Raw genomic sequence first — 115,343 nt, 5'->3', positions numbered from 1 at the left:
CTGGCTGTCGCTGCCGGTCGAGGTCGCCATGATCAGCCGGGCCTGCAGGTCGCCGCGACGCGCCCCGGCCTGGATCCCGACGCGCGGCAGCGCATGGTTGAGTCCCCAGCGCGTCAGCGACGCCGCCTCGTCGAGGATCTGCACGATGGACCTCCGATGCTCGGTTGAGCCCAGTATCAAGCACGGTCCGCGCTCGTGCGGGCCGTCTCGTGTCCTGACAGTGACCTCGACCCACGGGACACGCACCGTGTCGTGCTCACCACGGCATCTCCCGACCGACGCTGATCGTGCGCTCGCGCGGCAGCCGCAGGACGTCGACCGGGTCCGGGCTGAGGCGCACGAGCGTCAGGAAGATCCGCTGGCGCCAGCGCGGCATGCCCGACCGCGGGCTGAACTTCACGACCGGCACGGAGGTGAAGTAGATCGCGCGGTCGAGGTCGACGTGGTCGAGCTCGCCCTCCGCGAGCGGGATGGCTTGCTCCAGCACCGCGAGGAGGTCGGGCCTCTCGCGGTAGCCGAACGTCGCGTGCACGTGCACGATGCCGTCGGTCGGGTCGTCCAGGACGTCGACGACGACGCGCTCGTCGTGCCGGACCGCGGGCACGTCCACGGACTCCCAGCTGAGCAGGACGGTCGTGGTGTGCAGGACGTGGTTGAGGTCGAGCATCGCGTCGAGCGCGATCGGCACGACGCCCGGCCCACGGGTCAGGTAGACGGCCGTCCCCGGCACGCGGGCGAGTCCCGCCTCCGTCGCGCGGATGCGGGGCACGAGGTCCTCGACCGGTCCCTCAGCGTCGGCGCGCGCGGCCTCGATGCGCCGCTGACCGGCCCGCCACGTCGTCATCGTCAGGACGAGGATCGCGCCCATGCCGAGCGGGAGCCAGCCCCCGGACCGGACCTTCGGCAGGTTCGCCGCGAGGAAGACGAGCTCGACGACGAGGATGGCCGCGCCCACCAGGAACCCCGGCGACACGCTGCCGTCGCGCCGCCAGCGGTAGGTGAGGTAGAGCAGCGTCGTCACGGTGATCGTCGACGTGACGGCGACCCCGTAGGCCGACGCCAGCGACGCCGAGCTGCGGAAGATGAGGACGACCGCCAGGACGGCGAGGCCGAGCGTCCAGTTCACGGCCGGCAGGTAGATCTGCCGCGCCTGTCGTCGCGAGGTGTGGGTCGTCCGCAGGTGCGGCAGGAAGCCGAGCCGCGACGCCTGGTGGACGACGCTGAACGCGCCGGAGATGACCGCCTGCGACGCGATGATCGTGGCCAGCGTCGCCACGACCACCATCGGCAGCCGCGCCCAGCCCGGCACGATGGCGAAGAACGGGTTGCCCACGGCCGTCGACGAGCCGGCGACCGCTGCCGCCTGTCCGAGGTAGCTGAGCACGAGTGCCGGGAGGACGACGAACACCCACGCCCTCGCGATGGCCTGGCGGCCGAAGTGCCCGAGGTCGGCGTACAACGCCTCCGCGCCCGTGACCGCCAGGACGACGGATCCGAGCGACAGGAAGGCGATCAACGGCTCGTCGCGGAAGTACAGGAAGATCCAGTGCGGCGAGAGCGCCTCGAGCGCCGAGGGCTCCTTCGCGACGGCGAGCGCTCCCCAGAGCGCCGTGGAGGCGAACCACACGACCATGACGGGCCCGAACAGCCTGCCGATCCTGCCGGTGCCGAACCGCTGGATCACGAACAGGCCGACGAGGACGGCGAACGCGAACGGCACGACCACGTGCGACCACGACGGGTTGAGCAGCTCGAGCCCCTCGGCGGCCGAGAGCACCGAGATCGCCGGGGTGATCACGCTGTCGCCGAGGAACATCGCCGCGCCGAAGACCCCGAGCAGGCTCACCACGGCCAGCACCCGACCTGGCGCCAGCCGCTGGCGCAGCAGCCCGACCAGCGCGAGCAGACCACCCTCGCCGTCGTTGTCGGCACGGAGGAGCAGGCGCACGTAGAGCACCGTCACGATCAGCATCATCGACCAGACGATGGTCGAGACCATGCCGTAGACGAGCGGCCGCGCGACGGCGTCGCCTCGCGACGTGTCCGCCTGGAGCACCGCGCTCATCGCGTACAACGTGCTCGTGCCGATGTCGCCGAAGACGATGCCCACCGCACCCAGCACCATGAACGGTCCACCGGAAGGCCGTCCTGCACTCCGCTCTGTCACGGGCTCGAGCGTATGCCGCTCGGCGACGTCCGCAGGGGAATGCGGCGTACCGCCGCCAAGGAAGGATGCACGGAGCGCCCCGCGACGAGCGCGTCCTGATCGTCACTCGGGCGCGACAGGCCGGAAACGACAGAACCCGCGCCCTCGAGGGGCGCGGGTTCTGTCGGGCTTCTTCGTGGTGGTCCTGAGTCGAGCCAATCTCAACGTCCCGACCGCGAACGAGTGCCTTCCGTCCGTCTTGCCGCGGTGCTCCGGGACGGGACCGCACGTTCGCCTCGCGCCGGCACTACGAGAGCTCGCTGCCGCCTAGTCGAGCGCGAACGTGGCTGCGAAAGTTGGTCATCGAGACGCCGTAGGGGTCGATCTTGCCCGTGGCGCTGGTCGCGAGATGTCCGTTGACGTGGGTTTCGTCGCGCCCAGAACGGTGCAAGATCATCACGCTGCGGCGCATGTGTGCTCGTGACCGGCACTCTCATGAACACCCATTGGGCGAAGGCCACGGCTGAGCACACAGCCAGCCGCTTCGCTCCAGACCAGGCCGTACAGCAAACAACAGCACGACTCGAAGGTGCCGCGGGTCACCGCACAACAGCACTTTGCATCAGACGAGCGAGTCGTAGGGCGGTCCCGAGGTGAACCGGACCCAAGCCCGCACCACCCCGACAGCGAGCGCGGCTGCGGCCGCAAAAACTACCCGTGACGTCACAGTGAGCCCCCGTTCGTGTACGACTTCGTTTACCCCACGAGAGCAGTCGCACACCTCCCCCAACGCGGGGATGAGGGAGCACCCAAAGCAGTAGGGACTGCAACCGCCCCCTCGTCTCATAGGTGGGATCCAGATTCGCTTCCCCCACCTGCCCGTGTGGCGAACGCGTCTACTCACACCGGGCGGATGGGGCCTGCGCCTCACGCTGCCGTTTGGTTCTTGGCGGCGCGATGCGTAGGTTGTGAACAAGTTGTGTTCTTGTCGAAGGTCTTCTTCGCCCTGAGCCCGCCACGGCGAAGACCGGAGCTACCGGAGTCGTCGAGAGGGGGCACGATCATGCCCAACATTCATCGTCTGCCGATGCCGCTCCAGGAGATGTACGAGTGGCAGCACCAAGGGGCGTGCGCGAACATCGACCCCGCACAGTTCTTCTCCCCCGATGCTGAACGTGGAGTCCAGAAGGAGCGCCGGGAGGAAGCAGCCAAGGTCATCTGTCAGGACTGCCCGGTCATCATCAGATGTCGGGACCACGCTCTGAGCGTTCAGGAGCCCTACGGAGTCTGGGGCGGCCTCAGCGAATCGGATCGTCGCGAGATCCTGGCAACCACGCCGAAGCGGTAGAGGCACCCCGGCGAGACGTCGAGCGGACTGAAGAGACCTGACGATCTCCGAGCCGGCGCCCGTGTCGTCGACGGCAGACCCGGCGGGCTCCGGGGCCGGAGGCCAACTCGTCCTGCACCCGATCGAGGACCCTGGATCGAGCGGACCTACCACCGCCGCCGCAGACAAGCCGTCCTCGGCCGATTGACCCCCATCGAGTGGCAGACCATCATGAACCAGACCGTCGCCCTGGCGGCCTAGCCCCGACTGTCACCTATCGGTGCAGCAGTCCCTTTCGACTTCTGGCTAAAAGGATCCGCTGCCAGGTCGCGATCTGCGAGTTTGCTCCCCGACTTCTGCTGAATGAAGGCAGTCACGGACTTGGCTGCCACCTCGACAGCCGCCGCGTGCTTACCGGCAGCCCAGAACGGCGCACGGTTAGCCTCAGCGACTCGCTCCGCAAGTTGCTCATCGTCGCTCGGCGCATCAACTCCGACCACTTGAGCCGGTTCGTCCGCTCGGAGCTCAACGGCTACGACGCCGAAGCAACCTTGCCGGAGGCGCGGGTTCCTGCTGGTCTCAAGGTGAGCGTCCGGTTCGATGGTCCGGGCGGAGCTGTTGACTACGTTCACGTCGGCCAGTTGGAGCTTCCCAAGCCTCTCGCCGGTGTGCTCAGCGACAACGGATTCAGAGAGCCGCTCGCCGAGCTTGAGGCACTGGCCAACAACGACGCCGACAGTGACCCCCGCCTCGAGTTGCCCTACTACTGGGTGCACCTGTACCGAGAGCACGCGGCGAAGAACGAGGTCCCCCACATCAAGTTCATGGTCGCGAACAGAGCCTTCATCCGTATGCCTCGCACGATTCTTCAGGGTGTTCTCGATCGTGTCCGAACGCAGGCCTTGGACCTTTCGCTGGACATCGAGCAAGTCGCAGCTGATGCCGGCGAGCCTTCAGGTCCCACGGTCCAGGACAAGCCCGAACTCGCCGAGGTCGTCGACCGGTACATTCTCGTCAATGCGGCCGCCGGCTCCACCGTAACCATCGGAAACGACGCGACGGTGGCTTCGGGTCTACGGCCGTCCGTCTGAAGGCCGGCGACGTTGATGGACTCATTGCGGCTGTCGCCGGTCAAATCTCCGAGGACGCCGCGCTCGACTTGCGCACAGCTCTCGAGGCTGACGGCGGCCAACCCGGCGAGAACACCGCCGGCATCCTCGATCGCGTTAAGTCGGGGGCCTACACGCTGGCCGCTGGGATGACTGCGAGCGGTGCGTACGAGGGGCTGGTCGCGCTTCTCGGGCAGGTATTCACGTCGCAGAGTCCATCAACATCGCATCTACGTGAGTGACGGGCTTCCGTCCGCCGGCCGAACATGACGAAGGTCCAAAGTCTCTACAAGCGGGACCGGAGTCCCTCGTAGATCTCGCGGGCGGTGGTCTCCTCGACCAGCCGGAGATCCATTCATGCCGCTGCTCGACGTCCACCAAGCCGTCAGGGTGTCCGCCGTCATCGAAGGACGAGCGGACGCTTACGCGATCCGTTCGGGCTGCTCACGAGTCGCGGTCATCGAACAACGACAGTGAAGCAGGTCAAACGCCCGGCACGATCATGCAACGTGACCTTCGTCCGACCGGGTGCGAGCGCCACCAGCCCGGGGTTGAAGGCAACGCCGTCACGCCACTCGCCACGCACCGACTCGAGCATCTGCTGGTCACCCACGTGAGCCCACCACCCACCAGGGTCGTGCTCGACAGCGATGACCATCGAGGAACCGACCGCGAGGTCGATCGTCGCGCCCTCCAGCTCCTCCGGGTGGTAGAGGAGTGGAGGGCACGAGGCGGCGTCCTCAGGCACGATGAAGATCGAGGGCCGGACCGCTGGTCGGCGTGCCGTGCTGGATGACCTCCCAGGTGCGAGCTTTCGGGTCCTTGCCGAACAAGGTCGGCACCGACGGGAAGAATCCCTCCCCCATGCCCGAGGAGCTCGGCCCCCACGACCAGACCATCTCGTCGTCGAAAGCCGTGTGCATGCTCGGCACTCGCTCGATCGTCGAGCGAGCCGTGAAGCCGTCCCTCAAGGGGTTGTGGCGGTTCTTCGAGAGCGCGTGATACGTCCGTCCGTCGATCTTCACGGTCCTCTTGGCGTTGAGGATGGTCACGCCAATTGCGCCGTTCTTGGCCTGCCGATCGACCTTGACGACCACCGGCGCGTCGGCCTCTCCGTAGGAGCCTCCCGAGTAGGTGGAGATCTTGCCGACCCAGGTGCGGCCGGCGAACTCATGCTGCAGCAGCGCGTTCTCGCTGACGCGCAGCTCGGGCGTCAACGACGTGACCTTGCCGTCGGTCACGACAGCCTGGTAGACCGTCGAGGCGTAGGCGTGGTTGCGACCCAGCTTGTCGGTGACGGACGACGACATCGGTAGGGCGCGGCCGTCAGCGGTGATGAACCGCTGGCCGCCTCGGGCGACGCCGCCCCACGGGTGCTGCTTGTCGGTCTTGGGCAGATGCAGGCCACGCTCACCGGAGTAGAGCTTGGTGCAGACGGTCTTGGCGCCGTGGCCGGTGTGCTCGGCGCAGACGGTGGCTCCGTCGGAGGTGGCGGCGCTGCTGCTGCAAGCGGGGAGGAGCGCGGCACCGAAGGCGACGGCGGCGATGATGATCGATCGGCGTGAACGGGTGGAAGTCATGCCAGCGACGCTAGAAGCGTCGACGGCACGTCCAGCGAAATGTCACGAGTTCGATGCATTTTCGTGACAGGTGTTAGCCAGCGACTCCTCACCCCAGCGCAGCTCGACTCGACCACCGCCGGTGACCGGATCGTTACCCACCACAAGCTGGGCGCCGAGCACCTCCGCCTGACCGATCGCGATCGACAGACCGAGCCCCGTCCCTCGCCCCGACGTGACAAACCTGTCAGTTGCCGTCGACAGCAGGTCCCCCACGAAGCCATCACCGTGGTCGACCACCGCAATGCCCGAAACGCTGACCTCGAGGAGCACCGGCCCGCAACCGTGCACCTGGGCGTTGTCCACGAGGTTGGCCACGACTCGGCGCAGCCGCCGGGGGTCGGTGCGAACGTGCGCGGCACCGATGACCTCCGCGTCCACCTCGCGCTCCCGCACCAGGGTCGCGCAAAGGGCAGCGACGTCGACGTCCTCGACCTGTGCACGCTCCGCGCCCGAGTCGAGCCGGGAGACTTCGAGAAGGTCCTCGACGAGCCGGCTCAAGGCGCGGCTCTGGCGCTTCACCATCGCCGAGACGTCATCGTCGGGCAGCAAGTGGGACGCCGTCACCAGGCCGGTCACCGGCGTGCGCAGCTCGTGCGCCACGTCCGCCGAGAACCGTCGCTCCCGCTCGATCCGCTCGGCCACCTTGGCGGCCATGTCGTCAACCACTCGCCCGAGCTGGGCGACCTCGTCCCGACCTCGCAGGTGCGTGCGAGCGGCCAGATCTCCCTCCGCGATCCTGCGGGCCACCGCAGCTGCCCGGTGCAGTCTGCGACTGAGGGCCGTCGCCGCGGCGTAGCCGACCAGCCCGGACAGCACGACGATGAACGACGACGACACGAGCAGCGTCCTGCGCAGGTCCGCCAGCGCGCGTCGGTCGGTGCGACCCGACGCGAAGACCTCGATGGTGGTGGTACCGCCGCTTGGTTCCTCGACCGTCGCCTCCGCCCTCACTCCCTGACCGCGCCCAGCCTCGCTGGGACCGGGAGTGCCGGGGGTTCCTGTCATGGGCGGCCCACCCGACACGATCCGGGCGTCCCGGGGCAGAGAGTCGCCCCGCGAGTATGCCGCTGCTGCGCTCCTGGCGCGCTCGGCGGCGTCGGCGCGAAGGTCGCTCTGGCGACGTGACTCGCTCGCGCTGTAGACCACGAGGCTGATGACCGTGACGACCACGACGGCGACCAGCACGAAGACTGCCGTCAACCGGGCTCGCATGCTCCTCACGTGCGGACCGCCCGGTACCCGACACCCCACACGGTCTCGATCGCGTCCTGGCCGATCTTCGCGCGCAGCCGCTGCACGTGGACGTCGACCAGACGGGTGTCCCCGTCCCACTCGTAGTCCCAGACCGCCGCGAGCAGGTCCCGGCGACTACGGACCTCGCCGGCGTGGCGCGCCAGCTCCACGATGAGACGGAACTCAGTGGGAGTCACAGCGAGACGTTCGCCGTCGCGTCGCACCTCCATCGCGTCGACGTCCACGAAACAGCCCCCGAGCCAGAGCTGCCCTTCCCGGGCCCGGGTCCCTGTACGTCGAAGCACCGACCGCAGCCGGGCGAGCAGCACCTCCGGCACGAACGGCTTCTCCACGTAGTCGTCCGCCCCGGCCTCGAGACCGGCGACGACGTCCGCCGGAGTCGTGCGTGCGGTGAGCATCACGACGGGCACGATGCTGTCGCTTCGGATGGTCCGGCACACGGCGACGCCATCGAGGCCGGGCAGCATCACGTCCAGCAGCACGAGGTCGGGGCGTCTTTCAAAGAACGCTGCGAGTCCGGCCGGACCAGCCCCTGCGGTCCGCACCGTGTAACCCTCACGTTCCAAGGTCAGCTGGAGTCCGGTGCGGATCGTCTCGTCGTCTTCAACCAGCAACACGTCCACCGCGCCAGTATGAATGGCAGTGGCTGACAGGGGACGTCAGGAAGTCGCCGATGCGCGCGCCGCCGTCACCTGTCATGATCCCGACCTCGTCCTGGCCGGAGATGTGCATGTCGGGCTTTTCGCAGTGATGTGGGGCATAGCGAGAGTCAACTGAGGCGGCGCAGTGCGGACCGTGCCGCCACATGACCGCCTACTCCGTGGGCACCGGCGCCCGGAGGGACCGCTGCGGAGCAGAGGTACACGCCGGGAGCTCCGGTGGCGTAGGGATCGAGCCGTTTGCGGGGGCCGAGCAGCAGCTGCGTTGGCGTCTTCAGGCCCGTCACGATGTCGCCGCCGACGAAGTTCGGATTGCAGCGCTCGATGTCGCGGGCCGACCGGGCGGCGACCGCGACGATTCGAGCGCGTGAGCCCGGCGCGAACCGCTCTACCTGGCGCAGGATCGCCTCGGTCGCGTCGCCCGTGTATCCCTCCGGGACGTGTGCGTAGCAGTCGACGGGAACCAGGCCGTCGCGTCCGCAGGCAGGGTCGGCAACGTGCTGCTGACCCAGGAGGACGAAAGGCCGCTCGGGCATCTGCCCCCGGCTCACCAGGCGCTCGGCCAACGCCGTCTCCGCGTAGCTTCCCGATACGTGCACCGTGCCCGCCCGTCGCGCCGGCCGGTACGCCCACGGCAGCCCGCCCTCGACCGCGAGCGCGAGCTGGAACGCCGCTGGGCCGTGCCGGAAGCGTTGGTAGGCCCGGCGAGTGGCGTCGGGCAGCACGTGCGCGCCGATGCGCGCCGCGACGGAGGGCGCGGTGTCGAGCATGGTGACGTCGGCTGGCCCTAGGTGTGATGTCCAGGGACGTTGTTTCCGGTTGAGGTGACGGTGAAGGCCTCCCGTGGTGAGAGTGGAGCTGTCTAGGAACCGCTTCTCACACGCAGGAGGCCTTCGTGTCCCACGCTAACGCTGCTCTGACCCCGCGCGCCCGGTTGAGGCTCGCGAAGCTGATTGTCGAGGATCATTGGTCGCCGACCGTCGCGGCGAAGATGTTCATGGTCTCGGTACCGACCGCCCGGAAATGGGCCGTGAGGTTCCAAGCGGAAGGGGCCGCGGGGATGGTCGACCGTTCGAGCCGGCCGAAGACCTGTCCGCGCCGCACGCCCGAGCAGGTGAAGCAGCAGATCGTGCGGCTGCGTTGGCGCCGACGTCTCGGTCCGGTCCAGATCGCAGGCGAGCTCGGCCTCGCGCCGTCAACGGTCCACGCCGTGCTGGTCCGTTGCCGGTTGAATCGGCTGAGCCACATCGACCGGGTCAGCGGGGAGCCCATCCGACGTTATGAGCACCCGCATCCGGGGTCGTTGATCCACGTCGACGTCACCAAGTTCGGGCAGATTCCCGACGGCGGCGGGCACCGGTTCGTCGGTCGGCAACAGGGCGCACACAACAAGCAGACCACCCCCGGGCTGCCGCGCGGAGCCGACTACAAGGCCCGGACGGGCACCGCGTTCCTGCACACCGTGATCGACGACCACTCCCGCGTCGCCTATGTCGAGATCCACGCTGATGAGAAGGCCGCGACAGCGGTCGGGGTGCTGCGACGCGCCGTTGCTTGGTTCGCTGACCACGGCGTCACCGTTGAACGAGTGCTGTCCGACAACGGCAGCTGCTACCGCTCTCACGCCTGGACTGCAGCCTGCACCGAGCTCGAGATCGTGCCGAAGAAGACCCGGCCATACCGGCCCCAGACCAACGGCAAGATCGAGCGGTTCCACCGCACCCTGGCCGACGGCTGGGCCTACGCCCGCTTCGACTCCTGCGAGAGCGAACGGCGAACAGCCCTACCGAACTGGATCCACTCCTACAATCACCACCGGACCCACTCCGCCATCGGCGGCCCACCCATCAGCAGGATCAACAACCTCCCTGGACATCACACCTAGAACGGGACGATTCCGAGGATTGCAACACCCAGGTGCCAGCGCGGGTCGCGTGATAAGTGGGCTGCCGCGCCGACCGCGACACCTCTGCGTTTCCCTCCCTTGAGCTCGGTTACACCATCACCACGACAGAGTGACTATCAGTCATCAATCCAGCGCGGTTCTTCTTTTTGTCCGGTATCCAGGCCGCCGTCTTCAAGCCAGACAATCTACTGAGAGTAGGCCACGATCTGCTCTCCAACAACGCAGGCAACGCGACTATAGCCGCGCTCCTGCAGATCGCTTTAGACGGACCACTCCTCATTCTGAACCTGCGCTGTCTCGAAGTTCTGCCACAGGCTTCTCTTCCGCGCGTTGTACTGAAGCACGATCTCAGCGCCTTCAAGCTCCATCCGGGCAGCTCTCTGAAACAAGACTTCGCCTGCTCGTGTCGTCGAGGGACGGACCTGCTTTAGGTAGAGGGAACCTTTTACGGGAACCAGGGCCTCTTGTCAAGGGTGGGCGTGGGTCCGGCGATCAGTCGCGCGGGTCTGGACGCAGCGGCGACGCCGTCGACGAGGCCCTCGAGAACTCGCTGCTGGCCCATAGTGCATCCTCTCCCCGCGCTGAAAGCAGGTGGAGACTCCGCGGGGGCGGACGAGCGGCTTCGAAGGAGCCTGGCCAGTGACTGGCGTCGACGGATTCTCAGGCAGCAAAGTTCAGTGGACGAGACCAAGAACGATCGCCTGACGCACCGCCTGGATGCGATTGGAGACCCGCAGCTTGGTGCGGATGTGCTCGACGTGGGTATCTACCGTGCGGCGGGAGATGACGAGAGTGTCAGCGATGGCCGCGTTGCTGTCGCCGTTGCACATCAACCGGAGAACTTCACGCTCGCGCTGGGTCAGACCGACATCGCCGGCAACGACGTAGGCAGTGACCTCGTCCTGGATTTGGTTTCGAGCATGGTCGAGAGCACAGAGCTGGGAATCGTCGAAGACGTGGATGCCTCGGAACATCAGGTGAAGGCTGCCCACCACGCGTTCACTGGTCATGAGCGCGAAGGACATGCCCTGGGTGACGTCGTCTCCGTTGAGGTATTCGCGGCTGTATTCGGTCTCGGCGAACCATGGGACGCGTGTCCAGTCGTAGATTTCCTGGGGTGCGGCGAGCACTTGAGCGAAGTACTTGTGCTTGGGGATGAACTCGTTGAGGCCGTGCTGGGCCATGGCTGTGCTCATGGCGTACGAACGGACAACTTGGTCGAGGGCGCGCTGCTGCGGTCGACTCGTCAATGCCATGCGCATGTAGGGCGCTTCACGTTGCAGATCGAGCAGAGCTTCGGTGACCCGGTCATTAGCTCGCGAAGGTACGAGGTAGTCGCGGAGGTGAGGCGTCTCTGGGAGGCCATCGGCGGGTTCCACGGGGACATCCGATCACGCCGCGTGAGCAGAGGGAAGAGACGAAGGACTTTTGTCGTGCGCCGAAATCGAGCGTCGCCCGCGAGTGGGGTCTTGGAGGCCGGACGCTAATCCTCGAGTAGGCCGAGCTGTCGTCCGAAGAGGATGGCGCTTTGCAGGTCCTTGACTCCCATCTTGGCGTACAGCGATACCCGTTGCTTCTTCACGGTGTTCACGGAGACAGACAGATGCTTGGCGACCTCCGAGAGCGAGCGATGTTTGGCTGACTTTCTCAGTACCTCGAGCTCGCGAGGTGTCAGGACCACCAGGGCATGGCTGGACGTCTGGCGGGGGCCCAAGATGTCTCGTGCGCGGAGCGCTGCGCTGGGCGGATGGGGATCGAGTTGTAGCAGCGCTTCAAGGTCCTGATGAGGAATCGCAGCGTAGGTGCTCGGCAGACTCAGTCTCTCTACGTCAGCGTGCGTTGTCGCCAGCGCGCGGCGGGCCTCATCGACCCGCCCGCACCTCAAGGCCGCAGCGGCCTGCACGAGCAGCAGGACTACCCTCTCCCTCGCTGGTGTTTCGGGCGCTCGAGACGCCACTTCTGCGATCGCACGACTCTGGTGTTCGGCACCGGACAGAAGATGCAGTAGAGCGTCAGAGGTCGCGTGCCGGCTTCGTGGGTGGACGGTCGCCTCGAGCTTCGTCATTGCTCGCGTGAGTTGCCCTGCGTCGAGGAGTAGCCGCAGGACGCAGCTTTCGAGCAGGTAACTCTCTTCGGTGACGTCGTTCGTCTGCTTCCCGCGCAGGGAGATCCCGTCGTACACCTCGAGCACGGCTGCTTCCGGATCGCCGTACAGTGACGCGTGGCGCGCGAGGGCGAGCGTTGCGAGCGGCCACAAGTCGCTGAGGATCGGGACTGAGCGCAGCGCTGGCGCCTGCGCCTCGAAGCTCTCCTCGTCGAGCAGGTCCAGTGCAGTCATGCCCCTTGCGATACGGGCCGGCAAGCCAGCCCACTCCCCGAGCCATCCCGTCAGTGACGGGCAGTTCTTCTCGAAGTCGAGCCAGCGTGCCGTCTCCTGTCGCGCAGCCAGTAGTGAGGATGCGAGAGCCGCCTGACCTGCGGCGCAGCGGACGTGAGCGCGACAGTCGGCTCGTCCGGTTCCCCGAGCAATCGCGCGCTCCGACGCGGCGAGGGAAGCACTGAGGTCGCCAGCGATGAGGAGGGTTCGTCCGTGCTGGACCTCGAACCAGACGGCTGCGCTGAGGGCCGGCTTCTCCTCCGCGCGGGCGGCGGCTCCAGTGAGGTACCAGCGCGCGATGTCGAGCGCTCCGTCGATGTCTCCGTCGCGTCGGCGAGCGAAGATGGCTGCGCCGACGGCGGTAACGATGTCGTCGTGGTGCAGGGCTTTCAATGCTCTCGGAGCGATGTTGCGTCCAGCTTCGGCGTAGCGACGTGACAAGATCCCGCTGTCAAAGTTCGTGCTCGTACCACCGGCGACAGTCGTGGCGATCCTGAGCGCTGGCATCCGGCTGGTGACGTCCGCCGGAATGTTCGCGTAGGCGCGAGTGGTGGCCGTGGCGTGGTGCGCAAGGAGTTCCAGGCCTCGACTCACCCAGATGTCTCTGAGCAGTTTCCAGTTCAGCGACCTGCGGGCCTGGAGCGCCAGGCGCCCGAGGTCGACGGGCAGGCTTGAGGTGGGGTCTTCGCGGAGTCTCTGCGTCACGAAATCTCGGATGCGCGGGGGGCTGCCGGTGGCGCTGAGGCATCGCCGCACGGTCCGTGGAACGACCCAGTAGCCGGTTTCGCTGTCGGGCCGGTGGATGAGGAGAGATTGCTCTGTGAGTTGGCGCACCAAGCTCGACCAGTGCGGATCGGCCGGCAGCCCTATCTCACGAACTGCGAGGTCGAAGGTGGTCGCATCCACGCGGGACAGGAGGCTTGCGATGTTCAGGAGTTCCTGTTGTGGTGTCCCGGGCGCGGCAGCAGCGGTGATGCAGCGACGCACGAAGTCGACGGCCGGGCCGAGGACCAGCGGGGGGTCCCCGGCTGGGGTCGCGTCAAGGACCAGACGGGCGGGGAGCACCCACCCGCCGACTTCTTCCCGCAGACTGGCGAGCGTCGTCTCATCGACTCGGTGACCCCAGCACCTGGCCATCTCGGCCAGCTCGCTGGGGGTCGCCGCCAGATGTTCGCCGGTGATGAGGGATGTCTCCAGCCGGGCACGATCTGCTGCATCTACGAGACCGCTTCGCTCGCGGACAGCGATCGCAAGGTGGAGTTGCGGAGCCAGCGTCAGAGCCTCGATGAGTCCGCTGGTCTCGTCGTGAAAGGTAGGAGCATCGTCGACGATGAGGATGCATGGCCGACCTGACGCGGTCGCGAGGTCGGCGACTTCGTGAGCGGTCGCGTTCGAGTGCTCTGATGGTGCAGATCCCGTCAGCTCACTGAGCGCTTCAGCGACCAGCGCCATCAGTCCTTGTCCGGTCATCGCGCAGGTCCCGTCGAGCCACACCACCAGGGCTCCGCGTGCTCGCTGGCGGCCTGCCCAGCAGGCGAGCAGCGTCGTCACGCCAGAGCCTGGCGGACCATCGATGATGGTGATCGGCGCGAGCTGGTCGAGGCGATCGAGAAGGCGTTCGCGTCGAAGAAGTCGAGCGGAAAGGCGCGGCAGTCTCACCGTGGTGACCTGCTCCTTCCGCTCCATCGTCCTCGTCCTTCGGACGCCTTGAGGAGTGAACCTCGACCGCGCGGGCCGGAACCATCCGTAAGATGACGGATCTTTGTGGCTGCGATCTGGGCACCAGGCGCGCGGGGCAGCGAGATATCTGAGTGGTCGTCGCCGATCCTTCGTTCCCGCCGTGGGCCGACTCCTCTGGCAGGAAGTCGGCTCCTGCGGATGAGCGTGATCGCCATGGTGATCGCTTCAGATCAGGCCTGCTCGGACAGCCAGCCGGACCGCTTGCAGCCGGTTGGCCGCGTCGAGCTTGCACAGGATCCGACCGACGGTGGCCTTGACTGTGCTCTGCGACAGCTGGAGCGAGGCGGCGATCTGCTGGTTGGTGCCACCGGCGGCCATCCCGTGGAGGACGTCGAGCTCGCGGTCGTCCAGGCCGGCGTCTCCAGCCAGAACCGTCGAAACGACCTCGTTCTCGAGGGTCCTGCGGGCCCACTCGAGAGCGTGGAGGCCCCGGTCATCGAGTTCGGCGGCGATGCTGACGTGGAGAGACCCGACGACACGGTCTTCGTGCATGAACACGAACGTCATGCCTCGCTTGATGTTGTCGGAGCGCTTGACGCGGAGCGTCGTCTCGACGAACCAGGGGGCCTGGCCCCACTCCTCCCCCGCCATCGAGGACGGCGAAGGATCGAGATAGCGGCTACGCATCGTTGTCACCGTGTCGGGCGTTGCGAGCGTGTCTGAGTCCCCGTAGGCGAACCAGGCGAGATCAGGTCCCTCTGGCACGCGACGCACCGTCAACAGGGCGGTTGCCAGGGGTACGGCCGCCTTGAGGTCGAGGAGAGCATCGATGATGCGGGCGCGGGCGGTGAGAGAGCCGATCGTCGTCGTGGTGATCGGCGTATCGGTTGAGTTGACGAGCGCCCGGGCGGGCGGTACGGCCTCGAGGTGCCGGCCGGTCGTGGGGTGTGTCATGGCGTCCTTCGTGGTGGTGTCGTCGGGCCCGGACCGCACCGGCCAAGGTCGCCCGGGCCCGACGAGCACGCGGGAAGCGGGCCATGACCTCGGAAATCACGGCCCGCTTCCCGTCTTCTTGTGCACTTACCGCTCGAGGTGTCCCTCGGTCACGGTGTCCTCCTCGCGGCGCCGGCGGGAGACCAGCGCCGAGCCGATCGCCAGGAGCGCAAGGCCCAAGGGCACTGCTCCCATGGCGACGCCAGCTCCGGTGTTCGGAAGGAATCCACCTCCACCGTCGATCGGGTTGGTGGTGCACAAGTCGTCTCCCGGCTCGCACGTGGGAGACGGCGTCTCGCCCGCGCGGGTCAGGAAGTTGTCGAGCCGGTGGTCGCCCTGCTGGCCGTAGGGCTTGACCTCCAGCACGTAGGTGATCGCGGCGCTCTGGCCAGGAGCCAGCTCGCCGGTGATCTTCAGGTCAGAGCCGTCGCGCCGGACCGTGAGCGCCTCGTCGCTGGACGTCGGTCCGGAGACCAGCGTCGCGTCGTCGAGGGCCTTGGCCATGTGGTCGACCTGCGAGACCTTGACGGGTCCCTTGCCGGCGTTGGTGAAGGACAGCGTGTACGTCAGACGCTGGCCGTCCTTGACCGTCGATCCATCGGCGGGATCCACCGACTTCTTGGCCACCAGATCACCGACCGGGTTCTGCGTGCAGGACGGGTCGCCCTCCTCGCAGTCCGGGTTCCTCGGCGTCGGGTCGTTGGGGCCGAGCAGGAAGTTGGCGAGCTGCTTGTCACCGAGCTCCTTCGCCGGCTTCACCTTAACCCGGTACGTGACCGTGACGCTCTGACCAGCGGACAACGTGCCGGTGATCGTGTACCGCGTCCCCTTCAGGGCCGAGGTCTTCAGCGTGTCATCGGACGCCTTCGGCTGGCTGACCACGGTCGCATCGTCGAGGACGTGCTTGAGGTCATCGACCGCGTTGACGGCGGCATTGCCCTTGCCGACGTTGATGAACGTCAGCGTGTAGGTGAGCGTCTCGCCCGGCTGCACGGTCGTACCGGTGGACGGGCTGACGCTCTTGCGCTGCTCAACCTGACCCACGGGGTTCTCCGTGCAAAGCGGGTCGTCGACCTCGCAGTCGCTCGGCGGCGGCTCATCACCCTCGACGAGGAAGTTGCCGAGCACGTCATCGCCGCGCTCGCCGTCGGGCTTGACGGTCACGGTGTAGGTGACCGTGACGGTGTCACCAGCGGCGACCGTCCCGTCGACGTCGAACTTCTCGTCCTGGATCGGCGTGACGGTCAGGTCGCTGCCGTCCTGCGCCGTCGGGCCGCTGGTGACGTCGGCGTCGTCGAGCACCTTGGTGAGGTAGTCGGTGTAGTCCACGTCGGCGGCGGCCTTCCCGTCGTTGTCGAACGTCAGCGTGTAGGTCAGCTCCTGTCCGGCCTTGACCGTGCTGCCGTCCTTCGGGTCGACGGACTTCGTGACCTCCAGGTCGGCACCCGGGACGACCACCCGATCACAGGGCAGGCCCGTGGTCGGATCGATCCCGTTGACGGCAGGGTTGCACTTCGGCGTGGGACCGGGCGGCGTGTCGCTACCGAACGCGACGTTCGTCAGGTCCTTGTCGCCGTTCTTCGTGGAGTCGTAGGTGACCTCGTAGGTGAGGGTCACCGACTCGCCGGACTTCAGGGCACCCTTCCAACTGATCCGCGGCTCGCTGTAGGTCGGCGCGGGTGTGCGGTCAGCTGCGATCGAATCCTCGTCGAGCGTCGCGTCGTCGAGCACGTTCGTCAGGTCATCGGTCACGTAGGCCGGCTTGCTCTGCGTGTAGTCGCCAGGACCACTGTTCGTGGCCACGACCGTGTACCGGACGACCTCGCCGTTCTTGGGCAGCTCGGTCTTGTCCGCGCTCTTCTCGATGGTGAGCTTCGGCAGCTTGAAGTCCTCGAGGTCACACGGGCCCCCGGTGACGGGATCGACGTTGTTCTCGCAGGTCGGAGGCTCCTGGTCGCAGCTCGGGTCGCTCTCGTCGCACTGGGGCTGCCAGGCGACGTTCTTCACGTCGCCGTCGCCGCCGGCCTTCAACGTGACCGAGTAGGTGATGGTCACCGACTCGTCGACCTTCAGCGGACCGGACCAGCGCAGGCGCGGCTCGTTGTACCGGGGACGGCTACCGCTGCTGGCGGTGGCGTCCTCGTTGTAGGTCGCGTCATCGAGCACACTCGTCAGGTCATCCTTCACGACGGCCGGGCTGGCGTTCGTGTAGTCGGCGTCGCCCACGTTGGTGGCGCGGATCGTGTAGGTGACCTAGTCGCCCACGCGGGTGCCGCTGGTGGCGTCGGAGGTCTTCTCGATCTGCAGCTTGGCGTCGCTGTAGAACTCGACCGAGGCGCAGTTCGGCAGGTCCATGCCAACGACGTCGGAGAAGTTCGCCGCGCAGTTGCGGTAGGTCACCGGGCTGGGCTCGGAGCCGGACGGCGACTTCGACGTGACGTCGACCGTGACGGTGCACGACTGCTGGCCCTCGGCCAGGACACCGTCAGTGATGCTGACGGTCCCGGTGCCCGGCGTGGCGTTGCGGGTGGCCTGGCAAGTGCCGCCGAGGTTCGGGTTGTCCGCGACGATCAGCCCGTCGGGCAGGTTGTCGGTGAACGCCCACCCGTTCTTCTCGCCCAGCTCGTTGGTGTTCGTGACGGTGAGCGTCAGCGTCGAGACGCCGTTGACCGGGACCCGCTGCGGCGAGAACGACTTGTCGAGCTGCGGCGTGACGTCGAGAACGCGGATGTTGTCGTACGCGCCATCGTTGCCGCCACCGAAGCCTTCTTCGTTGCGCATGACGATGCCGAGCGTCGTGCCCCGAACCAGGCGGTTGTTGTCGGCGACGAAGCGGCCGGCGCGCACCTCGATCGGCGTGCCGTTCTGGGTGACAGACTGGAAGGTTCGCGCTCGAGCATCGCTGCACGGGTCAATCGGGGAATCTGAGACGGCGAACTCCGCGCCAGCGTTGTTCTTCAGGTAGAAGCGCAGTTGCGGGTGTCGCGAAGTGCAGTTCTCCGCGCCGGCGTCGACCGAGAAGGTGACAAAGCGGTTGGCCGCCGGCAGCTGGATCGGCGAACGCGTCTCGAACTGCACCTCGTTGTCCCCTGTGCTCCCCGCAGTGTAGGAGGCGGCCGCGCCGTTCAGGTTGGCCTGCGCCGAGCTCTGGCCGTTCAACAGACCGATCGCGCGCGGGATGGCCGTCAGGAAGTCGTAGCCATCCTGCCCGGCGGCCTCGCTGTCATTCGTGCCGTTGCAGTCGCCCGGCAGTCGGCTGCTGCCGTGGTCGATGATGAAGCCGTTGCAGTTCCTTCGTGAAACCCAGAACGGGTCGGCCGTGTAGGTGGTGCCGCTGGCGCCGACGTAGTTGGTCAGCAGGATGTTGCTGTTGTTCGGCGCGTTGTCGAAGTCCTCGGTGAACAGCACACGCGGCGCGCTGGGGACACCCGGGTTGCCGGGCGCCGCGTACGCGGGTGTCGGACCGAACACGGTCGACGTCGCCACCAGCATGCCGACGAGCAGCGTGAAGACCGAGACGACGGACGCAACGGCAAGGGTGCGGTTGCGCAATCCTCCCGGACCTCGCGAGGGCGGCGGGGCCGCCAGGCTGAACCGATTCACGTGACTCTCCTTGTACTGCCGGACTTCCGGCGTAATTGCGCTCCTGACCGAGGGCGCAGTGAGTGGTTGCGAGGCCCACCCTGAGCGGCGAAGTTCCCGAACCTGCCCGTTCGAGAGGTTTTTGGTCACCACATTCATCCAGCTTTTGGTCCATCGATCGGATGTCCGCACCGCTCGATGGCGGCGAAGAGACGTCAGACGGAAACTTGTATCTATTTAGAAAGTAGTTGTATGGTCGACAGCATGGATGCACAGATGGATGCCTCGACACGTCTCGAGGCTGCAAACTCGATGACCGCGCGGGCACAGCTCCGCCACGGCTTGCCTCGCTGGTATGCCACCTGGAGCACCGCGGCGTTCGCCTGCGGCGCAGGTCTATCCCTAGCGGGTGCCGTCACCGGATGGTTCGTCCCGCTGCTGGGCTTCGTGGTGCTGAGCCTGAACGTCCTCACCTTCCTCGCCCTCTTCGCCGTCTGGCGGGCTCAGGGAGTCGTGCCACGGGAAGGCCGGCGAACTCGAACTCGCTACTGGATCGCGGCCCCTCCGCTGATCGTGCTCGCAGCAGGTCTGGGCATGTTCGCTCTCACGATCGGTGACGGAGTCAACGGATGGGTGACTGCGGCAGTTGTCGTTCCGTTCGCGATCGAGCACGCGCTCCGGCTGAAGTCCTGGACGCGACGGTGAGGAGCTCGAACGGGTCGCCAACCCCTCATGGTCAGCTCGATGAGGGCTTCAGCACACTCCCCCGCTTGAAGGTCGCAGCGTTCCTCGCCGGATGCGACGAGGCTGAGTTCGGCACCGTCGCCGCGCAGACCAGCACATCCGCGTCCGTGCTGTCGAAGGCAGCGACAGCGTTGGAGGACGCAGGCTATGTCCGCGTCCGGAAAGGTCACGTCGGGCGGCGTCCGCGAACGTGGCTGTGTCTGACCGAGGAGGGACGTGCCGCGTACAGCGCGCACCTGCGCGCGTTAGAAGACCTCACCGCTCTGGCACGGACTAGCACCGGCGCCACCCTGGAAGACTCCTGAAACACCAGTGCGGGATCACCGCTTGCGGGATTGTTTCCGGCCGCGTCCGTGCGCTTGCAGGGCAACGGTCCACGCGGCGACCGACTCGGGCCTGCTCCTGGACTACACGGGCCGCACCACCGACGCCTGCGAGTACGCGCAGGCACTCCAGCAGCAGGACCATGGCTACGACGTGCCGTTCCAGCCGCCACCGACGGTCGATGAGAACGCCATCGCCTCCCTGCTGAACTACACCAAGGCCGCAGGCCGCGCGCAGGCTGGATACGAGGATCCCGCCTCCCAACGGCTGCAGTGGTTCACGACCGGATCAGGGCGCGCCCTCGCCGGCGTCACCGAGAGCCTCGCGACGTTCCCCGTCGATCAGATCCAGAACTACACCGTCCGAGCCAAACCACTCGCCCCCGCGAGCGCCCAGGGCGAGAACTGCTTCTTCGTCGACGGAGTCGGCATCAACCCTCGAACACCCGACACCGCATCTGCACAGGCGCTGGCGCAGGTGATGACGTCCCTGCAGGTGCTCGGGCAGGGCTGCAGGGCCCGCACCGCAGACGAGAACCCCCAGTACCTGATCCCGGCACGCCAGTCCGTTCTCGACGACCTCGCCAACCAGTACCCCCTCTACAGCACCATCCGCACCATCGTCATGGGCTCCCCCCGCCACGCCTTCACCGTCGACGCGAGCGTGCGCGACTGGCTCACCGCACAAGGCGCGGTCATCCGAGACCAGCTCCTCGAGAACACCGTGCCCGAGAACGACACGATCGTCGTCAACGACCACCCCATCCACCCCTCGCTCGCCCACCTGCCCGTGAACCTGGCACGCAAGAGGTAGGAGCCGCCCCGCAGATGCGGCGCGAAGGGGCCACCATCACCCCGAGGGATCAGCCCGGCGAGAGCATCCGAGCGCTCGTCGCGCACCACCTCAGCGCGTCGTTCCCGGAGCGCGGCGAGCGCCACCGAGACGCTCCGCATCAAGAAGGACAGCTCACGACCGAGCAGCCAGCAACACTTCGCAGACTCACTGGCCCACACAGCATCAGTTCCGCTTGAAGCCGTCCAGTCCCGTGCACCGGTCGAGACAACCCAGGACCATCCTTGGTGCGTCGGACGAACGGAGCGGTCGCGGTGGCGGGCGACATCTCACCCGCCAAGCACTTCACGACGCGAACGCCCGAACAGTCCCCTGCCCGAGCAACGAAGGAACCCCCGACCCTCTCGGGGCCGGGGGTTCCTTCTCACTTCTTCCTGGTAGTGCTGGCGAAGGTCAATCTCAACACCCGAGGACAGGAGTTCGAACCTTCCGATCATCCCGATTCAGGCCCGAAATCTCAGCGTACTAGAGCGCGCCTGACCAACGGGCTACGCGCGCTGATCATCGCTTACTACGAGCAGGGCAATGTCAGCGCGCTTCAAACCGCGCAGCATTTCGGAGTCGGTAAGAGCACCGTGCTCCGAATCTTGCGCGACGGAGGCGCCCATGTTCGGCCACACGGGAAGCGGCTGACGTAGCTCATCAAACTCCCCCTCCGTTGAACTGCTAACGGCCCAGTGAGGCACTGACCCCGGGGCCTAGTCCGTCCACACGACGCCACGACAACTGCTCGATGCCGAAACCGAACTCGCCGCCGTAGAGGACCGCTACTCGTGCTCTCATGTCGATCGAGCCCTCAACTGCGAATCCGCGCGGATGAGATACCTCTCTGACAGACCAGCCGGACTCGAGTTCAGCCCCGTGCTCGAATTCAGCTCGGAAAGCGACTGATTGCCCTAGGTCGTACTCGACCAGAGTTAGTCCTTCATCGTCAGTCACGGCACCTTCGATCGGCATGAACTCACCGTCCCACCTGACGTCGATGATCTCGAACGAGGTCGGAGGCGTCCTGAAGCCGAGATCTTCGACGGTAGGAACGAGCTCGTCCTGAAAATCTGAGTTCAGGTACCAGTCATAGAACTCCGAGGTGCGACTCAAGCTAACCGCTGTGGCAAGATCCGTTACCGAGTTCCAGGGAAGCGAATCGATAAGCCAACTTGTGAAATCACGAACCAGCTCGACAGATCCGGGCAGCGGGTCGATCTCCGCATGCAACAGAGACGCGAGCTCACCGTCTTCGTCAGCGAAAGCCCTGTCCATAGAGACGAACGCAACGTCGTGACCGTTGCTCGCTAGATCGACAACGTCCGTCCAAATCAGGGCATCTCGATAGCCAGTCCCCTTCTCACTGAACGGGGGCGTGCGGGTAACGGCGCGCATTGCGAGATCGAAGTGAGAAACTGACGGCCAAGGAAGGACCGTGAATGACAACCGCTCATCAAACTGCTCCTCGACGTATTGGCGATAGTCGAGCGAGGATTCCGCCGTGGAGCCCATTGGGGCAAGCCCCAAACGCCGTCTCTCACGCTCGACCTGACGGGTAGACGCCTCGATCTTCTTAACTGCGCGGCCATGGCTGGCGACGAGTTCCTCAAACACGACCGCAGGAATGTAGACCTCAAATGTCGCCGTGTGGTGAAGGTGCTCAAATAACTGATACTTCAGGCCTCCAAGCATCCAATCGCGCGCCAGCTCGTTCGTATCGAGCACGATGGTCTTCACCGAACGTTCCTCCGTGTTGGGACGGGACCTGGTGGGCTACTCAAGGGATCGCACCGATGCTATGACGCGCATCGCGACATCCTCTGGCTTTTCGTGTTACCTAAATCGCATGACCGTCCATCCAGCCTTCGTGAGCTGGCTATTGGTGTCGGCATCTCGCGCTACGTTCTCCTCCAACTTGGCGGACCAGTACTCGCGATTGGCCCTGGCGAGGGTCCCGTGTTCCGGGCAAGAATGCCAGTAGCACCCGTCGATGAAGACGGCTGCGCGGTGGCGCGTAAAGGCAATATCGGCGGTTCGCCGCAGATGACTAAGCGGGCGATAGTTCACGCGATAGCGCAGGCCCGCAGCGTGGAGCAGTCGACGCACTGCCAGTTCCGGTGTGGTATCAGTCGGGCGATTCGCCTGCATCACTCTGCGACTCGCGGGAGTGGCAGCCCACGACGTTGAACGCCCCATCAGTCCATCTTTCCAGAACGCACATCAGATGCCAGATGCTGAGCGGCGAACTCTCGACAGCCGGCATCTGATGGGCTCCGGTACGTTTCGTTCAACAAGCCACCTGCTCGTGCCGCCCCGGCCAACGCGGGTCTCTCTGCGACGCGGTCGTCGAGGTGCCCGGTAGCCAAAGTTACGGTTCGACCGGAGGGGCATTTGTCGTATCTGGGCACGTCCCAGATGCGCCGAGTACTCGCCGATCAACTGGCACGGGCTCGATTGACCATCCGATTGACGCGATCGAGGTGGAAGAGTGACCGGCAAGAGCAGGCAGCTTCATCGCCTGAGCCTTGGCATCGTTCACTAGCTTGTCGCTGTAGCCGTGAGTTCGCCCCTTCGCCTCGACAACGACCGCAGTACCCGTGAGCCAGTCATAGCCAAGGAGGTCTGGTCGCGACTTCTTCGATGGCTTTCCGATGGCTCTCAAGTAGGTGTCGATGTGGACCAACGAAGACACGTTGAGCAACTGATGACAACTCAACTGGGCCTGCGCCATCCCGAGGAAGAAGCTGACCGCTGACTTCTCGCTCTGGTCGAGACGGTCATACGAGGTCGTGCGCACCCAAACGTTTCCGACGGGGCGAAGGCTCGCCTCCATGAGCGCAGATCGCCACGCCAGTTCTGCCAGCGGACGACCTCCCGCTCACCCCGAGGTTGCCGACACACCCACTGTGATCGCAGCCCGCTGAAGCATCGCTGGCGTAGCTCTAAAGCTCCTCTGCCTCACAACCGTCGCAAAAAAACTGCCGCATCTCACAGGGGATCCGCATGCCGCACGCTAGCCCTCGGCAGGGTGGCGCGTGCGAGCAACACAACTCTCGACGAAGAGTTCGGTAAGCGTCCGCGTGCTCTCCGCCCAGCCCCCGGCCCTACCGATGTCGAACGCGTTCGAAAATCCACCAGCCCAGCGCGACTGTGAACACTCCCGCGACGACGGCTCTGAGCGCAAACCAAACAGAACCTTGCAGGTCCGCCACAGATGCGATCAAGTTCAGCAGGACTGCGAACCCGAATGACCACCACAGAAGATTGCGGGCATTGGTCTCATTATCCATGAACTAGTCCTCAATCGCATCTTGCACAAACGCATACGGATTGAAGCAGGTGTTGAGATCATTCAAATCGTCCTTGAATGAATTATCCGTGTCTTGAACCGCGTTTGCAATATAGCAAACACCAGGTGCTCGCTTTGTTGCAAACTTGAGGAAACCGACCGGATTAGGGATGTCGAAATATCCAGAGGGGTCAGCCAAGTTGATAGGATCGCCGTTGCCATAATTGTAGGCCGCGATAGTTCGCGGATCCGCCAACCCTCCCGCTACTGGATCAGGTTGCGTGAAGTGACCGCGACCGTCGTAGTAGCGCGCGCCCAGCTTGTACGAACCAGCTGCACCGGAAGCGCGGTCATCCTGTTGCGCTGAAATCCATCGGAAGGGGTTCGCAGCTGCGGGTGTTCCGGTCAACGTCGTAGCCCCGTAGGGGGCGTACTTGTACGAGCCGACGCGTGAGCCTGAGTTGTTCATGAGCCAGGTGATGTTGCCGTTGGGCTCCGACGCTGCGTAGGTGAGGGTCGAGCCGACCTGGCTGGCGAGCAGGGTGCCATTGGTGTCGCGGATGTAGTACTCGTAGGTGCTGCCGCGCTTGATCCCGGTAACGCCGCGGCCTGAGTCATATTCGCGGTTGCCTGCGCTGGTCTGGCGCAGGTCGTTGCCCTGGTCGAGGTAGGTCTGGGCGTTGCCGTCGATCTGGTCGACCTGGTTGAGCTGGTTCACGGTGATTGGGTTGGCGCTCGTCCCCAGGCTGTTGCCGGCGTTGTCGGCGTTGATGGTGGTGTTGCCCGATGGGGTGCTGGGGCACCCTGCGGTCGAGCTCGACGGGCTTGCGCTGTCTCCGGCAGTACTGCCTTCCCAGCAGAGGATGCCTGCCTTGTTGTAGCCGTAGCGGGTGGTGGTGCTACCTGCGATCTCCTTGGTGATGTTGCTGATCTTGTCGTAGGTGTACTCGTAGTCGGTGCCGTTGGTGTCGGTCGCCTTGACGAGTCGCTGCTTGTCGTAGTCGTAGTCGATGGTGCCGGTCTGATTCGACGCAGCGCCCGTGCCGGTTGTCGTGCGCGACTGCATCTGCGGGGTGTCGAACATGGCGCTTCCACCACCGACGGGCACCGACACGGAGTAGTTGTAGGCGATCTTCGCTTGCTCGGTGCCGCCTGGGGTGAGCCAGCGCATCGACTTTGGTCGCCCGGATGTGGTGTAGTCGTAGGCGAACTTCACGATGGTGCTGCCAGACGATGCTGACGTCGGAGCGACCGAGGTGACTCGGCCGTCCTTGTCGGTCTCGAAGTCGAACCGGAACGTCGGGGTGGACTTGTAGTCGAGGACTCGGTAGAGGCTGTTGGCGCTGTCGTGATAAAAGACCATCTCGACCGAATCCGGTGCCCCAGTTACATAGGTCTGGTCGTAGACCATGTTGCCGACGCCGTCGTACGCCGAGGTAGAGAAGTCGAAGGTGTTCGCGTCGACGCCGACAGTCTTGCCTACGAGTCGGTTCATCCGGTCGTAGTAGAAGGCCGAGGTGCGCGACGTGGTCGTCATCGAGCGCTGCAGCAGGTTCTGCTCAGCGTCGTAGGTGTAGTCGATGCAGACGCCGAGGTTGAGGCTGCACGCGAGATCGTTGGTGTCGAACATCGCGCGCACGACATTGTCGTTGCGGTCGTACTGGTACTTGGTGACTTTTCCGCGGCCGTCCGTCGTCGTGTCAACACGGGCAGCGCCGTCGTAGGTGAAGCTCGTGCACAGCTTCCGCGAGGACCCAGTCGAGCAGTCACCGCCGGGCTTACGAACCGACTTCAACTGACCCTCCGAGCCCGCGATGTAGCCGGTGTCTCCGTCCGCCCAGTACGTGTAGATGGTCTTTTCGGCGTCGGTCGGTGAGTCCTGCGCATTGCCGTCCCAGGAGGAAGAGACGGTGCCGTTGTCCTTGTAGCGTCGCTCAAACTTTGCGTCAAAGCCGCTGCTAGAGGTCTTGCAGCCATTGCGCTGCGCACCGCTCGACGCGCTGGTTGCTGCCTCAGGTGTGATGCCGGTGTACGCAGTGGTGGTTCGACCCTTCGCGTCATACCCGTACTCGTTGCAGTCTCCCGAGGGCGACTGGGCGGCGGTCGGGAGGTAGGCGCCGCCTTCGGTGGTGCTGGGGGCGTTGTACTGCAGTCCCGCACTTGCTGCGTTCTCGCCGCTGCTGTTCTTCGGTTCGGTGACGCTCTCGAGGCGATCCTGCAGCGCGCCGCCGCTGTACTTGTTCACGGTCGTGGCGCCGGTCGCGCTGGTGAAGGTTTCAGGTGCATTGTCGGCGGTGTAGTCCTGGGACTTCATGTTGCCCTTGGGGTCGTAGACCCACGTCTTGCCCTTGCCAGTCGAGTCGTTGCGCTGACCGAAGCAGTAGGTGGTCGTGTTCGTTCGAGGGTCTTTCACGGTCGTCCAGAGCGATCCGTTGCCGTTGCATACCGTGGGCCGACTGGTCGGATAAGACCAAGTGAACATGTGCCAGGCAGCGTCTGCCGCGTCGTCGTCCCAGCGGTAGCGGACGGTCTGCACCTGTGCCTCGCCGCTGCTGTTGACCCCGTAGGTGATCTCGGTTTCGCCGGTGTTCGCTTTGCCGTCAGGCTTCGTGCGTGCCGGGCCGGTGATTCTTGAGAGCAGACCGCCGCTGGTGTAGGCGTAGGTCGTGGTCTTGTTCTCCGGATTCGTGAAACCGGTGAGGCGTCCGCTGCTGTCGTAGGCGTAGGCCCAGGTGCGCGCGCCACCGGAGCTCTGCGTGTAATTGGTGCTTTCCGTGATGGCCGTGATCGTATTGCCGCTGTACGTCACGTTCAGGACGTGACCGCCGCTGTCGGTGATCGTCGCCAGCTTCGGACGGTTGTTGATCGTCCCGTTGTAGCCGAAGGTGATCGCGTTGTCAGAGCGGTCGCGGATCTTCGTGAGGTAGGCGTTCCCGCTCGAGTCGACGAGATCGAAGTCAAACTTCTGACGTGACTTCCTGAAGGTCAACGTGAAGCCGGTGTCCGTCTCTTTGAGGTCCGAGCCGATACCGCCGATCGGTGTCGAGAAGTCCTTGAAGGCACTGTTAGTCGAGGTCGCGCTCTTGCGGACGAAAGACCCGAGAATCGTGCCGGAGGGACCGTTGTAGTCGAAGCGGACACCAGACTTCTTTCGCAACCAGACGTCAGGACCGATGCCCAGGTTCCAGCCCTTGCCGATCGACGTGTTCGTCACCGTCGCCTGTGAGTTGTAGGTGCGGGCGAGGTCGAGATTGAGGCCGACGCCATTCATCTTCCCGTCGGTGGCGGAAACGAGCAGATTGCCGTTGCGGTTGTTGACCGACAGCGAGGAGTAGCTGTTGAACGGGTGATCCGTCATCGAGTACCAGGATTGACTGCCGATCTCAGGGTCGTACGTGATCGAGAGAGTAGGAACGACTGAGGCACTGTCGCAGTAGGTAGCGCTCGAGACCCAGTCCGAGGAGCAGAACCGCTTCTGACGAGTCGCATCCTGCTCTTCGGTGGGCGTTACACCAGCATGGAGCTGGACGGACTGTCGATTGAGGGTGGCGCCGAAGGCCGACGAGGAGTCGGCGAAAGCGAAGTTGCCCGATCCAGCGTGCTTGCCTGACCAGCCATTGACCATCGACGTCACATCAATGGCTTGCGGGCCCGCTGCACAGCCGGACGAGGTTCCGTTCCGATTGAAGGTAGGGCTGATACGCCACCGGTTGTCAGTCGACTCGTTCGGCTTGTTAGACCATGTGATGTCCGAGACCGTCGAGTCTCCCGAGGTGGTGGGGGTGAAGACCGTCGTCTTGGCAGTGCAGCCAGCCGCGCTGAAGTACTGCTTGAGATTCAGCGTCGCTTTGGTGACATTGGTGCCGACGAACCGGTTGTAGCGGAACCAGATGATCGAACGGAATGCGCGCGATCCATCGTCCGAGCCCACTCGCAGGCCGGGGTCCGAGCTTCGCGGATCATCCGAAGCCTGGGTGGAGAAAACCCACGTGTCCCCCACCGGACTCACCGGCGCGATGTCGGGATCGATGACCACGGGGTACTGACGACCCTCGGCCTGCAACCACTCCATCGAGGGACGCAAGATCAGGACCTGGCCGCCATCCTCGGTCTCCAGGGAAGCATCGACATCGACAGGTGCAGCCGGGTCGCCGGCCTCGTCGACTTGCGCGTCCCACATCTTCAACGGGCGCGACTGCACCACCGTCTTCTCACCATCCTTGAACGACAAGACCTGGCCCACGAGGACAGGAGTCAGTCCCTCGCTCTTGAGCGGGAAGCGGTACTCCGGCGCAGAGTCCGGTGCACCGTCCAGCGTGAGGTGGGTGAAGAAACCCCCACTTCGCGTACCGGTCACCACAGCCACATCGGACGTCGGACTCTGCTCATCCGCTGATGACGAAGGCGAAGGAGTGGCAGACGCTTCCGGCGCGTCGCTCTGCACTCTGTACGAGGCGGTCGCGCCGTCGACGGTGGGCGCCGCCAGCTCTGCGTCGAAGCTCAGGCCGATCGAGCGACCCTTGCCGAGGTCGAGCCGCGTGAGCTCACCAGCGCCGTCTGCAGAGAACGACACATCGGCATCAGACACCTCAGGCTCCAGCCGCCCACCCTCAGGAGCGAGATCAGGATTCAGGGGCTGGAAGACCCCGTGGTCGGTCTCGGCGAAACGCGGTGCCTCGCTCGTCTCCTGGGTCATCGTCCCGTCAGGGTTGACGAACACCGTGCGGCGCTCGTCGCGCTCCGAGCGAATCTCGACACGCTTCTTCGTCTCCCGCGCCTTCGCCATCGCCTCCCCGACCTCTGAGGCATCGCCGAAGTCCTTGTTCTTCGAAGCCTGGCCCTCAGGAATGCGGAACTCGACCTTGTTGCCCTCCGGTTCGGCGATGGCCGGGCCACCGATCAGAGCACCGGCGGCAACCGCCGTCACCGTGGGCAGGAGCACAAAACGGGTAAGACGTCCACGCATACTGGGGACCCTCTACTTCAGGCCGCCGACGCACATCTCTGCTGATCTACGCCTCGCGGATGGTTCGTCTCGCTGAAGCACTCCCAGGCAGCCTCGAGGTTAGTCAGATCAGACCACACTTGCGCAAGGTTTGAACAGACTTCGCCAGATGAATCTTTAGGTTTCTCTCAGCAACGATGGTGAATTCGCTGCATCCGAACAGCTCATACGGTTCGAGCGCACTCCAGTGGTAAGGCGAAGGCCCCACGCCGGGAGTGGTCGGGCATCAGCTAACCCGCACCCATGGTTCGGAGAACTAATGCCCTCCCCCATGGCCGACGAGCCCGCTCGGCGCGTTCGCAGAGTTCGGCAATCACCCGCACAGCGTACGACGAGCCGCCGAAAAACGCGTCTCAAAGCCGGGCCTGCCTATTCAGTCGCTCGCGACCTCAGGACAGTACGAGTTCGAACTGACCCGTTAGTCCCAGGCCTGATCGGGTTTACGGGAGTTGTGCTGCTCGGTGTCCTGCTGTTCCTGGATGGTCGGATGCCACGACTCTTCTGGGGCGCTTCCAGGTGGGTCTGGTCTTCGCCGCAGCCTTCATCACCTGGTTGCAGACACAGAGCCTCTATGACATCGGCCGGCTCTGCCCTTACTGCATGGTCGTATGGGCAGCCGTTATCCCGCTTGTCGTCATCGGCAGCCGCGAAGCCGTCTCTCACCTCGCCCCCAGCTCGTCGCTCGGTCAGTTCCTGCGCAACTGGACGGCGCTCATCATCATGCTCTGGTACGTCGCGGTGGCGGCCGCGGTGTGGTTCAGGTTCGGCTCGACGCTCTGGGCGTAGCGACGCGAGGCGACTCGTCTTCGGGTGCGGCGCGCGGGGTAACGTGTCCAACGCTGATATGAACTGACCCCGAACACTTCGACCTGCACCTACCCACCGGACCGGCGGTCCACGGACGCAGCTCTTGCACCGGGTGTCGTTCTGGGGTGTTCGACCTCATCCGATGCGGAAATTGCGAGCGACCCTTGACAGGCGACGGGCCCCCGTCGTGGCGGATGACACTGCCGAGATGGCCGTGAGCGCGCTTCATCCGAGTGATGATGGCCTTGATCTCAGCGGGCTCCAGACCCATCGCCGCGGCGTCGGGCATCAGGCGTTCTCCACCGTCTCGAGGGCGCCGCGCAGACGAGTACGAGCATCGGCGGCGATCTCGCGCAGACCGGCAGAGGACTGAGGAACCATGGCGGTCATGGCCCGGGGGTCGAAGGCCTCGACGACGGTCCCTGCCCCGTCTGCGCGCACGACCACGTTGCACGGCAGGAGCGCCGCGATGGACGGGTCGGCTTGCATCGCGGCGTGCGCGAGCTGGGGACGACAGGCGCCGAGGATGACCTGCGGTTCGACGTCGACATCGAGCTTGGTCTTCAGCGTCGCCTGGATGTCGATCTCGGTGAGCACGCCGAAACCCGCCTCGCCGAGGCTGGCTCGCACCAACCCGACGGTCTCCTCGTAGCCCCTGGCGGTCCTCACCCTCATGGTCAGCTCAGTCATCTCACTCCTCCGTTCCGAGGCGCCGGCCGGCGCCGTCGTCTCGAACTCTACATCCCCCCGGGGGGATATGCTACGGTCCTGGTCGAACCCCCCGGGGGGATGCGACTGATCTCCCCTCCGGCCCTTCGAGCACTTGGAGACCGCATGACATCGACGATCGACCCACCCGCTCCCGGACAGGAGGCGCGGATCTCCTCAGGTCCACTGGGGCGCCTCGGGATCTGGGTCACCACCCACGGCCAGATCGTGGCCATCACCTGGCTGATGCTGGTCATCGGCCTGGGAGTCTTCGCTCCCAAGGTCGAGCACAACCTCTCCGGCGCCGGCTGGCAGGCCAACGGCTCCGAGTCCGTCGCCGCCCGGGAGCTCGCCCGCGAGCACTTCGGCGGCAACGCATCCTCGGCCATCCAGGTCGTCGTGCACAGCGACGACGGGCCCGTCACCGAGGGTCGCGGTGCCGAGACCCTCGCCAGGGTCACCACACTGTTGAAGGACGAGCCCCGGATCGCCGACGTCGTCGCGCCCCAGCCCGGCGCGACCCTCAGTCAGGACGGCTCGACCGCCATCGTGCTTGCCGGTGCAGGCGCCGACACCAACGAGATGGTCCGCGTCGCGACCGACCTCAAGGGCCCGCTGCAGGACCTGTCCGGCGACGGCATCGACGTCAATCCCACCGGCTCCTCGTTGCTCTGGTCAGACTTCAACGAGGCCAACCTCGAGGCGATGCTGAAGTCGGAGATGGTCTCCTGGCCCGTGACGCTGGCCATCCTCGTCATCGCCTTCGGCGCCCTCGTCGCCGCAGGACTCCCCCTCCTGCTCACCCTGTCCGGACTCGTCGCCTCGGCCGGTTCGCTGGTCCTCATCAACGAGCTCGTCCCCGTCTCCATCTGGGCGATGAACTTCGCCATGATGTTCGCCCTCGCCCTCGGCATCGACTACGCGCTCTTCCTGGTGGTCCGCTACCGCGCCGCCCGCATGGGAGCCAAGCTGTCCGCACCACGCGCCATCGCGGAGACGATGGACACCGCCGGCAAGGCTGTGCTGCTCTCCGGCCTGACCGTGCTCATCTCGCTGTCCGCGGTCATGCTCGTGCCCTCGCCGTCCTTCCGATCGATGGCCGGCGGCATCATGCTGTCCGTCGTCTTCGTGCTCGCCGCGACGCTGACCCTGCTGCCGCTGGTGCTGGTCAAGCTCGACCACCGCATCAACAAGCTGGCCCTGCCCTGGGTCAGGACCGGGGAACACCGGTCGCGTCGCTTCGCCGCCTGGGGAGAGCGTCTCTGGCGCCGCCCTATCCTGTGGGGCAGCGCCGCCCTCGTGGTGCTCCTCGCCCTGGCTGCACCCGTCGTCGGCCTCAGCACGGCGATGCCCTCGATCAAGGTGCTTCCCGAGGACGCCTCAGCCCGTGTCGGCTACGACCGCGTCCAGGAAGCCTTCGGACCGGGCGCACCGGGCACCCTGCAGATCGTCGTCGCGAACGACCAGGCACAGGCCGCAGCGAAGACCCTCGCCGCCGACGACGGCATCGCCGCCGCCATGCCGGCCCAGCGCGCACCCGACGGCTCGGACCTGACGATGATCCAGGCCGTCCCGACCGTCGATCCGTCGGACCCCGCGCTCACCACGACCGTCGAGCGACTGCGCGCCGACCTGCCCGACACCGCTCGGGTCGGTGGTGCCGGCGTGGAGAACCTGGACCTGAAGTCCCAGCTGGACGACTCCACCCCGCTCGTGATCGGCGTCGTCCTGGCACTCGGCTTCCTGCTCCTGCTCATCGCCCTGCAGGCACCGCTCATCTCCCTGCTTGGGACGCTCGTCAGCCTGCTCTCGACCGCAGCCGCCTTCGGCGTCGCCCGCCTCGTCTTCCAGGACGGCTGGGGCGCAGGACTGCTCGGCTTCGAGAGCCAGGGCTTCCTCGATGCATGGGCGCCGGTCTTCTTCTTCGCCATGATCTTCGCCATCGCGATGGACTACACGGTCTTCCTGCTGGCCTCGGCGAAGGAGCACTACGAGCGCAGCGGCGATCCGCATGAGGCGATGGTCGGTTCCCTCGCGCACTCCGGACGAGTCATCTTCGCCGCTGGCGCCGTGATGGTCGCGGTCTTCTTCACCTTCGCCCTCTCAGGACCGCTGCCACCCAAGGAGATGGGGGTCGTGCTCGGCGTCGCCGTCCTTCTCGACGCGTTCCTCGTCCGCCTGGTCCTGCTGCCGGTCCTGCTGCGCCTGACCGGACACGCCGCCTGGTACGTCCCGGCCTGGCTCAAGCGAGCGCTGCCGAACATCACCTTCGCGCACGGCTGAACCCCACTCGGGGGAGGTCCGACCCGTACCCCTGCGCGGGCCGGACCTCCCTCGAACGGGTCGCGACGGCACGCCGCGCCGTCACGCTGCGACCTGCCAGGTGGCGAGCTGCCGCAGGGTCTCGTCGCGGACCGTGCGCCCTGTCGATCGAAGTAGCTGGGCGTCGCGTTCGAGTCTGCCCGGGAGCCGGACCGCGGCATCAGGAGCAAAGAGCACCGTCCTGACGCCTGAGCACGAGCCTCCGGCCGTCGCCTCCAGGACCGCTCGGTACCGCGCCGGCCGCTGTGCGTACGCGGACCCGAGCGTCGGATTGAGTCCGTGCAGATAACGCTGGATCACGCGGTCGAATGCTCCGAAGGTCGGTCCGAAGCCGCGAGGTCGTGTTGCCAGGACGATGGCATGCGTGGCCCCCAGGGTCGCTGCCGCTGCCACGGGCACCGGCTCCAGGATCCCGCCGTCCAGCCACCGCCTCCCGCGGAAGCTGATGGGCGGACCCCCCAGGATCGGAAGCAGCCCGGAGGCATGGATAGCCGACAGCTGGTCGGTCCGATCGGCGAAACCGGTCAGCGCCTCTGCCCTTGCCGCGTCGATGTCTGTGGCGACCATCGCGAGCCGAGGGCCGAAATCCCCGACCAGGTCGCCGACACCGAACAGCTGATCGATGTGCGAGACGATGCGCGCACTGTCCACGACGGGTCGGCCTCTGTTCCACAGCCGACGGATGTCGATGAACTCGCGCGACGAGTAGACGTCGGCGTACGCATCTGTGAGCCCGCTGATCGTGCCACGAACCGTAGCGGCGGCGTTGACGGCACCAGCCGATGTGCCGACCACGATGTCGACGGCTGGCAGGATTCCGCTCTCCTCCAACGCGGTCGCCATGGCCGCAGAGACGATGCCTCGCATCCCCCCGCCTTCGATGACCAGAGCAACCTTGGCGCCGTCGTCGCGCAAGGTCCCGTTCAGGCGCGCTGCGACGACTCGTGGCACCTCGGCGCCGACGATCTGGCGCTCGGATGACTCGGTCACTGGGCCTCCTGGAGGAGAAACGTCACGGTCACAGTGAACGCGAGCACGAAGCGTAAAACTTGTCTTCAGCAGACAGTTTCTTGTCATGAACGGACATCATTGACACGCTGGACAGGTGAGCATGTACTTTCGCTCGGCCAGTCTGCGCGGCTTCCGCTCGGTGGTCGCAGAACTCGGAGGCCAGGCCGACACGTTCGCAGAAAGGGCGGGGCTGGATCCTCGCGCTCTCGACCAGGACGACGTGTTGGTCGAGGCGCATCGCTCTGCCGCCATGCTGGAGCTGGTTGTCGAGGAGCTGGGCTGTCACAATCTCGGTCTGCAGATGGCTGACCGCCAGTCCATCACCGTCCTGGGTGCGCTCGCGATCGCCCTGATGAACTGCCCGACCTTGGGAAGCGCGCTGGACGTGGTCAACACCTATCTCTTCGTCCACAGTCAGTTCGTGTCCTTCGAGCTGCGGGACGACCCTCGAGAAGAACCAGGCGTCAGCGCGCTGTACTACCGACCCGCGCGCCCACGTGGCCCTGCCCAGGCCGTCGACCTCGCCATGGGCTTCATCCACCGAGGCATCACCCACCTCAGCGACGGGGACTACGGTCTGCGCGAGGTGATGCTCCCCTACGAGTGCCCGGCGCGCACTGACATCTACGAAGAGTTCTTCGGCGCCAAGGTCACCTTCCGGGCACCCGTGGAAGACGCGGCAGTGCTGAGGATCCCGTCAAGCCTCCCGTCCCGGTCGCTCGCCGGCGGCGACGAAGCCCTGAAGCACCTCGCGGTCGCCTTCCTGGACCGGACCACCTCGCGCTCCGACGACGACGTGGTGGAGCGCACCCGAGGCGCACTACGGCACCTCCTCGGAACGGGATTCGTCGACCAAGCCGCGGTAGCCAAGGTGTTCTCCATCCACCCACGGACCCTCCATCGACGACTTGCTGCGCACGGCACGACGTACCAGACACTCGTCGACGAGGCGCGCCGCGATCAGGCTCTGTTGCTCGTCACCACCACTGACCTTCCCTTCGCCCAGATCACCCACATGTGCGGTTTTCGCGAGCAAGCGTCCTTCACCCGCGCCGCTCGACGTTGGTGGGGCGCATCACCAGGTCAGCTACGAAGCCGGCAGCGCGCGGGAGCCGGCGCTCGTTACCGTTCGTGATCGTCGAACGCCAGCGACGGGAAGCGGCACCGTCTACCGGAAGCCGAACGCCGGCGCTTTCGCTGCCACCAAGACGTTAGCAAGGCGCTCCGCCGCGCCCTCGCTCGTTCGTGGTGAGTCAGCGCGGAGTCACGCGTCAGCAAAAGACAAGGCCCGGGATTCGTGAGAATCCCGGGCCTCTTGGTAGCGGGGACAGGATTTGAACCTGTGACCTCTGGGTTATGAGCCCAGCGAGCTACCGAACTGCTCCACCCCGCGTCGCACGTAGAACATTACGCCACGGTGAACGGGGATCCAAATCGGGGGTGTGAGACGACGCTCACAGGGGGTATCTCGACTCGCGGGACCGTCGATCCGCTCCTACCGTCGTGTGGAAAGGAGTCGTCGGTGATCGCAGGACGGTACAGGCTCGAGCACGAGATCGGTCGAGGTCGCTCCACCAGCGTGTGGGCAGGCCACGACACCCTTCTCGACCGTCGGGTGGCCCTCAAGAGACTGGGCTTCTCCCCAGGCTCCGACGAGGTCGACGCCGCACGCGCCGAGCGAGAGGCGAGGCTGGCAGCGCGGGTCCACCACCCGCACGTCGTCTCCGTCTACGACCTCGCCGACGACGGCGACTTCACGTGGCTTGTCATGGAGCTCGTCGACGGGCCGACGCTCGCCGACCTCGCCCACGACGGCCCCTCGACCTCGAGCGGGCCGCCCGCCTCCTCGCGCAGGTGGCCGACGCGCTCGCCGCGGCCCACGCCGACGGGCTCGTGCACCGCGACGTGAAGCCGTCGAACGTCTTCGTCACCGGCGACGACGTCGCGAAGCTCGGCGACTTCGGCATCGCCCGTCGCGAGGACGACGAGGCGCTCACGCGCACCGGCCTCATCACCGGCTCTCCCGCCTACCTCTCCCCCGAGATCGCCCGGGGCTCCACCGCCACTGCCGCGGGCGACGTGTGGGCCTTCGGCATCACGGTCTACCGCGTGGTCACCGGCTCGGTGCCGTACGACGTCGAGGGAGACGACGTCATCACCGCCGTGCAGAAGATCCTCGACGCGCCGGCGCCTGCGCTGCCCGCAGACCACCCGCTGGCTCCCGTGGTTGCCGCCGCGACCCGCCACGACCCCACCGACCGCGCGACGATGCGCGAGATCGCCGACCTCCTGCAGACCCTCGCGCAGCCGGGTGGCCTCGGCCACCACCGGTCCGCGCTGGCCGACCTGGCCGTCGCGCGCGCCGCGACCGCCGGAGCGAGCGAGTCGACCGCGACGATCCCCACCCCCGACGGACACCGCACCGCCGTCACGCAGGCGCCGCCGACCCGCGACGTCGTCACCGCTCCCCCGACCCTGCCGCCCCCGACCAGCCGCCGGGGCGGACGACGTCGACGCGACCGTCGCACGATCCTCGTCGCCGCCGCAGCCCTCGTCGCCTTCGGTGCGGCCGGCGCCGGCGTGCTGGCGACCACGGGCGACGACGGCGCCCCCGTCGCCGCGGCGGCCTCGGCCGCACCGCCGGTCACGGCACAGCAGCGCCTGGAGAAGTTCGCGACCGACTACGTCCAGACGGCGGCCAGCGACCCGCAGCGCGGCTTCCAGCTGCTCACGGCGTCCTACCAGCAGGCCAGCGGCGGCATCACCGGCTACACCGACTTCTGGGGACGGGTCAGCGACGTGCGCGTCGAGGCCGTGCGCTCCGACCCCGACCAGATGCGCGTCACCTACACCTACTCCTACGAGATCGGCGGGGTGCGGCGCACCCAGGCTCTGACGCTGCTGCTCACGCAGGAAGGCGACCGCTACCTCATCCGCGGCGCGCTGGCGGCCTGAGGCTCAGAGCGTCTCGCGCTCGAGCACCGAGTTCGGTCGGAACCAGACCGGGTCGCCGCGCCGAGCCGGGCGCACGAGGTCGAAGCCGGCGGTGCTGACCAGCACCCAGCGGTGCGGCTGCTCCGCGTGACCGAGCCGTTGCCGCGGGTCGGCGGCGACCTGGCGGGCGCAGGCCACGTGGCACGGCGGGAACGCGAACTCCCCGTCGAGGGCCTCGTCGGGGGTGCCGACGAACGCGACCGGGCGGGTCAGCGTCTCGCCGCACACCCCGCAGATCCGGCTCAGGGAGCAGCGAATGGCCTGCTTCTTCACGACCTTCTCGTGCGTCCCACGACCCTCGTCGTCCACGCACGCGAACGGCAGCGCCGAGCCCTCGACCACCGGGCCCGACGCCGCCGTCACCACACCGTCGCTCACGACGTGGCGGCCGCGTTCGTCCAACGGCCCAGCTCGTGACGCCGTCCGGGACGCTCGTCGTCGCGCAGCCGCCGCGTACGCGGGGCCGGCGGCGCCGGGTTGTCCTTCGTGCGACGGTTCGGCAGCGACAACTTCATGATCGTGCGCAGCGTCTGGCCGTACTGCTTGTGCAGCGGACCCGTCGTGTACGGGATGCCGTAGCGCTGGCAGATGTCCTTGACCTTGACCGAGATCTCGGCGTACCGGTTGCTGGGCAGGTCGGGGAACAGGTGGTGCTCGATCTGGTAGCCCAGCTGGCCGCTCATGATGTGCAGGAGCTTGCCGCCCTCGAAGTTGGCCGACCCGAGCATCTGGCGCAGGTACCACTCGGCGCGCGTCTCGTCCTCGAGCTCCTCCTCGGTGAAGTGCACCGCACCGTCGGGGAAGTGCCCGCAGAAGATGATCATGTAGGCCCACACGTTGCGCACGAGGTTCGACGTGATGTTCGCCGTCAGCGTGCTGAGGAACGCCGGACCGGTCAGCGCCGGGTAGACGACGTAGTCCTTCAGCGCCTGCTTGCCGATCTTGTCGCCGATCTGCTTGAGCTGGCGCTTGAGCAGCTTCGGGTCCTTCTCGCCCTTGCGGATCGCCTCGATGTCGAGGTCGTGCAGCGCCACGCCGTACTCGAAGAACAGCGCGAGCAGGGCGTTGTAGACCGGCTGGCCCAGGTTGTAGGGCGTCCACTTCTGGTCGCGGCTCATCCGCAGGATCCCGTAGCCCACGTCGTTGTCGTGGCCGAGCACGTTCGTGAACTGGTGGTGGATGTAGTTGTGCGAGTGCTTCCACTGCTCCGCCGGCTGCGTGGTGTCCCACTCCCAGCTGCTGGAGTGCACCTCGGGATCGTTCATCCAGTCCCACTGGCCGTGCATCGTGTTGTGGCCGATCTCCATGTTCTCGAGGATCTTGGCCGACGAGAGCAGCGCCGTGCCGAGCAGCCAGGCGGGTGGGAACAGGCTCGCGAACAGGGTGATGCGCCCGGCGGCCGCCAGCCGGCGCTGCAGCGCGATGATGCGCAGGACGTAGTCGCGGTCGGCCTGACCGCGACTCGCCTCGACCTCGGCGCGGATCTCGTCGAGCTCTCGCCCGATCGCCTCCACCTCCTCGTCGGTGAGGTGGGTGTACTCGCGCACGTCGGCGTAGGCCATGGGTGTCTCCTCAGATCTTGAGCGTGCAGTCGGTGGCGGCGACGCTGATGCAGGTCTGCACGTACTCGCCCTCGGTGTGCTCGTCGCCGCTGCGCAGGTCCTTCACGCGGCCGCTGAGCAGCGGCACGTCGCACGTGTGGCAGATGCCCATGCGACAGCCGAACAGCATGTTGACGCCGGCCTGCTCGCCGGCCTCCAGCAGCGTCGTGGCCCCGTCGACCTCGACGCTCTTGCCCGTGTCGCCGAAGGTGATCGTGCCGCCCTCGGCGTCGGTCTCGGTGGCGCCGAGCGAGAACCGCTCGACGTGCAGCTCGTCCTCGCGGCCCAGCCGCTCGAAGTGCTCGACGAGCGCGTCGAGCATCGGCTGCGGGCCGCAGGCCCACGTCTCGCGCTCGGCCCAGTCGTGGCAGACCTCGCCCAGCCGGTCGGGCGTGAGGAACCCGTCGCGGTCGGTGAACCGCTCGTGGAACGTGAAGCGGTCGTGCTTCGAAGCGAGCTCGCGCAGCTCGTCGAGGAACATCATGTCGTCCTCGTCGACCGCGGAGTAGGCGAGGAACACGTCGGGCACGGAGCCGCGACGGTCGAGGGTCCGCAGCATCGACATCACCGGGGTGATGCCGCTGCCGCCGACGACGAAGAGCATCTTCGCCGGCGGCGGGTCGGGCAGCACGAAGTCGCCCTGCGGCGACTCCAGCCGGACGATCGTGCCCGGCGCGAGCCCGTTGACCAGGTGCTCGGACAGGAAGCCCTCGGGCATCGCCTTCACGGTGATCGCGACGGTGCCCTCCGAGCGCACGGGCGCCGACGACAACGAGTAGGACCGCCAGTGGAACCGGCCGTCGATCTCCACGCCGATGCCGATGTACTGGCCGGGCTGGAAGTCGAACGACCAGCCCCAGCCGGGCTTGATGACGAGCGTCGCCGAGCGGTCGGTGACCTGCTCGACCCGCTCGACGCGGCCGCGCAGCTCGCGCGCGGACCACAGCGGGTTGATGAGCTTGAGGTAGTCGTCGGGGTGCAGCGGCGTCGTGAACGCCTTGCCGACCGCACGCACGCGACGCAGCACGGTCGACCTCTCGATCAGTGAGTCAGCCATCGGTCCGCCTCCCCGGCCTCGCGCCCCACCGTGACGACCCTGGCGGCCGTGTGGTGTGCGTCACGGCGAGCGTACGTCCGTCCTGGCATCCGCGCGCGGCAAACCAGGGGCATCCATCCACGAGGTGAGACCAGGAGTTACATCGCATACGACCACATCGTGCACGTTCGAGTTGCGCCGTCGGCCTGCTCGACCAGACTCGAAGAAGCCAGAGCGCACGATCCCCGACACCCACGGAGGAACATCCCATGAGCACGCTCGAGACCAACGGCATCCAGATCAGCTACACCGACTCCGGCGGCGACGGCCGCCCCGTCGTCCTCATCCACGGCTGGCCCCTCAGCGGCGCGTCCTGGTCGGAGCAGGTCCCGGCCCTGACCGAGGCCGGCTACCGTGTCATCACCTACGACCGCCGTGGCTTCGGCGCGAGCGACAAGCCCGACACCGGCTACGACTACGACACGTTCACCGAGGACCTCGCAGGCCTGCTCGAGCTGCTCGAGGTCACCGACGCGACCATCGTCGGCTTCTCGATGGGCGGCGGCGAGGTGGCCCGCTACCTCGGCACGCGCGGCTCCGAGCGCATCCACTCGGCCGTGTTCGCCGGCGCCGTCCCGCCGTACCTGCTGAAGACCGACGACAACCCCGACGGCGGCCTCACGCCCGAGGACGTCCAGGGCTTCAAGGACGGCGTCAGCAACGACCGTGCCGGCTTCCTCGAGGAGTTCACCACGAACTTCTTCAGCGCCAACGACGAGCTCAAGGTCACCGAGGCCCAGCGTCAGGAGGCCATCGCGCTCGTCGAGCCCGCGTCGACGACGGCCATGCTCGGCTGCGTCGAGGCCTTCGGCAACACCGACTTCCGTGACGACCTCGAGAAGATCGACGTGCCGACGCTCGTCATCCACGGCGACAGCGACGCCGTCGTGCCGTTCGAGGTCTCCGGCAAGCGCACGGGTGAGACGGTGAAGGACGCCACCGTCCACGTCGTCGCCGACGGCCCGCACGGGTTCAACGTGAGCCACGCCGAGGAGCTCAACCGCGTGCTGCTCGACTTCCTGCAGCGCTGACCTCGCTCCGCCCCGGCGGACGACACGCACCGAGCCCCTCCCGGACCACTCCGGGAGGGGCTTCGTGCGTCGTCGTCGCCAAGGTGACGAAACGGTTAAGCCCGCAATTGCAGGTCCGTCAGCCCTGGCGCACCAGCAGGCACGGGGTGAGACTGTCTCCCATGCCTCGCCCCTCCCAGGGCGGGCACGCCTTGTCCCACGGGGGGACGCCGGTCCACGGTCCGGTAGCAGAGAGGACGCACCACCTTGCGCACACGCCGCACACGGCTGCTCCGTTCAGGAGCCGCCTCCACCATCGCGCTCGCGCTCGCCATCACCTCGGCGGGCGCAGCGAACGCCGCGAACGACGAGCCGCGGTCCAAGGTCGAGCAGGCCCCGGAGCGGGCCGCGCAGACCGACGAGGTCAAGGACGCGCCGGCCGGCGACAAGCTCGGCCAGCCCGACCGCGAGCTGCTCGCCGAGGCCCGGCAGAACGGTGACAAGCGCGTCACCGTCATGATCGCCACCCAGCGCAAGGCCACCGGGGCCGTCGTCGACGCCCTGGAGTCGTCGGGCGCCTGGATCGGCAAGGTCGACGACAAGCTCGGCTACGTCCGCGCCAGCGTGCCCACCTCGCGCGTCGAGAAGGTCGCCGCACTCTCGAAGGTCGACGCCGTCGACCTCGACGAGACCATCCCGATCGACGACCCTGCCCCCGGCAAGGTCTCCGCCGACGGTTCCGCGCCCAGCAGCGCGCCCGGCGCGAGCACCCCCGACGCCAACCCGTACATGCCCACGCGCGAGACCGGCACGACCGACTTCGTCGCGAAGAACCCGAAGTACGACGGCCGCGGCGTCACCATCGGCATCATCGACTCCGGCGTCGACCTCGACCACCCGGCCTTGCAGGAGACCAGCACCGGCGAGCGCAAGATCGTCGACTGGGTCACTGGCACCGACCCGCTCCTCGACGACGACAGCACGTGGCGGGCCATGCTCACCTCCGTGAAGGCGACCCCGACGTTCACCTACGCCGACCAGACCTGGACCGCGCCGCGTGAGGGCACCTTCCGCGTCAACCGCTTCAGCGAGAGCATCACCGCCGGCAGCGAGCCCGGCGGCGACGTGAACCGCGACGGCGACACCACCGACCGGTTCGGCATCCTCTACGACGAGACGACCCACGACATCTGGGTCGATGCGAACCAGGACAACGTCTTCTCCGACGACGAGCTCATGCGCCCGTACAAGGAGAAGTTCCAGGTCGGCCACTTCGGCACCGACGACCCGTCGACCGACGTCGTCGAGCGCATGCCGTTCACCGTCGAGTACCGCGAGGACGTCAGCCTCGCGCCCGCCGACCTGCCCGGCACCGCCGACTTCGTGAACATCGGCATCGTCGAGGACGCCCATGGCAGCCACGTCGCCGGCATCGCCGCCGGTCACTCGCTGTTCGGTGGCGCCATGAACGGCCAGGCGCCCGGCGCCAAGATCGTCTCGAGCCGTGCGTGCACGTGGGGCGGCGGCTGCACCGCCGCGGCCCTGCTCGACGGCATGGTCGACCTCGTCACCAACCGCGGTGTCGACGTCGTCAACATGTCGATCGGCGGCCTGCCCGCGCTCAACGACGCCAACAACGCCCGTGCCACGGTCTACGACCGTCTGATCGACGACTACGGCGTGCAGCTGTTCATCTCCGCCGGCAACAGCGGCCCGGGCCTGAACACCATCGGCGACCCGTCCGTGGCCGGCAAGGTCGTGAGCGTCGCGTCGTCCATCTCCAAGGAGACCTGGAAGGCCAACTACGGCTCGGTCGTCTCGGCCGCGCTCGCGCTGCACCCGTTCTCCTCGCGTGGCCCGACGGAGTCCGGCGACTTCAAGCCGAACATCGCGGCCCCCGGCTCGGCGATCTCGACCGTGCCCCAGTGGCTCAAGCAGCCCGACCTCAAGGAGGCCGGCTACACGCTTCCGGTCGGCTACGCGATGTTCAACGGCACGTCGATGGCCTCGCCGCAGGCCGCCGGCGCGGCAGCCGTGCTGCTCTCGGGCACCCTCGCCCGGGAGGTCCCGGTGACGCCCAAGCAGCTGCGCAACGCGCTGTACTCCTCGGCGAAGCTCTTCTCCGGTGAGACGGTCGCGGGTCAGGGCACGGGACAGCTCAACGTGCCCGGTGCGTGGAGCCTGCTGCTGAAGAAGGCCGTCACGGCCGACTACCGCACCGACGCGCCGGTCTGCACCCCGCTGTCGGACTTCCTGGCCAAGCCGGGTCGCGGCACGGGCCTGTACAACCGCTGCGCCGCCGACCAGGGCGGTCAGACGCTGAACAAGGCCAAGAAGTACGACGTGAAGATCACGCGCTCGTCCGGCACCTACAAGTCGGTCAAGCACACCGTGCGCATCGTCGGCAACGACGGCACGTTCCGCGCGCCCACCTCGATCACGCTCGCGCGGGGTCGCACGGTGAGCCTGCCGGTGACCGCCACCGCCAAGACTCAGGGTGCGCACTCGGCCATCGTGGAGATCGACGACCCGGCCACCCCGGTCGTCGACCACCGCGTCATGGTGACCGTCGTGCAGTCCACGGGCCTGACCTCGCCGAGCTTCGCCAAGGAGAACCGCGGCACGGTCCAGCGCAACCGGTCGACGTCGTACTTCGTGTCGGTGCCGAAGGGTGCCAAGGCGCTGCAGGTGAACCTGTCCGGCATCGCCACGCGCAGCCAGACGCGGTTCATCGCGATCAACCCCTACGGCGTCCCGGTCGAGTCGACGGCGTCGACGGCGTGCTACACCAACTTCAGCGACGCGAAGGCCTGCAAGCCGACGTCGCGGAGCTACGCCGACCCGTTGCCGGGTGTCTGGGAGATCGAGGTGGAGTCGCGTCGCACGTCGCCGCTGCTCGACAACCCGTTCACGCTGACCGCCGCGGTCCAGGGCGTCACCGTCGACCCCGCCTCCCAGGAGGTCGCCCCGGCGGCCGACGGTGGCGCGACGGCCCTGGAGTGGACGCTCAAGAACGCGTTCGGTCCGGTCACGGTCACGCCGCGTGGTGGCGACCTGGGCAGCGCCCTCGCGGAGCGCAAGACGATCGACGACGGTGCTCGCCAGACCTACACCGTCGACGTCCCGGAGGGTGCGTCGAGCCTCACGGCGACCATCGGCAGCACGTCCGACGCCGGCGCCGACCTCGACCTCGCCATCCTCAACCCGGACGGGTCGCAGGCCGGCCAGTCCGCGGACGGCGACTCCGAGGAGTCGGTCACGCTGGACGCCCCCGCCGCCGGCAGGTACACCGTCGTCGTCGACGGCTACGCGGTCCCGGCCGGCAGCACCGAGTACGACTACCTGGACGTGTTCTACTCCACGGGGCTGGGCACGCTCGCGGTCGACGACACGCCCGTCCAGCTGGCACGCGGTGGCACGGCGGTCGTCAAGGGCTCGCTGGAGCCCACGGCGCAGCCGACCGAGGGTCGTTCGCTGTTCGGTGAGATGCAGGTGATCTCGTCCGAGGGTGCGGTGCTCGGCAGCGGGACGGTCCGGGTGACCGGATCGGCCCCGGAGCCGACCCCGTCGGCGACGACCACGACGCCGACCGCCCCGGAGACGGCTCAGCCGCTCGCTCCGAAGGCGACGGCGTCGACGACGGACGAGCAGGAGTAGTCAGCCGCGCTCGACCTCGACGACGACGAGCACCGGTCCTCGCTGACAGGTGGTGGTCGCGTCGGGGTCGGGCCGGCCCCGCACGGTGACACGGTCGCCGGCCTCGAGGCCGGCGACCGTTCCTGTGAGCACCCACGTGCGACCGGTCGCGGCGAGCGTGACGCACCGGTCCTCCGGCGAACGCTCCACGACACCGGTGACGGTCTGCAGAGCCGCCGACGGCTTGCCCGTCGGCGTCGGGTCGTCGGGCAGCGTCGGGTCGTCCGGCAAGGTCGGTGTCGGGTCGTCAGGCAGAGTCGTCGAGGGCGCAGGCGAGGGCGTGCTGCCGCTCCCCCCTCCCCCGCCGGTGCCACCGCACCCCGCGAGGACCACCGCCACCAGCACCCACCCGACCCGTCTCATCCCCCCAGAGTGCCACTGCCCCCGAAGCCCCGCGTCCCTGGTCGAGCAGGGATCGGACCGTTCCGCTGGTCGAGGAGCGGCGACGGCGAGCGCCAGCGAGCACGTCGGCGCGTATCGAGACCACCCGGCAACGGCCCAGCGCGGGCCGACCCCCAGCGACCGCCTGGAGTGGTCTCGATACGCCCGGAGCACGCTCCTTCGTCGCGGCTCCGCGCTACTCGGCCAGCGAAACGCTTCGCCGGTCGAGTAGTTCGAGCGAGCTTGCGAAGCTCGGACGTATCGAGACCACCCGGCAACGGCCCAGCGCGAGCCAACCCCCAGCGACCGCCTGGAGTGGTCTCGATACACCTCCCCTCGCTGGCGCTCGTGGAGGCACTCGACCAGCGGAACGCTTCGCCGGTCGAGTAGTTCGAGCGAGCTTGCGAAGCTCGGACGTATCGAGACCACCCGGCAACAGCTCAGCGCGAGCCAACCCGCAGCGTCCCCCTGGAGTGGTCTCGATACGTCACCTCACGCCTCGTCCCTCGGCGGAGGCGACTACTCGACCAGCAAAACGCTCCGCTGGTCGAGGAGCGGCGACGGCGAGCGCCAGCGAGCACGTCGGCGCGTATCGAGACCACCCGGCAACGGCCCAGCGCGGGCCGACCCGCAGCGTCCCCCTGGAGTGGTCTCGATACGCCCGGAGCACGCTCCTTCGTCGCGGCTCCGCGCTACTCGGCCAGCGAAACGCTTCGCCGGTCGAGTAGTTCGAGCGAGCTTGCGAAGCTCGGACGTATCGAGACCACCCGGCAACGGCCCAGCGCGAGCCAACCCCCAGCGACCGCCTGGAGTGGTCTCGATACGTCACCTCACGCCTCGTCCCTCGGCGGAGGCGACTACTCGACCAGCGAAACGTTCCGCTGGTCGAGTAGCGGCGACGGCGAGCGCCAGCGAGCACGTCGGCGCGTATCGAGACCACCCGGCAACGGCCCTGCGCGAGCCGGCTCCCAGCGAGGGCTCAGAGTGGTCTCGATACGTCTACGCCAGCTCCTTCGTCGCGGCGTCGACTACTCGACCAGCGGAACGCTTCGCTGGTCGAGTAGCGGCCACGCGCGACGAAGAAGCGTCGTGGCTGCGTATCGAGACCACCCGGCAACGGCCCAGCGCGAGCCGACCCCCAGCGACCGCCTGGAGTGGTCTCGATACGTCACCTCACGCCTCGTCCCTCGGCGGAGGCGACTACTCGACCAGCAAAACGCTCCGCTGGTCGAGTAGCGGCGACGGCGAGCGCCAGCAAGCACGTCGGCGCGTATCGAGACCACCCGGCAACGGCCCAGCGCGAGCCGGCTCCCAGCGACCGCCTGGAGTGGTCTCGACACGTCACCTCACGCCTCGTCCCTCGGCGGAGGCGACTACTCGACCAGCAAAACGCTCCGCTGGTCGAGTAGCGGCGACGGCGAGCGCCAGCGAGCACGTCGGCGCGTATCGAGACCACCCGGCAACGGCCCAGCGCGAGCCGGCTCCCAGCGACCGCCTGGAGTGGTCTCGATACGTCCGACCGAGCTCCTTCGTCGCCGGTCGGCCTACTCGACCAGCGAAACCTTCGCCGGTCGAGTAGCCCGAGCGAGTCGAGCCCCCTACTCGCCGCCACTCTGGTCGGACTGGCCCAGGGCGTCCTGGGCGTTCTCGACCGCTGCGTTCATCTGGTTGATCCGACGCTGGTACTCGGCGAGGTCGCCGGCCTCGAGGGCCTTCTGGGCCGCGGAGTAGGCGGCGGAGGCGTCGCGCAGGTACTCCTGCGTCGTCTTCGCGCCACCGTCGCCACTGCCACCGGTGCCGCCACCCGAGGACTCCTCGTCCGGGTCGGGGACGGAGCCCTCCGCGAGGCCGAGCGCCACGCGCAGCGCCTCGTCGAGGGTCTGGCCGAAGCCGACCTCCTCGCCGAACGACGCCGCCACGAACTGCAGCACCGGGTAGCTGCCCTCCTCCGCCGTGCGTCGGATGTAGACCGGCTGCACGTACAGCAGCGCGTCGCCCACGGGCAGGGTCAGCAGGTTGCCGTTGAGCACCCGTGCGTCGGACTGGCGGAACTGCAGCAGCGCCTGCGTCACGCCGCGGTCGGAGCTGAACTGGTTGGCGATCTGGCTCGGACCCGGTACCTGCGTGTCGCTCGGCAGCTGCAGGATCTGCATCTTCCCGTAGTCCTCGCTCGACGCCTCGGAGTTCACCGACATGAACGCGGCCAGGTTCTGGCGGCTGTTCGGCAGGTAGACGCTGGTCAGCGAGAACGCGGGGTCCTCCTGGCCGGGACGCGCCGTCGTCAGGAAGTACGGCGGCTGGAGCGACTTCGGCTGACCCGACGGGGTCGCCGGGTCCTCGGGCACGCGCCAACGCTCGCCGTCCTCGTAGAACGTCTGCGCGTCCGTCACGTGGTAGCGCTCGAGCACGTTGCGCTGGACCTTGAACAGGTCGACCGGGTAGCGCAGGTGCTCCAGCAGGCTCTGGTCGATCTGCGAGCGCGGCTCGACGACACCCGGGAAGACCTTCATCCACGTCTTGAGGACCGGGTCCTGGGTGTCCCACTGGTACAGCTTCACGCTGCCGTCGTAGGCGTCGACGACGGCCTTCACGGAGTTGCGCATGTAGTTGACGTTGTCCGTCGGGAGCGCGGCCTGCGACGAACCCTGCGTCAGCGTGTCGTCCGTGGCCTGGCGCAGCGAACGTCGCTCGCTGTACGGGTAGCTGTTGCTCGTCGTGTAGCCGTCGACGATCCACACCACGCGACCGTCGACGACCGCCGGGTAGGTGTCGCCGTCGACCGTCAGCCACGGCGCGACCTTCTCGACGCGGTCACGCGGGTGCCGGTCGTAGAGGATCTTGGAGTTCTCGTTGACGCGGTTGGACAGCACGATGTTGGGCTCGGCGAACTTGAACGCGTAGAGCACCTTGTGGAAGAGGCTGCCGACGGGCACGCCGCCCTCGCCGTCGTAGGTGTTCTGCGTGGCGCTCTCGGCGCCGTCGTTGCCCGAGCCGCCACCGCGGGGGATGTCGACCTCGATCGGTGCGGCGCCCTCGGGTCGTCCGACGATCGAGTACGACGGCGAGCTCTCGCCGAAGTAGATCCGCGGCGGCACCTCGGTCTCGATCTCCCCGACCGGCGGGATGTCCTTCTGGACCCAGACGGGCTCACCCTGCTCGCCGCGCTGGTTGCCGCGCGCGGCGATGATGCCGTAGCCGTGCGTGTACACGGTGTGGTCGTTGGCCCAGTTGCGCTGGGAGTCCTGCAGGCCGCCCAGGTCGAGCTCGCGGGCCGCGATGATGACGTCCTGCGGGATGTCGTCGTCGCCCAGCTTGTAGCGGTCGACGTCGAGGGTCTGCGGGACGGTGTAGTAGCCGCGCACCTGCTGCAGCTGCTGGAACGCGGGCGAGATGAGCGTCGGGTCGAGCAGACGCGTGCTGACGCGCGACTCGGCCGACGCGTTGAGCTCCTGCGGCGTCAGGGTCGTGTTCGCGGTGTAGTCCTCGGTCTCCACGTCGGCGACGTCGTACGCCTCGCGCGTCGCCTCGATGTTGCGGGCGATGTACTGGCCCTCCTTGTCCGGCTCCGAGGGACGCACCTGGAAGGACTGCATGACGTAGGGCCAGACACCGCCGATGAGCACCGACGTGAGGAGCAGCAGGCCCAGCCCGACGCCCGGCAGCACCCACGACTTCACGAACACGGACGCGAAGAACAGCACGGCGCACACGAGCGCGACGCCGATGAGGATGTTCGCTGCGGGGATCCGCGCGTTGGCGTCGGTGAAGCCGATGCCGGTGAACAGGCCGGAGCCGTTGACGGCGAGGTTGTAGCGGTCGAGCCAGTAGCCGAAGGCCCGCAGCAGCACGCCGAACCCGACGAGCACCGCCAGGTGCACCTGCGCCGCGCGCGTGAAGCGCGGGCCGCGTCCGGCGAACCGGATGCCACCGAACACGTAGTGCACGAAGACGCTCACCAGGACGGCGACGACCACGAGCGCGAACAGGAACGACGACAGGAAGTTGAACCAGGGCAGGTCGAAGACGAAGAAGCCGATGTCCTTCTTGAACTGCGGGTCCTGCTCGCCGAACGACGTGCCGTGGCGCCACAGCTGGAACGTCTCCCACCGCGACGACGCGACGGAGCCGGCGAAGACCGTCAGCACGACGGCGAGCACGATCAGCGCCGGACGCTTGACCGGCGAGAGCGCCTGCCGGTACCGGAACGCTGGGTCGTCGCGGCGCATGGGCAGTGTGTCGGGCTGCAGCCGGTGCGCGAGCCACGCGTTGGCGGCGACGACGAGCCCGAACAGCAGCCCGAGCACCGCGAAGAGCCCGACGCGGTTCACGATCACCGTGGTGAACACGTTCGAGTAGTCGACCGAGCGGAACCAGAGCCGGTCGGTCCACACCGACGTGAAGATCGACCCGAGGAACAGCAGCGCCGCCAGCGTGACGAGCGTGGGCACGAGCACCTTCCGGCGCTTGTCGACCCCGCCGGGCGTCGGCTCGGGTCGGGGACGGGGGGTACCGAAGATGTCGCTCACGGGGCTCCAGGTGTCGTTCTGGGGTCGGGTCCAGCGGTGGGGCTGACGGTGGGGCGAGCCTACGTCAGGCGTTCAGGTCGAGGGTGCGGAGCAGGGCCTGCACCAGACCGGGCACCAGGTCGGGGCCCTCGAGGAGGGTGGCGTCGGCGGGCGTGCGGGCGCGCACGGCGCTGTGCCGCTCCCCCGTTCGGTCGACGACGGCCACGAGGCGCACGTCCTGGCGGGCGGGGTGGCGGGCGGCCGCCTCCGCGACCGCGGCCGGGTCGGACGGGAGGTCCTCCTCAGCCTCGGGCGGCAGCATGATGCGCTCGACGACGACGGCGCACCCGTCGACGGCGTCAGGCCACTGGATCTCCTCGAGCACGTCCTCGAGCGGTCGACCCGCGAGGTGCAGCTCCTGCTCGATCGTCGTGAAGCCGTCGGGTGCGTCGCGCAGCGGCACGGCGAGCTGGGCCGCGAGCGAGGGCTCGGCCTCCACGAGGGCGGCAGTGCGCACGAGCGCGTAGAGGCGGGGCGCCTGGTCCCACCCGTCCGCGGCCACGTGCGCCTCGACCTCGAGCGCGGCCAGCCGCAACGGCGTGGACGGCAGCGGCTCCTGCTCCGGCGTCGTCACGAGCACGTCCTGACCCGGGCGTCGGGATCCTCGGCGAGCGCCGTGAGCTCCTTGACGGCCTCGTCGAAGGTCGCCACCCGCACGAGCGTCATGCCGTGGTCGGAGCCCTGCGCGGCCTCGGCGCAGTTCGCGTCGGGCACCAGGAACACCTTGGCGCCGGCCGCCGCGGCGCCGGCGATCTTCTGCCGCACGCCCCCGATGGGGCCGACGGTGCCGTCGGGGCTCATGGTGCCGGTGCCCGCGACGGTGCGCCCTCCCGTGAGCGAGCCGGGCGTCAGGCGGTCGTAGATCGCGAGCGCGAACATGGTGCCAGCGCTGGGGCCGCCCACCTCGTCGCCGACGTTGTTCTCGACGTCGATCGGGAAGTCGTAGACGGTGCCCAGCGAGACCCCCACGCGCGGGACGGAGGCGTCGCGCGGGTCGGGGCGGGTGGTCACGTCGACGGTGCGTTGCGTGCCGCCGCGGACGACGTCGAGCGTGACGGTCGCGCCCGGCTTCACCCGGCCGACGGCCTCGACCACTGACGCCGCGGACGAGGTACGTCGGCCGTCGACGGCAGTGATCTCGTCCTTCGGCTGCAGCTTGCCCGCTGCGGCACCGTCCTGCGCGACAGCGGCGACGGACGCGCGCTCGCCCACGCGGTACCCGGCGGCCCGGAGCGCGACGACGAGCGAGCTGTCCTTGGAGCTGGTGAGCTGCGCCTGGCCCTCGGCCTTCGACGCCGCGGCCGACTCGTCGTCGGGGTAGACGATGTCGCGCGGCACGACGGCCACGTCGGAGGTGAGGAAGGCCTCGACGACCGACCCGAGACTCACGTGCGTGTCGGCGCGGGTGACGGAGACCGTGGTGAAGTCGAGCGCACCGTCGACGGGGTAGGTCTTCACGCCCTTGCCGAACGTGAACATCTGCCGGCCGCCGATCTCGCCGAACGTGTCGAACGCGGGGCCGGGACGCATGGTCACGTACGGGGCAGGCAGCAGGAAGGCCACGCACGTGAGGGCGACGACGCTCACGCCCGCGACGAGCAGGGTGACGTAGCGACGCCCCAGCCGGTGGGCGTCAGGGTCGTGCGGGGCGCCCTCGGGCACGGCGGTGTCTCGTCCAGGGTCGTCGGGCACGGCTCCACCCTAGAGTTCGACGACAACTGCGCCGGTCAACAGGCCCCGACCCACACGGCGTCGCCGGTCTCGAACGTCTGGTGCTTCCACACCGGCACCTCGGCCTTGAGCTCGTCGATCAGGCGGCGGGCACCGACGAACGCCTCGGCCCGGTGGGCGGCGGACACGCCCACGACGACCGCGAGGTCGCCGATCTGCAGGTCGCCGACCCGGTGCACCGCGGCGACCGCGACGACGTCCTCCTCCGCCGCGACCCGCTCCGCGACCTCGCGCAGCCGCTCGACCGCGCTCGGGTGCGCGCTGTAGGAGAGGGCGCTGACGTCCTGCCCACCGTCGTGATCGCGCACCGTGCCGACGAACAGGGCGACGCCGCCGGCGTGCGGGTCGCGCACCGCGGTGAAGACCTCGTCGAGGCTCAGGGCGGTGTCGCGGACGTCGACCAGGCGGACCGTGCTCATGGGACACCACCGTAGTCGGCGCGACCGCGCTGCGCCGCCCAGCGCGGGCAGCGGTGAACGACCCGACCCCGTGGGGCCGCCTCGATACGCTGGCCCCATGGCCGACACACCTGACGACCGCGACGACTCCTCCTCCGAGGACAACCGGGAGCCGCAGCAGCCCAACCCCTTCGCCGGGACGCCCTTCGAGCAGGTCTTCGGGGCACTCGGCGGGATCCCCGGCGCCGCCGGCGGGCCCGCCGGCCAGGCACCCGACCTCGGCGCGATCTTCGGGCAGATGCAGCAGCTGTTCAGCGGCGCCACGCAGGACGGCTCCGTCGACTTCGACACCGCCCGCGACGTCGCGCGCCGCACGCTCGCCGCTGCCGGCCCCGACCCGTCGCCGCACGCGGGTCAGGTCGGGGCGGTCGCCGACGCCGTCCGGCTCGCCGAGACGTGGCTCGACCGCGTCACGGACGTCCCCGCCGCCACGACGTCGTCCGTCGCGTGGAGCCGCGCGGAGTGGGTCGAGGCCACCGGCACCTCGTGGCGACGCCTCATGGAGCCCATCGCCGACAACGTGGTGGGGGCGATCGCGCAGGCCATCCCCGACGAGGCACGGGCCATGGCCGGCCCGCTCATCGGGATGCTGAACCAGGCCGGCAGCGCCATGTTCGCGCAGCAGATCGGCCAGGGCCTCGCGGGTCTGGCCACCGAGGTGCTGTCGTCGACCGACATCGGCCTGCCCATGGGTCCGAGCCGCGTGGCCGCCGTGCTCCCGCACAACGTCGAGGCCTTCGGCGAGGGCCTCGAGCACTCGTCGGCCGACGTGCTGCTCTACGTCACCCTGCGCGAGTGCGCGCACCACCGGCTCTTCGCGCACGCACCGTGGCTCGAGCAGGCCCTGGTCGGCGCCATCGACGAGTTCGGCGCGGGGACCCAGATCGACGTGGAGGCGATCGAGGCGCAGGTGCGCGAGATCGACCCCAGCCGTCCCGAGGCGATCGCCGAGGCGATGCAGGGCGGCCTGTTCGAGCCGCGCCGCACCCCCGGCCAGCAGCACGCGGTCGAGCGGCTCGAGACGCTGCTCGCCTTCGTGGAGGGCTGGGTCGACGAGGTCGTCTCGCAGGCCGCGCGCGACATGCCGTCGGCGCCGGCCCTGGCGGAGGCGGTCCGCCGTCGCCGCGCCACCGGCGGTCCCGCCGAGCAGACCTTCGCGTCGCTCGTGGGCCTGGAGCTGCGTCCGCGTCGTCTGCGCGACGCCGCGAACCTGTGGGCCGCGGTCCGCGACCGTCAGGGTCCGGCCGCACGAGACGCCGCCTGGACCCACCCCGACCTCATGCCGACCGCGGCCGACCTCGACGACCCGCTCGGCTTCGCGAGCGGCGAGTCCGGCGACGACGACTTCGACGCCGCGCTCGACGAGCTGCTGTCCGGCGAGGCCGGCGACGGCACCCCGGGCCGCGACGACGAGCCCGGCACCGGCGACGCCCGGTGACCCTGCACGCCGACGCGACGCGCACGCTGGCGGCCTGGACGGCACCCGACGCAGGCCAGGAACGGCTGCGCGTGGCGTACCTGGCTCACCTCGCCGCGCACCCTGACGGGATGCTGCGCCCCTGCCGGCCCGACCACGTGACGGCGAGCGCGCTCGTGATGACGGCCGACGCTCAGCGCGTGCTGCTGGTGCGTCACCGCAAGGCGGGGATGTGGCTGCAGACCGGCGGGCACTGCGAGGCCGACGACGCGAGCCTGGTCGACGCCGCCGCACGCGAGGCACTGGAGGAGACGGGCATCGCGGGCCTGCAGGTCGACCCCGACCCGCTGCGTCTCTCGCGGCACGCCGTGCCGTTCTGCTCCCCCGGCGGCCACCATCTCGACGTCCAGCTCCTCGCCGTGGCCCCCGTCGACGCCGAGCCCGTCGTGGCCGAGGACGAGGACCCGGTGGCCTGGTTCGGTGTCGACGATCCTGTGGAGCCGACCGATGCCGACACGCTGGCGCTCATCGCTGCTGCCAGGACACGCCTTCGAGGAACCCCTCGGCCTTGACCGCGTGCGGGTAGTCCGCCAGCAGCGCCCAGAACCGCGGGGAGTGGTTGGGCTCGATGAGGTGGGCGAGCTCGTGAAGGACGACGTGGTCGACGACGTAGTCGGGCATGTCGCGGACGCGGTCGGAGATGCGGATGGCCCCCGTGGCCGCGGTGCAGGAGCCCCAGCGCTGCGTCTGGTTGGTGACCCACCGCACCGAGGTGGGCACCGCGCGACCTTGGAGGTAGCGATCCGACAGGGTGCGCGCGCGGGCCATCAGCTCCTCGTCGCCGGCCGGGGTCCGAGCGACGCGGGCGTCGAGACGGGCCACGAGCCGCGCGACCTCCTCGCGCTCCTGCTCGGGTGACAGGTGGGCGGGCACGAGCACGATCGTGCGGTCGCCGTCGCGGTACGCCTGGATGGTGCGACGACGTCGCGTGCTGCGCCTGATCTCCACCTCACCCACGCCCTGGACGGTAGCCGAGGGCTCCGACGGACGAGGAATCTTCGTCCACATCCGCCGGGCGTGGTCGAGGCCGTCCCGTCGCAGGTCAGGAGGCGGTTCCGTACCGTCGGAACGTCGGTCTCCACCGGCTCAGACCCGTCTGTCCACGGGCCGTCCACACCGACCGACGGCGATGCGCACATCTTCCCCACAGACTTGTCCACAGGAGTGGACAACGGTTCTGCCAAGTCGGTTGACGCGCCCCTCTGGGACCCCTACGGTGTCCTCAGCCGGGCTCCCGAATCAGGTCCGCAGGGGAAGGCAGACCCTCGGGAGCCCGGCTCTCGCACGTCCGGCCCCCTGGATGCCTCCGTGGGCGCTGTGGACGCCCGCTGGTCCGCACCCGTCGAGCCCCGCAAGGTGGCGGTCATGACGTTGCGGCCCGTCCTCCTCCCGGGAGCCGACGTCGTGCGTCGTGACGCGCGACGACTGACCGTCGTCGGCCGACCCGACGTGGTGCTCACCGACCGACCGGGTCTCCTCGCCCTCCTCCGGCTGCTCGACGGTCGCAGCCTGGAGTCCGTCGAGCGACTGGCCCGGGAGAGGGTCCCGGAGCTCGAGGACGACCCGCGCTCGGTCGTGCAGCACCTGGTGGCCCGTGGCGCGCTGCGGCCTGGTCCGCCCCCCACGCTGCCGCGCCTCTCGGTCCGCATCCGGGCGTGGGCGGGCAGCGAGCACGTCGCACAGGTCGTGGCGGGCGCGGTCGACGCGCTGGGGCTGCGGCCCGACCCGGTCGGCGACGCCGCGCTGCTCCTGCTGGTCGCGGCCGGCGAGCCCGACCGGCACTGGGTGGCGCGAGCGGTCGAGACCGGTCTGCCGGTCCTGCCCGTCGTGGTCGACGAGCACTGGGCCCGCGTCGGTCCGCTGACGGTCGCGGGCAACACGTCGTGCCTCGGGTGCCACGACGCCGCACGCGCCGCCGCGGACCCGACGTGGGCCGCGGTGGTGAGGCAGCTCGGTCGCCCGCTCGTCGCCGCTCCCCCACCGTCGCCGGGGCCGGTCCTGCTGCACCGCCTCGCCGCCGCGGTCGCCGAGCAGACGGCGGCCTGCGCCGGACCGGATCGTCCCGAGACGGTGGGTGGCGTGCTCCACCTGCGCGGACGCGACGTCGTGCGCGAACCGGTCCCGGTCCACGAGGGCTGCACGAGCCTGCTCCACCGGGACGCCTGAGCCGATGGCACCTATCCTGGAAGACGTGGAGCCACAGGAGCCGGACGACACGACGGACGACCGCGGCACTGGCCGCCGGAGTCGGTCGTCGCTCCCGGTCGGGGCGTTCACGCGTGGCGCGAAGCTCGCGGCCCTGCCGGTCGGGTTCGCGGGCCGCACCGCCCTCGGCATGGGCCGGCGGATCGGCGGCGCGCCCGCCGACGCCGTGCTGACCGAGGTGCAGCGGCGCACCGCCGAGCAGGTGTTCAGCGTGCTGGGCCAGCTCAAGGGCGGCGCCATGAAGATGGGCCAGGCCATGAGCATCTTCGAGGCGGCGCTGCCCGAGGAGATCGCAGCGCCCTACCGAGAGACGCTCACCCGTCTGCAGGACGCCGCCCCGCCCATGCCGGTCGACGTCGTGCACCGTCAGCTGACCGCCGAGCTCGGCGGCGACTGGCGCGACCGGCTCGTCGAGGTCGGCGATCAGCCCGCCGCGGCGGCCTCCATCGGGCAGGTGCACCGCGGTCGGTGGCACGACGGACGCGAGGTGGCCGTCAAGATGCAGTACCCCGGTGCCGCGAAGGCGCTGCGCTCGGACCTGCGTCAGCTGTCGCGCATCTCCCGGCTGCTCGGGGTCCTCGCGCCGGGCATCGACGTCAAGGCGCTGCTGCAGGAGCTCGAGGACCGGGTGGTCGAGGAGCTCGACTACACGCTCGAGGCCGCCGCACAGCAGCGCTTCCACGAGGAGTACGCCGACGACGCCGAGATCTTCGTGCCGAGCGTCGTGCACGGGACCGAGCGCGTGCTCGTGAGCAGCTGGATGGAGTCCACCGGCTCGCTGGCCGACCTCATCCGCGACGGCAGCCAGGACGACCGCGACCGCTACGGCGAGCGCTACGTGCGGTTCCTGCTCACCAGCCCCGACCGCGTCGGGCTGCTGCACGCCGACCCGCACCCCGGCAACTTCCGTGTGCTCCCCGACGGACGTCTCGGCGTCGTCGACTTCGGTGCGGTGGCACACCTGCCCGACGGGCTGCCTCCCGCACTCGGCCCGCTCCTCACCGCCGCGCTGGCGGGCGACGCGCAGGCGGTGACCGACCACCTGCGCAGCGAGGGGTTCCTGCGTCCCGGCACCAAGATCGATCCCGAGGTGATGGCCGGGTACATCGCGCCGTTCGTCGAGCCGGCGGGCGCCCCGACGTTCACGTTCTCGAGGGCCTGGCTGCGTGAGCAAGCAGGCCGGGTCGGCCTCGGCGGCGAGGGCATGTCGACGTCGATGAAGATCAACCTGCCGCCGGAGTACCTGCTCATCCACCGCGTCTGGCTGGGTGGCGTCGGCGTGCTGTGCCAGCTCAACGCGACGGCACCGTTCCGCTCGATCCTGGAGGAGTCGATCCCCGGGTTCGAGCCACCGGACTGAGGCTCAGCGGAGCACGAGGCCGGCGGCCAGCACCAGCATGACGCAGCCGATCGCGCCGTCGAGCAGGCGCCACGCGCGCGGCTCGCGCAGCCAGCGGCCCAGGTGACGCGCACCGAACCCGAGCGCCGCGAACCAGACGACGCTGCCCGTCATGGCGCCGACAGCGAACCACCCACGGGCGTCACCGTGCGAGGCGGCGACCGACCCCAGCAGCACGACCGTGTCGAGGTACACGTGCGGGTTCAGCCATGTCAGGGCGAGCGCGGTCAGCCCGACCCGCGCCGCCGACGGCCTCACCCGCACCGCCAGCCCGCCGCCTGACTCGACGCGGGCGTCGCCGTCGACCTCGAGCGACTCCCCCGACCCCGTGACCGCCCGGCGCAGCGCCAGGACCGCGTAGCCGGCGAGGAACGCCGTGCCACCCCAGCGGGCCGCGTCGACGAACCAGGGCACCGACTCGACGAGTCGCCCCAGGCCGACGACCCCGACGGCGACGAGCACGACGTCGGAGAGAGCGCACACCGCCACCACCAGGCCGACGTGCTCGCGACGCAGCCCTTGCCGCAGGACGAAGGCGTTCTGCGCGCCGATCGCGACGATGAGGGCGAGGCCGGCACCGAGGCCGGAGAGGAGGCTGGTCACGCAGCCACGCTAGGGCGCAAGCATCTTCAGGACCAGCGAAGAATTCTTCAGGTGCATTAGCATGGCTTCATGTGGTCCGACCCCGTCGCCGTGCGCACCGTGGCCGCGGTGGTCGAGGCCGGCACCTTCGACGGCGCCGCCCGCGCCCTGCACGTGACGCCGTCCGCGGTGAGCCAGCGTGTGAAGGCCATCGAGGAGTCGGTCGGCCAGCGCCTGCTGGTGCGCACGACTCCCGTGCGGCCGACGGCCGCCGGGGAGGTCGTGCTGCGCTACGCCCGACGTCTGGCCCTGCTCGACGAGGACGCCGCGACCGAGCTGGGCCTGGCCGAGGCACGCCTCCCCCGCCTCGCCGTCGCCGTGAACGCCGACTCCCTCGCCACCTGGTTCCTCGAGGCGGTGTCGCGGTTCACCCGCACGAGCGACGTGCAGGTGGAGCTGTACCGCGAGGACCAGACGCGCACGGCGCGCATGCTCGAGGACGGCACGGTGATGGCGGCGGTCACGGCCCGCGCCGAGCCGGTGCCCGGGTGCCGGGCAGTCCCGCTCGGCGCGCTGACCTACCGGGCGATGGCGTCGCGCACCTGGATGGACCGCTGGGCCCCCGACGGGGTCGGCGAGGCCGAGCTGCGGACCGCACCGCGCGTCGACTACGACCCGACCGACTCGCTCCAGGCCGACTGGCTCGCCGCGCACGACGTCGACGCGTCCCTGACCCCACGCCACCTCGTGCCGTCGCCGCACGACTTCGCGCGGGCCGTCTCCCTCGGTCTCGGCTGGGGCCTGCTGCCCGCCGAGCACGCCGCCACGTACGGGCCCGACCTCGTCGACCTCGCAGGTCCGACGATCCGCTCCCCGCTGTCGTGGCAGCGCTGGCGGACGCCGTCGAGCCTGCTCGACCGGCTGACCGACGTCGTGGTGGCGACGGCCGCCGAGCGCCTCAGCCCTGCTGGGCGATGACCTCGAGCACCGCCTCGCCGTAGCGCTCGCGCTTCGTCTGGCCGATCCCCGGGATGCCGACGAGCCCGTGGGCGTCGGCGGGGCGCAGCTCGGCCAGGGCGAGCAGGGTGGCGTCGGTGAACACGACGTAGGCCGGCACCTTCGCGTCCGCGGCGGTGGTGCTGCGCCACTCCCGCAGACGCTCGAACACCGCGCGGGCGTCGGCGTCGAGCGACTCGAGCTCGACGTTGCTGCGCTTCTTGGGGCGCGGCCCGGCCGAGCCGCCGCGCGCCGGGTGGTCCGGCGGCAGCAGCGGGTCGAGGAACCGGGTCGGCTTGCGCCCCTGCCGCCCGCCGGGCTTGCGTGCCCGCGCCCAGGAGATGGTCAGGTGGCGCCGCGCCCGGGTGACGCCGACGTAGAACAGCCGACGCTCCTCGGCCACGGCCTGCGGGGTGTCGGCGTGGGTGATGGGCATCATCCCCTCGTGCGCCCCGACGCAGAACACGGCGTCCCACTCCAGGCCCTTGGCCGCGTGCAGGGTCGCGAGGGTCACGCCCTCCGCGGTGGGCGCGTGGGCCGACTGCGCGCGACGGTCGAGGTCGGCGAGCAGCTCGGTGAGACCGGCCTCCGGCTGGGACTCGGCGAGGTCGTCGGCCATCGTCACGAGAGCGTGCAGCGACTCCCAGCGGTCGCGCGTGGCGCCCGGACCTGACGGCGCGGTCTCGGTGTGTCCCATGCTCGCCAGGACCGCGCGGACCTCGTGCCCGAGCCGACCGTGGTCGGGGGCGTCGACGTCGACCGTCGCGTCGGCCCCGTCCTCGCCGGCGCGCGCCGCACCGCGCAGGAGGGTGACGGCCTGACGCACCTCGGCGCGCTGGAAGTAGCCCTCGACCCCGCGCAGGGTGACGGGGACGTCGCGCTCGCCCAGCGCCTCCTCGAAGGCCTCCGACTGCGCGTTGATCCGGAACAGGACGGCCATCTCGCGGTAGGGCACCCCCGAGCGGTGCAGCCGGACGACCTCGTCGGCCACCGCGGACGCCTCGCTCGGCTCGTCGCTGTACCCCAGGTAGCGCACGGGCTCGGCGGGAGCGGCCTGCGCCTGCAGCGGTCGGCCGTGGGCCTCGCCCCGGACGCCGTCGAACACGGCGTTGGCGACGGCCACGACCTGCGGGGTGGAGCGGTAGTTGCGCACCAGCGAGACCCGCTCGGCGTCGGGGTAGCGCTGGGCGAAGTCGGCGAGGATCTGCGGCGACGCCCCGGCGAAGGTGTAGATGGTCTGGCGCGGGTCGCCGACGACGCAGACGTCGTCGCGTCCGCCGAGCCAGAGGTCGAGCAGCGTCGACTGGAGCGGGTTGACGTCCTGGTACTCGTCGACGACGAACCACCGGTACTGGCGTCGGACCTGCGCGGCGATGCGCTCGTCGTCGGCGAGGATCGCGGCGGTGATGAGCAGGATGTCCTCGAAGTCGATGCGCCCGCGCTCGCGCTTGACGTCCTCGTAGGCGGCCATGACCGCGGCGACCCGGCCCGGGTCGAGGTCGGCGACCTCGCGTCCGCGGCGGCGGGCCACATCGGGGTAGTCGGCGCCACGGACGTTGCTGACCTTGGCCCACTCGACCTCGGCGGCGAGGTCGCGGATGACGGCGTTGTCGGGTCGGCGGATGCCCTCACGGCTCGCGGCCTCCGCGACGAGGCCGAACTTGGAGCCCACGACCTCCGGCAGCTCGGTGCCGTAGACCTGCGGCCAGAAGTACCGCGCCTGGCGCAGCGCGGCGGAGTGGAACGTGCGGGCCTGCACGTGCGGCGCGCCGAGCTGGGCGAGCCGTCCGCGCATCTCGCCCGCGGCACGCGTCGTGAAGGTGAGCGCGAGCACCTCGGTGGGCACGTACAGGCCGGTCGCGACGCCGTAGGCGATGCGGTGGGTGATGGCGCGGGTCTTGCCCGTCCCGGCGCCCGCGACGATGCAGACCGGGCCGCGCAGGGCCTCGGCGGCGGCCCGCTGCTCGGGGTCGAGGTTCTCGAGGAGGTCCTCGGGGCTGGGCACGCGGGCACTTCTCCTCGGTCGGGGACGGGTCGGGGGGTGCCGGACAGGCCGGCGGGGCGGAACAAGCCCGGCCGTGGTGTCGTTGACACCCGTGGCACCGGCGTCGTCGACACCGGTGCGACCAGCCTAGACCGCACAGGAGACAACGATGACCGGCGACTTCACCCTCTACTCGACCCCGTGGTGCGGCTACTGCCACCGGCTGAAGTCGCAGCTCCAGCGCGAGGGCATCAGCTTCGAGGAGGTCGACATCGAGCAGGTCCCCGAGGCCGCGGCGATCGTCGAGAAGGCCAACAACGGCAACCAGACGGTCCCCACCCTGGTGTTCGCCGACGGCACCGCCCTCACGAACCCGTCCGTCGCGCAGGTCAAGGCCCAGCTGGGCGTCTGACCCCCTGGCGGTAGGTGAGCCGCGGAACGAGTGCTGGCGGTCGCGGACCCGCGTCATCGTCGTCAGGTGACGCGCGCCAGCTACCGCTCGCTCGAGCTCCGCGGCGGCCTACCGCCCCGACGTCAGTACCAGCCGGACGGGATGCGCTCGCCCAGCCAGCTCTCGATGAGCCAGCTGGAGATCGAGACTCCGGACGGCGGGAGCAGCAGCGTCCCCGCCTCGCCCTGCGCCAGCAGCTCCTCGCGGGTGACCCACTGGGCCGCCGCCATCTCGACGCCGTCGACCTCGATGTCGGTGGCCGTCGCCCGGCCGAAGAAGCCGACCATGAGGCTCGCCGGGAAGGGCCACGGCTGGCTGCCCGCGTAGGCCACGTCGCCGACCACGACACCGGACTCCTCGGTCACCTCGCGGCGGACGGCGTCCTCGAGGGTCTCCCCCGGCTCGACGAACCCCGCGAGCGTCGACCAGCGACCCTCCGGCCAGCTGGCCTGGTGCCCGAGGAGTGCGCGGTCCTGGTCGTCGGTGACGAGCATGATGACGGCGGGGTCGGTGCGCGGGAAGTGGTCGGTGCCGCACACGGTGCACCGGCGCAGGTGGCCGGCCGACCGGATCTCGGTGGCCCCGCCGCAGCGCGGGCAGAACGGCGTGGCGGCGAGCCAGCGGGCCATCCCGACGGCGTGGACGGCCAGGGAGAGGTCGTCGGCACCGAGCAGGGGCGCCAGGACGCGGATGCTCACCGGCACCAGGTCCTGCGGCACGCGCTCGACGACGACCGCGGCGTGCGGCACCCCGGCGAGCTCGCCGAGGAAGATCCACGTGCCCTCCGGCGCCTCCTCGCGCGGCAGCCAGCGCAGGGCGGGCCCGTCGACCGTCGCGACGTGCTCACCGCCCAGCACCAGCACGCGCACCTGCGGACCGTCCCACGCGTCGTCGGCCCGTAGCAGGCCCGCACGGTCGTGGCGGGCCCGGTCGAAGGCGAACGGCGGGGTCGCGGACGAGGTCGAGGCGCTCACCCTGCCAGGTTAGGCCCGGGTCCGGTCCCGGGCGCGAGCAGCGCCTCGAGAGCCTCACGGTCGAGCAGGTCCTCGGGTGCGTACCGCACCACCGTGCCGAGACGCACGTAGTAGAACGCGCCCGAGACGAGTGCGGGGTCGAGACCCTGGAGCTCGGCCCACGCCAACCGGTACAGGCTGAGCTGCAGCGGGTCGGCGTCGGCCTGTCGGCTCGTCTTCCAGTCGACCACCTCGAAGCCACGGCCGGCCGGCGTGGTCGTGGCGAAGACGGCGTCGATGCGGCCGACCACCTGCTGGCCGGCCAGCAGCATCGAGAAGGGCGCCTCGATCGTGTGCGGCGTGCGGTGTCCGTACGGGCCCGACTCGAACCGCTCGATGACGTCGGCCAGCTCGGCGTCGTCGGCGAGCTCGACGTCGCCCTGTCCCGGCAGCTCGGTGGGCTCCAGCAGAGGTCGCTGGCCGTAGTGCGACTCGACCCAGGCGTGGAACCGGGTGCCGAACCTGGCGGCGCCCGAGGGCTGGCGCGGCATCGGCCGCGCCAGGGTGCGCGCGAACGACGACTCGTCCTGCGCCAGGGCCAGCACCGCCGTCGCCGACAGCGTGGACGGCAGCTCGACGGGACGCGCCTCGGCCTGCGCCGCCTCGGCCTCGGCGAGGAGGAGATCGATCTCGAGGGACAGCTCGGCCACGCGGTCGCCGGGGACCGGCAGCTCGGGCACCGGCGTCCCGCCCCCGTCGAGGGCGGCCAGGACCTCCGCGGCGAGCGCTCGCCGCCCGTCGAGAGCCGGTGGCTCCACCGGCCACGCGATCCCGTCGGCCAGCACGAGGTGCGGGTTGGTCTCGTCGTCGGCGGGAGGCTCGGCCCAGTGCAGCGGGTCGATCCCCTGCTCGGCGAGCCAGTCGCGCGTGGTGAGCAGGAAGTCCGACGGTCCGAGCGGCTTCAGCTGGGTGCGTCCCCACCAGTGGCCGCTCACGACCACGTGCTCCTTGGCGCGGGTGTAGGCGACGTACCCGAGGCGGAGCTCCTCGAGCAGGTCGGCCTCGCGGCTCGCCGCGCGCAGCTCTTTGCCCGCGGTCGGCGTCCACTCCGCGAGGTCGGGCAGGCTCGCCGCGTCGCCACGCAGCGACGTCGGCAGCGCGCTGCCGTTCGTCAGCCAGCTCGGCCGGCCACGACCGGACGGGAACACGCTGCTCGACACGAGGGGCACGAACACCGCGCCCCACTCCAGGCCCTTGGAGCGGTGGATGGTCAGCAGCTTGACCGAGTCGGCCTCCGAGGGCGTCGTGACCTCCATGCCCTCGTTGAACTCCGACTCCGCCCGCAGGTAGGTCACCAGGCCCGTGAGCGAGGCGTAGCGGTCGGTGGCCCCGTAGTCGGCCACGGCGTCGAGGAACGTCGCGAGGTTGTCGGACGCACCCTCGACGTCGCCGGCCTCGAGCTCGACGTCGAGGTCGAGCGCGCGGACGGCCCGACGCGCGAGGTCGAGCAGCGGCTCGCCCACGTGCGCCCGGACGCGGTGCACCACCCGCGAGAGGTCGGCGAAGCGCTCGAGCGCGCGGGGGTCGTAGGGCAGGTCGCCGGGGTCGTCGAGCGCCTCGGCGAGCGAGACGACCTCGGTGGGGTCGGTGCCCTCGACCGCGCGGGCCAGCTCCTCGGCGAGCGTCGCGTCGTCCTGGGCGCCGTGCGCGCGTCCGCTCAACGTCGCGGCACGTCGACCGAGCAGCGCGAGGTCGCGGGGTCCGACGTTCCAGCGCGGCCCGGCCAGCAGCCGGAGCACCGCGGGGTTGGCGGTGACGTCCTCGACGACCTCGAGCAGGGAGACGACGTCGAGCACCTCGGGCTGCACGAGCAGCCCCGCCAGGCCGACGATCTCGAAGGGCACGTGCGCGTCGCGCAGCGCCTTGACGATCTCGCCGTTCTCGCGGGCCACCCGTACGAGGACCGCGATGTCGGCCCACGGTCGGCCGGCGTCGTGCTCGGCGACGACCCCGGCGACGAGCGCGGCGATCTCCTCGTCGACGGTGCGGTGCAGCGCGACGTCGACGCGCCCGGTCAGGTCGGCGGCCGAGACGAGCGGGGAGACCACCGACGACGACGCGTAGAACGGCTGCGCCAGGTGGTTGGCGGCCGCGATGACCTCCGGCGCGCAGCGTCGGGTCTCCACGAGGGCGAACTGGCGACCCCGGCTGCCGTCGGCGGCCGGGAAGTCGTCGAGGAACTCCTCGAGGTTGCCGGTGGCCGCTCCGCGCCAGCCGTAGATGCCTTGCGCGGGGTCGCCGACGGCCGTGACGGGGAGCCCGGAGAACAGCGCCTGCAGCAGGTCGCGCTGGGCGACGGAGGTGTCCTGGTACTCGTCGAGCAGGACGACGTCGTAGCGCTCGAGCATGGCGGCCCGGACCTCCGGCAGCTGCGCGAGCTGGGCGCCCCAGGCCATCTGGTCGGAGAAGTCCATGACGCCGTCGGCGGCCTTGGCGACGCGGTAGGCCTCCACGAGGAGGCTGAGCTCGCTGCGCTTGAGCGCGGTCAGCGCGGCGTCGCGCAGCAGCGCCGGCTTGCCGACCGCCTCGAACTCCGCGACGACGGCGGCGTCGTGCTGGCGCAGCTGCTCGGGGCTGACGAGGTGCTCGGACAGCTGGGAGTCCAGCGCCATCACCTGGCCGACCAGCGTGGGCACGTGGGTGCCGATGAAGCGCAGCTCGCGGTCGTAGGCGGAGATCACGCGGGCCATCCGCTGGAACCGCGACGCGTCGGTGACGACCTGCAGGTCGGGCTCGATGCCGAGCCGCAGGCCGTGCTCGGTGATGAGCGACCCGGCGAACGCGTGGTACGTCGAGGCCGTGACGTCGCCCCACGGGTCGCCCGGGTCGGCGGGCAGGTGCTCCAGGCTCGCCCGGATCCGCTGTCCCAGCTCGGCGGCCGCCTTGTTGGTGAAGGTCAGGCCGAGGATCCGCTCGGGTGCCACGCCGAGGTGGCCGACGAGCCACAGCACCCGCGCCGCCATGACCGTCGTCTTGCCCGACCCGGCCCCGGCGATGATGGCGCCCGGGCGGTCGAGCCCGGCGGTGATGGCGGCGACCTGCGGCTCGCTGAACGGGATGCCGACGAGGTCGCGCAGGTGCTGCGCGTCGCGGACGAGGCTCATGCCTGCTCCTCCCCCGCGACCGGCCCGCGCTGGCGGACGAGGATGCTGGCGCCGTCGTCGTGGGCGGGGCAGACCCGGCGGAACTGGCACCAGCCGCAGGCGTTCGGAGAGGCGGTGGCGACCAGCTGCTCCTCGGCGACGGTGCGCACGCTGCGCCGCAGCTGCTCCACCGCGAAGAACGGCTGGTCGTCGCGGGGGCCGTCCTGCGGCTGGACCTTGGGGGCGCCGGAGGCGTCGACGCGCAGCTGCACCAGCTCCGCACCGGCCGCGTGACCGTCGGGGACGACGTCGGCGGTGGCGCCGTGCTCGACCGCGAGCTGGTAGACGCCGAGCTGCGGGTGCTCGGCGATGTCGCGCGAGGACGGCGGGTTCTTGGACGTCTTGAGGTCCACGACGTGCACGCCGCCCTCGTCGTCGACCTCGACCCGGTCCATCGACCCGCCGAGGCGGACCGCGCGCCCCTCGACCTCGACCTCGACGTCGAAGGGGTGCTCGGCCGCGACGACGGTGCGCGGGTTCTCGGTGTGCCAGGTGGCGAACCGGCCGAGCGCCTCGACGGCGGCGGTCTTCTCGCGGGCACCGACCCAGGGCGGGAGGTCGAGCTCGTGCCAGACGTCGTCGAGGTGCGCCGACATGGCGGTGACGTCGGGCGTGACCCCGGTGCGCACGACGTCGGCGGCGATGGCGTGCACGATCGAGCCGAAGCCCTGCGCCGACGTGGTGGCGTGCGCGCCGCGGGCCTCGTGGTCGAGGAACCACTGCAGGGGGCACTGCTCGAGGGCGGACACCTGGCTGCCCGAGAGCCGGATCGGCTGGTCGGCGGGCCGCAGGGGTGCGTCGGAGGTCGTGCGAGGCGCCAGCCCCCACCAGCGGTCGGGGTGGGCGGCCCGGCTCGCCGGGTGGCCGGCCAGCCGTGCGAGCTGCTCGGCGACGCGCCTCCGCTCGGCCGGGTCGTCGGTGTTCTCGCCGATCCGCCGCAGCTCGGCCACGGCGGAGCGCAGCGACAGCGCGCGGCGCGGTCGGTGCTCGGTCTCGGGCAGCGTCCGGCGCGCCGGGCGGTCCTCGTCGGGCTGCGTCAGCGACGTGTGGAGCTCACCGACGAAGCGCGACGGCTGGTCGCCGTCGTCGGAGCCGCTGGCGACGGCGGTGACGACGAGCCGCTCGCGGGCGCGGCTGCACGCGACGTAGAACAGCCGACGCTCCTCCGCGATCGCCGAGCGGGTGCTCGGGTAGGGCGCCACGCCCTCGCGGGTCAGTCGTTCGGGCTGCAGCAGGCTGCTGCGCAGGCGCGTGTCGGGCCACTCGCCGTCCTGCACGCCGGCCACGACGACGAGGTCCCACTCCAGGCCCTTGGAGCGGTGCGCCGTCATGAGGCGGACGGCGCGGGTGTCGTCGGGGGCCTGGGCGAGCGTGTCGGAGGGGATCTGCTGCGCCTCGAGGGCGAGCACGACCTCGCCGACCGAGCGATGCGCCTCGCGCTCCTCGGCGCGGGCAGCCTCGGCGAACAGCGCGCAGAGGGCGTCGAGGTCGTGGTGGGCCCGGGCCGCGCCCTCGCCACCTGACTCCGCCTCGGCGCGCAGCCGCTGCGGCCAGGTGGTGCCGTCCCACAACGTCCAGAGCACCTCCTCGGCGGACGCGCCGGCCGCGAGCTGCTCGACGGCGCGCACCAGCAGCCCCGAGACACGTCGTGCCTGCTGGACGGCGAGGCCCTCGGGACCGTCGGCGGCGAGCGTGGCGAGCCGGGGCGGGTCGGCGAGCACCTCGGCGAGGAGGAGACGTGAGGGTCGAGGCCGGCCGTGCTCGGCCGCGTCGTCGCGACGCAGCACGCGGCCGAGGCGTCGTAGTCCGGCCGCGTCCATCGCGCCCAGCGGGCCGGTGAGCAGCGACGTGGCCGCCTCGGGGTCGAGCGGCTCGCCCGCGTGCAGGGTCTGCGCGGCGTGCAGCGCGGCGAGCAGGGTGCGCACGGCGGGCTCGACGGCGAGGGGCAGCTCGTCACCCGCGACCTGGACGGGCACGCCCGCGGCGGACAGCGCCCGGTGGAGCCGGTCGAGGTGGGCCGAGGAGCGGACGAGCACCGCCATGCGGTCCCAGGGGACGGGTCGGTCGGCCACCAGGTGGGCTTCGCGCAGCAGGAGCGCCACGTGCTCGGCCTCGGCGGTGGCGGAGGAGAACGTGCGCACCTCGACGCTGCCCGACCGCTCGGGATCGGTGGCCGGCGAGCGTAGCGCGGCGAGGCGCTCCCCGTCGGGACCCGGGACCGCTCCGCGGTTCTCGACGACCGAGCGGACCGCCGCCGCGATGGCGGCGCCGTAGCGGTTGGTGCGGGCGAGGGTGAGCACGGCGGGCTCGCCGAGCGGCGTGGCGAACTGCTCGGTGAAGCGCAGGATGCCGGTGACGTCGGCGCCGCGGAACCCGTAGATGGACTGGTAGGGGTCGCCAACCACGACGAGGTCGCGACCGTCGCCGGCCAGGGCCTGCAGCAGCGCGACCTGCAGCGGGTCGGTGTCCTGGAACTCGTCGACGACGACGAGCCGGAGCCGGTCGCGCCAGCGGCGCCGGCACTCGGGGTCGTCCAGGAGCGTGACCGCCTGGAACACGAGGTCGGTGTGGTCGATCGTGTTGGTGAACGCGGCCACGGAGGTGACGTCGTCGAAGAAGCGGGCGGCGGCCTGCCAGTCGGCGCGACCGGTCTGCTGGCCGACGGCGAGGAGGTCGACGCTGTCGAGACCTTGCGCGCGGGCGGCACCCAGCAGACGCTGCAGCTCCGCCGTCAGGCCGCGCGTGCGCAGCGCGGGCCGCAGCGCCTCGGGCCACTCCTGCGGGTCGGTGCCGGCGAGGAGGTCGGCGAGCACCGCGTCCTGCTCGGGCGCGCTCAGCAACGAGACGGGGCTGCGGAAGTCGGTGGTGTCCTGCTCGGCGCGCACGAGCGCGTAGCAGAAGGAGTGGAAGGTCATGGCCGGCGTGGTGGCCACCGTGCGACCCAGCCGTCGGGCGATGCGCGCCCTGACCTCCTGCGCCGCGGCCCGGCTGAACGTGAGGACGAGGACCTCGTCGGCCGCGACCGCGCCGGACTCCACGCGCTGCGCCATCAGCTCCACCAGCGTCGTCGTCTTGCCGGTGCCCGGCCCCGCCAGCACCTGGAGCGGCCCGCCGACGGTGGCGACGTGGTCGAGCACGGCCTGCTGGCTCGGGTCGAGCACCACCCGCCGCGCCGCCGTCGCGGGCTCGGGAGGCTGGATGCGGTACTCGACGGTCACGTGACCATCCCAGCAGAGGCCACCGACAGGCTCAGGACGCCCCCGCCTCGCCCCACAGCGCCTCGGCGACGTGCACCCGACCGTTGCGCACCGGCGTGCCCTCCTGCGCCCACCGCTGCTGCGCCTCCATCATCAGCGGCGCCGGCAGCGTCCCGTCGGCCCGCGGCACCCGCCACCAGCACACGGCGTGCCCGTACAGCGACATGATGCGCCCGACGTAGCGCGGGCCGTACCCGCCGGCGACCACCTCCGCCACCCGCCCGTACGGCAGCACCCGTCCGGCCGGGATCCGCTCCACCAGCCGCAGCACCTGCTCGACGTACGCCTCGTCCACCCCTCGATGATGCCTGGCGACTGCGTCGGCGCGGCCCCTCGGTCGGGTGGGTGCGGTGGTGCGGCTCATCGTCGACCTGCGGCTGCAGTGGTGCGGCTTCTCGCTCGGTGGGGCTGCGTCGGCGCGGCTTCTCGTCGACCTGCGGCTGCGCTGGCGCAGCTTCTCGTCGACCTGCGGCTGCGCTGGCGCGGCTTCGACTCGTCCTGCGCTCCGCAAGGGCCTCGACCGGGCGGCTGGCGACGGCGCTGGTCCGGGGTCCCGGGCTGTGGGTTCGTCTCGAGGGTCGAGCGGTGGGTCTGCCACCGAATCGTCGTCCGCGGTGGATCTGCCACCTTCTCAGCGCTGAACAGGTGGAGAATCCACCGCCGACGGGGCCAGACGTGGCAGAAGTTCTCCCTTCTCGTGGACCGTGCCACGAGAAGGAAGAAGCACTACCCACCCCACCCCCAAGGGCACCCACGATTCTTCCTTCACGCGCTCGAGGTCCAACGCTTCTGCGTCGGTGACGGGATCCCGTAGCCAAGGCAGAAGCCTCGGAGTCCCACGCACGAACGCAGATTCCTGCGTCCCACGCGGGCCACGGCCCGAGACCCCAGACCAGCGCCGCCGCCAGCCGCCCGGTCGAGGCCCTGGCGGAGACCACACCCAGCGCCAGCCGAGGCAGCGCACCACCACGACGAGACCCCCGCAGGCAGCGCACCAGCAAACCCAGACCCCCCGCGCCAGCGCACCACGAAGCCCACACCCCCGCGCCAGCGCACGCCCCCCACACGCACCGACGCCGCGGGCGGGTGCTCGAGGCACCCGTTTCGCGGCGTCGGGGTGGGTCAGTACGACGGCTGGCTGGGGTCGATCTGGTCGACCCAGGCCACGACGCCGCCGGCGACGTGGACGGCGTCCTTGAAGCCGGCGCCCTTGAGGACGGCGAGGGCCTCGGCGGAGCGGACGCCCGACTTGCAGTGCAGCACGATCTGCTTGTCGTCGGGGAGCTCCGAGAGCGCCTTGCCGTTGAGGAAGTCGCCCTTGGGGATGAGGATCGAGCCGGGGATGTGGTTGATGTCGCGCTCGACCGGCTCTCGGACGTCGACGAGCACGAAGTCGCGTCCGCCGTCGCCCCGCTCCTTCAGCCACCCGTCGAGCTGGGCGACGGAGATCGTCGACCCGGCCGCGGCGTCAGCGGCCTCGTCGCTGATCGCACCGCAGAACGCCTCGTAGTCGCTGAGCAGCTCGGTCGGCAGCTCGCCCTCGGGGTCGCGCTGGATCTTCAGCGTCGTGTACCGCATCTCGAGTGCGTCGTAGACCATCAGACGGCCGATGAGCGGGTCGCCGATGCCGGTGATCAGCTTGATCGCCTCGGTGACCATGATCGACCCGATCGACGCGCACAGGACGCCGAGCACGCCGCCCTCGGCGCACGACGGGACCATGCCGGGCGGCGGCGGCTCCGGGTAGAGGTCGCGGTACTGCGGCCCCTCCTGCGCCCAGAAGACCGACACCTGGCCCTCGAAGCGGTAGATCGAGCCCCACACGTACGGCTTGCCGAGGATCACGGCGGCGTCGTTGACGAGGTAGCGCGTGGCGAAGTTGTCGGTGCCGTCGACGATGAGGTCGTACTGGCTGAAGATGTCGAGGACGTTGTCGTTGTCCAGACGCGCCTCGTGCACGATCGTCTTCACGTACGGGTTGACCTCGGCGACCGACTCGGCGGCGCTGACGGCCTTGGGCCGGTCGATGTCGGACTGTCCGTGGATGACCTGGCGCTGCAGGTTCGACTCGTCGACGACGTCGTCGTCGATGATGCCGAGCGTGCCGACGCCGGCGGCCGCGAGGTACAGCAGGGCCGGCGAGCCGAGCCCGCCCGCGCCGATCACGAGCACCTTGGCGTTCTTGAGCCGCTTCTGCCCGTCCATCCCGACGTCGGGGATGATCAGGTGCCGGCTGTAGCGACGGACCTCGTCGATGGTCAGTTCGTCGGCGGGTTCCACGATGGGGGCGACCACGGCTGCTCCTCGCAGTGACGGTGAAGGGGACGTCCGGCACAACGCCGGTCGTGTCGTCCATTGTTCCCCGACCGTCCGACATGCGGTACCGACGTCCGTCCCGTGGACGCCTCGCGCCGACACGGGGTGCTCGCCGACGAGCGTGTGGGGACCGGGCACTAGGCTGTGCGGGTGAGCGAGACCCCGATCCTGCGCACGCGCGCCGGCCGACTGCCGCGCCGCGCCCGCCGCGCCCAGCTGCTGGAGGTCGCACTCGAGGTCTTCGTCGAGCAGGGCTACCACGCCGCGTCGATGGACGAGATCGCCGAGCGCGCGGGCGTCTCCAAGCCGGTCGTGTACCAGCACTTCCCCGGCAAGCTCGACCTCTACCTGGCGCTGCTGGAGTCCTCCTGCGACGAGGTCGTCGACGACATCAAGCGCGCCCTCGCCTCCACGCAGGACAACCGTCACCGCGTCGAGGCGACGATGCAGCTCTGGTACCAGTACGTCGCCGACCAGGGCGCGGCGTTCCGGCTGGTCTTCGAGTCCGACCTGACCAACGACCCCGACGTGCGCGAGCAGGTCGACCGGGTCGTGCGCGAGTCGGCGCTGGCGATCGCCGAGGTCATCCGCGAGGACACCGGCCTGCCGCAGGACGCCGCCTACCTCCTCGCCGTGAGCCTGGTCGGCATGGGCCACGTCGGCGCCCGCAACTGGCTGGCCGAGGCGTCGTCGCTGTCGCAGCAGGACGCCGTGCGTCTCGTCGGGCGGCTCGCCTGGCGGGGCATCGGCGGGTTCCCGCGCGACGTCACCGACGCCGACGGCGCCGAGTAGCCCCTTCTCCCACCCGCCCACCCGCACGTCAGAGAGGACCGACCATGGAGGTCAAGATCGGCGTCCAGAACGCCGCCCGCGAGCTGTCCGTCGAGACCAGCGAGGCGCCCGACACGGTGCTCGCGAAGCTCGACTCCGCGCTGAAGGACGAGACCGTCTTCAGCCTCACCGACGACAAGGACCGCACGGTCGCCGTGCCGGCCGACAAGGTCGCCTACCTGTACTTCGTCGCCGACACCGGCCGCAAGGTCGGCTTCGGCGCGGTCACGCAGGAGAACTGAGGTCCTCGGCTCGCGGGTGCTGCCACGCGGTGGCACCCGCAGCCCCGGCCTAGGCTCGCACCCGTGACCTTCGCAGGCTTTCCCGTCGCCGCGCTCGACTTCTACGACGACCTCGAGGTCGACAACACGAAGACGTTCTGGGAGGAGCACCGGCACGTCTACGACGAGGCCGTCAAGGCGCCGATGGTCGCGCTCACGGCGGCGCTGGAGGACGAGTTCGGACCCGCCAAGATCTTCCGGCCCTACCGCGACGTCCGGTTCGCGAAGGACAAGACGCCGTACAAGACGCACCAGGGGGCGTTCGTAGCCGTCGCCCCGTCGACCGGCTACTACGTGCAGGTCGGCGCGCCCGGCGTGCGCACCGGCGTCGGGTTCTACCAGGCCCCGCCGGCGCGGCTGGCGTCGTTCCGGGAGGCCGTGGACCACGAGACGTTCGGGGTGGGGCTGCAGCGGATCCTCGGCCGGGTCGAGCGCCAGGGCTGGACGGTCGGGGGCGACGCGGTGAAGACCGCTCCGCGCGGCTGGTCGGCCGACCACCCCCGCATCGACCTCCTGCGGCACCGCTCGCTGACGCTCGGTCGCGAGCACGGGTTCGCCCCGTACGTGCACACCGCGGAGCTGCTCGACCACGTGCGCGCCGACTGGCGTGCGGGCAAGCCGTTCATCGACTGGATCCTCACGCACGTGCGCGGCTGACCCCGACGTCGAGGACCGCCCGCGCCCCGCCGAGCGGTAGGTGGCGCGCGAATCCTCGCCCGGGGCGGTAGGTCGCGCGCGGCAAACGCTGCCCGTTCCGCGGGTCACCTACCGCCAGCACGGCCGAGGCGCGCGCCACCTACCGCCCAGCGGGACAAGAGGGCGGGGCGGGGCGACCTATGCGGCCAGGCCGAGGCGGGCCATGCGTTCCGTGTGCGCCTCGGTGATGCGGGTGAACATGCGCGAGATGGCGGTGAGGTCGAGTCCGGGGGTCTCCACGCCCCCGACGAGGACGGCGCTCAGCGCGTCACGCTCGGCGACGAGCGTCTGGGCCTGGCGGAGGGCCTCGCCCATGAGCCGACGTCCCCACAGGGCGAGCCGGCCGCCGACGCGGGGATCGGCCTCGATCGCGGCGCGCACCTGCTCGACGACGAACTCCGAGTGCCCGGTGCCGCTGAGGGTGTCGATGACGGTCGTGCGCGTGACGGGGTCGAGGTAGGCGGCGATCTCGCGGTAGAAGTCGGCGGCCAGCCCGTCGCCGACGAAGGCCTTGACCAGGCCCTCGAGGAAGTCGGCGGGCTTGGTCTTGCGGTGGAAGTCGCCGAAGGTGGCGGCGAACGGCTCCATGGCGTCGAAGGGGTCCTCGCCCATCTCGACGAGGCGGTCGCGCAGCACCTCGAAGTGGTCGAACTCGGCGGCGGCCATGGTCGCGACCTCGACCTTGCTGCGCAGGTCGGGGGCCATCTGGGAGTCGGCGACGAGCCGCTCGCAGGCGCTGATCTCACCGAAGGCGAGGACGCCGAGCAGCTCGACGACCCCGCGGCGGTACTCGGGGTCGTCGAGGGCGCTGGCGACCGGTGCCGCGGGCGTGTCGTCCGGGGGTGCGGCTGCGTCCTTCGGGGCCGACGGGTCGCTCGACTCTGCGTGGTGGGCCATGCGCCGCAGCGTAGCGCTCCCCCGCCACTCGGCTCCTGATTCCCGGGACGCACGTCCCAACCGGTACCCTGGTGGTGCCCTTGGGGCCGTATCTCCGTCGTGAGCTCTCGGACGCACCGTCGTCGACGCCGCCTCACGACTCGACCCGAGAACCCTTTGTTCCCTCACGAATTCGAGATCCTGTGACCACGTTCACCGACTTGGGCGTCATGCCCGAGATCGCCGACGCGCTCGACGCCGTCGGCATCAGCAGCCCGTTCCCCATCCAGGAGATGACCCTCTCCGTCGCGCTGATGGGCACCGACCTCATCGGTCAGGCGCGCACCGGCACGGGCAAGACGCTGGCCTTCTCCATCCCGGTCATCCAGCGCACCGTCGCCCCGCACGACCCCGACTACGACCAGCTGGCGGCTCCCGGCAAGCCGCAGGCCCTGGTCGTCGCGCCCACCCGCGAGCTCGCGCTGCAGGTGGCCAACGACATCAAGACGGCGTCCGCGAACCGCGGCACCCGCAACCTCACGATCTACGGCGGCGTGCCCTACGAGGGCCAGCTCGAGGCGCTCGAGAAGGGTGTCGACATCGTCGTCGGCACCCCCGGGCGCATCCTCGACCTCGCCAACCGTCGCGCGCTCGACCTCTCTCACGTGAAGTCGCTCGTGCTCGACGAGGCCGACGAGATGCTCGACCTCGGCTTCCTGCCCGACGTCGAGGCGATCCTCGCCAAGACGCCCGAGACCCGCCAGACGATGCTGTTCTCGGCCACGATGCCGGGCGCGATCGTGTCGCTGGCGCGCAAGCACATGCGCCACCCGATGAACATCCGCGCCGAGTCACCGGAGGAGAACCACACGGTCCCCGCCACGGCGCAGTTCGTGTGGCAGGCCCACGAGCTCGACAAGCCCGAGGTCATCGCCCGCATCCTGCAGGCTGAGGACGTGCAGCGCGTCATCATCTTCACGCGCACGAAGCGCACGGCGCAGCGTGTGGCCGACGACCTCATCGACCGCGGCTTCCCCGCCTCGCCCCTGCACGGCGACATGGCGCAGGGCGCACGCGAGAAGGCGCTGCAGGGCTTCCGTGACGGCAAGGTCGACGTGCTGGTCGCCACCGACGTCGCGGCCCGCGGCATCGACGTCGCGAACATCAGCCACGTCATCAACTACAACTGCCCCGAGGACCACAAGACGTACGTGCACCGCATCGGTCGCACGGGTCGCGCCGGCGCCTCGGGCATCGCGGTCACCTTCGTCGACTGGGCCGACCTGTCGCGCTGGAAGCTGATCAACGCCGAGCTCGACCTGCCGTTCGCGGACCCGCAGGAGACGTACTCGACGTCGGACCACCTGTTCCACGACCTCGGCATCGACCGGTCCGTCAAGGGCCGGCTCAAGCCGCCGTCGCCGAAGGAGCCCCGCAAGGACGGCGACCGCGGCGGACGCGGTGGCCAGGGCGGTCGCGGGCAGGGCGGCGGACGTGGCCGCGACGGCCAGGGCGGACGCGGGCAGGGCGGCGGACGTCCGCAGGGCGAGCGCTCCTCCGGTCCCCGCACCGACCAGCCGCAGGACGCGCAGGCCAAGGACGGCCAGGGCGGCGAGGGCACCGGCTCGAGCCGCAGCCGGAACCGTCGTCGCCGTCGCACCCGCGGCGGCCAGAAGGTCGAGGGCCAGAACGGCACCCAGACCGCCTCGAGCGAGACGGCACCCGCCTCGGCGGACTGACCCGCACCACGACGAAGGGCCCCACGCCGCGGCGTGGGGCCCTTCGTCGTGCCGGCTCAGAGCAGGCTCTGCGCCACCTCGCGGTACGCGTCGGCGCCCTTGTGGTTCTTGTGGACGCTGAGGATGGAGCGGCCGATCGCGGGCGCCTCGGCGAACCGGATCGACTTCGGGATCGGCGGGCTCAGGACGGGCAGCTCGAACTGCTCCTCGATGGAGGCGAGCACGGCGCGGGCGTGGTTGGTGCGCCCGTCGAACATCGTCGGCAGCACGCCGGCGACCTCGAGCTCGGAGTTGATGAACTGCTTGACGTCGTGGACGGTGTCGAGCAGCTGCAGCACGCCGCGGTGCGACAGGGTCTCCGCCTGCAGCGGGATGACGACCTTCTGCGACGCCGAGAGCGCGCCGACCGTGAGCACGCCGAGCGTGGGTGGGCAGTCGATGACGACGAGGTCGTAGTCGTCGGCGACCTTGTCGAGCGCGACGCGCAGCCGCTGCTCGCGCCCGGTGCGGCTGACGAGCGCCTCCTCGGCCTGCGTGACCGTGACGTTCGACGGCAGCAGGTGCATGCCGTCCTCGGTGACGACGATCGCGTCGGCCGGCTTGGCCTTGCCGAGCAGCACCTCCCCGACGGTCACGTCGACGTCCTCGGGGTCGATGCCCAGGGAGAACGTCAGGCCGCCCTGCGGGTCGAGGTCGACGAGCAGCACGCGCTTGCCGAGCTCGGCGAACGCCGCGCCGAGGGAGGCGACGGTGGTCGTCTTGCCGACGCCACCCTTCTGGTTCACCACGGAGATCGTCGTCGTCACGCGGCACATCATGCCACCGGGGACCGCCTCGTGGCTGCGACGTCCGCCACCGTGACGACATGGCATGCTGACGACATGACCCGCGCTCTCGTCACCGGCGCCACGGCCGGCATCGGCCTGTCCTTCGCCCGCGCCCTCGCCGCCCGGGGCGACGACGTCGTGCTGCTCGCGCGCGACGAGCAGCGTCTGGAGCAGCTGGCCACCGAGCTGCGCGGTGCGCACGGCGTGCAGGCCGACGTCGTCGTGGCCGACCTGACCACCGCGGACGGACTGGCGGCGGCCGAGGCCGCCCTCGCCAGCAGCACCGCACCCGTCGACCTGCTGGTGAACAACGCCGGCGCGTCGCTCGCGGGCTGGTTCGGCACCACCGACGTCGCCGACGAGGACCGTCAGCTCGACCTGCTCGTGCGGGCGCCGATGCACCTCATGGACACGGCGATCAAGTCGATGGTCGGGCGCGGTCGCGGCCAGGTGGTCAACGTCGCGAGCGTCGCCGCCTTCACCCCGCGCGGGACCTACTCCGCCCACAAGGCGTGGCTGGTGAACCTGTCGCAGTGGGCCGACTGGCACTACGCGTCGTCGGGCGTGCGCGTCATGGTGCTGTGTCCCGGCTTCGTGCGCACGGAGTTCCACCAGCGCGCCGACATGGACATCTCGGGCGTGCCCCGCTGGATGTGGCTGAACAGCGACAAGCTCGTGGCCGCCGCGCTCGCCGACCTCGAGCGCGGCCGCACGGTGTCGATCCCGAGCCTGCGCTACAAGGTGCTCGCGACCCTGGCCCGGCACGCCCCGACGTCGCTCGTGGCCCGCGCCGCCAAGCGCGGACGATGAGCACGCCGCGCTCCCTCGACCTCCCGCCCGGCGTGGTCGCCGCGACCGTGCAGACCCCGCGCGGGCGCTTCGCCGTGCACCACGCGCAGGTCGAGCACCCGCGGGCCCACGTGCTGCTGGTGCCCGGCTGGACGGGCAGCAAGGAGGACTTCACGCCGCTGCTCCCGCTCGTCGCGGGCGCAGGATTCTCGGTGACGGCGTACGACCAGCGCGGACAGCACGAGACGAGCGCGGACGACGCCGACGACTTCTCGCTCGGTGCTCTCGCCGCCGACGCAGCCGCCCTCGCCGAGACCCTCGGCACGACGCCCGTGCACCTGCTGGGCCACTCCTTCGGTGGGCTCGTGGCGCAGACGGCGGCGATCGAGCACACCGCACGATGGGCGAGCCTGAGCCTGCTGTGCACCGGTCCCGCCGCGCTCGGCGCGAGCCCCGAGCGGCCCCTCGACGAGCTCGTCGCACGGCTCGACGGACCGGAGCCGATCGGCGACGTGTACCGCGCGCTGAAGGCGTCGAGCCTCGGCACGCACCCGCCCGAGATCGAGGCGTTCCTGCTGCGCCGGTTCGAGACGAACTCGAGGGTCGGGCTGCGCGCACTGACCCAGCACCTGCTCGACGCCCCGGACCGGGTCGCCGAGGTCGCGGCCACCGGTCTCCCCGCGTGGGTGGGCCGAGGCGCCGGAGACGACGCGTGGCCGCACGCCGTGCAGGACGACCTCGCGGCACGACTGGGGACCACCGTGCAGGTGGTTCCCGGCGCCGACCACTCCCCCGCCGTCGAGAACCCGGTGGGTCTCGCCGCTGCCTGGCTCCCGTTCCTGGAGGACCTCTCATGAGCGACGCACCCGTCACGCGCGGCTTCGTCGGCCGTCGCCGGCCCGCGCAGTCCGACCGACTCCCGCCCGGCCAGTACGACGCGGGCCGGCAGTGGCCCGTGCTCTCCGCGGAGCCGACCCCGCAGGTCGACCTCGACCGCTGGACGCTGACGGTCGACGGCGCCGTGCTCGAGTCGCAGACCTGGGACTGGTCGGCGTTGCGCGCCCTGCCGCACGCGACGAGCACCGTCGACATCCACTGCGTCACGACGTGGTCGCGGTTCGACACCGCGTTCACCGGCGTCAGCGTCGAGACGCTGCTCGACGTCTGCGGCGTCGCCTCCGACGCGACGCACGTGGTCGCGCACACCGCGTCGGGGTACACGACCAACCTGCCGCTCGACGACGTGCGCAGCGACCGCGCCTGGGTGGTCTGGGAGGCCGACGGCGAGCCGCTGACGGCCGACCACGGCGGCCCCGTGCGTCTGCTCGTGCCGCACCTGTACTTCTGGAAGTCGGCGAAGTGGCTGACCCGTCTGGAGCTCCTCGACCACGACGAGCCCGGGTTCTGGGAGCGTGGCGGCTACCACGACCGTGGCGACCCGTGGCTCGAGCAGCGCTACCAGGGGGACCCGTGAGCAGTCAGCCCGCGGGGCCCGACCCTGTCGTCGAGAACCCCGGTGGCACGGGCTGGCAGCTGGCGACGGTGCGCGCGAAGGACCACCCGACGGAGGGCTTCGTGCGGCTGCGTCTGGAGCTGCCGGACCCGGCGCCGCACCGCGCCGGTCAGCACTACGTCGTGCGGCTGCGCGCGGAGGACGGCTACACCGCGCAGCGGTCGTACTCGACGGCGTCGGCCCCGGGAGACCGGCTGGTGGAGCTGATGGTCGAGCGGATGGACGACGGCGAGGTGTCGGGCTTCCTGCACGACGAGGTGCAGGTGGGCGACACGTTCGAGGTGCGCGGGCCGATCGGCCGCTGGTTCACCTGGGACGGTCGCGAGCGCGCGCTGGCGTTCGCCGGCGGGTCGGGCGTGGTGCCGATGGTCTCGATGCTGCGGCACGCGATCGGCACCGGGAACCCTGACGCGTTGCGGGTGGTGGCGGTGGCGAAGTCGCTGGACCGCCTCCCCTATGCCGACGAGCTGCTGGCGTCGGGCGCGTTCGTGGCGCTCACGCGCGAGAACCTCGGGGCGCGCGTGGCCGCCCCGCCCTACCCCGACGAGGTCGCGCCGCTGCTCGACGACGTCGAGGCGGCGTTCGTGTGCGGGTCGGTCGGGTTCGTCGGCTACGCCACGCGGCTGCTGCGCGAGCAGGCGTTCCCGTCCGACGCGATCCGCGTGGAGCAGTTCGGCGAGACCGGCTGACCCGCCCCCATCCCCCGACTTTTGGACACTTGCGGGGCACTCGAGGTCGCCGGAGTGCCTCGCAAGAGTCCAAAAGTGGGCGGGAGTGGGGGGTGGGGGTCAGGTGCGCTGGGTGCCGCGGAGCACGCTGCGGACGGCGCGGCGGGCGATGGGTCCGAGGCCGTCGAGCAGCTCGGCGACGGGCCGCAGACGGGCGAGCGGGTCGTCGGCCGGCCGGCCCTCCCCGGTCCGGGTGGGCTCCATGAGCTCGATGCCGACGAAGGCCGACGCGGCGAGGTCGGTGAGCACGTCGGCGTCGAACAGCTCGCCCACGGGTGACGTCGCGAGCAGCCGCTCGAGCGTGGGGCGGACCGCGCCGGTCCAGAGCCCGATCGCCCGACCCGCGGCGGTCGCGAGGTCGGCGTTGCCGTGGGACGCGGCAAGGATCTGGCCGAGGACGGCCACGTTGCCCTCCTCGCGCTCGTCGGCACGCACCTGCTCGGCGACGTCGATGAGGCCGGCCCAGGTGGTGACCGCGTCGAGCGCGGGCCGGTGCCGGTCGACCCGCTCGCTGGTGAGCACGTGGCAGGCCTCGGCGACGAGCCCGTCGACGGTGCCGAAGTGGTAGAAGACCAGCGCCTGGTTCACGCTGCCGGTGGCGGCGATGGTGCGGGCCGACAGCTTCGCCATGCCCTGCTCGCGGATGGTCTGCATCGTGGCGTCGAGGAGTCGGCGCCGGGTGGCCAGCGTGCGGGGGTCGTCGCTCACGCACCGAGCCTAGCCGCGTGGTCGACGACGTCATCGACGTGCCGTCGTGGGGCGCAGCGCCTTCCGGAGCGTGTGGAGCACCGGCCAGGCGGAGAGCAGGCAGACCGGGACGGCGAGGACGAAGGTGAACTCGTTCCCGGGTCCGGTGAAGGCGCTGCACGCAAGGGCCAGTCCAACCAGGGTGACGGCGCAGACGAGCCAGGGCGCGACGTCGCCGAGCGGGCGGACGGCGACGAGCAGCAGGCCGGCGAGCAGGCCCGCCACGAGTCCGGTGAGCAGCCCGATCGGTACGGCGACGACCATCAGGATCAGCAGCATCGCCACCCCTTCGTCGAGGTCGGCGACGCTGACTCCGTCGAGGACGGCCCCGGACACCATCCAGCCGAGCACCACCCCCGCGGCCGTCACCGGGCCCCAGCACAGTCCTCCCAGCCAGACGCGACAGATCACGTCGGTGCCGGTGGGCGGTCGGGTGGTCGTCGGGGTGTCCATGCGTGCCTCCTTTTTTGAGCGGTTGCTCAGTTGAAGCATGACAGAGTTTGAGCAGATGCTCAAGAGCCTTCGTCGAGCTCTCGTCGATCTGCCGGCACGTCGGCCCGGCTCCTCGCCGGCCTGCGCTCCGAGAGGGCCTCGACCGGGCGACTGGCGACGGCGCTGGTCTGGGGTCTCGGGCTGTGGATGGGTGCTGGGGTGGACGCAGGATTCTGCGTTCGCGCGTCACAGGGCCAAGGATGCTGCGTTTGCTACGGGATCCCGTCGTGAAGGCAGAAGCGTTCGGCCTCGCCCGCGTGAACGAAGAATCCTGGGTCCCCTTTGCGTTGGGGAGACACGAGATTCTCCCTTCTCGCGGCACGGTCCACGAGAAGGGAGAACCCTTGCCGCCTTCAGCCTCCCCAGCGGTGGTTCTGCCACCTCACGAGCGCTCAGGAGGTGGCGGATCCACCGCCGAGGGGTCAGCCGAGGAGGCGCTCGTACTCCCCCGGGTCGGTGAGGTTGGCGCCGAGGTGGAAGGCGGACGACTTGCCCGTCCCGTGGTAGTCGCTGGAGCCGGTGACGACGAGGTCGAGGGCGCGGGCGACGTCGCGCAGGCCGCGGCGGGCGACGTCGTCGTGGTCGACGTGGTCGACCTCGATGCCGTCGAGGCCGAGGGCCGCCAGCTCCTCGAAGGCGTCGGCCGTGAGCACGCGGTCGCTGCCACGCGACCACGGGTGGGCGACCACCGCCTGGCCGCCGGCGTCCTTCAGCAGCCGCACCGCGCCGAGCAGCGGAGCGGCGTAGCGCTCGACGTACGCGCGGCCGCGACTGTTCAGCCAGCCCTGGAACGCCTCGTCGCGGTGGCCGATGTAGCCCTTCGCGACCATCGCGTCGGCGATGTGCGGACGACCCGACGCCGCCGCGGCTCCCGACTGCAGCGCGACGTCCTCCTCGGTGATGTCGATGCCGTGCTCGGCCAGCCGGGCGAGGATGCGCGGCAGGCGCTGGTCACGGCCCCCCAGCACCCGCTCCAGCTCCTCGACCAGGGGCGGGTGCGCCGGGTCGAAGGCGTAGCCCAGCAGGTGCACGCTCTCGCCGTGGAACGTCGTGGAGATCTCGATGCCCGGCACCACCACGACACCCTCCCGCTCGCCTGCAGCACGCGCCTCGTCCCAGCCGGTGGTCGCGTCGTGGTCGGTCAGCGCCACGACGTCGAGCCCGGCGAGCGCCGCGTTGGCCACCAGCTCGGCGGGAGTGTCGGTGCCGTCGGAACGGTTGGAGTGGGTGTGGAGATCGATCCTCACGAGGTCAGGCTAGAGGGTCGGACCGACGTTCCAGCGCTGCACCACGGGCTGGCCCCGGTCGTCGCCCAGCACGGAGTAGGTGGCGGTGTCGAGGTCGAAGATGCGCCCGTCCTGCACGGGCAGGCCCAGCCAGCGCGCCGCCAGCACCCGCAGGCTGTGCCCGTGGGCGAAGACGAGCACCCGGCCGCCCGTCGCGCGCACGCGCTCGACCACCCGGTCGAGCCGGGCCCCCACCTTGTCGGGGGTCTCGCCACCTGGCACCGGGTGGTCCCAGATGGTCCAGCCCGGCACCGACTCGCGGATCTGCGGCGTCGTGAGTCCCTCGTAGTCGCCGTAGTCCCACTCGGCGAGGTCGTCCTCGACCGTCGCCTCCGTGAAGCCGGCCAGCGCGGCCGTGCGTCGCGCGCGGAGCCGGGGACTGGTGAGCACGAGGTCGAAGTCGACGTCCGCCAGCGCGGGAGCGAGGGCCTTCGCCGTCGCCTCGCCCGCCGCGGTCAGCTCGATGTCGGTGCGGCCCGTGTGCCGACCCGCCAGGCTCCACTCGGTCTGCCCGTGCCGCACCAGGACCAGGGTGGCACCCATCAGCGCGGCACCAGGGCCCAGAGGTCGAGGTCGAGCAGCACGCCCTCGGCGTACTTCCCGTCGTCACCGCGCAGCGTCGTCGTCTCGTCGCGTCCCTTGGTGGCGACGAGCCGCAGCCGCAGGGCCCCCACCCCGGTGCCCTCCCAGGCTGCCGGGGCGGCCTTGTCGAGCACCTCCGACCAGGCGTACACGGTGTCGCCGGCGAACGCGGGCGCCACGTGCGAGCCGGCGTTGATCGCGGCGACGAGCTGCGCGTTCGCCAGCCCGTTGAAGGACAGGGCACGGGCCAGCGAGATCACGTGGCCGCCGTACACGAGTCGTCGACCGTCGGGGCGGGCCTCGGTGTTGAAGTGCACCTTGGCCGTGTTCTGCCACAGCCGGGTGGCCATCATGTGCTCGGACTCGCTGAGCGTGACGCCGTCGACGTGGTCGATGGTCTCGCCGACCGTGTAGTCGTCGAAGCGGTGCGGCTCGCCGGCCGCGGTGGTGTCGTAGGCCGAGAAGTCCAGGCCGGCGGGCAGCACGAGGTCGTCGGGCGCGACGACGTCGGCCACCTCGGGCACCACGGTCTCCGGGGCGGGTGCGTCGGCGTCACGTTTGTGCACCATGACCCAGCGCACCCAGTCGAGCGCGACCTCGCCCCGCTGGTTGGTGGCGGTCGAGCGGACGTAGACGACGCCCGTGCGGCCGTTGGAGTTCTGCTTGAGGCCGATGACCTCCGAGCTCGTGCGCAGCGTGTCGCCGGTGAGCACCGGACGGTGGAATCGGCACTCGGCGTAGCCGAGGTTCGCGACGGCGTTGAGCGAGACGTCGGGCACGGTCTTGCCGAACGCGACGTGGAACGCCACCAGGTCCTCGACGGGGTGCTCGGCGAGACCCACGGAGGCGGCGAACTCCGCCGACGACGGGATCGCGAACCGGGTCGGGTAGATGGCGCCGTACAGCGCGCGGTCACCGTCGGTGATCGTGCGGGGCGTCGCGTGCTCGATCACCTGCCCGACGTGGAAGTCCTCGAAGAAGTTGCCGGGGTTGGTCTTGGTCATGGCTCTCCTGGGTGGCGCCCCACCGCCGTCGGCGGGGCGGAGGGGCACGGCGCGGGGCCGCGGGACGGTCAGGCGAAGGGGTTCTGGCGCGCCTCGGGCAGATCGGCGATGAGCTCCTGCGCCCGCGCGCGGTGCTTGTGCTCGACCAGCACCTCGTACTTCGTGGCCACGACGCTGCTGACGGAGCTGAAGTCGCGACGGCCGCGGGTGGCGGCGTAGCCGAGCAGAGCCCAGACCACGCCGAACACGATGCCGATGCCGAGCCCGCCGACGACGCTCTGCAGCAGGGTGCTCTCGCTGCTGAAGAGGCTCAGCAGCAGGCCGACGAACACGCCGAGCCATGCGCCCGAGGCGGCACCGGCGCCGGCCACGCGGCTGGTGGTGAGTCGCCCGGTGACACGCTCGACCTGCTTGAGGTCGGTGCCGACGACGAGGAGGTTCTGGACGGGGAACTCCTGGTCGGACAGGTGGTCGACGACCTTCTGCGCCGTGGCGTAGTCGTCGTAGACGCCGAGCGACTGCGGGAACTCGAGCGTGAAGAGACCCTGGTTGACGGGAGGCATGTCGCCAGTCTAGGACGCAGCGTCCGGCTCGCCCGCGGACCTCCGACCTGCGGACGCGCGTTCAGGACCAGCTGGAGCGCAGCAGCGTCACGACGTCGAGCGGGGTGGTGCCGTAGGCCGACGTCAGCGCCGCCTCCCCCGCGGCCGACGTCGACGCGACGACCGTCGCCGGGCCGAACCACCGCGCCCAGGCGTGCTCGAACGCGCGGCGCCGTGCGACGTTGCGCGCCAGCTCCGTCGGCACGGCGTACCAGGTGCGCGCCACAGGTCGAGCACGGCCGAGCAGCACGCGCCAGCCCGTGCCTGCGGTAGGCGGCGGCGCCTGGTGACGCGCGACCAGCCACCGAGGCGCGACGAGGGGCCCCAGCAGCTCCTCCAGGAGGTCGACGAAGGTCGACGCCGTGGCCGCATCGGCGTCCAGCTCGAACCGATACGTGCCGGTCGCGTCGACCACCGCACGCACCCCCACCGCCCCGGGGCCGCCGAGACCGCCCTGGGACATGGCGTCGGCCACGACCCACGCGTGGGCCGCGAGGCCCGGGTCGCGGGCGGCCTCGCGCGCGGCGTCCCACGGCTCCAGCCGTGCGGAACGGCCGGTGGACACGACACCGTCCTCGCCGATCCGCGCCCATGGTGGCTCGGGTGCGGGCATCGTCGCGGGTTCCGCGCCGTCGCTCCGCCCGACGTCGTCCGGGCGCACGCGGATCGCTCGCCGGACCTCGTCGCGGTACGGCTCGCCGACGCGCCAGCGGGCCCGCACGACGTCGCGCTCCCCAGCGCGTTGCGTCATGTCGAGCGCGACGACGTCGAACAGGTCGGGATCGGGCGGGACGAAGGGCGAGAAGCGGGCGTCCACGTGCGCGACGCCGGAGACGACCTGACCGTCGTCGTCGACGCCGAAGTAGCCGTCGTGCTTGCGCACGAAGCGGCGCCAGTCGGAGTCGCCGCCCGGGTGCTCTGGGGCGACGCAGACGACGCTCCACGTCGTGGCGACCTTGTCGGGCCAGGTCGGGTCGGTGCGCAGCGCCCGACCGCGCGTCTGGGTCACGGCCGACGTCGTCGACGCGGTGGACAGGTCGACCAGCGTCGAGACCCGCGGCGCGTCCCAGCCCTCGCCGAGCAGGGCGCGGGTGCCGACGAGCACGTCGCAGTGGCCGTCCTGGAAGGCCCGCGTGACCAGCGGCGTCCACCGTCGGCTGGTCCATGGGCCGACGAGACGGTGGAGCCGGTCCTCGGCGCCCTCGAGCGGCTCGGTGCGCAGCTCGAGGTCCGGGGCGATCCGGCCCAGCACCTCGACGAGACGCCGCGCCGTGGCGTCCCCGGCCGCGACGGTGCGTCCGGTGAGCAGCACCGGCTCGAAGCCGCCGCCGAGGAGGGCGTCCATGACCTCCAGCGCCGACCCGTGCTCGGCGGGGGCGTCGCGGAGCACGAGTGACGACGTGGGTGAGGCTCGCTCGTGGTCGCAGACGACGACCGCGCGCAGCCGCTCGCCCAGCGCGTCCCGCTCGGCCTGCAGCACCGCGGCGGCCGCCCGCATCTTGCCGGCGCTGCGCGAGAGCACGCGGTCGACCGGGGACCCCGCCCCGCTGACCCCACGCCGCGTGACGCGGAACCCGATGCCGGGCATGGCCCGGCGCAGGTCCTCGAGCACGCTGCGGTCGGCGTCGACGTCGCTGCGGGCGAGGCAGCCGCGCACCCAGTCGTCGACGAGCCGCGCCCAGTCCTCGGCGGTCAGGTCGGTGCGATGCTGCTCGCGCAGGACGGCGTCGCGCGGGAGGTCGAGCAGGTCGGCGTGCACGAGCCGGAGCACCGCCGTGGCCAGGGCCGGCTCGTCGCGCTCGAACGTGGTCCACGGGACGGGCAGCTCGCCGATCCTCCGGTCGAACCAGGTCAGCAGCGGCACGGAGCCGTACCCGGGGCTCAGGAGCTCCGTCGTCAGCTCGGCGAACCGCACGGCCGACGACGCGAGCCACGCCTCCTCCTCGGCGGAGGGCCGCACCAGCCAGGCCAGCTCCGCGAACGGGGCGAGGTCGCCCTCGCGGACCGCCGCGGGGATCGAGGCCTGGTAGGCGAGGTCGCCGAACAGCTCCTCGACCTGCTCGGCCTGTCGACGGGTGAGCACGCCCGGCGGCGTGGCTGTGAGACCGAGGACCAGCACGTCCTCGAGCGGGTCGAGCACCTCGCGCAGCAGGGCGCCCCAGGTCTCGAGGAGGTGGTGGCACTCATCGAGCACGACGGTCAGCGGACCGGCCTCGCGCAGTGCGGCCACGAGCGCGCGTCCGTTCTCGTGCAGCCGGTCCACGAGCGGACCCGACCCACCTGCCGACGCCTCCGCGTCGTCGTCCTCGTCGTCCGGGGAGAAGGTCGCGATCGCCTGGTAGGTCAGGACGGTCACGTCGGCGGCGAGGTCGCGCTCCGGGCTCGCGGGGCCGACGCCGTAGCGCGCCCAGGTCGCGATCCACTGCGCTTGGATCGCCGTGTTGGGCGCGAGCACGACAGCCCGACGCCCCTCGGCGGCGAGCCGTCCGGCCACCAGCTCCGTCCCGAGCACGGTCTTGCCCGCGCCGGGCGGCAGCGACACCCAGGACCGGCTCCGACCGGCAGCGCGCGCCTGCTCGACGGCGGCGAAGGCCTCGGCCTGGAAGCGGCGCAGCGCGAACGGGCCGGTCATGCGCCCATCATCGCGCTGCGGTCCGCTCAGGTCGCCGGGACGTGCCGCTGCAGGAACGCGAGCTCGTCGCGGACCGTCGTCTCGAACTCCTCGCCCACGTAGATGTCGAAGTGTCCGGTGTCGCGGCGCACCACCTCGCCCTGCGGCGCCTTGGCGACGTGCTTGAGCGTCGCCCTCGCCGGCGCCACCGTGTCGCGCTCGCACACGACGAACAGCGCCGGGCAGCGCAGCCGCCGCGCCTTCGCCCCGGGCCGGCCGAGCGCGATGTCGAGCGCCACGCGGGCGGCGACCTCGTTGCGGAAGGTCGAGCCCTCCTCCACCAGCGCCAGGTAGCCGGGCACGGCGTCGGGGGCCGTCATCAGCGCGACCGTGCCCGGCTCGCCGGCCAGCGGGATGCTGCGGGGGCGACGCCCGAACCAGCTGCCCACGAGGTCGCGGACCGCCCGCAGCGTCACGCGCAGCGACGTGAAGGGGGCGACGGCCAGGCTGGAGGCCAGCCCGTCGGTGTAGGGGCACTGCGACACGACGGCCGCGATCGTGGGGTCCGCGGCGCCCACCGCGATGACGTGCCCGCCGGAGAACGACGAGCCCCACAGCACGGTGCGGGCGGCGTCGACGCCCGGGAGCGTGCGCGCGAAGGCGACCGCTGCCGCCCAGTCCTGGCGCTGACGGCGGACGGACAGCAGCTGGCGCGGCTGTCCGTCGCTGGCCCCGAAGTGGCGGTAGTCGAAGACCAGGCAGACGTACCCGGCGTCGGCGAACCGCTCGGCGAACGCGTCGAGCCGCATCTCCCGGACGCCGCCCAGGCCGTGCGCCATGACGATCACAGGTCGAGCCGCTCCCCCGTCGCCGTCCGGCCGATAGAGCCAGGCGGCGACGGAGGTGCCCTGCGACGCGAACGTGACGTTCTCGCGCACGCTCATGTCAGAGCTTGTAGTCCTTGAGCAGCGCGCGCCCGATGATCATCTTCTGGATGTCGGACGTGCCCTCGCCGATGAGCATGAACTTGACCTCACGCATGAGGCGCTCGATCTCGTACTCCTTGGAGTAGCCGTAGCCACCGTGGATCCGGAAGGAGTCCTCGACGACCTCGTTGGCGTACTCGCTCGCGAGCATCTTGGCCATGCCGGCCTCGACGTCCATGCGCTTGCCGGTGTCCTTCAGCCTCGCGGAACGGACCATCATCGCGTGGATGGTCTCGACCTTCGTGGCCATCTCGGCGAGGCGGAACAGCACGGCCTGGTGGTCGGCGATCTGCTTGCCGAAGGTCTTGCGCTGCTGCGCGTAGGCGATCGCGAGCTCGAAGCCGCGGATCGCGAGGCCGCAGGCGCGGGCCGCGACGTTGACGCGGCCGACCTCGACGCCGTCCATCATCTGGAAGAAGCCCTTCCCCGGCTCGCCGCCGAGGATCTGGTCGGCGGAGATCTGGTGGTCCTCGAGGATGAGCTCGGTCGTCTCGACGCCCTTGTAGCCCATCTTGGCGATCTTGCCGGGGACGGTGACGCCCTGGGCGGTCTCGCCGAAGCCCGGCTCCTTCTCCACGAGGAAGGTCGTCATGTTCTTGTAGACGGAGTCGGCACCCTCGTCGGTCTTGCAGAGCACCGCCACGAGCGTGGAGGTGCCGCCGTTGGTCAGCCACATCTTCTGGCCGGTGATCGAGTAGGAGCCGTCGTCCTTCTTCGTCGCCTTCGTCGAGACGGCCGAGACGTCGGAGCCGAGGCCCGGCTCGGACATCGAGAACGCGCCGCGGACCTCGCCGACTGCCATCTTCGGGAGGTACTTCTGCTTCTGCTCCTCGGTGCCGTGCTGCTGCAGCAGGTAGGCGACGATGAAGTGCGTGTTGATGACGCCGGAGACGCTCATCCAGCCGCGAGCGATCTCCTCGACGACCAGCGCGTAGGTCAGCAGCGACTCGCCGAGACCGCCGAACTCCTCAGGGATCGTCAGGCCGAAGACGCCGAGCTCCTTGAGCCCCTCGATGATCTCGGTCGGGTACTCGTCGTCGTGCTCGAGCTGCTGGGCGACCGGGATGATCTTCTCGTCCACGAAGTCGCGGATCGTCTCGAGGATCGCGGTCTGCTCCTCGGTGAGGTTCTCGGTGCTGGCGAGGCGTCCCATGCGTTGTTCCTCCGTCTCGTGGGTGACACGCCGACGATACCCGCGAGTAACGTCCAGCACCGCAGGACTCCCCGTGAGCCGTCGCACAGGACGCCGACGGGCCCGTCCACCCGACGGGTGTCGCGCCGTCAGGCCACGGGCTCGACCGGCTCGGTCGGCGCCCGTCGGGCCCGGACGACCACGGCGAGGCCCACCAGCACCAGCAGCAGCCCGACGTACACGCCGGCGGGCGGCGCCTGGCCGAGGAAGACCGCGGCCAGCAGGGCCGCGCCGGGCACCTCGAGCAGCAGGACGAGCGAGATGACGGTCGGGCTCATGACGGCCAGCAGGTGGTTGAACAGCGAGTGGCCGAGCAGCTGCGCGCACACCGTCACCGCGGCCAGCAGCAGCCACACGTGCGCGTCGTAGCCGACGAAGGAGGCACCGGTCGCGAGGCAGCCGACCGCGAGCACCGCGGCGCACGTGCCGTAGCAGAACGTCGTGTAGTGGGTCGTGCTGAGCCGACGTCGCGCCGACTCCCCCGCCACCAGGTACAGCGCGGCGCCGAGCCCGCCGACCACCGCGAGCAGGTCGCCGAGCAGCGCCCGGCGCGAGACCGTCAGGTCGACACCGGACACGACCAGGACGCCGACCGACGCGACGACGCAGCCGAGCAGCACCGCACGTCCGGGACGCACGCCGCGCAGTCGGTCGACGAGCACCACCCACAGCAGCTGGGTGCAGGTGAGCGCGGTCGCCGCGGCCACGGTCGTGAGCTTCAGCGCCCCGACCCAGGCGGCGAAGTGCACCGCCAGCATGACCCCCGCGAAGACCGTGCCCCGCAGGTCGGCCCAGCGCAGGCCCGTGAGCGCGGTACGGCTCCGCACCGCGAACGGCGTGAGCACCGCGGTCGCGGCGGCGTTGCGCCAGAAGGCGATGACGAGGGCCGGCGCCGCGGTGGCCGCCATGAGCGGCCCCGACGCGCTGACCCCCAGCAGCCCGACGACGACGAGCAGCCAGGTCACGGGGCCCGCCGCCGACGCAGCATCACGACTGATCCGCCGACGAGGGCGACCACGACGAGTCCCGCGACGGCGAGGAGCCACGACGCGGGCCCGGCGTCGTCGGTGGCGGCCTCCGCCCGCGGCTCGGGCTCCACGTAGGCCGGCACCCCCGCCTCCTCCCCCGCGACCGACGTGGTCAGGGTCAGCGGCACCTCCCCGACCTCCTCCGCGGTCGCGGCGGAGGTGGGCAGCACCGTCACCGAGCACCAGGCGTCGCCGGCGAGCTGGAACGCGCGCACCGTGTCCGAGCTCGACTCACGGTTGCGCAGCACCACGGGCGGCGACGCCGCGTGCAGGTCGAGGGCCCGGTCGCCCCGCCACTGGGCGCGGGCCGTGCGCGCGGAGGAGTCGTCGGCCAGGGTCTTCATCGCCCCGTACACGCGCACCTGGGCGGTCACGCCGACCGCGCGTCCGAAGGCGCGGGCCGCGCGGTCAGAGGTGCCGAGGGTCGCGTCGCAGACGGCGGAACGGCCCCAGCCCACGTCGGGCAGGCGGTAGAACAGGGTCTCGCCGGGCAGCACGGTGTCCTCGTAGGTGCCGGGCGGCGTCGGGGGTGCCGACGAGAAGTTCGGGCCGCCCACCACGGGCACGGCGTCCGCGGCGGCACGTCCGGTCTGGACCTCGTCGGAGAAGCCGCTCGCCCGTCCGAAGGCCGCAGGCAGGGCGGAGGCGTCCTCGACCTCGGGCTCGGTCCGCACGAGCAGCTCCAGGCCCTGGACCTCCTCGTTGTTCGAGGTCACCGTGGCGACGTACGGACCTCCGCCGCAGTCCTCCCGATCGGTGGCGGACAGCGTGAGGGCCGCGGCGATCGGCGCGCCCCCGTTGCTCGCACCCTGGGCGGTCTCCCGCGCCGGCGACCCGCACGGCGTGCCGTCCGCGGACACGACCCCGACCTCGACCGAGGAGACCCCGGTGAACCCCCGCGTTGGCAGGGTCGCGGCCGCGACGTGGAACGTCCCGCGGCCCGGGTCGGGCAGGCGGTAGTGCTCGGGGCCGGAGTCGCCCACCGTGTCGAGCCACTGGCCGTCGGTCACCGCGGGGGCGTCCTTTCGCGTCGTGCCGCCCTCCACCGGGCGACCGGCGGGTGCGTAGCCGCGGGCGGCGCGCACCGACGTCCGGGTCAGGGTGTCCTGCAACCGGCTCACGTCCTGCACGTCGTAGTAGGTGCCACCGCCCGCCGAAGCGATGCAGGTGAGCTGGGCGCGCGAGGCCGGGTCGACCTGCAGCCCGACGACGTCGACGTAGAAGTCGGCGCCCTTCTTGCGCAGGTCGGCGGCCACCTCGCACGGGTCGCCGCCGCAGTTCTCCTCCCCGTCGGACACGAGCACGATGCTGCGGGGTCCCTCGGTGGGCAGGTCGCCGTACGCCTGGCGCAGCGAGTAGGCGATGGGGGTGTTGCCGAGCGGACGCAGCCGGTCGACGCCGGCCCGCAGCGCGCCCCGATCGGTTCGCGCCACCGGGGCGAGGAGCTCGGTGTCCTCGCACGAGCCGGGGCCTTCGCTGATGGTCGACCCGTAGACGCGCAGACCGACCTGCGCGTCGTCCGGAAGGTCCTCGACCACGGCGCGGAGCCCGGCCTTGGCCTCCGTCATCCGCGTCGCCCCGGCCCCGCCGGGCTCCTTCATCGACCCCGAGCCGTCCAGCACAAGGACGACCGCGCCGCCGCCCTGGGCGGGCCGGTCCTCGCTCGGCGCGGCCGCTCCGGCGCCGACCAGCGTCGACCAGGCGAGCAGCAGCGTGACGCCGACGGACAGCGGCATGAGGGACCCGCGGGACATGGCCGCGAGTCTAGGCCCACGCGGCACGGCCACGGCGCGGCCGACGGCGTCGCCGACTCATCCCCAGGCGGTCTCCAGCTCGGCCAGCGACGTCTCCAGGTGCGTGAGCAGCCGCTGCAGGTGCGGCACGCTCGTGCGGCAGCCGATGATGCCGAAGTCGAGGTACTTGTCGCGGCTGCAGAGCGTGACGTTCACGGCCTGTCCGTCGAGCACGATCGAGACCGGGTAGAGCCCGTCGAGCTGGGCGCCGTTGAAGTACATCGGCTGCTTCGGACCGGGCACGTTGGAGATGACCACGTTGAACGGCGGGTGCGTCATGCGCACGAAGCCCGGGACGGGCGTGAGCGCGAGCGGCGCCATCTGCAGCGCCGAGAAGGCGAGGATCTGGATCGGGGTCAGCCCGCCGAGGATCTTCTTCGCGCGTCGCGAGGAGTAGGCGATCTCCTCCAGGCGGGTGGCACCGTTCTCGACGTCGGTCGCGAGGTTGACCACGATGACGCCCACGGAGTTGCCGCCGTCGCCCGCCTGGCCCGCCGACTCGGCGCGCAGCGCGAGGGAGACCGGGACCATCGCGGTCATCGGCTCGTCCGGCAGGGCGTTCTGCTCGAGCAGGTACTCGCGCAGCGCACCGGAGACCATCGCGAGCACGACGTCGTTGAGGGTGGTCGCCGACGACTTCGCGACTCGGCGGATCCGTTCGATCTCCCACGACTGCGCGGCGAAGCGACGCGCCCCGCCCACCGGTCCGTTGAGGATCGTGCGCGGCGCCCGCGGAAGGGTGACGTCGCCCTCGCGGACGATCTGGTTGACGATCTTCATCGACGCGGGCAGGAGACCGGCGACGTCCTCCGCGACCGAGAGTCCGCCCCGCAGCAGGCCGAGCGGGTCCGGGAAGCGCCGGGCGACCTCCGACGACGGACGCCGGCGCGGGGCCAGCGCCCACGGGGGCACGCAGTCGCGGGCGTCCGGGTCGTCGCTGAGGCTGCGCTGCAGCAGCCGCAGGGCCGAGACGCCGTCGACCATCGAGTGGTGGATCTTGCTGTACACGGCGAACCGGCCGTCCTGGAGGCCCTCGACGACGTGCGCCTCCCAGAGCGGTCGGTGCCGGTCCAGCAGCGACCCGTGCCAGCGCGACGTCAGCTGCAGGAGCTCGCGGATGCGTCCCGGCGGCGGCACCGCCGAGTGCCGCACGTGGTAGTCCAGGTCGATCGCACCGTCCTGGGCCCACCACGTCTGTCCGGCCAGCCCGACCGGCTCCGCCGGCCGCTTGCGGAAGGTCGGCGAGACCTCCTGCACCGACCGGAACCCTTCCACGAGCTCGCGCACGAACTCCGGCCCGGCGCCCTCCGGCGGCCGGAACAGCTGCAGCCCACCCACGTGCATGGGGTGCTCTCGGGACTCCGCCAACAGGAACATGGAGTCCGTGGGGGGCATGAAGGGCATGCGATCAATCTCCTGCGGCAGACGGGGCGGTGGCGCTAACGTAACGATTTCGTGTGGCGTAGGTCACCGGGTGTGACATATTCGTGAACGTCGCATGACGAGGGGAGAGTCCGATGGTCAGCACGAGGGAGCGCAGCACGGCTCGTACGCACGGTGCCGGGCACCTGGCGGTCGCCGCCGACGCCCGGTACTTCGAGGGCGCCAGCCTGCAGTCGCGGGCTCTCGGCCTGGGACTGCGGCACACCGTGCGTCCCGTCCTCGACCTCTGGACGCGGCTGCCGTTCGACCTGTTCCCGCCGAACCTGCTGGAGCACGCCGCCCGGCTGCTGCCCGTCCACGAGGGCACCAGCTGGCGGACCGTCGACCTCGCGCGCTGCGGCAGCGAGCTGCTCTCGGCCAAGGACGTGCGCGACATCCACGGCGGCAACCCGCGCGTCATCCTCTACTTCCACGGCGGGGCCTTCCTGACCTGCGGGCTGAACACCCATCGTCGGCTCGTCTCGCGCATCTCGCACGCCTCCGGCCAGCCCGTGCTCAACGTCGGCTACCGGCAGATGCCGTACGAGCCGATCGCCGAGTCGGTCGCCGACGGCGTCGACGGCTTCCGCTGGCTGCTCGAGCAGGGCTACCGGCCCGAGGACGTGACGATCGCCGGCGACTCCGCCGGCGGCTACCTCGCGTTCAGCGTCGCACGCGCCGTGCTCGACCAGGGGCTCGGCCGTCCCGCCGGCGTCGTGGCCATCTCGCCGCTGCTCGACGTCGACGTCGCGCGCAAGCGCCAGCACCGCAACGCCGACCGCTGCCAGACCTTCCCGCTGCGGGCGCTCGAGAAGTTCACCGACGTCGCGCTGCGCATGGACACCCGCCGCGGCATCAACGGCCAGCGGGTCTGCCCCGTCGACATGCCGCTCGAGGACATGCCGCCGGCGCTGATCCAGATCGGGTCCCGCGAGATCCTGCTCGCCGACGCCGAGCACATGGCCGCACGCCTGGTCCAGGCCGGGGTGCCCGTGGACCTGCAGGTGTGGGACCGCCAGGTCCACGTCTTCCAGGCCGCGGCCTCGTGGGTGCCGGAGGCGCGGGCGGCGATCGAGGAGATCGGCGACTTCGTGACCGGCCTGGCCGACCAGGACTCCGCCGCCGACGGCTCGCGCGGCACCGCCACCAGCACGACCGCCGCCACCACCACGGGCGCAACCGCCCGCCGCGGGCGACGCACGGGCGTCGCGGCCGTCTGAGCCCACCGCGACGGCCCCGACGTCGCCGCGCCCGAGCCCTCGTGCGACGGGCGCCCCTGCGGTCCAGCGGGTACGGTCGAACGTGACCGCAGGCACGCACCGGGAGGCAGCATCGTGAGCAACGGGACGGCAGGACCGGGCACCGCACCGGTCGTCGAGGGGTTCGGCGCGCAGGACGACAGCGAGCTGGAGATCCACTCCCCCAAGGACGCGGCGGCGGGCGTCACGGCGGTCAAGGTGTCGATGGAGCGCGCGCTGTCCCACATGGGTCCGAAGCGCACCGCCCAGACCCTGCTCAAGCTCAACCAGGCCGACGGGTTCGACTGCACGTCGTGCGCCTGGCCCGACCCCGACCCCGAGGCCCGGCACACGGCCGAGTTCTGCGAGAACGGCGCGAAGGCCGTCGCCGAGGAGGCCACCACGGACCGGGCGACGCCCGAGGTGTTCGCCCGCTACTCGATCGCCGAGCTCGACTCCCACGACGAGTACTGGCTGGGCCAGCTCGGCCGCATCACGCACCCGATGGTCAAGCGACCCGGCGGCACGCACTACGAGCCCATCGAGTGGGACGACGCGTTCGCCCTCGTCGCCGAGCACCTCAACGGTCTCGCGTCCCCCGACGAGGCCGTCTTCTACACGTCCGGGCGCGCGTCGAACGAGTCGGCGTTCACCTACCAGCTGTTCGTCCGCGCGTTCGGCACGAACAACCTGCCCGACTGCTCGAACATGTGCCACGAGTCGACGAGCGTCGCGCTCGCGGAGTCGATCGGCATCGGCAAGGGCAGCGTGAGCCTGCGAGACCTCTACGACGCCGAGCTGATCGTCATCGCCGGGCAGAACCCTGGCACGAACCACCCGCGCATGCTCTCGGCGCTGGAGATCGCGAAGCGTCGCGGCGCCAAGATCCTCGCGATCAACCCGTTGCGCGAGGCCGGACTGGTCAACTTCCGCAACCCGCAGAAGCCGAGGGGTGTCGTGGGTCGCGGCACCGACATCGCCGACCTGCACCTGCCCGTGCGCATCAACGGCGACCTCGCCCTGTTCCAGGCGTTCGGCCACCTGCTCGAGCAGTGGGGCGCGATCGACCGGGAGTTCGTCGAGCAGTACACCGACGGCTACGACGCGTGGGTCGAGCACGTGCGCGCCCTCGACTGGGACGTCGTGCTGGCCGCCACCGGCCTCTCCCGCGAGCTGATCGAGCGCGCGGCACGGATGATCGAGGCCTCCGGCGCGACCATCTACTGCTGGGCGATGGGCCTGACGCAGCACCGCAACTCCGTGGCCACCATCAAGGAGGTCACGAACCTCGCGCTCGTGCGTGGCGACATCGGCAAGCGCGGGGCCGGCCTGTGCCCGGTGCGCGGCCACTCCAACGTGCAGGGCGACCGCACGATGGGCATCTGGGAGAAGTCGCCCGACACCTTCCTCGACGCGCTCCAGGCCGAGTTCGGCTTCGACCCGCCGCGCGAGCACGGGCTCGACGTCGTCGACGCCGTCCGCGCCCTGCGCGACGGGAAGGCCAAGGTGTTCATGGGTCTCGGCGGCAACTTCGTGCACGCCGTCTCCGACACCGACGTCGCCGCTGACGCGCTGCGCAGCGCCGACCTCACGCTGCACGTGTCGACCAAGGTGAACCGCTCGCACCTGGTCACGGGCGACACCGCGCTCATCCTGCCGACCCTGGGACGCACCGAGGTCGACGAGCGGGCCACCGGTCCGCAGTTCGTCTCGGTCGAGGACTCGATGTCGTCGGTGCACGCCTCGCGCGGACCGCTCGAGCCGGCCAGCCCGCACCTGCGCTCGGAGACGGCCATCGTCTGCGGCATCGCCCGGGCGACGCTGCGCCAGGCCGACGGCACCGACCGCCACGGCATCGACTGGGACGCGATGGCGGAGGACTACAGCATCATCCGCGGCCACATCTCCCGCGTCGTGCCCGGCTGCGAGGACTACGAGCGCAAGGTCGACCGACCCGGCGGCTTCGTGCTCCCGCACCCACCGCGCGACTCCCGCTCCTTCCACACCTCCACGGGCAAGGGTCGGATCGCGGTCTCGCCGGTCGAGGTGCTGCACGTGCCGGAGGGGCACCTGCTCCTGCAGACGCTGCGCAGCCACGACCAGTTCAACACCACCATCTACGGGATGAGCGACCGCTACCGCGGCATCGAGAACGGCCGACGCGTCGTCCTCGTACACCCCGACGACATCGAGGCGCTCGGCTGGCGCGACGGTGACGTGGTCGACCTCGTCACCCACTGGACCGACGACGACGTCGACCGGGTCGCCCCCGGGTTCCGGATCGTCTCCTACGAGACCCCGCGCGGCACGGCGGCGGCCTACTACCCGGAGACGAACCCGCTGGTGCCGCTGGACTCCGTCGCCGAGCACAGCAACACGCCGACGTCGAAGTCGGTCGTCGTCCGGCTCGTCCCCACCGCCGTCGGCGGCGTGGGCGAGGGCGTGGACGGGTCGCAGCACCCGGTCGGCGCGGACGGCGAGCACCGGTCGCACCCGCAGCCGGAGCCCCTGCACCTGTCGTGACCGCCTCCACCCCGAGCCGCTCCCTCCAGGCCGTGGTCCTGGCCGGTGGCACCAGCCGGCGCTGGGACGGCCAGGACAAGACGCAGCTCGTCGTCGGCGGCAGGCCGCTGCTCGACCACGCGCTCGCGGCGTTGCCCGACGACAGCCACGTCGTGGTCGTCGGGCCGCCGCGCCCGACGTCGCGCCCGGTCGGGTGGACGCGGGAGGACCCCGCCGGCTCGGGACCCGCGGCCGGCGTCCAGGCCGGGCTGCGGGCGCTCGCGCCGGGCGCGCCCGTCGTGGTGCTCGCCGCCGACCTGCCCCGGGCGGCCGAGCTCGTCGACGCCCTGCTGGACGCCCCACGCCCGCGCGGGGCGCTCGTCGTGGCCGACGGCACGGGCCGGGCCCACTGGACCTCGGCACTGCTCTCCGCGGAGGCCGCCGACGTGGTCCGCGGGCTGCCCGACCTCGTCGACGCGTCGCTGCGACGCCTCTTCGACCACCTCGACGTCACGCTGGTCCCCTCCCCCGACGGCGCCACGCACGACCTCGACTCCCCCGCCGACCTCGACGCCCTGCAGGAGGACCATTGCTGAGCGACCGCGACGAGACGATGCTGGCCTGGTGGCGCGAGCTGTGCGCCGAGCTGGGCGTCGACGACCCGGGCACCGACGTGGAGCGGGTCCTCGACCTGGCCGCCGTCGCCGCGCACGCGGTCGTGCGCCCCGCGGCCCCGCTCACCACGTTCCTGGCCGGCTACGCGGCGGGGCTGGCGGGCGGTGGGGACGACGCCGTCCGCCGCGCCGTCGCGCAGGCCCAGCTCCTCGCCGAGGTCCGCGGCGGCGACCAGGACGACAGCAGCGGGTCGCCCTCATGACCAAGCCCGTCCAGCGACGCCGGATCCAGCACGTCGAGGTCGGCGTGGGCGTGACGCCGCGGCACGACTCGCTCGCCGCCGAGGAGCCGCTCGAGATCCGCGTGGCCGGCGCGTCGTTCGCGGTGACCATGCGCACCCCCGGCCACGACTTCGACCTGGTGGCCGGCTTCCTCGTCTCCGAGGGCGTCGTGGCGCGCACCGACCAGCTGCACGCCATGCGGTACTGCGCACCGGAGCAGGACGAGAACACCTACAACGTCATCGACGTCGGCGTCAGCGGTCGCGGAGCGCACGTCGCGGCCAGCCGCGAGCGGCACGTCTACACGTCGAGCTCGTGCGGCGTGTGCGGCCTCGCGTCGATCGACGCCGTGGCGACGACGTCGGCGTTCGACGTGTCCGCAGACGACGTGCGGGTCGACGCCGCCGTCCTGGCCGCGCTGCCCGACCGGCTGCGCGAGCAGCAGGCGGTCTTCGAGCGCACGGGCGGGCTGCACGCGGCGGGACTGTTCGGCACCGACGGCACGCCGCTGGTGGTCCGCGAGGACGTGGGCCGGCACAACGCCGTCGACAAGGTCGTCGGCCAGGCGCTGCGCGAGGACCGACTCCCGCTCACCGGCACGGTGCTGCAGGTGTCGGGACGGGCGTCGTTCGAGCTGGTCCAGAAGGCGGCCATGGCCGGCATCCCGGTGCTCGCCGCGGTGAGCGCGCCGTCGTCGCTCGCGGTCGACCTGGCCGACCGGCTCGGTGTGACCGTGGTCGGCTTCTCGCGCGGCAGCAGCTTCAACGTCTACACCCGTCCCGAGCGCGTCGTCGCCTGACCGACGCGCCCGGGTCGGGCGCTGCTGCGCTCAGAACAGGGCCGAGGCCTTCACGACGGTCTCGTAGACGCCGTAGACCAGCGGGACGCCGACGACGAGCCACGCCACCACCGCGAGCGGCGTGACGCCCTCGGCCGTCGTGTCCTCGCCCTGCGCGGAGGCCGGCGGGTGCTCGGCCGTCGGCTCCGTGCTGTGGGGCTCGTGGAAGCGCGACGCCACCGGCCGCACCAGCAGGTTGGCGACGAAGCCGACGGCCAGCACGCCGACCATCGTGAGCAGCGCCGGACGGTAGTCGGCCGCCGTCAGGGCGCCGGGCTCGCCCCTGGCGTCGAGGAAGCCGTTGACGATCAGCGGTCCCGCCACGCCCGCCGCGGACCAGGCGGTCAGCAGCCGGCCGTGGATCGCGCCGACCTGGAAGGTGCCGAACAGGTCGCGCAGGTACGCCGGGATGGTCGCGAAGCCGCCGCCGTAGAAGCTGAGGATGAACCCGGCGAGGACGACGAACAGCACGGTCGAGCCCGAGCCGCCGAGCGCGAGCGTCGCGTAGAGCACGATGCCCACGCCGAGGTAGAGGACGTAGATGTTCTTGCGGCCCACGACGTCGGACGTCGACGACCACACGAACCGGCCCGCCATGTTGCACAGCGACAGGAAGCCCACGAAGCCGGCCGCGGCGGCTGCGGCCACCGTCGAGTCCTGGCCGTCGCGGAAGAAGTCCTGGATCATCGGCGCGGCCTGCTCCAGGATGCCGATGCCGGCGGTCACGTTGCAGAACAGCACCACCCAGAGCAGCCAGAACTGCGGCGTGCGGACGGCGTTGTTGGCCGAGACGCTCTCCGTCGTGACGAGGGCCTTCTTCTTCGCGGTCGACGGGTCGAACCCACGCGGCGCCCACCCGTCCGCCGGCACCCGCACGAGCCATGCACCGAACAGCATGACGACCAGGTACACGAGTCCGAGCGTCACGAACAGCTTCGCCACCGCCGAGCCGGAGGCCAGGCCGGTGGCGGTGTCGTAGGACGAGTCGTACCAGCCGAGCAGCGTGCTCGAGAGCGGGCTCGCGATCATCGCGCCGCCGCCGAAGCCCATGATGGCCATGCCGGTCGCGAGGCCGGGGCGGTCCGGGAACCACTTGATGAGGGTCGAGACCGGCGAGATGTAGCCGATGCCCAGGCCGATGCCGCCGATCACGCCGTAGCCGAGGTACAGCAGCCACAGCTGGCTCGTCGCGATGCCGAGCGCTCCCACGAGGAAGCCGGTCGCCCAGCAGGTGGCGGCCGCGACCATGGCGCGGCGCGGCCCGCCGGTGTCGACCCAGGTGCCGAACACGGCGGCCGAGACGCCCAGCATGACGATGGCGATCGAGAACACGACGCCGACGGCGGTCAGGCTGGTGTCGAAGTGCTCGACCAGCGAGGCCTTGTAGACGCTGGTCGCGTAGACCTGCCCGATGCACAGGTGCACCGCCAGCGCGGCCGGCGGGATGAGCCAGCGGTTGAAGCCGGGGCCGGCGACGGTGCGCTCCCGGGCCAGGACGCTCGTGGACATGGTTCCCCCTCGTCGGATCGGACGGCCGGACCGCCTGTGACGTGCGTCTCGAAGCGTACGAGAGGACGCGCCGGTCCGCGCGTCGGGCGCCGGTCGCGACGTCCCGCCGGCGACAGGTCGGCGACGTGCCGGGCGACGTCGAGCCTCTACCCTGGGCACGTGACCTCGAGCCCCGGACGCATCTTCCTGTCGCGCATCGTCGGGCAGGACGTCTTCGACCCCGCGGGCGACCAGGTCGGCAAGCTGCGCGACGTCGTGGTGGCGCTGCGCGGCCCGCGCCGACCGCGCGTCGTGGGCCTCGTCGTCGAGGTGCTCGGGCGGCGCCGGGTGTTCCTGCCGATCGGCCGCGTGACGTCGCTCGACTCCGGCCAGGTCATCACGACCGGCGTGCTCAACATGCGCCGCTTCGAGAAGCGGAGCACCGAGACGCTGGCGATCCACGAGCTGCTCGACCGCACCGTCACCCTGCCCGACGCCCGCACCGGCACCGTCTACGACCTGGCGATGGAGCAGGACACCCGCCGCGACTGGTACCTCGGCTCGGTGGCCGTCCAGGAGTCGGGCAAGCGGTTCGGACGTCGCGGCGCGACCCACGTGGTCCAGTGGGACGAGGTCACCGGCCTCGTCGGCCAGGAGCCCGGCCAGGGCGCCACCCACCTGCTCGCCACGATGGACGAGATGCGCCCGGCCGACCTCGCGAACGCGCTGCTCGACCTGCCGACGAAGCGACGCGCCGAGATCGTCGGCGAGCTCGTCGACGAGCGGCTCGCCGACGTCCTGGAGGAGCTGCCCGACAGCGTCCAGGTGGAGGTGCTCGGCGTCCTCGACCCCGAACGGGCGGCCGACGTCCTCGAGGAGATGGACCCCGACGACGCCGCCGACCTGCTCGGCGAGCTGCCCCCTGCCACGTCGGAGCAGCTGCTCGCGCTCATGAAGCCCGAGGACGCCGAGGACGTGCGGCGCCTGCTGACCTACGAGGACCGCACGGCCGGCGGCATGATGACGACCGAGCCGGTCATCCTCCCGCCGGACGCGACGATCGCCGAGGCGCTGGCCCGGCTGCGCGAGCCCGAGCTGGGACCTGCGCTCGCGTCGATGGTCTACGTGTGCCGGCCGCCGCTGGAGACCCCGACCGGCCGCTTCCTCGGCATCGTGCACTTCCAGGCCCTGCTGCGCGAGCCGCCGTCGACCCTCGTCGGCGGGCTCGCCGACAACGACATCGACTGGCCCCGGCCCGACGCCAGCCTCGAGCACGTCGCGAACCTGCTCGCGTCCTACGACATGCTCGCGCTCCCTGTGGTCGACGAGACGAGCCACCTGCTCGGCGTCGTCACCATCGACGACGTCCTCGACCACCTGCTGCCCGAGGGCTGGCGCGAGCGCGACAGCGACCGCGCCGCGAGCGACGCGGCGCAGGGGGTGGGTCTGCGTGGCTGAGCGCTCCCGCGACGGCGGGCGGCACGACCGCGAGCAGGCGCGTCGCGACCGCGAGCAGGCCCGCCGCGACCGCGACCGCCTCGACCAGCCCCGCGAGCGCGGACGGCGACGCTCGCTGCGGCCGCGCTCGGGCGACACCGACCGCTTCGGCCGCTTCGCCGAGTCGTTCGCCCGCTACATGGGCACGGCACGCTTCCTCATCTGGATGACGATGCTCATCCTCGTCTGGGTCGTGTGGAACGTGCCCTACGGCCCCGAGCGGCCGCGCTGGGACGAGTACCCGTTCATCTTCCTCACGCTCATGCTGTCGCTGCAGGCCTCCTACGCGGCGCCCCTGATCCTGCTCGCGCAGAACCGCCAGGAGGCGCGCGACCGCGTGCAGCAGGAGCAGGACCGTCGTGCCGACGCCCAGTCGCACGCCGACATGGAGTTCCTCGCCCGCGAGGTCGCGAGCCTGCGACTCGGCCTCGGCGAGGTCGCCACACGCGACTTCCTGCGCTCGGAGCTGCGCGACCTGCTCGAGTCGCTGCAGGAGCAGCCCGACGACGGCGACGACACCGGCTCCGAGGCCGGCCCGGACGGTCGCGGGCGGGGCCGCTCCGGCCCGCGCGGTCACTGAGGCTCGCCTGCGGCACACCGCCGCGGGGGTCGCCCGTACGATGGGAGCCATGGCTTCCGTCCCCACCGAGGAGCAGGTCCGCGAGGCTCTCGCCAGCGTGGTCGACCCCGAGATCAAGCGTCCCGTCACTGAGCTCGGCATGGTCGACACCGTCACGATCGACGACACGTCGATCACGGTCCGGCTCCTGCTCACCGTCTCCGGCTGCCCGCTGAAGGACACGCTGACGCGTGACACCACGGCCGCCGTCGAGAAGATCGCCCCCACGCACACGGTCCACGTCGACCTCGGCGTCATGACCGACGAGCAGCGCAAGAGCATGCGCGAGATGCTCCGGGGAGGCCAGACCGAGCGCGAGATCCCCTTCGCCCAGCCCGGCTCGCTGACCAAGGTGTACGCCATCGCGTCCGGCAAGGGCGGTGTCGGCAAGTCGTCGGTCACAGTCAACCTGGCCGTCGCCATGGCCCGCAGCGGCCTGAAGGTCGGCATCGTCGACGCCGACATCTACGGCCACTCGATCCCCGACATGATGGGCGTCGGCGACCGCCGGCCCACCCAGGTCGACGACATGATCCTGCCGGTGCCGGTCGAGGTCCCCGACTCCCCCGCGGCGCCGGACGTCAAGGTCATGAGCATCGGCATGCTGAAGCCCAAGCGCGACCAGGTCGTCGCCTGGCGCGGCCCGATGCTCGACCGTGCGCTCGTGCAGATGCTCAGCGACGTGTTCTGGGGCGACCTCGACGCGCTGCTGCTCGACCTGCCGCCCGGCACGGGCGACATGGCCATCAGCCTGGGCCAGCACCTCGCCAACGCCGAGGTCGTCGTCGTCACCACGCCGCAGCAGGCCGCCGCGCAGGTGGCCGAGCGTGCCGGCACGATGGCCTCGATGATGCACCAGCGCGTCGTGGGCATCGTCGAGAACATGTCCTACCTCATCACCCCCGGCGGCGAGCGCCTCGAGGTGTTCGGCAGCGGCGGCGCCGACGCGGTCGCGAAGACGCTGGGCGAGCGGCTCGGGCACGACGTGCCGGTGCTCGGCAAGGTGCCCCTGGAGGAGCAGCTGCGGGTCGGCGGCGACGACGGCCGTCCGATCGTGGCCACCCACCCGGGCAGCGAGTCGGCGAAGGTCCTGCAGCAGGTGGCGGACACGCTCACCGGACGCTCCCGAGGCCTGGCCGGCATGCAGCTGGGTCTCGCCCCCGTCGGTCGACTCTGAGGCACCCGACGTGCTCGGGATGGGCTGGCCGGAGATCGGCCTGATCCTCGTGGTCGGTCTGCTGCTGTTCGGGCCCGACAAGCTGCCCGGCATGGCCAAGCAGGCCGGGCAGTTCGTCCGCACGGTCCGCCAGATGGCCGAGAACGCCAAGAACGACCTCGGGCGCGAGATGGGCCAGGACTTCTCCGATCTGAACCTGCGCGACCTCGACCCGCGCGAGGTCGTCCGCCGGCACGTCCTCGACCAGCCCGACGAGCCCGCGCCCGTGCGTCAGGACCGCATCCTGCGTCCCGGCGAGGTCCCGCCCCACGACGACGAGGCCACCTGAGCCGGCGCGCGCGCCCTGCGGGGACGGCGCGGGACCTGGTGGTCCCGGCCGGGCTCAGACGGTCAGCCAGCCGGTGAGCCGATCGAGCCCGTGTCCGACGCGCTCGCGCAGACCGGGCCGCGGCGCGGCGGCCGGGAGGTCGCCGAGGGCGGGCACGAGCCGGGCATCGTCCACGTCGGTCACGACCGTGTAGACGACGCCCTCGGCGTCCCACACGACGGTCCGCATCCCTGGCTGGTCCCGCACCCACACCTCGTGGTCGCCGAGCTGCTGCTGCGCGAAGCCGTGCAGCCGGTCGGTGTCGAGCGCGCCGGTCTGCTCGTGCAGCTCCAGGCGTCCCGTGCCGTCGGTGTAGGTGAGGCTGACGGCGCCCTCGGCCTGCAGGCGCCCCTCGACCCGTTCGAGGTCGTGGCCGAGCGTGCCGTGGCAGGGCCACCCGTTGGCCGTCAGGTCGGCCATGCGGGCGGTGGTCATGACGTCCTGCCCGCTGCTCGCGGGGCGGACGACGTCACCGCCGCCCACGGCCGTCCGGAAGTCGGCGGCGTACGCATCGACCGGCGGCACCACCGCGTCGCCGAGACCACGGCCGGGCGCGCCGGCCACGTAGGCCATCAGCATGACGGCGAGCGAGGCGCCGACCACGACGCCGCTCGCGCCCCAGACGGCCGAGTGGAGCACCCGCGTCCAGAGCGGCGGGGGCTGGGGCGCCGGGGTGCGGGGCAGCTCCGAGAGCGAGGCCAGCAGCGACGCCGGCGGCCGGACGTCGGACGTCGCCTGCATGCGCATCTTCAGGTGCCGCTGCTGCGCGACGGCCTCGCGGCAGCGGGCGCAGTCCTGGACGTGACGCGAGGCCGCCTCCGTGGCGTCGGGCGAGAGCTGCCCGTCCACGAAGGCGGCGACGTCGGCGTCCAGGTGGGCCATCAGGCTCCCAGGGCTCCGAAGACACGGGTACGGCCGGCGGTCGGCGCGCGGTGGGCCAGCGCCTGGCGCAGCTGGGTACGCCCACGGTGGATCCGGGACCGGACGGTGCCGATCTTGACGCCGAGGACGTCGGCGATCTCCTCGTACGACAGGCCCTCGACGTCGCACAGCACGACCGCGACGCGGAACTCCTCGGTGAGCGAGGACAGGGCGGCCTCGATGTCGGGGTCGAAGCCGGCGTCGTGCACGAACGCCTCGGGCAGCTGCTCGCGGCCCTCGAGGCGGTCCTCGGCGCCGTCGGTGAAGCCGTCCATGCGCAGCTTGCTCGAGCGGCGCACGCGGTCGAGGAACAGGTTGGTCGTGATCCGGTGGATCCAGCCGTTGAAGTTGCCCGGCTCGTAGCGGTCGAGCGAGCGGAACACACGCACGAAGACGTCCTGCGTGAGGTCCTCGGCGTCCTGACGGTTGCCGGTGAGCCGGTAGGCGAGGCGGTACACCCGCGGGGAGTGCTCCTCCACGATGCGGTCCCAGGACAGGTCGGCACCCGTCTCCAGGGTCGCGGCCTGCATGCTCACGTCGTCGTCCTTCATGTCGTCGATCGTCGCGTCGTCTCCTGAGAGAACGCCCAGAGGACGCTGACGGTTCCCTCTCGATCATCCCCGGTCCCGCAGGGGGCGCGACACGGATGCCGCCCGGCGGTGCAGCGGCACGGGAGGGCCTGCGCTCACTATGCTTCTGACCGAGCCGGTACCCGTCCGGCCCGGTCAGCCGAGGAGCCATCATCACCAGCGAAGCGAGCCTGCAGTACGTCGAGGGCTACCAGGACGAGGACGACCACCTCGCCGAGGCGCGTCGACGCGCGGACGAGGTCGGCGTGACCCCGATCGGTCCGGCCGGCGGCGCCACCCTGCGCTTCCTGGCCTCCGTGCTCGACGCCCGCGCGGTCGCCGAGGTCGGCACCGGCACCGGTGTCTCGGGCCTGTGGCTGCTGCGTGGCATGGCGCCCGACGGCGTCCTCACGTCGGTCGACCTCGAGGCCGAGCACCAGCGGCACGCCCGTCAGGTGTTCTCCGCAGCCGGCTTCGCACCGCAGCGCTTCCGCCTCATCGCGGGTTCGGCGCTCGACGTCATGCCCCGGCTCACCGACGACGGCTACGACCTCGTGTTCGTCGACGGCGACAAGGTCGAGTACGGCGAGTACCTGGAGCAGGCCCTGCGCCTCGTGCGCCCCGGTGGCGTCGTCGTGTTCGACAACGCGCTCTGGCACGACCGCGTGGCCGACCCGGAGCGTCGTGACGCCGAGACGGTCGCGATCCGCGATCTGCTCACGCAGGCGGCGACCGACGAGCGCCTGGTGCCCACGCTGCTGCCCGTCGGCGACGGCCTGCTGGCCGCGCGCCGCGTGGGCTGACCCGCCCCCGGCCGTCGGGCCGGGCGCGGGTCCAGTGTCTGCAGGACAGCTGGGATCAGCGCTCGAACGAGGCCGAGGACCGGAAGCCCGCCGGTCCCCGCACGACCGCGACGATCTCGCACGCCTCGATCAGCTCGGGCTCGCGCCCGATGATGGTGGTGCCGGGGAGGTCGGCGCGGCCGTCCTCCATGGCCTGCTGGAACGCCTCGCGCGACCGCGCGTCGACGAACACGTAGGTCCCCTCGAACCACTCGTCCTCACGGGCGCGCCACGACTTGAAGCGCAGCCCTTCCAGACCCGCGAACTTCGCGAAGCTGACGTCCTCGACGTACTCGCGCAGACGCTCGAGGGTCCCTGACGGGGCGCCGGCCAGGGACCAGCGCATCGTGAGACCGTACAAGCTCAGACAGCCTTGAGGGCGTCGCCGAGGGTGGCCGCCTCCTCGTTGTTGAGCTCGACCACCAGACGTCCTCCGCCCTCGAGCGGGACGCGCATGACGATGCAGCGCCCCTCCTTGGTGACCTCCATCGGTCCGTCACCGGTGCGAGGCTTCATGGCCGCCATGGGTTCCCCTTCCATTCGGTGACCGCCGTCCGGTCTCCTCAGACGCCTAGTATCTCTCATGCCCCCTTCTCAGTTCCAACCGGCACGAAGGACCTCGTGACCCCTCCCGCTCCCGACGGCGCTCCCCCGGCCACCGACGGCGTCGTCGCGCTCGACCCGAGCTCGGGGGCGCTCGGCTCCGTGCCCCCGCACGAGCAGGTCCGCGCCGCGCTGACCAGACCGGGCCTGCGGGCGCTCCTGCTCGTCGTCGACGGCTCGACCGTCTGGTCCGACGCGTCGGTGGTCGCGGTGGCCGATGCGTCCGTCCCGGTGGTCGCGGTGCTGCGCGGCAGGGTCGAGGGCCATGCGGCGGCGGTGGCGCTGGCGGCGGGCCTGCGGGTCGCCTCCCGCGACGTCGTGCTGCGGGTCGAGCCGCTCGTCGGCGGCACGAGCGCGAGCCTGCCGCGCCTGGTGGGCGGCGCGGTGGCCCGGCGGCTGCTGCTCGACCCTGCCGACCTCGACGGCGCGCAGGCGGTGAGCCTGGGGCTGCTCGACGCCCTGGACGACGACCCTGCGACGGCGGGTCGGGAGCTCGCGGCACGGGTGGCGGCGACGCCTGGGCTGGGCGCGGCCGTGCTGCGCGCGCTCGCGACCTGGGAGCGGACGGGCGACGTCGCGTCGGCGCTGGCCGACGAGGCGCGGCTGCGGGCCGTGGTCGACCTGCACGACTGAGCCCGACCCGCCCCTGGTGCTGGGCGGCAGCCGGGGGTGTGGACGACGGCCGGGCTCAGGCGAGCCGGCGACGCTCCTCCGCCTGCTCCTGCCAGGCGAGCAGCTCGGTGCGCGCCTCGAGCTCGGCGCTCTGGCTGGCGGCCAGCTCGTCGCGGAGGCGACGCACCTCGGCGCGCGTGCTCTGGAGCGCGGACCGGGTCTGGGCGAGGTCGCCGTCGAGCAGCACCGTGCGCTCCTCGGCTGCGGCGTGCGCCGCCTCGGCCTGGGCGAGGGCGGCCTCGGCGGCCTCGACCTGGGAGACGAGCGCGGCGATCCGCTCGTCTCGACGCTCGACCTTGCCGGACATCGTCTCGGCGAACGCGATCTGCTCACGGCCGCGACGCGTGGCCTCGCGGCTGCGGTCGTGGGCGGCGGTGGCGCGGTCGCGTGCCCAGTCGCGGCGCACCTGGGCGGTCTCGTTGGCGAGCAGACGTGCGGCGACGGAGCAGGCCGCGACGGCGTAGACGACCGCGGCCGCGAGCGCGACGACGGTCGAGACCACGATCGCCGCCGTGCCGGCGACGAGGGCGGACACGATGAGCACGACGGCGGCCAGGGTGCGCACGGAGCGCTGGCTGCGTCGATCGGCGGGACGGGAGGTGGTCATGGCGCCAGGGTAGGTCGGGTGGCGCGGTCGTCGTGGGAGGCGCACCGTGCCTGGTGGGACTGGTGGTGCGGGTGGAAGGAGGCGGCTACGACAGCGGCGGCGTGCGGCGGGCGAGGCACCCGACCAGGTGGTCGTCGACCATGCCGGTGGCCTGCATGAGCGCATAGGCGGTGGTGGGCCCGACGAACTTCAGGCCGCGGCGCTTGAGCTCCTTGGCGAGCGCGGTCGACTCGGCCGACGTCGCCGGCACGTCGGCGACCGTCCGCGGCGCGGGCGACGTGTCGGGCGCGAACGACCAGACGAGGTCGCTGAGGCTCTCGCCGAGGTCGAGCACGGCCCGCGCGTTGCTGATGGTGGCCTCGATCTTGGCGCGGTTGCGGACGATGCCCTCGTCGGTGAGGAGTCGCTCGACGTCGGCGTCGGCGAACCGTGAGACGAGCGCGGGCACGAAGCCGACGAAGGCCTCGCGGAACGCCTCGCGCTTGCGGAGGATGAGCGACCAGGACAGCCCCGACTGGAAGGCCTCGAGGCTGAGCCGCTCGAACATCGCCCGGTCGCCGCGCAGCTCACGACCCCACTCCTCGTCGTGGTAGCGGCGCAGCCTCGGGTCGTCGCCCCACGGGCAGCGCTCGAGGCCGTCGGGGCCGGTCACCGTCATGCGCCGATCCTGCCAGGCACGAGGAGCTCCTCGCTACGATGCGCCCGCCCTGCCGTCGCCGCTGGAACGGAGATTCCCAGGTCGACCTGGGAATCTGCGGCCGGGCACGGTTTCCTCAGCGACGCCCGGAAAGCTCTCCGTGCGCCGCTGAGGAAACCGGGTCAGGCGCGTCGACGCTGGCGCGAGGCCTCGTAGAGCACGACCGACGTCGCGTTGGCCGCGTTCAGCGACGACGCCGTGCCCGTGATCGGGATGTGCACCATGACGTCGCAGATCTCGCGCCACGCGGCCGACAGCCCCCGCGTCTCGTTGCCGGTGACGACGACGGTCGGCGCCGTCAGGTCGGCGTCGGCCAGCTCGACCGGTCCGTCCTCGTCGGTGCCGACGACCTGCACCCAGCCGAGACGCGACCGGAGGTCCTCGACCCACGCGAGCACCTCGTAGGGCGAACCGAGCCGGACGGTGGGCACCGTGAGCGCCGAGCCCGTCGACGCCCGCACGGCCCGCGGCTCGTACGGGTCGCAGGCGTGGCCGCACACCACGAGCCCGCTGCCGCCGAACGCGTCGACCGACCGCGCGATGCTGCCGACGTTGCCGGGGCTGGTCGGCCGGTCGAGCACGACCGCGAGCAGGTCGGGGCCGGCGGGCAGCCGCGCGAGGTCGTCGGCCGGCTGCGCCACCACCAGCACCACCTCGGGACGGTCCTGCTCCTGCTCGGCCAGCTCGGCGAGGAGCTCGGCCGAGAGCGTGTACTGCTCGGCGCCTCGCCCTACGGCCCGCGCCACCGCCTCGCGGGCCCACTGCGACGGGTCGCGACGGTCGTCGTGCAGCACCGCGACGACCTCGAGCGGCGACTCGAGCGCGACGGACACCGGCCGGACGCCCTGGACGAGCAGCTGACGCAGCTGGGTGCGCTTGCGCCGGTTCGTCAGCATCGCCTCCCACTGTTGGAAGGCGGCGTTGCGCGACGTGACCCGCACGACGTCAGCTGGACGCGACGGCGTCGAAGTGCGCGACGGCCTCGTCGACGTCGTCGGTGAGCAGCAGGAGGTCGAGGTCGGACTCGTTGATCTTCCCGTCGGGGAGCATCGTCTGGCGCAGCCAGTCGACCAGGCCCTGCCAGTAGGCCGTGCCGAACAGCACGATCGGGAAGGTCGTCACCTTGCCCGTCTGCGACAGCGTGAGCGCCTCGAACAGCTCGTCGAGGGTGCCGAAGCCGCCGGGCATGACGACGTAGCCCTGCGAGTACTTCACGAACATCGTCTTGCGGACGAAGAAGTAGCGGAAGTTGATGCCGAGGTCGACCCACTCGTTGAGACCCTGCTCGTGCGGGAGCTCGATGCCCAGGCCGACCGACACGCCGCCGCACTCGCTGGCCCCGCGGTTGGCCGCCTCCATCGCACCGGGGCCGCCGCCGGTGATGACCGCGTACCCGAGCCCGCAGAGCTTCTCGGCCACCTCGCGCGCCTTCTCGTACATCGGGTCGTCGGGCGTGGTGCGCGCGGACCCGAACACGGCGACGGCCGGGCCGAGCTCGGACAGCGCACCGAAGCCCTCGACGAACTCGGACTGGATGCGCAGCACGCGCCAGGGGTCGGTGTGCACCCAGTCGGTCGGGCCGCGCGAGTCGAGCAGGCGCTGGTCGGTGGTGCTGCTGGGGACGTGGCCGCGGCGCAGGTGCACCGGGCCCTTCTGGTAGCTCATGCGGTCAGCCATCTCCTGAGGGCGTCCTCGACGGAACGCAGGTGCGCGACGGGGACGTGTTCGTCCTGCTTGTGGGCGTAGATCGGGTCGCCCGGTCCGTAGTTGACGGCGGGGATCCCGAGCTGCGTGAACTGCGCGACGTCGGTCCAGCCGAACTTCGGGCGCGGCTCGGCACCGAGCGTCTCGACGAACGCGGCCGCGGCGGGCTGGTCGAGACCGGGCAGCGCGCCGGGCGCGGAGTCGGTGACGGTCAGCTCGAAGCCGTCGAAGACCTCGCGCAGGTGCGCCAGCGCCTCGTCCTCGGACCGGTCGGGCGCGAAGCGGTAGTTGACCGTGACGATGGCGAGGTCGGGCACGACGTTGCCGGCCACCCCGCCGCTGATGCCGACGGCGTTGAGCCCGTCGCGGTACTCGAGCCCGTCGATGACGACGCGGCGCGGCTCGTAGTCGCGCAGGCGCACGAGCACCTCGGCGGCGTCGTGGATGGCGTTGTGACCGGTCCACGACCGCGCGGCGTGCGCACGCTCCCCTCGGGTGACGACGTCGACGCGGATCGTGCCCTGGCAGCCCGCCTCCACGGACGCGACGGACGGCTCCATGAGGATCGCGAAGTCGCCGGCGAGCAGCTCCGGACGTTCGCGCGCGAGCCGACCGAGCCCGTTGAACCGCGCGGCGATCTCCTCGGCCTCGTAGAAGACGTAGGTGACGTCGCGTACCGGCTCGGCGACGGTCGCCGCGAGCTGGAGCGCGACGGCGACGCCGCCCTTCATGTCGCAGGTGCCGAGCCCCCAGAGCGTGTCGCCGTCGAGACGCGTCGGGAAGTTGTCGTTCGCGGGGACGGTGTCGAGGTGCCCGGCGATCACCACCCGCTCCGCCCGACCGAGGTCGGTGCGGGCCACCAGCGTGTGCCCGTCGCGCACGACCGTCAGGTGCGGCGCCGCGAGCAGCACCGCCTCCACCGCGTCGGCGATCTCGGCCTCGTCGAGGCTCTCCGACGCGATGTCGCAGAGGTCCGCGGTGAGCTGGACGATGTCGCGGGTCGGGTCGAGCACGGCCATGGCGCCCACTCTAGGGCGCGGCCGCCTCTCCCCCGCGGGTGCGTCGGTGCGCTTCTCGCCCGACCTGCGGCTGCGTCGGCGCGGCTTCTCTGGCGAGTGGGGCTGCGCTGGCGCGGCTTCTTGCTCGGGTGGGGCTGCGTCGGCGCGGCTTGTCGTGGATGTGGTCTCCGCAAGGGCCTCGACCGGGCAGCTGGGCGGCGCGCTGGTCTGGGGCTTCGGGCTGCGGGTCGCGCTCGGGGTGGACGCAAGAATCTGCGTTCTCGCCCGCTTAGCGGTAGGTCTGCCGCCGAATCGCCCTCGGGGGTAGATGTGCCGCCCTTCCGAGCGCTGTAGAGGCGGTAGATCTACCGCTGAGGTGGACCGTCGTGGCAAGGATGCTTCCTTCTCGTGGACCGTGCCACGAGAAGGTAGAAGCGTTCGTCACCCCACCCCCGAGGCCGCGCACGATCGTGCATTCGCGCGAGCGAGATCGAACGCTTCTGCGTTGGCTACGGGATGCCGTAGCCAACGCAGATTCCTTGGCCCTCCCACACCCGAACGCAGAAGCTTGCGTCCAACGCGCACGAACGCAGAATCTTGCGTCCCACGCGGGAGCCACAGCCCGAGTGCCCAACCCGGTGCGCCACCCAGCCGCCCGGTCGAGGCCCTTTCGGAGACCACCCCCAGCACCAGCCGAAGCAGCGCACCAGCAAACCCAGACCCCCCGCGGCAGCGCAGCCGCAGGTCGACGAGAAGCCTCGCTCACGTTGCGCCAACCGCCCTCGCGCGTAGCGTCGAACGCATGGAGATCAGCGACGCCCGCGTGCTCGTCGTCGGGGCCACCGGCGCACTCGGTGGGGGCATCGCGCGGGCGCTGCACGGGGCCGGGGCGCGGCTGACGGTCACCGGACGCGACGCCGACCGGCTCGCGGCCGTCGCGTCAGAGGTGAAGGCGCCGGCGTACGAGCTCGACGTCGTCGACGTGGAGCGTGCCGCCGCCACGATCGGGGAGGCCGTCGAGGCGCTCGGCGGGCTCGACCTGCTCGTCGTCGCGACCGGGGTTCCTGCGTTCGGGCCGGCCGTCGACACCGACCCTGCCGTCGCCGAGGAGCTGTTCGCCGTCAACACGCTCGGCGCGACCGGCGTCGTCCGCGCGGCCCTCCCCCACCTGGACGGCGGGGTGGCCGTCGTCCTCTCGGCGATCCTCGCCGACGCGCCCACCGCCGGCATGGCCGACTACTCCGCCGCGAAGGCCGCCCTCACGGCGTGGCTGACCGTCGTGCGTCGTGAGCGTCGCCGCAGCACCCGCATCGTCGACGTGCGTCCCCCGCACCTCGACACCGACCTCGCCGCACACGCACTCGCCGGCGAGCCACCCAAGCTCCCAGAACCCCTCCCTGCCGCCGAGGTCGTCGACGCCGTGCTGGCCGCCGTCCGCGACGAGAAGGCCACCGAGGTCGTCTGGGACCGACGAGAAGGGCTGGTGGTCCGATGAGCGAGGATCTGACGACGTCCGACGTCCTGCGCGACGCGTTCGGGCGGGTCCGCGAGCTGGTCGAGCAGCAGTGCGCCGACCTCGACGAGCGCACCGCGACCTACCGCGTCGACCCCGACGCGAACACGCCGATCTGGCTCCTGTGGCACCTGGCGCGCGTGCAGGACGACCACGTGGCCGGACTGGCCGGCACCGCCCAGGCGTGGGACCGCTGGCGCGACGACTTCGACCTCCCCTTCGAGCCCGGCGACATCGGCTACGGCCACGACAGCGACCAGGTGGCGGCCGTCCGCAGCGACCCCGCGCTGGTGGCGCGCTACCACGCCGACGTGCACACGCTGACCCTCGCGTACCTCGACCGCGTCGACGGTGCCGAGCTGGCCCGCGTGGTCGACGAGGACTGGGACCCGCCGGTTACCGCCGGGGTGCGCCTGGTCAGCGTCGTGGGCGACACCCTGCAGCACCTCGGTCAGGCAGCCTTCGTCGCGGGCGTCGCCGAGCGTCAGGCCGCGGACTAGCCAGACGCCCCGACCGGACCTCGCCCGCCGAGACCGTCCCCGACGCGACTCAGGACCCGGGAGCGAGGCGCTGGAACAGGACGTGGTCCTGCCACCGTCCCTGGATGCGCAGGTACTGCGGAGCGATGCCGAAGCGCTCGAAGCCGCACCGCTCGAGCACGGCCTGCGACCGGTGGTTGTGCACGAGCGTGCCAGCCTGCAGACGGTGCAGGCCGAGCACCTCGAACGCGTGCGCGGCCGCCTCCTCGACGGCGCGGGTCATGAGCCCGCGACCCTGCACGTCGCCGGCGAGCCAGTAGCCCAGGTGGGCGTTCTCGAACGCACCGCGCACGACGTCGTTGAGGTTGAGCTCGCCGACGACCTCGCCGTCCTCCTCGACCACCACGAAGTAGGCGCCCCGCCCCTCGGCCATCGCGATCAGCCGCGCCTCGACCACCTCGAGCTGCCCCTCGACCGTGTAGAAGCGGTCGGGACGCGACGGGCTCCACGGGTCGAGGTGCGCCCGGTGGTCGGTCCAGAGCCGGCTCAGCACCTCCGCGTCGGCGGGGTCGAGCACGCGCAGGACGCTCACGCGTCGGCTCGCTCGAACACGCAGAACTCGTTGCCGTCGGGGTCGGCCATGACCGTCCAGACGATCTCGTCGTCGGGTCGACGCAGCACCGTGGCGCCGAGCTCGACGAGGTGGTCGACCTGGACCCCCTGCTCGAGCGTGACGTCCCAGTGGATGCGGTTCTTGACCGTCTTGGGCTCGGGAACCGAGCAGAACACGACACCCTCGCACGGCAGCCCTGGCACGTCCTCGACCCAGCTGAACCCGCCGTCGGCGTCGGTGCCGCCCCGCCCTCCCCACAAGCCCTGCCACCAGGCGGCCGCCGCGCCGTGGTCGACGACGTCGACGCAGACCTCGTAGAGCCGGTACGCGGGCACGACGTCGCGCACGAACGTGCAGAGCTCGTCGCCCTCGGGGCCGGCCACGACGGTCCAGCGGAACGCGCCCTCGGCGCTGAGCCGCGACGTCCCCGGCGGCACCTCCTCGGCGGCGTGGACGTCGAGGTGCACGCGGTCCTTCACGGTCTTCGGCTCCGGGACGCGGTTGACCCAGACGGTGTGCCCGGGCGTCGGCCCCACCAGGTGCGCGTCGTCACCGTCGAGGACCACGTCGAGCCCGAGCAGCGCGGCCCACGAGGGGGCCGCCGAGGCCGGGTCGCCCGCGACGATGCAGAGGTCCTTCCAGGTGACGAGAGGCATGCGTCTCACGCTAGACCCGCTCGCCGACAGCGGCCAGCCACGGCTCGATAGATTGGCTCCCATGAGCGAGAACAGCGCGCACGGGTACGGTCTGGCCACCCTCACCGAGGACGGCGACGTCCTCGACGTCTGGTTCCCCGAGCCCCGCCTCGGCGTCCCGGCCCACGATCCGGAGCCCGAGGAGCTCACGGCGCTGACGGGGGACGACCCGGTCCGCCAGGTCCGCAAGGCGGTCGTGCACGTCGTCGTCGACGACCTCGCCGCCGCTCCTGCCGACACCTACGACGTGTGGCTGCGCCTGCACCTGCTGTCGCACCGGCTCGTCAAGCCGCACGGCCTCAACCTCGACGGCCAGTTCGGCCTGCTGACGAACGTCGTGTGGACGACGATCGGCCCGTGCGCCGTCGCCGGCTTCGAGCACACCCGCGCCCGTGCGCGCGCCGCCGGACTGACGGTGAACGTCACGAGCATCGACAAGTTCCCGCGCATGACCGACTACGTGATCCCCTCCGGCGTGCGCATCGGCGACGCCGACCGGGTGCGGCTGGGCGCGCACCTCGCGGAGGGCACCACGGTCATGCACGAAGGCTTCGTGAACTTCAACGCCGGCACCCTCGGCCACGCGATGGTCGAGGGTCGGATCTCGGCGGGCGTCGTGGTCGGTGAGGGCACCGACATCGGCGGCGGCGCCAGCATCATGGGCACGCTCTCCGGCGGCGGCACGCAGGTCATCTCCATCGGCAGCGGGAGCCTGCTCGGCGCGAACTCGGGCATCGGCATCTCCCTCGGCGACGACTGCGTCGTGGCGGCGGGCTGCTACGTCACGGCCGGCACGAAGGTGCGCACCCCGGACGGCACGGTCGTCAAGGCGGCCGAGCTGAGCGGCCAGGACAACCTGCTGTTCCTCACCAACAGCGAGACGGGCCAGGTCGAGGCGCGACCGCGGGGCGAGCGCCGCGGCATCGAGCTGAACTCCGACCTGCACGCCAACTGAACGACGTGCCCTCGCGTCGTCGCCCGACGGTGGGTCCGTCTGCCTAGGGTGGCGCCGTGAAGCTGCGCTGGGTCCTCCTCGTCACCGTGCTGGTGGCCGGTGGGCTGGTGGTGACGGTCTTCACCGACCGCCAGCCGCGTCGCAGCGAGTACTGCGTGGCCCGCGTGGGCGACACGGTGGCGCAGGTCGACGTCGAGCAGGCGCGCTGGTCGTCGCTGATGGCGGCGCTCGCCCAGAACCGGGGTCTGCCGCCGCGCGCGACGACGATCGCGATCGCGACCGCGTTCCAGGAGTCCAAGATCCGCAACATCGACTACGGCGACCGCGACTCGGTGGGGCTGTTCCAGCAACGTCCGTCGCAGGGCTGGGGCACGGTCGATGAGATCATGGACCCGGCGTACGCGATCGGGAGGTTCTACGACGGGCTCGAGAAGGTCGACGGGTACACCCGCAAGCAGATCACCGTGGCCGCGCAGGAGGTGCAGCGCTCCGCGTTCCCCGGCGCCTACGCGCAGCACGAGGACTACGCCCGGGCGCTGTCGTCGGCGCTGCGCGGCTACAGCCCGGCGGCGTTCACGTGCCAGCTGAACCCGGTGGGCGGAGGCAACGTGCGCAGCGTCGCCGCCGACGTCGACGCGGCGTTCGGCGAGATCGAGCACACGAGCGACGAGGCGCAGGACGAGCTGACGTTCCGGTTCGCGGGTGCTCGGGCCGACGTGCGGGCGCGGGGCTGGGCGCTCGCGCACTACCTGGTGGCCAACGCCGAGCACC

At 70.7% G+C, this 115,343-nt stretch carries 101 protein-coding genes and 1 tRNA gene (2 of these 102 cut by a window edge); 42 read left to right on the top strand and 60 right to left on the bottom strand.

Going from position 1 to position 115,343, the window contains the following annotated elements; genetic code table 11:
- Together Aeryth_RS06135 and Aeryth_RS06130 are read right to left on the bottom strand one after the other, a co-directional pair.
- Positions 1 to 144, bottom strand: partial view of a cytochrome P450 gene (locus Aeryth_RS06135; protein WP_236749834.1) — the beginning only. Its footprint begins 1,188 nt before the window's first position; the window shows 144 of its 1,332 coding nt (coding positions 1-144); it begins with the start codon at positions 142 to 144; its stop codon lies beyond the left edge, outside the window.
- Positions 145 to 256: 112 nt separating this feature from the next.
- Positions 257 to 2,167, bottom strand: coding sequence for a potassium transporter Kup (locus tag Aeryth_RS06130; RefSeq protein WP_144433692.1), 1,911 nt, complete (start codon positions 2,165 to 2,167; stop codon positions 257 to 259).
- Positions 2,168 to 3,209: 1,042 nt separating this feature from the next.
- On the opposite strand from Aeryth_RS06130, the gene Aeryth_RS06125 reads away from it, so the two are divergent.
- Together Aeryth_RS06125 and Aeryth_RS06120 are read left to right on the top strand one after the other, a co-directional pair.
- Positions 3,210 to 3,494, top strand: coding sequence for a WhiB family transcriptional regulator (locus tag Aeryth_RS06125; RefSeq protein ID WP_067855999.1), 285 nt, complete (start codon positions 3,210 to 3,212; stop codon positions 3,492 to 3,494).
- Positions 3,495 to 3,880: 386 nt separating this feature from the next.
- Entirely contained in the window at positions 3,881 to 4,564 is a 684-nt protein-coding gene (locus Aeryth_RS06120; RefSeq protein ID WP_067855996.1) for an AbiTii domain-containing protein, read from the top strand.
- Between the two features lie 475 nt (positions 4,565 to 5,039).
- Here Aeryth_RS06120 and Aeryth_RS06115 read toward each other — a convergent pair whose 3' ends face one another.
- From Aeryth_RS06115 to Aeryth_RS06095, 5 genes are all read right to left on the bottom strand, one after another.
- On the bottom strand, positions 5,040 to 5,330 hold the full coding sequence (locus Aeryth_RS06115; protein ID WP_067855993.1) for a hypothetical protein: 291 nt from the start codon (positions 5,328 to 5,330) through the stop codon (positions 5,040 to 5,042).
- Positions 5,323 to 6,162 (bottom strand): hypothetical protein, encoded by an 840-nt coding sequence (locus Aeryth_RS06110; protein WP_067855990.1) that lies wholly within the window; start codon positions 6,160 to 6,162, stop codon positions 5,323 to 5,325. Before Aeryth_RS06110 ends, Aeryth_RS06115 begins: the two co-directional genes overlap by 8 nt.
- Positions 6,163 to 6,204: 42 nt before the next feature.
- Positions 6,205 to 7,389, bottom strand: coding sequence for a sensor histidine kinase (locus Aeryth_RS06105; RefSeq protein ID WP_158509187.1), 1,185 nt, complete (start codon positions 7,387 to 7,389; stop codon positions 6,205 to 6,207).
- A gap of 32 nt (positions 7,390 to 7,421) precedes the next feature.
- A complete protein-coding gene (locus Aeryth_RS06100) occupies positions 7,422 to 8,081 on the bottom strand; it encodes a response regulator transcription factor (protein ID WP_067855984.1) in 660 nt (219 codons plus the stop codon).
- Positions 8,082 to 8,227: 146 nt separating this feature from the next.
- The gene (locus Aeryth_RS06095; protein ID WP_067855981.1) at positions 8,228 to 8,887 is read right to left on the bottom strand and encodes a phytoene desaturase family protein; all 660 of its coding nucleotides are present in this window, start codon (positions 8,885 to 8,887) and stop codon (positions 8,228 to 8,230) included.
- 125 nt (positions 8,888 to 9,012) lie between these two features.
- Between Aeryth_RS06095 and Aeryth_RS06090 the strand changes: the two genes are divergently transcribed.
- A complete protein-coding gene (locus tag Aeryth_RS06090) occupies positions 9,013 to 10,002 on the top strand; it encodes an IS481 family transposase (RefSeq protein WP_083516299.1) in 990 nt (329 codons plus the stop codon).
- Positions 10,003 to 10,697: 695 nt separating this feature from the next.
- Here Aeryth_RS06090 and Aeryth_RS06085 read toward each other — a convergent pair.
- The 5 genes from Aeryth_RS06085 to Aeryth_RS06065 form a co-directional block, all read right to left on the bottom strand.
- The gene (locus Aeryth_RS06085) at positions 10,698 to 11,402 is read right to left on the bottom strand and encodes a helix-turn-helix transcriptional regulator (RefSeq protein ID WP_144433691.1); all 705 of its coding nucleotides are present in this window, start codon (positions 11,400 to 11,402) and stop codon (positions 10,698 to 10,700) included.
- Positions 11,403 to 11,506: 104 nt separating this feature from the next.
- Complete coding sequence (locus Aeryth_RS06080) at positions 11,507 to 14,086, bottom strand: LuxR C-terminal-related transcriptional regulator (RefSeq protein WP_067855975.1); 2,580 nt, start codon at positions 14,084 to 14,086, stop codon at positions 11,507 to 11,509.
- 219 nt (positions 14,087 to 14,305) lie between these two features.
- Positions 14,306 to 15,034 carry a helix-turn-helix transcriptional regulator gene (locus tag Aeryth_RS06075; RefSeq protein ID WP_144433690.1) on the bottom strand — a complete coding sequence of 243 codons (729 nt, stop codon included), beginning with the start codon at positions 15,032 to 15,034 and terminating at the stop codon, positions 14,306 to 14,308.
- A gap of 126 nt (positions 15,035 to 15,160) precedes the next feature.
- Entirely contained in the window at positions 15,161 to 17,314 is a 2,154-nt protein-coding gene (locus Aeryth_RS06070; protein WP_470207144.1) for a DUF7927 domain-containing protein, read from the bottom strand.
- Positions 17,315 to 17,326: 12 nt separating this feature from the next.
- Positions 17,327 to 18,676, bottom strand: a complete 1,350-nt coding sequence (locus Aeryth_RS06065) for a DUF7933 domain-containing protein (RefSeq protein ID WP_144433689.1) — start codon at positions 18,674 to 18,676, stop codon at positions 17,327 to 17,329.
- Between the two features lie 243 nt (positions 18,677 to 18,919).
- Here Aeryth_RS06065 and Aeryth_RS17620 point away from each other — a divergent pair, with 243 nt between their 5' ends.
- The 3 genes from Aeryth_RS17620 (at position 18,920) to Aeryth_RS06050 (ending at position 20,536) form a co-directional block, all read left to right on the top strand.
- Positions 18,920 to 19,360, top strand: a complete 441-nt coding sequence (locus tag Aeryth_RS17620; protein WP_067855963.1) for a hypothetical protein — start codon at positions 18,920 to 18,922, stop codon at positions 19,358 to 19,360.
- Positions 19,361 to 19,425: 65 nt separating this feature from the next.
- Positions 19,426 to 19,704 (top strand): transcriptional regulator, encoded by a 279-nt coding sequence (locus tag Aeryth_RS06055; protein WP_067861418.1) that lies wholly within the window; start codon positions 19,426 to 19,428, stop codon positions 19,702 to 19,704.
- A 7-nt stretch (positions 19,705 to 19,711) separates the two neighbouring features.
- Positions 19,712 to 20,536 carry a type 2 periplasmic-binding domain-containing protein gene (locus tag Aeryth_RS06050; protein WP_144433688.1) on the top strand — a complete coding sequence of 275 codons (825 nt, stop codon included), beginning with the start codon at positions 19,712 to 19,714 and terminating at the stop codon, positions 20,534 to 20,536.
- Between the two features lie 705 nt (positions 20,537 to 21,241).
- Here the strand turns inward: Aeryth_RS06050 and Aeryth_RS06045 are convergent.
- From Aeryth_RS06045 to Aeryth_RS06040, 3 genes are all read right to left on the bottom strand, one after another.
- Entirely contained in the window at positions 21,242 to 22,297 is a 1,056-nt protein-coding gene (locus Aeryth_RS06045; RefSeq protein ID WP_067855957.1) for a PIN domain-containing protein, read from the bottom strand.
- 96 nt (positions 22,298 to 22,393) lie between these two features.
- Positions 22,394 to 22,756 carry a very short patch repair endonuclease gene (locus Aeryth_RS17335; protein WP_083516297.1) on the bottom strand — a complete coding sequence of 121 codons (363 nt, stop codon included), beginning with the start codon at positions 22,754 to 22,756 and terminating at the stop codon, positions 22,394 to 22,396.
- 1,097 nt (positions 22,757 to 23,853) lie between these two features.
- Positions 23,854 to 28,815 carry an RHS repeat-associated core domain-containing protein gene (locus Aeryth_RS06040; protein ID WP_083516296.1) on the bottom strand — a complete coding sequence of 1,654 codons (4,962 nt, stop codon included), beginning with the start codon at positions 28,813 to 28,815 and terminating at the stop codon, positions 23,854 to 23,856.
- A gap of 555 nt (positions 28,816 to 29,370) precedes the next feature.
- On the opposite strand from Aeryth_RS06040, the gene Aeryth_RS06035 reads away from it, so the two are divergent.
- Entirely contained in the window at positions 29,371 to 29,640 is a 270-nt protein-coding gene (locus Aeryth_RS06035) for a vitamin K epoxide reductase family protein (RefSeq protein ID WP_067855951.1), read from the top strand.
- A 309-nt stretch (positions 29,641 to 29,949) separates the two neighbouring features.
- Here Aeryth_RS06035 and Aeryth_RS06030 read toward each other — a convergent pair whose 3' ends face one another.
- Positions 29,950 to 30,351 carry a DUF302 domain-containing protein gene (locus Aeryth_RS06030; RefSeq protein WP_067855948.1) on the bottom strand — a complete coding sequence of 134 codons (402 nt, stop codon included), beginning with the start codon at positions 30,349 to 30,351 and terminating at the stop codon, positions 29,950 to 29,952.
- Between the two features lie 144 nt (positions 30,352 to 30,495).
- Between Aeryth_RS06030 and Aeryth_RS06025 the strand changes: the two genes are divergently transcribed.
- A complete protein-coding gene (locus Aeryth_RS06025) occupies positions 30,496 to 32,652 on the top strand; it encodes an MMPL family transporter (protein WP_067855945.1) in 2,157 nt (718 codons plus the stop codon).
- 81 nt (positions 32,653 to 32,733) lie between these two features.
- Here Aeryth_RS06025 and Aeryth_RS06020 read toward each other — a convergent pair whose 3' ends face one another.
- A complete protein-coding gene (locus tag Aeryth_RS06020; protein ID WP_067855942.1) occupies positions 32,734 to 33,681 on the bottom strand; it encodes a patatin-like phospholipase family protein in 948 nt (315 codons plus the stop codon).
- Between the two features lie 121 nt (positions 33,682 to 33,802).
- On the opposite strand from Aeryth_RS06020, the gene Aeryth_RS06015 reads away from it, so the two are divergent.
- Positions 33,803 to 34,837, top strand: coding sequence for an AraC family transcriptional regulator (locus Aeryth_RS06015; protein WP_236749873.1), 1,035 nt, complete (start codon positions 33,803 to 33,805; stop codon positions 34,835 to 34,837).
- A gap of 181 nt (positions 34,838 to 35,018) precedes the next feature.
- On the opposite strand, the gene Aeryth_RS06010 is transcribed toward Aeryth_RS06015, so the two are convergent.
- Positions 35,019 to 35,095 (bottom strand) — tRNA-Met (locus Aeryth_RS06010).
- Positions 35,096 to 35,224: 129 nt separating this feature from the next.
- Between Aeryth_RS06010 and Aeryth_RS18460 the strand changes: the two genes are divergently transcribed.
- Positions 35,225 to 35,611, top strand: a complete 387-nt coding sequence (locus tag Aeryth_RS18460; RefSeq protein WP_067855936.1) for a protein kinase domain-containing protein — start codon at positions 35,225 to 35,227, stop codon at positions 35,609 to 35,611.
- Complete coding sequence (locus Aeryth_RS06000; RefSeq protein ID WP_067855933.1) at positions 35,557 to 36,657, top strand: protein kinase domain-containing protein; 1,101 nt, start codon at positions 35,557 to 35,559, stop codon at positions 36,655 to 36,657. The genes Aeryth_RS18460 and Aeryth_RS06000 overlap by 55 nt, the downstream gene beginning before the upstream one ends.
- A 3-nt stretch (positions 36,658 to 36,660) precedes the next feature.
- On the opposite strand, the gene Aeryth_RS05995 is transcribed toward Aeryth_RS06000, so the two are convergent.
- From Aeryth_RS05995 to Aeryth_RS05985, 3 genes are read right to left on the bottom strand one after another with little or no spacing between them, the layout of a single operon-like run.
- Positions 36,661 to 37,074, bottom strand: a complete 414-nt coding sequence (locus Aeryth_RS05995) for a hypothetical protein (protein WP_144433687.1) — start codon at positions 37,072 to 37,074, stop codon at positions 36,661 to 36,663.
- Positions 37,071 to 38,258 (bottom strand): fatty acid desaturase family protein, encoded by a 1,188-nt coding sequence (locus tag Aeryth_RS05990; RefSeq protein WP_067855927.1) that lies wholly within the window; start codon positions 38,256 to 38,258, stop codon positions 37,071 to 37,073. The genes Aeryth_RS05995 and Aeryth_RS05990 overlap by 4 nt, the downstream gene beginning before the upstream one ends.
- A 10-nt stretch (positions 38,259 to 38,268) precedes the next feature.
- Positions 38,269 to 39,354 (bottom strand): ferredoxin reductase, encoded by a 1,086-nt coding sequence (locus tag Aeryth_RS05985; RefSeq protein ID WP_067855924.1) that lies wholly within the window; start codon positions 39,352 to 39,354, stop codon positions 38,269 to 38,271.
- Between the two features lie 248 nt (positions 39,355 to 39,602).
- Here Aeryth_RS05985 and Aeryth_RS05980 point away from each other — a divergent pair, with 248 nt between their 5' ends.
- Positions 39,603 to 40,424 carry an alpha/beta fold hydrolase gene (locus tag Aeryth_RS05980; RefSeq protein WP_067855921.1) on the top strand — a complete coding sequence of 274 codons (822 nt, stop codon included), beginning with the start codon at positions 39,603 to 39,605 and terminating at the stop codon, positions 40,422 to 40,424.
- 246 nt (positions 40,425 to 40,670) lie between these two features.
- Complete coding sequence (locus Aeryth_RS05975) at positions 40,671 to 44,060, top strand: S8 family serine peptidase (protein WP_083516292.1); 3,390 nt, start codon at positions 40,671 to 40,673, stop codon at positions 44,058 to 44,060.
- On the opposite strand, the gene Aeryth_RS05970 is transcribed toward Aeryth_RS05975, so the two are convergent.
- From Aeryth_RS05970 to Aeryth_RS05950, 5 genes are all read right to left on the bottom strand, one after another.
- Positions 44,061 to 44,330: a hypothetical protein gene (locus tag Aeryth_RS05970; protein WP_067855918.1), complete on the bottom strand. Its 270-nt coding sequence runs from the start codon at positions 44,328 to 44,330 to the stop codon at positions 44,061 to 44,063.
- Between the two features lie 1,748 nt (positions 44,331 to 46,078).
- Positions 46,079 to 49,006, bottom strand: a complete 2,928-nt coding sequence (locus Aeryth_RS05965) for a UPF0182 family membrane protein (RefSeq protein ID WP_067855915.1) — start codon at positions 49,004 to 49,006, stop codon at positions 46,079 to 46,081.
- A 64-nt stretch (positions 49,007 to 49,070) separates the two neighbouring features.
- On the bottom strand, positions 49,071 to 49,619 hold the full coding sequence (locus Aeryth_RS05960) for a PPA1309 family protein (RefSeq protein ID WP_067861416.1): 549 nt from the start codon (positions 49,617 to 49,619) through the stop codon (positions 49,071 to 49,073).
- Positions 49,616 to 50,737 (bottom strand): YlbL family protein, encoded by a 1,122-nt coding sequence (locus Aeryth_RS05955; RefSeq protein ID WP_067855912.1) that lies wholly within the window; start codon positions 50,735 to 50,737, stop codon positions 49,616 to 49,618. The genes Aeryth_RS05960 and Aeryth_RS05955 overlap by 4 nt, the downstream gene beginning before the upstream one ends.
- Before the next feature lie 35 nt (positions 50,738 to 50,772).
- The gene (locus Aeryth_RS05950; RefSeq protein WP_067855909.1) at positions 50,773 to 51,195 is read right to left on the bottom strand and encodes a molybdenum cofactor biosynthesis protein MoaE; all 423 of its coding nucleotides are present in this window, start codon (positions 51,193 to 51,195) and stop codon (positions 50,773 to 50,775) included.
- A gap of 97 nt (positions 51,196 to 51,292) precedes the next feature.
- Between Aeryth_RS05950 and Aeryth_RS05945 the strand changes: the two genes are divergently transcribed.
- On the top strand, positions 51,293 to 52,672 hold the full coding sequence (locus tag Aeryth_RS05945; protein ID WP_083516291.1) for a zinc-dependent metalloprotease: 1,380 nt from the start codon (positions 51,293 to 51,295) through the stop codon (positions 52,670 to 52,672).
- Positions 52,669 to 53,223 (top strand): NUDIX hydrolase, encoded by a 555-nt coding sequence (locus Aeryth_RS05940; RefSeq protein ID WP_067855906.1) that lies wholly within the window; start codon positions 52,669 to 52,671, stop codon positions 53,221 to 53,223. The genes Aeryth_RS05945 and Aeryth_RS05940 overlap by 4 nt, the downstream gene beginning before the upstream one ends.
- Here the strand turns inward: Aeryth_RS05940 and Aeryth_RS05935 are convergent.
- Positions 53,177 to 53,668 (bottom strand): M48 metallopeptidase family protein, encoded by a 492-nt coding sequence (locus Aeryth_RS05935; RefSeq protein WP_317698584.1) that lies wholly within the window; start codon positions 53,666 to 53,668, stop codon positions 53,177 to 53,179. The two genes, Aeryth_RS05940 and Aeryth_RS05935, sit on opposite strands and share 47 nt — an antisense overlap.
- Before the next feature lie 351 nt (positions 53,669 to 54,019).
- Between Aeryth_RS05935 and Aeryth_RS17875 the strand changes: the two genes are divergently transcribed.
- Together Aeryth_RS17875 and Aeryth_RS05925 are read left to right on the top strand one after the other, a co-directional pair.
- The gene (locus Aeryth_RS17875; protein ID WP_158509184.1) at positions 54,020 to 54,877 is read left to right on the top strand and encodes a hypothetical protein; all 858 of its coding nucleotides are present in this window, start codon (positions 54,020 to 54,022) and stop codon (positions 54,875 to 54,877) included.
- Positions 54,878 to 54,902: 25 nt separating this feature from the next.
- On the top strand, positions 54,903 to 56,276 hold the full coding sequence (locus tag Aeryth_RS05925; RefSeq protein WP_067855897.1) for an ABC1 kinase family protein: 1,374 nt from the start codon (positions 54,903 to 54,905) through the stop codon (positions 56,274 to 56,276).
- 3 nt (positions 56,277 to 56,279) lie between these two features.
- Here the strand turns inward: Aeryth_RS05925 and Aeryth_RS05920 are convergent, their stop codons facing one another.
- Positions 56,280 to 56,918, bottom strand: a complete 639-nt coding sequence (locus tag Aeryth_RS05920; RefSeq protein ID WP_067855894.1) for a LysE/ArgO family amino acid transporter — start codon at positions 56,916 to 56,918, stop codon at positions 56,280 to 56,282.
- A gap of 69 nt (positions 56,919 to 56,987) precedes the next feature.
- Between Aeryth_RS05920 and Aeryth_RS05915 the strand changes: the two genes are divergently transcribed.
- Positions 56,988 to 57,875 (top strand): ArgP/LysG family DNA-binding transcriptional regulator, encoded by an 888-nt coding sequence (locus tag Aeryth_RS05915; RefSeq protein WP_067855891.1) that lies wholly within the window; start codon positions 56,988 to 56,990, stop codon positions 57,873 to 57,875.
- Here Aeryth_RS05915 and Aeryth_RS05910 read toward each other — a convergent pair.
- Entirely contained in the window at positions 57,856 to 59,898 is a 2,043-nt protein-coding gene (locus Aeryth_RS05910) for an ATP-dependent helicase (protein ID WP_067855888.1), read from the bottom strand. The two genes, Aeryth_RS05915 and Aeryth_RS05910, sit on opposite strands and share 20 nt — an antisense overlap.
- Before the next feature lie 148 nt (positions 59,899 to 60,046).
- Here Aeryth_RS05910 and Aeryth_RS05905 point away from each other — a divergent pair, with 148 nt between their 5' ends.
- Positions 60,047 to 60,289, top strand: coding sequence for a mycoredoxin (locus Aeryth_RS05905; RefSeq protein ID WP_067855885.1), 243 nt, complete (start codon positions 60,047 to 60,049; stop codon positions 60,287 to 60,289).
- Between the two features lie 122 nt (positions 60,290 to 60,411).
- On the opposite strand, the gene nudC is transcribed toward Aeryth_RS05905, so the two are convergent.
- From nudC to moeZ, 5 genes are all read right to left on the bottom strand, one after another.
- The gene (gene nudC, locus Aeryth_RS05900; RefSeq protein ID WP_067855881.1) at positions 60,412 to 61,302 is read right to left on the bottom strand and encodes an NAD(+) diphosphatase; all 891 of its coding nucleotides are present in this window, start codon (positions 61,300 to 61,302) and stop codon (positions 60,412 to 60,414) included.
- Entirely contained in the window at positions 61,299 to 64,445 is a 3,147-nt protein-coding gene (locus Aeryth_RS05895; protein WP_067855878.1) for an ATP-dependent DNA helicase, read from the bottom strand. Before Aeryth_RS05895 ends, nudC begins: the two co-directional genes overlap by 4 nt.
- A complete protein-coding gene (locus Aeryth_RS05890) occupies positions 64,442 to 67,702 on the bottom strand; it encodes an ATP-dependent helicase (RefSeq protein ID WP_067855874.1) in 3,261 nt (1,086 codons plus the stop codon). Before Aeryth_RS05890 ends, Aeryth_RS05895 begins: the two co-directional genes overlap by 4 nt.
- Positions 67,703 to 67,733: 31 nt before the next feature.
- Positions 67,734 to 68,036 (bottom strand): MGMT family protein, encoded by a 303-nt coding sequence (locus Aeryth_RS05885; RefSeq protein ID WP_067855872.1) that lies wholly within the window; start codon positions 68,034 to 68,036, stop codon positions 67,734 to 67,736.
- An 827-nt stretch (positions 68,037 to 68,863) separates the two neighbouring features.
- Entirely contained in the window at positions 68,864 to 70,036 is a 1,173-nt protein-coding gene (gene moeZ / locus Aeryth_RS05880; protein WP_067855869.1) for an adenylyltransferase/sulfurtransferase MoeZ, read from the bottom strand.
- Between the two features lie 171 nt (positions 70,037 to 70,207).
- Between moeZ and Aeryth_RS05875 the strand changes: the two genes are divergently transcribed.
- The 3 genes from Aeryth_RS05875 to Aeryth_RS05865 all read left to right on the top strand — a co-directional run bounded on the left by Aeryth_RS05875 (position 70,208) and on the right by Aeryth_RS05865 (position 71,826).
- Entirely contained in the window at positions 70,208 to 70,849 is a 642-nt protein-coding gene (locus Aeryth_RS05875; RefSeq protein ID WP_370186822.1) for a TetR/AcrR family transcriptional regulator, read from the top strand.
- A 44-nt stretch (positions 70,850 to 70,893) separates the two neighbouring features.
- Positions 70,894 to 71,130, top strand: a complete 237-nt coding sequence (locus Aeryth_RS05870; RefSeq protein WP_067855863.1) for a DUF3107 domain-containing protein — start codon at positions 70,894 to 70,896, stop codon at positions 71,128 to 71,130.
- 63 nt (positions 71,131 to 71,193) lie between these two features.
- Positions 71,194 to 71,826, top strand: a complete 633-nt coding sequence (locus Aeryth_RS05865) for a DUF2461 domain-containing protein (protein WP_067855860.1) — start codon at positions 71,194 to 71,196, stop codon at positions 71,824 to 71,826.
- 177 nt (positions 71,827 to 72,003) lie between these two features.
- Here the strand turns inward: Aeryth_RS05865 and Aeryth_RS05860 are convergent, their stop codons facing one another.
- Complete coding sequence (locus Aeryth_RS05860) at positions 72,004 to 72,762, bottom strand: ferritin-like fold-containing protein (protein ID WP_067855857.1); 759 nt, start codon at positions 72,760 to 72,762, stop codon at positions 72,004 to 72,006.
- Positions 72,763 to 72,971: 209 nt separating this feature from the next.
- Here Aeryth_RS05860 and Aeryth_RS05855 point away from each other — a divergent pair, with 209 nt between their 5' ends.
- Entirely contained in the window at positions 72,972 to 74,480 is a 1,509-nt protein-coding gene (locus tag Aeryth_RS05855) for a DEAD/DEAH box helicase (protein ID WP_083516583.1), read from the top strand.
- Between the two features lie 56 nt (positions 74,481 to 74,536).
- On the opposite strand, the gene Aeryth_RS05850 is transcribed toward Aeryth_RS05855, so the two are convergent.
- The gene (locus tag Aeryth_RS05850; RefSeq protein ID WP_067861414.1) at positions 74,537 to 75,295 is read right to left on the bottom strand and encodes a ParA family protein; all 759 of its coding nucleotides are present in this window, start codon (positions 75,293 to 75,295) and stop codon (positions 74,537 to 74,539) included.
- A 66-nt stretch (positions 75,296 to 75,361) separates the two neighbouring features.
- Here Aeryth_RS05850 and Aeryth_RS05845 point away from each other — a divergent pair, with 66 nt between their 5' ends.
- The 4 genes from Aeryth_RS05845 to Aeryth_RS05830 are packed head-to-tail and all read left to right on the top strand — an operon-like array spanning position 75,362 to position 78,298.
- Positions 75,362 to 76,117 carry an SDR family NAD(P)-dependent oxidoreductase gene (locus Aeryth_RS05845; protein ID WP_067855854.1) on the top strand — a complete coding sequence of 252 codons (756 nt, stop codon included), beginning with the start codon at positions 75,362 to 75,364 and terminating at the stop codon, positions 76,115 to 76,117.
- The gene (locus tag Aeryth_RS05840) at positions 76,114 to 76,953 is read left to right on the top strand and encodes an alpha/beta fold hydrolase (RefSeq protein ID WP_067855851.1); all 840 of its coding nucleotides are present in this window, start codon (positions 76,114 to 76,116) and stop codon (positions 76,951 to 76,953) included. Before Aeryth_RS05845 ends, Aeryth_RS05840 begins: the two co-directional genes overlap by 4 nt.
- Positions 76,950 to 77,570, top strand: a complete 621-nt coding sequence (locus tag Aeryth_RS05835) for a sulfite oxidase-like oxidoreductase (protein ID WP_067855848.1) — start codon at positions 76,950 to 76,952, stop codon at positions 77,568 to 77,570. The genes Aeryth_RS05840 and Aeryth_RS05835 overlap by 4 nt, the downstream gene beginning before the upstream one ends.
- Positions 77,567 to 78,298, top strand: a complete 732-nt coding sequence (locus Aeryth_RS05830) for an FAD-binding oxidoreductase (protein ID WP_236749832.1) — start codon at positions 77,567 to 77,569, stop codon at positions 78,296 to 78,298. Before Aeryth_RS05835 ends, Aeryth_RS05830 begins: the two co-directional genes overlap by 4 nt.
- A 99-nt stretch (positions 78,299 to 78,397) precedes the next feature.
- Here the strand turns inward: Aeryth_RS05830 and Aeryth_RS05825 are convergent, their stop codons facing one another.
- From Aeryth_RS05825 to Aeryth_RS05770, 12 genes are all read right to left on the bottom strand, one after another.
- Positions 78,398 to 79,045, bottom strand: coding sequence for a TetR/AcrR family transcriptional regulator (locus tag Aeryth_RS05825; RefSeq protein WP_067855846.1), 648 nt, complete (start codon positions 79,043 to 79,045; stop codon positions 78,398 to 78,400).
- 30 nt (positions 79,046 to 79,075) lie between these two features.
- A complete protein-coding gene (locus Aeryth_RS05820; protein ID WP_067855843.1) occupies positions 79,076 to 79,537 on the bottom strand; it encodes a hypothetical protein in 462 nt (153 codons plus the stop codon).
- Between the two features lie 461 nt (positions 79,538 to 79,998).
- On the bottom strand, positions 79,999 to 80,823 hold the full coding sequence (locus tag Aeryth_RS05815) for a PHP domain-containing protein (protein WP_067855840.1): 825 nt from the start codon (positions 80,821 to 80,823) through the stop codon (positions 79,999 to 80,001).
- A gap of 9 nt (positions 80,824 to 80,832) precedes the next feature.
- Positions 80,833 to 81,405, bottom strand: a complete 573-nt coding sequence (locus Aeryth_RS05810) for a histidine phosphatase family protein (RefSeq protein WP_067855837.1) — start codon at positions 81,403 to 81,405, stop codon at positions 80,833 to 80,835.
- Positions 81,405 to 82,448 carry a MaoC family dehydratase gene (locus tag Aeryth_RS05805; protein WP_067855834.1) on the bottom strand — a complete coding sequence of 348 codons (1,044 nt, stop codon included), beginning with the start codon at positions 82,446 to 82,448 and terminating at the stop codon, positions 81,405 to 81,407. Before Aeryth_RS05805 ends, Aeryth_RS05810 begins: the two co-directional genes overlap by 1 nt.
- Before the next feature lie 68 nt (positions 82,449 to 82,516).
- A complete protein-coding gene (locus Aeryth_RS05800) occupies positions 82,517 to 83,011 on the bottom strand; it encodes a YflT domain-containing protein (RefSeq protein ID WP_067855831.1) in 495 nt (164 codons plus the stop codon).
- A 61-nt stretch (positions 83,012 to 83,072) separates the two neighbouring features.
- Positions 83,073 to 85,682: a DEAD/DEAH box helicase family protein gene (locus Aeryth_RS05795; RefSeq protein WP_067855828.1), complete on the bottom strand. Its 2,610-nt coding sequence runs from the start codon at positions 85,680 to 85,682 to the stop codon at positions 83,073 to 83,075.
- A gap of 26 nt (positions 85,683 to 85,708) precedes the next feature.
- Positions 85,709 to 86,605: an alpha/beta hydrolase gene (locus Aeryth_RS05790; RefSeq protein WP_067855825.1), complete on the bottom strand. Its 897-nt coding sequence runs from the start codon at positions 86,603 to 86,605 to the stop codon at positions 85,709 to 85,711.
- Between the two features lies 1 nt (position 86,606).
- Positions 86,607 to 87,800 (bottom strand): acyl-CoA dehydrogenase family protein, encoded by a 1,194-nt coding sequence (locus Aeryth_RS05785; RefSeq protein WP_067855822.1) that lies wholly within the window; start codon positions 87,798 to 87,800, stop codon positions 86,607 to 86,609.
- A 128-nt stretch (positions 87,801 to 87,928) separates the two neighbouring features.
- Positions 87,929 to 88,804, bottom strand: a complete 876-nt coding sequence (locus Aeryth_RS05780) for a DMT family transporter (protein ID WP_202967711.1) — start codon at positions 88,802 to 88,804, stop codon at positions 87,929 to 87,931.
- Entirely contained in the window at positions 88,801 to 90,621 is a 1,821-nt protein-coding gene (locus Aeryth_RS05775; protein WP_083516287.1) for a vWA domain-containing protein, read from the bottom strand. Before Aeryth_RS05775 ends, Aeryth_RS05780 begins: the two co-directional genes overlap by 4 nt.
- A gap of 57 nt (positions 90,622 to 90,678) precedes the next feature.
- Complete coding sequence (locus tag Aeryth_RS05770; RefSeq protein WP_083516286.1) at positions 90,679 to 92,064, bottom strand: WS/DGAT/MGAT family O-acyltransferase; 1,386 nt, start codon at positions 92,062 to 92,064, stop codon at positions 90,679 to 90,681.
- A gap of 113 nt (positions 92,065 to 92,177) precedes the next feature.
- Between Aeryth_RS05770 and Aeryth_RS05765 the strand changes: the two genes are divergently transcribed.
- The 5 genes from Aeryth_RS05765 to fdhD all read left to right on the top strand — a co-directional run bounded on the left by Aeryth_RS05765 (position 92,178) and on the right by fdhD (position 97,517).
- Positions 92,178 to 93,302 (top strand): alpha/beta hydrolase, encoded by a 1,125-nt coding sequence (locus Aeryth_RS05765; RefSeq protein ID WP_067855816.1) that lies wholly within the window; start codon positions 92,178 to 92,180, stop codon positions 93,300 to 93,302.
- A gap of 114 nt (positions 93,303 to 93,416) precedes the next feature.
- On the top strand, positions 93,417 to 95,843 hold the full coding sequence (locus Aeryth_RS05760; RefSeq protein ID WP_067855813.1) for an FdhF/YdeP family oxidoreductase: 2,427 nt from the start codon (positions 93,417 to 93,419) through the stop codon (positions 95,841 to 95,843).
- Positions 95,840 to 96,418, top strand: a complete 579-nt coding sequence (mobA, locus tag Aeryth_RS05755; protein ID WP_067855810.1) for a molybdenum cofactor guanylyltransferase — start codon at positions 95,840 to 95,842, stop codon at positions 96,416 to 96,418. Before Aeryth_RS05760 ends, mobA begins: the two co-directional genes overlap by 4 nt.
- Positions 96,412 to 96,699 (top strand): DUF6457 domain-containing protein, encoded by a 288-nt coding sequence (locus Aeryth_RS18110; RefSeq protein WP_193786279.1) that lies wholly within the window; start codon positions 96,412 to 96,414, stop codon positions 96,697 to 96,699. The genes mobA and Aeryth_RS18110 overlap by 7 nt, the downstream gene beginning before the upstream one ends.
- On the top strand, positions 96,696 to 97,517 hold the full coding sequence (fdhD, locus tag Aeryth_RS05745; protein ID WP_067855808.1) for a formate dehydrogenase accessory sulfurtransferase FdhD: 822 nt from the start codon (positions 96,696 to 96,698) through the stop codon (positions 97,515 to 97,517). Before Aeryth_RS18110 ends, fdhD begins: the two co-directional genes overlap by 4 nt.
- A gap of 30 nt (positions 97,518 to 97,547) precedes the next feature.
- On the opposite strand, the gene Aeryth_RS05740 is transcribed toward fdhD, so the two are convergent.
- Positions 97,548 to 99,065 carry an OFA family MFS transporter gene (locus Aeryth_RS05740; RefSeq protein WP_067855805.1) on the bottom strand — a complete coding sequence of 506 codons (1,518 nt, stop codon included), beginning with the start codon at positions 99,063 to 99,065 and terminating at the stop codon, positions 97,548 to 97,550.
- A gap of 159 nt (positions 99,066 to 99,224) precedes the next feature.
- On the opposite strand from Aeryth_RS05740, the gene Aeryth_RS05735 reads away from it, so the two are divergent.
- From Aeryth_RS05735 to Aeryth_RS05720, 4 genes are read left to right on the top strand one after another with little or no spacing between them, the layout of a single operon-like run.
- Positions 99,225 to 100,502 carry a magnesium transporter MgtE N-terminal domain-containing protein gene (locus tag Aeryth_RS05735; RefSeq protein WP_067855802.1) on the top strand — a complete coding sequence of 426 codons (1,278 nt, stop codon included), beginning with the start codon at positions 99,225 to 99,227 and terminating at the stop codon, positions 100,500 to 100,502.
- Positions 100,495 to 101,121, top strand: coding sequence for a DUF1003 domain-containing protein (locus tag Aeryth_RS05730; RefSeq protein ID WP_083516285.1), 627 nt, complete (start codon positions 100,495 to 100,497; stop codon positions 101,119 to 101,121). Before Aeryth_RS05735 ends, Aeryth_RS05730 begins: the two co-directional genes overlap by 8 nt.
- Positions 101,122 to 101,170: 49 nt before the next feature.
- Complete coding sequence (locus Aeryth_RS05725) at positions 101,171 to 102,337, top strand: Mrp/NBP35 family ATP-binding protein (RefSeq protein ID WP_067855800.1); 1,167 nt, start codon at positions 101,171 to 101,173, stop codon at positions 102,335 to 102,337.
- Positions 102,338 to 102,356: 19 nt separating this feature from the next.
- Positions 102,357 to 102,665 (top strand): sec-independent translocase, encoded by a 309-nt coding sequence (locus Aeryth_RS05720; RefSeq protein WP_236749870.1) that lies wholly within the window; start codon positions 102,357 to 102,359, stop codon positions 102,663 to 102,665.
- A gap of 54 nt (positions 102,666 to 102,719) precedes the next feature.
- Here the strand turns inward: Aeryth_RS05720 and Aeryth_RS05715 are convergent, their stop codons facing one another.
- Complete coding sequence (locus Aeryth_RS05715; protein WP_067855794.1) at positions 102,720 to 103,586, bottom strand: anti-sigma factor; 867 nt, start codon at positions 103,584 to 103,586, stop codon at positions 102,720 to 102,722.
- The gene (sigE, locus tag Aeryth_RS05710) at positions 103,586 to 104,176 is read right to left on the bottom strand and encodes an RNA polymerase sigma factor SigE (RefSeq protein ID WP_067855790.1); all 591 of its coding nucleotides are present in this window, start codon (positions 104,174 to 104,176) and stop codon (positions 103,586 to 103,588) included. Before sigE ends, Aeryth_RS05715 begins: the two co-directional genes overlap by 1 nt.
- Before the next feature lie 284 nt (positions 104,177 to 104,460).
- Between sigE and Aeryth_RS05705 the strand changes: the two genes are divergently transcribed.
- The gene (locus tag Aeryth_RS05705) at positions 104,461 to 104,997 is read left to right on the top strand and encodes an O-methyltransferase (RefSeq protein WP_317698812.1); all 537 of its coding nucleotides are present in this window, start codon (positions 104,461 to 104,463) and stop codon (positions 104,995 to 104,997) included.
- A 55-nt stretch (positions 104,998 to 105,052) separates the two neighbouring features.
- On the opposite strand, the gene Aeryth_RS05700 is transcribed toward Aeryth_RS05705, so the two are convergent.
- Entirely contained in the window at positions 105,053 to 105,382 is a 330-nt protein-coding gene (locus Aeryth_RS05700) for a hypothetical protein (protein WP_236749831.1), read from the bottom strand.
- Positions 105,383 to 105,399: 17 nt separating this feature from the next.
- Entirely contained in the window at positions 105,400 to 105,561 is a 162-nt protein-coding gene (locus Aeryth_RS17325; RefSeq protein ID WP_019145023.1) for a DUF3117 domain-containing protein, read from the bottom strand.
- A gap of 96 nt (positions 105,562 to 105,657) precedes the next feature.
- Between Aeryth_RS17325 and Aeryth_RS05695 the strand changes: the two genes are divergently transcribed.
- The gene (locus tag Aeryth_RS05695) at positions 105,658 to 106,272 is read left to right on the top strand and encodes a Clp protease/crotonase-like domain-containing protein (protein ID WP_067855782.1); all 615 of its coding nucleotides are present in this window, start codon (positions 105,658 to 105,660) and stop codon (positions 106,270 to 106,272) included.
- Between the two features lie 55 nt (positions 106,273 to 106,327).
- Here Aeryth_RS05695 and Aeryth_RS05690 read toward each other — a convergent pair whose 3' ends face one another.
- The 5 genes from Aeryth_RS05690 to dapE form a co-directional block, all read right to left on the bottom strand.
- The gene (locus Aeryth_RS05690; RefSeq protein WP_067855779.1) at positions 106,328 to 106,918 is read right to left on the bottom strand and encodes a hypothetical protein; all 591 of its coding nucleotides are present in this window, start codon (positions 106,916 to 106,918) and stop codon (positions 106,328 to 106,330) included.
- Positions 106,919 to 107,003: 85 nt separating this feature from the next.
- A complete protein-coding gene (locus tag Aeryth_RS05685) occupies positions 107,004 to 107,576 on the bottom strand; it encodes a DNA-3-methyladenine glycosylase I (RefSeq protein ID WP_067855776.1) in 573 nt (190 codons plus the stop codon).
- Between the two features lie 161 nt (positions 107,577 to 107,737).
- Positions 107,738 to 108,556, bottom strand: a complete 819-nt coding sequence (locus Aeryth_RS05680; RefSeq protein ID WP_236749830.1) for a TrmH family RNA methyltransferase — start codon at positions 108,554 to 108,556, stop codon at positions 107,738 to 107,740.
- Between the two features lie 4 nt (positions 108,557 to 108,560).
- Positions 108,561 to 109,280 carry an LOG family protein gene (locus Aeryth_RS05675; protein ID WP_236749829.1) on the bottom strand — a complete coding sequence of 240 codons (720 nt, stop codon included), beginning with the start codon at positions 109,278 to 109,280 and terminating at the stop codon, positions 108,561 to 108,563.
- Positions 109,277 to 110,338, bottom strand: coding sequence for a succinyl-diaminopimelate desuccinylase (gene dapE / locus Aeryth_RS05670; RefSeq protein ID WP_067855773.1), 1,062 nt, complete (start codon positions 110,336 to 110,338; stop codon positions 109,277 to 109,279). The genes Aeryth_RS05675 and dapE overlap by 4 nt, the downstream gene beginning before the upstream one ends.
- Before the next feature lie 781 nt (positions 110,339 to 111,119).
- On the opposite strand from dapE, the gene Aeryth_RS05665 reads away from it, so the two are divergent.
- Positions 111,120 to 111,812 carry an SDR family NAD(P)-dependent oxidoreductase gene (locus tag Aeryth_RS05665; RefSeq protein WP_067855770.1) on the top strand — a complete coding sequence of 231 codons (693 nt, stop codon included), beginning with the start codon at positions 111,120 to 111,122 and terminating at the stop codon, positions 111,810 to 111,812.
- Positions 111,809 to 112,330, top strand: coding sequence for a mycothiol transferase (locus tag Aeryth_RS05660; protein WP_067855767.1), 522 nt, complete (start codon positions 111,809 to 111,811; stop codon positions 112,328 to 112,330). The genes Aeryth_RS05665 and Aeryth_RS05660 overlap by 4 nt, the downstream gene beginning before the upstream one ends.
- A 49-nt stretch (positions 112,331 to 112,379) precedes the next feature.
- On the opposite strand, the gene Aeryth_RS05655 is transcribed toward Aeryth_RS05660, so the two are convergent.
- Both Aeryth_RS05655 and Aeryth_RS05650 read right to left on the bottom strand, forming a co-directional pair.
- Positions 112,380 to 112,901 (bottom strand): GNAT family N-acetyltransferase, encoded by a 522-nt coding sequence (locus tag Aeryth_RS05655; RefSeq protein WP_067855764.1) that lies wholly within the window; start codon positions 112,899 to 112,901, stop codon positions 112,380 to 112,382.
- Entirely contained in the window at positions 112,898 to 113,578 is a 681-nt protein-coding gene (locus tag Aeryth_RS05650; RefSeq protein ID WP_067855762.1) for a VOC family protein, read from the bottom strand. Before Aeryth_RS05650 ends, Aeryth_RS05655 begins: the two co-directional genes overlap by 4 nt.
- 61 nt (positions 113,579 to 113,639) lie before the next feature.
- Between Aeryth_RS05650 and dapD the strand changes: the two genes are divergently transcribed.
- Both dapD and Aeryth_RS05640 read left to right on the top strand, forming a co-directional pair.
- Positions 113,640 to 114,572, top strand: a complete 933-nt coding sequence (gene dapD, locus Aeryth_RS05645) for a 2,3,4,5-tetrahydropyridine-2,6-dicarboxylate N-succinyltransferase (RefSeq protein WP_067855759.1) — start codon at positions 113,640 to 113,642, stop codon at positions 114,570 to 114,572.
- A gap of 56 nt (positions 114,573 to 114,628) precedes the next feature.
- On the top strand, positions 114,629 to 115,343 hold the 5' portion of the coding sequence (locus tag Aeryth_RS05640) for a hypothetical protein (protein ID WP_067855756.1). 116 nt of this gene lie beyond the right edge of the window; the window shows 715 of its 831 coding nt (coding positions 1-715); its start codon is at positions 114,629 to 114,631; its stop codon lies off the right edge, out of view.

Origin of the sequence: Aeromicrobium erythreum (assembly GCF_001509405.1) — a bacterium.
GTDB lineage: Bacteria > Actinomycetota > Actinomycetes > Propionibacteriales > Nocardioidaceae > Aeromicrobium > Aeromicrobium erythreum.
This window is presented reverse-complemented; position numbering and strand designations above follow the sequence as displayed.

Bases quoted from the DNA above. Each gene is read 5' to 3' on its own strand.
- Aeryth_RS05790 (WP_067855825.1), bottom strand. From the start codon at position 86,605: ATGAGCGTGCGCGAGAACGTCACGTTCGCGTCGCAGGGCACCTCCGTC.
- Aeryth_RS05950 (WP_067855909.1), bottom strand. From the start codon at position 51,195: ATGAGCACGGTCCGCCTGGTCGACGTCCGCGACACCGCCCTGAGCCTC.
- Aeryth_RS05980 (WP_067855921.1), top strand. From the start codon at position 39,603: ATGAGCACGCTCGAGACCAACGGCATCCAGATCAGCTACACCGACTCC.
- Aeryth_RS05990 (WP_067855927.1), bottom strand. From the start codon at position 38,258: ATGGCCTACGCCGACGTGCGCGAGTACACCCACCTCACCGACGAGGAG.
- Aeryth_RS05845 (WP_067855854.1), top strand. From the start codon at position 75,362: ATGACCCGCGCTCTCGTCACCGGCGCCACGGCCGGCATCGGCCTGTCC.
- Aeryth_RS06110 (WP_067855990.1), bottom strand. From the start codon at position 6,162: ATGACTTCCACCCGTTCACGCCGATCGATCATCATCGCCGCCGTCGCC.
- Aeryth_RS06080 (WP_067855975.1), bottom strand. From the start codon at position 14,086: ATGGAGCGGAAGGAGCAGGTCACCACGGTGAGACTGCCGCGCCTTTCC.
- Aeryth_RS06030 (WP_067855948.1), bottom strand. From the start codon at position 30,351: ATGACTGAGCTGACCATGAGGGTGAGGACCGCCAGGGGCTACGAGGAG.
- Aeryth_RS05785 (WP_067855822.1), bottom strand. From the start codon at position 87,800: ATGGGACGCCTCGCCAGCACCGAGAACCTCACCGAGGAGCAGACCGCG.
- Aeryth_RS05740 (WP_067855805.1), bottom strand. From the start codon at position 99,065: ATGTCCACGAGCGTCCTGGCCCGGGAGCGCACCGTCGCCGGCCCCGGC.
- Aeryth_RS05895 (WP_067855878.1), bottom strand. From the start codon at position 64,445: ATGAGCCTCGTCCGCGACGCGCAGCACCTGCGCGACCTCGTCGGCATC.
- Aeryth_RS06095 (WP_067855981.1), bottom strand. From the start codon at position 8,887: ATGCTCGACACCGCGCCCTCCGTCGCGGCGCGCATCGGCGCGCACGTG.
- Aeryth_RS05820 (WP_067855843.1), bottom strand. From the start codon at position 79,537: ATGGACACCCCGACGACCACCCGACCGCCCACCGGCACCGACGTGATC.
- Aeryth_RS05720 (WP_236749870.1), top strand. From the start codon at position 102,357: ATGGGCTGGCCGGAGATCGGCCTGATCCTCGTGGTCGGTCTGCTGCTG.
- sigE (WP_067855790.1), bottom strand. From the start codon at position 104,176: ATGAAGGACGACGACGTGAGCATGCAGGCCGCGACCCTGGAGACGGGT.
- Aeryth_RS06040 (WP_083516296.1), bottom strand. From the start codon at position 28,815: ATGCGTGGACGTCTTACCCGTTTTGTGCTCCTGCCCACGGTGACGGCG.
- Aeryth_RS05770 (WP_083516286.1), bottom strand. From the start codon at position 92,064: ATGCCCTTCATGCCCCCCACGGACTCCATGTTCCTGTTGGCGGAGTCC.
- dapE (WP_067855773.1), bottom strand. From the start codon at position 110,338: ATGGCCGTGCTCGACCCGACCCGCGACATCGTCCAGCTCACCGCGGAC.
- Aeryth_RS05795 (WP_067855828.1), bottom strand. From the start codon at position 85,682: ATGACCGGCCCGTTCGCGCTGCGCCGCTTCCAGGCCGAGGCCTTCGCC.
- Aeryth_RS05775 (WP_083516287.1), bottom strand. From the start codon at position 90,621: ATGTCCCGCGGGTCCCTCATGCCGCTGTCCGTCGGCGTCACGCTGCTG.
- Aeryth_RS05675 (WP_236749829.1), bottom strand. From the start codon at position 109,280: ATGAGCTACCAGAAGGGCCCGGTGCACCTGCGCCGCGGCCACGTCCCC.
- Aeryth_RS05860 (WP_067855857.1), bottom strand. From the start codon at position 72,762: ATGGCCCACCACGCAGAGTCGAGCGACCCGTCGGCCCCGAAGGACGCA.
- Aeryth_RS06015 (WP_236749873.1), top strand. From the start codon at position 33,803: ATGTACTTTCGCTCGGCCAGTCTGCGCGGCTTCCGCTCGGTGGTCGCA.
- Aeryth_RS05915 (WP_067855891.1), top strand. From the start codon at position 56,988: ATGTGGTCCGACCCCGTCGCCGTGCGCACCGTGGCCGCGGTGGTCGAG.
- Aeryth_RS05665 (WP_067855770.1), top strand. From the start codon at position 111,120: ATGGAGATCAGCGACGCCCGCGTGCTCGTCGTCGGGGCCACCGGCGCA.
- Aeryth_RS05810 (WP_067855837.1), bottom strand. From the start codon at position 81,405: ATGGGTGCCACCCTGGTCCTGGTGCGGCACGGGCAGACCGAGTGGAGC.
- Aeryth_RS05765 (WP_067855816.1), top strand. From the start codon at position 92,178: ATGGTCAGCACGAGGGAGCGCAGCACGGCTCGTACGCACGGTGCCGGG.
- Aeryth_RS05660 (WP_067855767.1), top strand. From the start codon at position 111,809: ATGAGCGAGGATCTGACGACGTCCGACGTCCTGCGCGACGCGTTCGGG.
- Aeryth_RS05805 (WP_067855834.1), bottom strand. From the start codon at position 82,448: ATGACCAAGACCAACCCCGGCAACTTCTTCGAGGACTTCCACGTCGGG.
- Aeryth_RS17620 (WP_067855963.1), top strand. From the start codon at position 18,920: ATGGATGCACAGATGGATGCCTCGACACGTCTCGAGGCTGCAAACTCG.
- Aeryth_RS17335 (WP_083516297.1), bottom strand. From the start codon at position 22,756: ATGGGGCGTTCAACGTCGTGGGCTGCCACTCCCGCGAGTCGCAGAGTG.
- Aeryth_RS05850 (WP_067861414.1), bottom strand. From the start codon at position 75,295: ATGTGCCGCGTGACGACGACGATCTCCGTGGTGAACCAGAAGGGTGGC.
- Aeryth_RS06125 (WP_067855999.1), top strand. From the start codon at position 3,210: ATGCCCAACATTCATCGTCTGCCGATGCCGCTCCAGGAGATGTACGAG.
- Aeryth_RS05835 (WP_067855848.1), top strand. From the start codon at position 76,950: ATGAGCGACGCACCCGTCACGCGCGGCTTCGTCGGCCGTCGCCGGCCC.
- dapD (WP_067855759.1), top strand. From the start codon at position 113,640: ATGAGCGAGAACAGCGCGCACGGGTACGGTCTGGCCACCCTCACCGAG.
- Aeryth_RS05905 (WP_067855885.1), top strand. From the start codon at position 60,047: ATGACCGGCGACTTCACCCTCTACTCGACCCCGTGGTGCGGCTACTGC.
- Aeryth_RS05840 (WP_067855851.1), top strand. From the start codon at position 76,114: ATGAGCACGCCGCGCTCCCTCGACCTCCCGCCCGGCGTGGTCGCCGCG.
- Aeryth_RS05650 (WP_067855762.1), bottom strand. From the start codon at position 113,578: ATGCCTCTCGTCACCTGGAAGGACCTCTGCATCGTCGCGGGCGACCCG.
- Aeryth_RS05685 (WP_067855776.1), bottom strand. From the start codon at position 107,576: ATGACGGTGACCGGCCCCGACGGCCTCGAGCGCTGCCCGTGGGGCGAC.
- Aeryth_RS05945 (WP_083516291.1), top strand. From the start codon at position 51,293: ATGGCCGACACACCTGACGACCGCGACGACTCCTCCTCCGAGGACAAC.
- Aeryth_RS05985 (WP_067855924.1), bottom strand. From the start codon at position 39,354: ATGGCTGACTCACTGATCGAGAGGTCGACCGTGCTGCGTCGCGTGCGT.
- Aeryth_RS05715 (WP_067855794.1), bottom strand. From the start codon at position 103,586: ATGGCCCACCTGGACGCCGACGTCGCCGCCTTCGTGGACGGGCAGCTC.
- Aeryth_RS05690 (WP_067855779.1), bottom strand. From the start codon at position 106,918: ATGACCACCTCCCGTCCCGCCGATCGACGCAGCCAGCGCTCCGTGCGC.
- Aeryth_RS05855 (WP_083516583.1), top strand. From the start codon at position 72,972: ATGCCCGAGATCGCCGACGCGCTCGACGCCGTCGGCATCAGCAGCCCG.
- Aeryth_RS05800 (WP_067855831.1), bottom strand. From the start codon at position 83,011: ATGCCTCCCGTCAACCAGGGTCTCTTCACGCTCGAGTTCCCGCAGTCG.
- Aeryth_RS06075 (WP_144433690.1), bottom strand. From the start codon at position 15,034: ATGACACACCCCACGACCGGCCGGCACCTCGAGGCCGTACCGCCCGCC.
- Aeryth_RS05725 (WP_067855800.1), top strand. From the start codon at position 101,171: ATGGCTTCCGTCCCCACCGAGGAGCAGGTCCGCGAGGCTCTCGCCAGC.
- Aeryth_RS06025 (WP_067855945.1), top strand. From the start codon at position 30,496: ATGACATCGACGATCGACCCACCCGCTCCCGGACAGGAGGCGCGGATC.
- Aeryth_RS05700 (WP_236749831.1), bottom strand. From the start codon at position 105,382: ATGCGCTGGTCCCTGGCCGGCGCCCCGTCAGGGACCCTCGAGCGTCTG.
- Aeryth_RS17325 (WP_019145023.1), bottom strand. From the start codon at position 105,561: ATGGCGGCCATGAAGCCTCGCACCGGTGACGGACCGATGGAGGTCACC.
- fdhD (WP_067855808.1), top strand. From the start codon at position 96,696: ATGACCAAGCCCGTCCAGCGACGCCGGATCCAGCACGTCGAGGTCGGC.
- Aeryth_RS05870 (WP_067855863.1), top strand. From the start codon at position 70,894: ATGGAGGTCAAGATCGGCGTCCAGAACGCCGCCCGCGAGCTGTCCGTC.